This is a genomic window from Streptomyces californicus, assembly GCF_000717645.1.
Taxonomy (GTDB): domain Bacteria; phylum Actinomycetota; class Actinomycetes; order Streptomycetales; family Streptomycetaceae; genus Streptomyces; species Streptomyces californicus.
The window spans coordinates 1-113,776 of record NZ_JNZZ01000011.1; the positions used below are offsets into that span (position 1 = coordinate 1).

General features: G+C 73.4%; 101 protein-coding genes and 2 pseudogenes (1 of these 103 cut by a window edge). 45 read left to right on the plus strand and 58 right to left on the minus strand.

Annotated elements, in window-relative coordinates; translation table 11 throughout:
• A pseudogene (locus IF19_RS0115760) lies at positions 1–601 on the minus strand (hypothetical protein); the annotation flags it as partial.
• Positions 602–975: 374 nt separating this feature from the next.
• Between IF19_RS0115760 and radA the strand changes: the two are divergent.
• On the plus strand, positions 976–2,388 hold the full coding sequence (radA, locus tag IF19_RS0115765; protein WP_030114524.1) for a DNA repair protein RadA: 1,413 nt from the start codon (positions 976–978) through the stop codon (positions 2,386–2,388).
• An 80-nt stretch (positions 2,389–2,468) separates the two neighbouring features.
• Positions 2,469–3,593, plus strand: coding sequence for a DNA integrity scanning diadenylate cyclase DisA (gene disA / locus IF19_RS0115770; protein ID WP_030193970.1), 1,125 nt, complete (start codon positions 2,469–2,471; stop codon positions 3,591–3,593).
• A 329-nt stretch (positions 3,594–3,922) separates the two neighbouring features.
• On the opposite strand, the gene IF19_RS0115775 is transcribed toward disA, so the two are convergent.
• A complete protein-coding gene (locus tag IF19_RS0115775) occupies positions 3,923–4,672 on the minus strand; it encodes a hypothetical protein (protein WP_030114526.1) in 750 nt (249 codons plus the stop codon).
• A 304-nt stretch (positions 4,673–4,976) separates the two neighbouring features.
• Between IF19_RS0115775 and IF19_RS0115780 the strand changes: the two genes are divergently transcribed.
• The 5 genes from IF19_RS0115780 to cseC all read left to right on the plus strand — a co-directional run bounded on the left by IF19_RS0115780 (position 4,977) and on the right by cseC (position 9,893).
• Entirely contained in the window at positions 4,977–5,894 is a 918-nt protein-coding gene (locus tag IF19_RS0115780) for an HhH-GPD family protein (RefSeq protein WP_030193976.1), read from the plus strand.
• A gap of 355 nt (positions 5,895–6,249) precedes the next feature.
• Positions 6,250–6,924 carry a SigE family RNA polymerase sigma factor gene (locus tag IF19_RS0115785; RefSeq protein WP_030114528.1) on the plus strand — a complete coding sequence of 225 codons (675 nt, stop codon included), beginning with the start codon at positions 6,250–6,252 and terminating at the stop codon, positions 6,922–6,924.
• Between the two features lie 170 nt (positions 6,925–7,094).
• Positions 7,095–7,763 (plus strand): hypothetical protein, encoded by a 669-nt coding sequence (locus IF19_RS0115790; RefSeq protein WP_032748076.1) that lies wholly within the window; start codon positions 7,095–7,097, stop codon positions 7,761–7,763.
• Between the two features lie 31 nt (positions 7,764–7,794).
• The gene (gene cseB / locus IF19_RS0115795) at positions 7,795–8,508 is read left to right on the plus strand and encodes a two-component system response regulator CseB (protein WP_030114530.1); all 714 of its coding nucleotides are present in this window, start codon (positions 7,795–7,797) and stop codon (positions 8,506–8,508) included.
• A gap of 47 nt (positions 8,509–8,555) precedes the next feature.
• Positions 8,556–9,893, plus strand: a complete 1,338-nt coding sequence (cseC, locus tag IF19_RS0115800) for a two-component system sensor histidine kinase CseC (protein ID WP_030120639.1) — start codon at positions 8,556–8,558, stop codon at positions 9,891–9,893.
• Between the two features lie 198 nt (positions 9,894–10,091).
• On the opposite strand, the gene IF19_RS0115805 is transcribed toward cseC, so the two are convergent.
• Complete coding sequence (locus IF19_RS0115805) at positions 10,092–10,793, minus strand: M23 family metallopeptidase (RefSeq protein WP_030114533.1); 702 nt, start codon at positions 10,791–10,793, stop codon at positions 10,092–10,094.
• 454 nt (positions 10,794–11,247) lie between these two features.
• On the opposite strand from IF19_RS0115805, the pseudogene IF19_RS0115810 reads away from it, so the two are divergent.
• Positions 11,248–11,589, plus strand: a pseudogene (locus IF19_RS0115810) (trypco2 family protein); the annotation flags it as partial.
• A 137-nt stretch (positions 11,590–11,726) separates the two neighbouring features.
• Entirely contained in the window at positions 11,727–14,978 is a 3,252-nt protein-coding gene (locus tag IF19_RS0115815; RefSeq protein WP_032748070.1) for an NACHT domain-containing protein, read from the plus strand.
• Positions 14,979–15,057: 79 nt separating this feature from the next.
• On the opposite strand, the gene IF19_RS0115820 is transcribed toward IF19_RS0115815, so the two are convergent.
• On the minus strand, positions 15,058–17,586 hold the full coding sequence (locus IF19_RS0115820) for an ATP-dependent Clp protease ATP-binding subunit (RefSeq protein ID WP_030120642.1): 2,529 nt from the start codon (positions 17,584–17,586) through the stop codon (positions 15,058–15,060).
• Positions 17,587–18,058: 472 nt separating this feature from the next.
• On the opposite strand from IF19_RS0115820, the gene IF19_RS0115825 reads away from it, so the two are divergent.
• Positions 18,059–18,661: an SCO3374 family protein gene (locus IF19_RS0115825; protein ID WP_030114538.1), complete on the plus strand. Its 603-nt coding sequence runs from the start codon at positions 18,059–18,061 to the stop codon at positions 18,659–18,661.
• On the opposite strand, the gene IF19_RS0115830 is transcribed toward IF19_RS0115825, so the two are convergent.
• The 10 genes from IF19_RS0115830 to IF19_RS0115875 form a co-directional block, all read right to left on the minus strand.
• A complete protein-coding gene (locus IF19_RS0115830) occupies positions 18,640–18,975 on the minus strand; it encodes a histone-like nucleoid-structuring protein Lsr2 (RefSeq protein ID WP_030114539.1) in 336 nt (111 codons plus the stop codon). The genes IF19_RS0115825 and IF19_RS0115830 overlap by 22 nt on opposite strands.
• 150 nt (positions 18,976–19,125) lie before the next feature.
• The gene (locus IF19_RS0115835; RefSeq protein ID WP_030114540.1) at positions 19,126–19,695 is read right to left on the minus strand and encodes an amino-acid N-acetyltransferase; all 570 of its coding nucleotides are present in this window, start codon (positions 19,693–19,695) and stop codon (positions 19,126–19,128) included.
• Between the two features lie 9 nt (positions 19,696–19,704).
• Positions 19,705–20,163 (minus strand): BlaI/MecI/CopY family transcriptional regulator, encoded by a 459-nt coding sequence (locus IF19_RS0115840; protein WP_030114541.1) that lies wholly within the window; start codon positions 20,161–20,163, stop codon positions 19,705–19,707.
• Positions 20,164–20,339: 176 nt separating this feature from the next.
• Entirely contained in the window at positions 20,340–20,519 is a 180-nt protein-coding gene (locus IF19_RS0115845; protein WP_030114542.1) for a hypothetical protein, read from the minus strand.
• Positions 20,520–20,610: 91 nt separating this feature from the next.
• Positions 20,611–21,195, minus strand: a complete 585-nt coding sequence (locus IF19_RS0115850; RefSeq protein ID WP_030193992.1) for a hypothetical protein — start codon at positions 21,193–21,195, stop codon at positions 20,611–20,613.
• 152 nt (positions 21,196–21,347) lie between these two features.
• Positions 21,348–22,145 carry a type III pantothenate kinase gene (locus tag IF19_RS0115855; protein ID WP_030114544.1) on the minus strand — a complete coding sequence of 266 codons (798 nt, stop codon included), beginning with the start codon at positions 22,143–22,145 and terminating at the stop codon, positions 21,348–21,350.
• Positions 22,145–23,182, minus strand: a complete 1,038-nt coding sequence (gene nadC, locus IF19_RS0115860; RefSeq protein ID WP_030114545.1) for a carboxylating nicotinate-nucleotide diphosphorylase — start codon at positions 23,180–23,182, stop codon at positions 22,145–22,147. Before nadC ends, IF19_RS0115855 begins: the two co-directional genes overlap by 1 nt.
• A 153-nt stretch (positions 23,183–23,335) precedes the next feature.
• A complete protein-coding gene (locus tag IF19_RS0115865; protein ID WP_030114546.1) occupies positions 23,336–25,042 on the minus strand; it encodes an L-aspartate oxidase in 1,707 nt (568 codons plus the stop codon).
• The gene (gene panC / locus IF19_RS0115870; RefSeq protein WP_030114547.1) at positions 25,039–26,067 is read right to left on the minus strand and encodes a pantoate--beta-alanine ligase; all 1,029 of its coding nucleotides are present in this window, start codon (positions 26,065–26,067) and stop codon (positions 25,039–25,041) included. The genes IF19_RS0115865 and panC overlap by 4 nt, the downstream gene beginning before the upstream one ends.
• A gap of 100 nt (positions 26,068–26,167) precedes the next feature.
• Complete coding sequence (locus IF19_RS0115875; protein WP_030114548.1) at positions 26,168–27,118, minus strand: Rossmann-like and DUF2520 domain-containing protein; 951 nt, start codon at positions 27,116–27,118, stop codon at positions 26,168–26,170.
• 191 nt (positions 27,119–27,309) lie between these two features.
• Here IF19_RS0115875 and IF19_RS0115880 point away from each other — a divergent pair, with 191 nt between their 5' ends.
• Positions 27,310–28,473 (plus strand): threonine aldolase family protein, encoded by a 1,164-nt coding sequence (locus tag IF19_RS0115880; RefSeq protein WP_030114549.1) that lies wholly within the window; start codon positions 27,310–27,312, stop codon positions 28,471–28,473.
• Positions 28,474–28,659: 186 nt separating this feature from the next.
• On the opposite strand, the gene IF19_RS0115885 is transcribed toward IF19_RS0115880, so the two are convergent.
• Positions 28,660–28,869, minus strand: coding sequence for a hypothetical protein (locus IF19_RS0115885; protein ID WP_030114550.1), 210 nt, complete (start codon positions 28,867–28,869; stop codon positions 28,660–28,662).
• Positions 28,870–29,006: 137 nt separating this feature from the next.
• On the opposite strand from IF19_RS0115885, the gene IF19_RS0115890 reads away from it, so the two are divergent.
• Complete coding sequence (locus IF19_RS0115890) at positions 29,007–30,119, plus strand: DUF5937 family protein (protein ID WP_030114551.1); 1,113 nt, start codon at positions 29,007–29,009, stop codon at positions 30,117–30,119.
• A 48-nt stretch (positions 30,120–30,167) separates the two neighbouring features.
• On the opposite strand, the gene IF19_RS0115895 is transcribed toward IF19_RS0115890, so the two are convergent.
• From IF19_RS0115895 to IF19_RS0115905, 3 genes are all read right to left on the minus strand, one after another.
• The gene (locus tag IF19_RS0115895; protein ID WP_234307193.1) at positions 30,168–30,776 is read right to left on the minus strand and encodes an AAA family ATPase; all 609 of its coding nucleotides are present in this window, start codon (positions 30,774–30,776) and stop codon (positions 30,168–30,170) included.
• 17 nt (positions 30,777–30,793) lie between these two features.
• Entirely contained in the window at positions 30,794–31,474 is a 681-nt protein-coding gene (locus IF19_RS0115900; RefSeq protein ID WP_030114553.1) for a response regulator transcription factor, read from the minus strand.
• 99 nt (positions 31,475–31,573) lie between these two features.
• Entirely contained in the window at positions 31,574–32,776 is a 1,203-nt protein-coding gene (locus IF19_RS0115905; protein WP_030114554.1) for a sensor histidine kinase, read from the minus strand.
• A gap of 194 nt (positions 32,777–32,970) precedes the next feature.
• Here IF19_RS0115905 and IF19_RS0115910 point away from each other — a divergent pair, with 194 nt between their 5' ends.
• Positions 32,971–33,975, plus strand: a complete 1,005-nt coding sequence (locus tag IF19_RS0115910) for an SAM-dependent methyltransferase (RefSeq protein ID WP_030277115.1) — start codon at positions 32,971–32,973, stop codon at positions 33,973–33,975.
• A 68-nt stretch (positions 33,976–34,043) separates the two neighbouring features.
• Complete coding sequence (locus tag IF19_RS0115915) at positions 34,044–35,186, plus strand: NADH-quinone oxidoreductase subunit D (RefSeq protein WP_030114556.1); 1,143 nt, start codon at positions 34,044–34,046, stop codon at positions 35,184–35,186.
• A gap of 159 nt (positions 35,187–35,345) precedes the next feature.
• On the opposite strand, the gene IF19_RS0115920 is transcribed toward IF19_RS0115915, so the two are convergent.
• From IF19_RS0115920 to IF19_RS0115935, 4 genes are all read right to left on the minus strand, one after another.
• A complete protein-coding gene (locus IF19_RS0115920; protein WP_169749614.1) occupies positions 35,346–36,506 on the minus strand; it encodes a hypothetical protein in 1,161 nt (386 codons plus the stop codon).
• 119 nt (positions 36,507–36,625) lie between these two features.
• Positions 36,626–37,597 carry an ABC transporter substrate-binding protein gene (locus IF19_RS0115925; protein ID WP_030114558.1) on the minus strand — a complete coding sequence of 324 codons (972 nt, stop codon included), beginning with the start codon at positions 37,595–37,597 and terminating at the stop codon, positions 36,626–36,628.
• A gap of 80 nt (positions 37,598–37,677) precedes the next feature.
• A complete protein-coding gene (locus IF19_RS0115930) occupies positions 37,678–38,352 on the minus strand; it encodes an ABC transporter permease (protein WP_030114559.1) in 675 nt (224 codons plus the stop codon).
• 3 nt (positions 38,353–38,355) lie between these two features.
• Positions 38,356–39,141, minus strand: coding sequence for an ABC transporter permease (locus tag IF19_RS0115935; protein WP_050491029.1), 786 nt, complete (start codon positions 39,139–39,141; stop codon positions 38,356–38,358).
• A gap of 309 nt (positions 39,142–39,450) precedes the next feature.
• Between IF19_RS0115935 and IF19_RS0115940 the strand changes: the two genes are divergently transcribed.
• Positions 39,451–40,641: an ABC transporter ATP-binding protein gene (locus tag IF19_RS0115940; RefSeq protein WP_030114562.1), complete on the plus strand. Its 1,191-nt coding sequence runs from the start codon at positions 39,451–39,453 to the stop codon at positions 40,639–40,641.
• Positions 40,642–40,852: 211 nt separating this feature from the next.
• On the opposite strand, the gene IF19_RS0115945 is transcribed toward IF19_RS0115940, so the two are convergent.
• Positions 40,853–41,983 (minus strand): alpha/beta hydrolase, encoded by a 1,131-nt coding sequence (locus tag IF19_RS0115945; RefSeq protein WP_030114563.1) that lies wholly within the window; start codon positions 41,981–41,983, stop codon positions 40,853–40,855.
• A gap of 225 nt (positions 41,984–42,208) precedes the next feature.
• Here IF19_RS0115945 and IF19_RS0115950 point away from each other — a divergent pair, with 225 nt between their 5' ends.
• From IF19_RS0115950 to IF19_RS0115975, 6 genes are all read left to right on the plus strand, one after another.
• Complete coding sequence (locus IF19_RS0115950) at positions 42,209–44,038, plus strand: phosphatidylglycerol lysyltransferase domain-containing protein (RefSeq protein ID WP_030120648.1); 1,830 nt, start codon at positions 42,209–42,211, stop codon at positions 44,036–44,038.
• 40 nt (positions 44,039–44,078) lie between these two features.
• Complete coding sequence (gene folP, locus IF19_RS0115955; protein WP_169749615.1) at positions 44,079–44,939, plus strand: dihydropteroate synthase; 861 nt, start codon at positions 44,079–44,081, stop codon at positions 44,937–44,939.
• Positions 44,936–45,409: a nuclear transport factor 2 family protein gene (locus IF19_RS0115960; RefSeq protein ID WP_030114565.1), complete on the plus strand. Its 474-nt coding sequence runs from the start codon at positions 44,936–44,938 to the stop codon at positions 45,407–45,409. Before folP ends, IF19_RS0115960 begins: the two co-directional genes overlap by 4 nt.
• A gap of 260 nt (positions 45,410–45,669) precedes the next feature.
• The gene (folB, locus tag IF19_RS0115965; RefSeq protein ID WP_030114566.1) at positions 45,670–46,029 is read left to right on the plus strand and encodes a dihydroneopterin aldolase; all 360 of its coding nucleotides are present in this window, start codon (positions 45,670–45,672) and stop codon (positions 46,027–46,029) included.
• Positions 46,026–46,637, plus strand: coding sequence for a 2-amino-4-hydroxy-6-hydroxymethyldihydropteridine diphosphokinase (gene folK, locus IF19_RS0115970; protein ID WP_030114567.1), 612 nt, complete (start codon positions 46,026–46,028; stop codon positions 46,635–46,637). The genes folB and folK overlap by 4 nt, the downstream gene beginning before the upstream one ends.
• 74 nt (positions 46,638–46,711) lie before the next feature.
• Positions 46,712–47,200, plus strand: coding sequence for a DUF3180 domain-containing protein (locus IF19_RS0115975; RefSeq protein ID WP_030114568.1), 489 nt, complete (start codon positions 46,712–46,714; stop codon positions 47,198–47,200).
• Positions 47,201–47,267: 67 nt separating this feature from the next.
• On the opposite strand, the gene folE is transcribed toward IF19_RS0115975, so the two are convergent.
• The 6 genes from folE to dacB all read right to left on the minus strand — a co-directional run bounded on the left by folE (position 47,268) and on the right by dacB (position 54,919).
• On the minus strand, positions 47,268–47,873 hold the full coding sequence (gene folE / locus IF19_RS0115980) for a GTP cyclohydrolase I FolE (RefSeq protein ID WP_030114569.1): 606 nt from the start codon (positions 47,871–47,873) through the stop codon (positions 47,268–47,270).
• A gap of 166 nt (positions 47,874–48,039) precedes the next feature.
• Positions 48,040–50,094, minus strand: coding sequence for an ATP-dependent zinc metalloprotease FtsH (ftsH, locus tag IF19_RS0115985; RefSeq protein ID WP_030114570.1), 2,055 nt, complete (start codon positions 50,092–50,094; stop codon positions 48,040–48,042).
• Between the two features lie 182 nt (positions 50,095–50,276).
• On the minus strand, positions 50,277–50,816 hold the full coding sequence (gene hpt, locus IF19_RS0115990; protein WP_030114571.1) for a hypoxanthine phosphoribosyltransferase: 540 nt from the start codon (positions 50,814–50,816) through the stop codon (positions 50,277–50,279).
• Between the two features lie 108 nt (positions 50,817–50,924).
• On the minus strand, positions 50,925–52,037 hold the full coding sequence (gene tilS / locus IF19_RS0115995; protein ID WP_030114572.1) for a tRNA lysidine(34) synthetase TilS: 1,113 nt from the start codon (positions 52,035–52,037) through the stop codon (positions 50,925–50,927).
• A 197-nt stretch (positions 52,038–52,234) separates the two neighbouring features.
• Positions 52,235–53,368: a zinc-dependent metalloprotease gene (locus tag IF19_RS0116000; RefSeq protein ID WP_032748073.1), complete on the minus strand. Its 1,134-nt coding sequence runs from the start codon at positions 53,366–53,368 to the stop codon at positions 52,235–52,237.
• Positions 53,369–53,437: 69 nt separating this feature from the next.
• Entirely contained in the window at positions 53,438–54,919 is a 1,482-nt protein-coding gene (gene dacB, locus IF19_RS0116005; protein WP_030114574.1) for a D-alanyl-D-alanine carboxypeptidase/D-alanyl-D-alanine endopeptidase, read from the minus strand.
• A gap of 86 nt (positions 54,920–55,005) precedes the next feature.
• Here dacB and IF19_RS0116010 point away from each other — a divergent pair, with 86 nt between their 5' ends.
• Both IF19_RS0116010 and IF19_RS0116015 read left to right on the plus strand, forming a co-directional pair.
• Positions 55,006–55,500 carry an inorganic diphosphatase gene (locus tag IF19_RS0116010; RefSeq protein ID WP_003968257.1) on the plus strand — a complete coding sequence of 165 codons (495 nt, stop codon included), beginning with the start codon at positions 55,006–55,008 and terminating at the stop codon, positions 55,498–55,500.
• Positions 55,501–55,755: 255 nt separating this feature from the next.
• Positions 55,756–57,456 (plus strand): threonine/serine exporter family protein, encoded by a 1,701-nt coding sequence (locus IF19_RS0116015; RefSeq protein ID WP_030114575.1) that lies wholly within the window; start codon positions 55,756–55,758, stop codon positions 57,454–57,456.
• Positions 57,457–57,548: 92 nt separating this feature from the next.
• On the opposite strand, the gene IF19_RS0116020 is transcribed toward IF19_RS0116015, so the two are convergent.
• Positions 57,549–58,265: a DedA family protein gene (locus tag IF19_RS0116020; protein WP_030114576.1), complete on the minus strand. Its 717-nt coding sequence runs from the start codon at positions 58,263–58,265 to the stop codon at positions 57,549–57,551.
• Between the two features lie 151 nt (positions 58,266–58,416).
• On the opposite strand from IF19_RS0116020, the gene IF19_RS0116025 reads away from it, so the two are divergent.
• The 4 genes from IF19_RS0116025 to gad all read left to right on the plus strand — a co-directional run bounded on the left by IF19_RS0116025 (position 58,417) and on the right by gad (position 62,693).
• Positions 58,417–58,782, plus strand: coding sequence for a YbjQ family protein (locus IF19_RS0116025; protein ID WP_030114577.1), 366 nt, complete (start codon positions 58,417–58,419; stop codon positions 58,780–58,782).
• 82 nt (positions 58,783–58,864) lie between these two features.
• Complete coding sequence (locus IF19_RS0116030; protein ID WP_030277119.1) at positions 58,865–60,166, plus strand: ion channel protein; 1,302 nt, start codon at positions 58,865–58,867, stop codon at positions 60,164–60,166.
• Positions 60,167–60,448: 282 nt separating this feature from the next.
• Complete coding sequence (gene wrbA / locus IF19_RS0116035) at positions 60,449–61,072, plus strand: NAD(P)H:quinone oxidoreductase (protein ID WP_030114579.1); 624 nt, start codon at positions 60,449–60,451, stop codon at positions 61,070–61,072.
• Between the two features lie 193 nt (positions 61,073–61,265).
• Positions 61,266–62,693 (plus strand): glutamate decarboxylase, encoded by a 1,428-nt coding sequence (gad, locus tag IF19_RS0116040; RefSeq protein ID WP_030277121.1) that lies wholly within the window; start codon positions 61,266–61,268, stop codon positions 62,691–62,693.
• Between the two features lie 38 nt (positions 62,694–62,731).
• Here gad and IF19_RS0116045 read toward each other — a convergent pair whose 3' ends face one another.
• From IF19_RS0116045 to IF19_RS0116060, 4 genes are all read right to left on the minus strand, one after another.
• On the minus strand, positions 62,732–63,607 hold the full coding sequence (locus tag IF19_RS0116045) for an ABC transporter permease (protein WP_030277123.1): 876 nt from the start codon (positions 63,605–63,607) through the stop codon (positions 62,732–62,734).
• The gene (locus IF19_RS0116050; RefSeq protein ID WP_030114582.1) at positions 63,604–64,611 is read right to left on the minus strand and encodes a daunorubicin resistance protein DrrA family ABC transporter ATP-binding protein; all 1,008 of its coding nucleotides are present in this window, start codon (positions 64,609–64,611) and stop codon (positions 63,604–63,606) included. The genes IF19_RS0116045 and IF19_RS0116050 overlap by 4 nt, the downstream gene beginning before the upstream one ends.
• 93 nt (positions 64,612–64,704) lie before the next feature.
• Entirely contained in the window at positions 64,705–65,346 is a 642-nt protein-coding gene (locus tag IF19_RS0116055) for a PadR family transcriptional regulator (RefSeq protein WP_030114583.1), read from the minus strand.
• A gap of 26 nt (positions 65,347–65,372) precedes the next feature.
• Positions 65,373–66,617: an MFS transporter gene (locus tag IF19_RS0116060; RefSeq protein WP_050493009.1), complete on the minus strand. Its 1,245-nt coding sequence runs from the start codon at positions 66,615–66,617 to the stop codon at positions 65,373–65,375.
• Between the two features lie 265 nt (positions 66,618–66,882).
• Between IF19_RS0116060 and IF19_RS0116065 the strand changes: the two genes are divergently transcribed.
• Positions 66,883–67,896, plus strand: a complete 1,014-nt coding sequence (locus tag IF19_RS0116065) for a GlxA family transcriptional regulator (protein WP_078580600.1) — start codon at positions 66,883–66,885, stop codon at positions 67,894–67,896.
• A 39-nt stretch (positions 67,897–67,935) separates the two neighbouring features.
• Here the strand turns inward: IF19_RS0116065 and IF19_RS0116070 are convergent, their stop codons facing one another.
• Together IF19_RS0116070 and IF19_RS0116075 are read right to left on the minus strand one after the other, a co-directional pair.
• The gene (locus IF19_RS0116070) at positions 67,936–69,393 is read right to left on the minus strand and encodes an aldehyde dehydrogenase family protein (protein ID WP_030114587.1); all 1,458 of its coding nucleotides are present in this window, start codon (positions 69,391–69,393) and stop codon (positions 67,936–67,938) included.
• A gap of 58 nt (positions 69,394–69,451) precedes the next feature.
• Complete coding sequence (locus IF19_RS0116075; RefSeq protein WP_030114588.1) at positions 69,452–70,315, minus strand: helix-turn-helix domain-containing protein; 864 nt, start codon at positions 70,313–70,315, stop codon at positions 69,452–69,454.
• Positions 70,316–70,675: 360 nt separating this feature from the next.
• On the opposite strand from IF19_RS0116075, the gene IF19_RS0116080 reads away from it, so the two are divergent.
• A complete protein-coding gene (locus IF19_RS0116080) occupies positions 70,676–71,182 on the plus strand; it encodes an ATP-binding protein (protein ID WP_030277127.1) in 507 nt (168 codons plus the stop codon).
• A gap of 37 nt (positions 71,183–71,219) precedes the next feature.
• Here the strand turns inward: IF19_RS0116080 and IF19_RS0116085 are convergent, their stop codons facing one another.
• Positions 71,220–71,462 (minus strand): DUF397 domain-containing protein, encoded by a 243-nt coding sequence (locus tag IF19_RS0116085; protein ID WP_030114590.1) that lies wholly within the window; start codon positions 71,460–71,462, stop codon positions 71,220–71,222.
• Between the two features lie 255 nt (positions 71,463–71,717).
• On the opposite strand from IF19_RS0116085, the gene IF19_RS0116090 reads away from it, so the two are divergent.
• On the plus strand, positions 71,718–72,233 hold the full coding sequence (locus tag IF19_RS0116090) for a hypothetical protein (RefSeq protein ID WP_030114591.1): 516 nt from the start codon (positions 71,718–71,720) through the stop codon (positions 72,231–72,233).
• 208 nt (positions 72,234–72,441) lie between these two features.
• Here IF19_RS0116090 and IF19_RS0116095 read toward each other — a convergent pair whose 3' ends face one another.
• Positions 72,442–74,568, minus strand: a complete 2,127-nt coding sequence (locus IF19_RS0116095) for an FUSC family protein (RefSeq protein ID WP_030114592.1) — start codon at positions 74,566–74,568, stop codon at positions 72,442–72,444.
• 36 nt (positions 74,569–74,604) lie between these two features.
• Entirely contained in the window at positions 74,605–75,780 is a 1,176-nt protein-coding gene (locus IF19_RS0116100; RefSeq protein ID WP_030277129.1) for a DUF2786 domain-containing protein, read from the minus strand.
• A 242-nt stretch (positions 75,781–76,022) separates the two neighbouring features.
• Between IF19_RS0116100 and IF19_RS0116105 the strand changes: the two genes are divergently transcribed.
• Complete coding sequence (locus IF19_RS0116105; RefSeq protein ID WP_030277130.1) at positions 76,023–77,717, plus strand: bifunctional 3'-5' exonuclease/DNA polymerase; 1,695 nt, start codon at positions 76,023–76,025, stop codon at positions 77,715–77,717.
• A gap of 128 nt (positions 77,718–77,845) precedes the next feature.
• Here IF19_RS0116105 and IF19_RS0116110 read toward each other — a convergent pair whose 3' ends face one another.
• Together IF19_RS0116110 and IF19_RS0116115 are read right to left on the minus strand one after the other, a co-directional pair.
• Positions 77,846–78,721, minus strand: coding sequence for a dioxygenase family protein (locus IF19_RS0116110; RefSeq protein WP_032746715.1), 876 nt, complete (start codon positions 78,719–78,721; stop codon positions 77,846–77,848).
• Positions 78,722–78,824: 103 nt separating this feature from the next.
• Positions 78,825–80,204 carry a carbohydrate-binding protein gene (locus IF19_RS0116115; RefSeq protein ID WP_030114598.1) on the minus strand — a complete coding sequence of 460 codons (1,380 nt, stop codon included), beginning with the start codon at positions 80,202–80,204 and terminating at the stop codon, positions 78,825–78,827.
• Positions 80,205–80,593: 389 nt separating this feature from the next.
• Between IF19_RS0116115 and IF19_RS0116120 the strand changes: the two genes are divergently transcribed.
• Entirely contained in the window at positions 80,594–81,274 is a 681-nt protein-coding gene (locus tag IF19_RS0116120) for a phosphotransferase (RefSeq protein WP_030114599.1), read from the plus strand.
• Positions 81,275–81,400: 126 nt separating this feature from the next.
• Here IF19_RS0116120 and IF19_RS0116125 read toward each other — a convergent pair whose 3' ends face one another.
• Both IF19_RS0116125 and IF19_RS0116130 read right to left on the minus strand, forming a co-directional pair.
• Complete coding sequence (locus IF19_RS0116125) at positions 81,401–81,619, minus strand: DUF3263 domain-containing protein (RefSeq protein ID WP_030114600.1); 219 nt, start codon at positions 81,617–81,619, stop codon at positions 81,401–81,403.
• A gap of 282 nt (positions 81,620–81,901) precedes the next feature.
• Positions 81,902–83,179, minus strand: a complete 1,278-nt coding sequence (locus IF19_RS0116130; protein WP_030114601.1) for an extracellular solute-binding protein — start codon at positions 83,177–83,179, stop codon at positions 81,902–81,904.
• Between the two features lie 434 nt (positions 83,180–83,613).
• On the opposite strand from IF19_RS0116130, the gene IF19_RS0116135 reads away from it, so the two are divergent.
• From IF19_RS0116135 to IF19_RS0116145, 3 genes are all read left to right on the plus strand, one after another.
• Positions 83,614–84,507 (plus strand): ROK family protein, encoded by an 894-nt coding sequence (locus IF19_RS0116135; RefSeq protein ID WP_229320464.1) that lies wholly within the window; start codon positions 83,614–83,616, stop codon positions 84,505–84,507.
• Positions 84,507–85,664: an N-acetylglucosamine-6-phosphate deacetylase gene (nagA, locus tag IF19_RS0116140; RefSeq protein WP_030114604.1), complete on the plus strand. Its 1,158-nt coding sequence runs from the start codon at positions 84,507–84,509 to the stop codon at positions 85,662–85,664. The genes IF19_RS0116135 and nagA overlap by 1 nt, the downstream gene beginning before the upstream one ends.
• Positions 85,665–85,832: 168 nt before the next feature.
• Positions 85,833–86,759: a 1-phosphofructokinase family hexose kinase gene (locus IF19_RS0116145; RefSeq protein ID WP_030114605.1), complete on the plus strand. Its 927-nt coding sequence runs from the start codon at positions 85,833–85,835 to the stop codon at positions 86,757–86,759.
• A gap of 74 nt (positions 86,760–86,833) precedes the next feature.
• On the opposite strand, the gene IF19_RS0116150 is transcribed toward IF19_RS0116145, so the two are convergent.
• A complete protein-coding gene (locus IF19_RS0116150; RefSeq protein ID WP_030114606.1) occupies positions 86,834–87,835 on the minus strand; it encodes a carbohydrate-binding protein in 1,002 nt (333 codons plus the stop codon).
• Between the two features lie 143 nt (positions 87,836–87,978).
• Positions 87,979–89,634 (minus strand): diguanylate cyclase CdgB, encoded by a 1,656-nt coding sequence (gene cdgB, locus IF19_RS0116155; protein WP_030114607.1) that lies wholly within the window; start codon positions 89,632–89,634, stop codon positions 87,979–87,981.
• A gap of 541 nt (positions 89,635–90,175) precedes the next feature.
• Here cdgB and IF19_RS0116160 point away from each other — a divergent pair.
• Positions 90,176–90,682: a flavin reductase family protein gene (locus tag IF19_RS0116160; RefSeq protein ID WP_030277131.1), complete on the plus strand. Its 507-nt coding sequence runs from the start codon at positions 90,176–90,178 to the stop codon at positions 90,680–90,682.
• A gap of 105 nt (positions 90,683–90,787) precedes the next feature.
• Here IF19_RS0116160 and arfB read toward each other — a convergent pair whose 3' ends face one another.
• A complete protein-coding gene (arfB, locus tag IF19_RS0116165) occupies positions 90,788–91,222 on the minus strand; it encodes an alternative ribosome rescue aminoacyl-tRNA hydrolase ArfB (RefSeq protein ID WP_030120661.1) in 435 nt (144 codons plus the stop codon).
• A 267-nt stretch (positions 91,223–91,489) separates the two neighbouring features.
• On the opposite strand from arfB, the gene IF19_RS0116170 reads away from it, so the two are divergent.
• A complete protein-coding gene (locus IF19_RS0116170; protein ID WP_030114610.1) occupies positions 91,490–92,065 on the plus strand; it encodes a TerD family protein in 576 nt (191 codons plus the stop codon).
• Between the two features lie 390 nt (positions 92,066–92,455).
• Complete coding sequence (locus IF19_RS0116175; protein WP_030114611.1) at positions 92,456–94,063, plus strand: M4 family metallopeptidase; 1,608 nt, start codon at positions 92,456–92,458, stop codon at positions 94,061–94,063.
• A 43-nt stretch (positions 94,064–94,106) separates the two neighbouring features.
• Here the strand turns inward: IF19_RS0116175 and IF19_RS0116180 are convergent, their stop codons facing one another.
• The 3 genes from IF19_RS0116180 to IF19_RS0116190 form a co-directional block, all read right to left on the minus strand.
• Positions 94,107–95,501, minus strand: coding sequence for a M1 family metallopeptidase (locus tag IF19_RS0116180; protein WP_030114612.1), 1,395 nt, complete (start codon positions 95,499–95,501; stop codon positions 94,107–94,109).
• Between the two features lie 157 nt (positions 95,502–95,658).
• Positions 95,659–96,882, minus strand: coding sequence for a YncE family protein (locus IF19_RS0116185; protein WP_030114613.1), 1,224 nt, complete (start codon positions 96,880–96,882; stop codon positions 95,659–95,661).
• Positions 96,883–96,927: 45 nt separating this feature from the next.
• Positions 96,928–97,485 carry a GlcG/HbpS family heme-binding protein gene (locus IF19_RS0116190; protein WP_030114614.1) on the minus strand — a complete coding sequence of 186 codons (558 nt, stop codon included), beginning with the start codon at positions 97,483–97,485 and terminating at the stop codon, positions 96,928–96,930.
• A 146-nt stretch (positions 97,486–97,631) separates the two neighbouring features.
• Here IF19_RS0116190 and IF19_RS0116195 point away from each other — a divergent pair, with 146 nt between their 5' ends.
• Positions 97,632–98,963 (plus strand): sensor histidine kinase, encoded by a 1,332-nt coding sequence (locus tag IF19_RS0116195; RefSeq protein ID WP_372340834.1) that lies wholly within the window; start codon positions 97,632–97,634, stop codon positions 98,961–98,963.
• Positions 98,960–99,604 carry a response regulator gene (locus IF19_RS0116200; protein ID WP_030194118.1) on the plus strand — a complete coding sequence of 215 codons (645 nt, stop codon included), beginning with the start codon at positions 98,960–98,962 and terminating at the stop codon, positions 99,602–99,604. Before IF19_RS0116195 ends, IF19_RS0116200 begins: the two co-directional genes overlap by 4 nt.
• 69 nt (positions 99,605–99,673) lie before the next feature.
• Here the strand turns inward: IF19_RS0116200 and IF19_RS0116205 are convergent, their stop codons facing one another.
• Positions 99,674–100,009: a hypothetical protein gene (locus IF19_RS0116205; RefSeq protein WP_234315940.1), complete on the minus strand. Its 336-nt coding sequence runs from the start codon at positions 100,007–100,009 to the stop codon at positions 99,674–99,676.
• A 49-nt stretch (positions 100,010–100,058) separates the two neighbouring features.
• Here IF19_RS0116205 and IF19_RS0116210 point away from each other — a divergent pair, with 49 nt between their 5' ends.
• Positions 100,059–100,556 carry a hypothetical protein gene (locus IF19_RS0116210; RefSeq protein WP_030194124.1) on the plus strand — a complete coding sequence of 166 codons (498 nt, stop codon included), beginning with the start codon at positions 100,059–100,061 and terminating at the stop codon, positions 100,554–100,556.
• Positions 100,557–100,565: 9 nt separating this feature from the next.
• Here the strand turns inward: IF19_RS0116210 and IF19_RS0116215 are convergent, their stop codons facing one another.
• The gene (locus IF19_RS0116215) at positions 100,566–101,249 is read right to left on the minus strand and encodes a pentapeptide repeat-containing protein (protein ID WP_050491026.1); all 684 of its coding nucleotides are present in this window, start codon (positions 101,247–101,249) and stop codon (positions 100,566–100,568) included.
• Between the two features lie 102 nt (positions 101,250–101,351).
• Here IF19_RS0116215 and IF19_RS0116220 point away from each other — a divergent pair, with 102 nt between their 5' ends.
• Positions 101,352–102,569 carry an NAD(P)-binding protein gene (locus IF19_RS0116220; protein ID WP_030277132.1) on the plus strand — a complete coding sequence of 406 codons (1,218 nt, stop codon included), beginning with the start codon at positions 101,352–101,354 and terminating at the stop codon, positions 102,567–102,569.
• Positions 102,570–102,653: 84 nt separating this feature from the next.
• Positions 102,654–103,655 carry a zinc-binding dehydrogenase gene (locus IF19_RS0116225; RefSeq protein WP_030114622.1) on the plus strand — a complete coding sequence of 334 codons (1,002 nt, stop codon included), beginning with the start codon at positions 102,654–102,656 and terminating at the stop codon, positions 103,653–103,655.
• Positions 103,656–103,736: 81 nt separating this feature from the next.
• Here the strand turns inward: IF19_RS0116225 and IF19_RS0116230 are convergent, their stop codons facing one another.
• Both IF19_RS0116230 and IF19_RS0116235 read right to left on the minus strand, forming a co-directional pair.
• The gene (locus IF19_RS0116230) at positions 103,737–104,231 is read right to left on the minus strand and encodes a GNAT family N-acetyltransferase (protein ID WP_030114623.1); all 495 of its coding nucleotides are present in this window, start codon (positions 104,229–104,231) and stop codon (positions 103,737–103,739) included.
• Positions 104,232–104,405: 174 nt separating this feature from the next.
• The gene (locus IF19_RS0116235) at positions 104,406–105,329 is read right to left on the minus strand and encodes an aminoglycoside phosphotransferase family protein (RefSeq protein ID WP_372340814.1); all 924 of its coding nucleotides are present in this window, start codon (positions 105,327–105,329) and stop codon (positions 104,406–104,408) included.
• 264 nt (positions 105,330–105,593) lie between these two features.
• On the opposite strand from IF19_RS0116235, the gene IF19_RS0116240 reads away from it, so the two are divergent.
• Positions 105,594–106,994, plus strand: a complete 1,401-nt coding sequence (locus IF19_RS0116240) for an NAD(P)/FAD-dependent oxidoreductase (protein ID WP_030114625.1) — start codon at positions 105,594–105,596, stop codon at positions 106,992–106,994.
• A gap of 86 nt (positions 106,995–107,080) precedes the next feature.
• Here the strand turns inward: IF19_RS0116240 and IF19_RS0116245 are convergent, their stop codons facing one another.
• Positions 107,081–107,527 carry a MarR family winged helix-turn-helix transcriptional regulator gene (locus IF19_RS0116245; protein WP_030114626.1) on the minus strand — a complete coding sequence of 149 codons (447 nt, stop codon included), beginning with the start codon at positions 107,525–107,527 and terminating at the stop codon, positions 107,081–107,083.
• 161 nt (positions 107,528–107,688) lie between these two features.
• On the opposite strand from IF19_RS0116245, the gene IF19_RS0116250 reads away from it, so the two are divergent.
• A complete protein-coding gene (locus IF19_RS0116250) occupies positions 107,689–109,179 on the plus strand; it encodes an MFS transporter (protein WP_030114627.1) in 1,491 nt (496 codons plus the stop codon).
• Positions 109,180–109,301: 122 nt separating this feature from the next.
• On the opposite strand, the gene IF19_RS0116255 is transcribed toward IF19_RS0116250, so the two are convergent.
• The 4 genes from IF19_RS0116255 to IF19_RS1000000135420 form a co-directional block, all read right to left on the minus strand.
• On the minus strand, positions 109,302–111,026 hold the full coding sequence (locus IF19_RS0116255) for an FAD-dependent oxidoreductase (protein ID WP_030277140.1): 1,725 nt from the start codon (positions 111,024–111,026) through the stop codon (positions 109,302–109,304).
• Positions 111,027–111,035: 9 nt separating this feature from the next.
• A complete protein-coding gene (locus IF19_RS0116260) occupies positions 111,036–111,950 on the minus strand; it encodes an AurF N-oxygenase family protein (protein ID WP_030114629.1) in 915 nt (304 codons plus the stop codon).
• 311 nt (positions 111,951–112,261) lie between these two features.
• Entirely contained in the window at positions 112,262–112,492 is a 231-nt protein-coding gene (locus IF19_RS0116265) for a hypothetical protein (protein ID WP_030331705.1), read from the minus strand.
• A 599-nt stretch (positions 112,493–113,091) separates the two neighbouring features.
• Positions 113,092–113,776: the 3' portion of a peptidoglycan-binding domain-containing protein gene (locus tag IF19_RS1000000135420; protein WP_050493810.1), read on the minus strand. It continues 326 nt past the right edge of the window; only the last 685 of its 1,011 coding nucleotides appear in the window; its start codon lies off the right edge, out of view — the gene reads right to left on this strand; its stop codon occupies positions 113,092–113,094.

The following is a 113,776-nucleotide window of genomic DNA, read 5'->3' on the forward strand; positions in this document are numbered from 1 at the left end:
GCCCGCCCCCCCGGTTTCCGGCTCCGAGCCGGGGCGGCGGGGTGGTGGCGGGGCGGTCGGGCGCGGTGGGCGGGGCGGGCGCTGTGTGGCCGGGCGCGGTGTCGGCGGCCGAGGCGGGCTGGGCGTGGCCGGGGGCGGTTGCAGCGGGCGGGGCGGGCGCGGTGCGGCCGGGGGCTGCGGGCGGGGTGTGCTCCGGCGTGCGCCGGGCGGTGCGCGCCCCCCGGTGGCGGACGTGGCCCGGCGCCCCGGCCGTACGGGGCGGCTCGGCCGGGCCCGAGGTACGGCGGTGGGCCCGGCGGCCCTGCGCCCGCTCGGCGAGGGCCCGGAGACAGGCCCACCGGGCCAGCGCGTACAGCCAGGACCGGCGCTCCGGCTCGGTCGAGGGGCACCGGGCGTCCTGCCGGTCCGCGACCGCCAGGGCGGCGCCGAGCGCGTCGGCGGCCGCGTCATGGTCGCAGAGCACGGCGAGGCAGTAGGTGAAGAGCCCGTCGAGATAGGGCTCGTAGCGGGCGGACGGCCGCTGGGCCGGGGTGCGGGCCGCTCGACGGTGCGCCCGGTGTGCGCCGGTGGTGTGCGTAGGGGACTCCAGCCTGCTGCTCATCACCCGGCGACCGTAGGCAGAGGAGTGCACACCCCAAGTGCCCCTTGAGCACATTTAATCCTTACGGGTGAATGTATCCCTCGAAAGAGGACAGAGGCCGGGGAATCGGGCGTGTGCGCCCGGAGTGCTCCCGTGCGCCCTGCGTGTGGCGGCGGGCGCACGCCCTCCCTCCGTACCGCCCGCGCCCTGTCTCCGCGCCCTTCCTCCGTGGCGACGGCGCCCCTTCTCCGTACCGTCGGCGTCCGGTGCGCCGTACCGGCGGCGTCCAGTACGCCGTACCGCCGGGTTCGGTGCGTGCCGCGACCGTCGGGTGCCCGGCGCCTGCCGCCGACCGCGTGGGCGGCGTTGTCGTACCCCACCGATACGGTGACGCCATGGCTGCCCGTACGAAATCCGCGAAGGACCGGCCGTCCTACCGCTGCACCGAATGCGGCTGGACCACCGCCAAGTGGCTCGGCCGTTGCCCCGAGTGCCAGGCGTGGGGGACGGTCGAGGAGTTCGGCGGCGCCCCCGCCGTGCGCACCACCGCCGCCGGCCGGGTCTCCACGGCCGCGCTGCCGATCGGCCAGGTCGACAGCCGGACGGCGACCGCCCGCTCGACGGGCGTCGGCGAGCTGGACCGGGTGCTGGGCGGCGGGCTCGTCCCGGGCGCGGTCGTGCTGCTGGCGGGCGAGCCGGGCGTCGGCAAGTCGACGCTGCTGCTGGACGTGGCGGCCAAGGCGGCGAGCGACGACCACCGCACGCTGTACGTGACCGCCGAGGAGTCCGCGAGCCAGGTCCGGCTGCGCGCCGACCGGATCAAGGCGATCAACGACCACCTCTACCTCGCGGCGGAGACCGATCTGTCGGCGGTGCTCGGCCACCTGGACGCGGTGAAGCCCTCGCTGCTGGTCCTGGACTCGGTGCAGACGGTCGCCTCGCCGGAGATCGACGGCGCGCCCGGCGGGATGGCCCAGGTCCGGGAGGTCGCCGGGGCGCTCATCCGGGCGTCCAAGGAGCGCGGGATGGCCACGCTGCTGGTCGGCCACGTCACCAAGGACGGCGCGATCGCCGGGCCCCGGCTGCTGGAGCACCTGGTGGACGTGGTGCTCTCCTTCGAGGGCGACCGGCACGCCCGGCTGCGGCTGGTGCGGGGCGTCAAGAACCGTTACGGCGCGACCGACGAGGTCGGCTGCTTCGAACTGCACGACGAGGGCATCACCGGACTCGCCGACCCCTCGGGCCTCTTCCTGACCCGCCGCGACGTGGCGGTGCCGGGCACCTGCCTCACCGTGACGCTGGAGGGCAAGCGGCCGCTGGTGGCCGAGGTGCAGGCGCTGACCGTCGACTCGCAGATCCCCTCGCCCCGGCGCACCACCTCCGGCCTGGAGACCTCGCGGGTGTCGATGATGCTCGCCGTGCTGGAGCAGCGCGGCCGGATCAGCGCGCTCGGCAAGCGGGACATCTACAGCGCGACGGTGGGCGGCGTGAAGCTCACCGAGCCCGCGGCCGACCTGGCCGTCGCGCTCGCGCTGGCCAGCGCGGCCAGCGACACCCCCCTCCCGAAGAACCTGGTCGCGATCGGCGAGGTGGGCCTCGCGGGCGAGGTCAGGCGGGTCACCGGGGTGCAGCGGAGGCTGGCCGAGGCGCACCGGCTGGGCTTCACCCACGCCCTCGTCCCGACGGACCCGGGGAAGGTCCCGGCCGGTATGAAGGTCACGGAAGTCGCCGACATGGGCGACGCTCTGCGGGTCCTCCCGCGCCGCTCTCGCCAGGAGGCACCACAGGAGGACGGCGCGCGCCGGTAGACTTTGCCCTGGTCTCGCCCGCCCGTGGACACGGCACGGCGGACGCGAGAGCACCGCAAACCTGTGACCGGAGGAGTGCAGTGGCAGCCAACGACCGGGCGACGACGCCCGGAAAGTCCGGCCAAGGCACCGGCAACGAGGCGCTGATGCGCGCCTCGCTGAGCGCGGTCGCGCCCGGTATGGCCCTGCGGGACGGCCTGGAGCGCATTCTCCGCGGCAATACCGGTGGCCTGATCGTGCTGGGCATGGACAAGACCGTCGAGTCGATGTGCACCGGCGGATTCGTGCTGGACGTCGAGTTCACGGCGACGCGCCTGCGAGAGCTGTGCAAGCTCGACGGGGCGCTGATCCTCGACAAGGACATGACGAAGATCCTGCGGGCCGGCGTGCAGCTGGTCCCGGACGCCTCGATCCCCACGGAGGAGACGGGCACCCGGCACCGTACGGCGGACCGGGTCTCCAAGGCGTGCGGCTTCCCCGTCGTCTCGGTCTCCCAGTCGATGCGGCTGATCGCGCTGTACGTGCACGGGGAGCGGCGGGTCCTGGAGGAGTCCTCCGCGATCCTGTCCCGGGCCAACCAGGCGCTCGCCACGCTGGAGCGGTACAAGCTGCGCCTCGACGAGGTGGCGGGCACGCTGTCCGCCCTGGAGATCGAGGACCTGGTCACCGTCCGGGACGTGACGGCGGTGGCGCAGCGCCTGGAGATGGTGCGGCGGATCGCGACGGAGATCGCGGAGTACGTGGTCGAGCTCGGCACCGACGGACGCCTCCTGGCGCTCCAGCTGGACGAGCTGATCGCGGGCGTGGAGCCGGAGCGGGAGCTGGTCGTCCGCGACTACGTCCCCGAGCCGACGGCGAAGCGGTCGCGGACGGTGGCCGAGGCCCTGACGGAGCTGGACGCGCTGACCCACACCGAGCTGCTGGAGCTGCCGGTGGTGGCGCGGGCGCTGGGCTACAGCGGTTCGCCCGAGACGCTGGACTCGGCGGTCTCCCCGCGGGGCTTCCGGCTGCTGGCGAAGGTCCCGCGGCTGCCGAACGCGATCATCGAGCGGCTGGTGGAGCACTTCGGCGGCCTGCAGAAGCTGCTGGCCGCGAGCGTGGACGACCTCCAGGCGGTGGACGGCGTCGGCGAGGCGCGGGCCCGCAGCGTGCGGGAGGGGCTGTCGCGGCTGGCGGAGTCCTCGATCCTGGAACGCTACGTCTGAGGGCCGCGGGCTGTCCGGGTCGCCCGGGGCCGCGGGCCTCACGCCCGCCCGCGTGAACGGGTCCGCCCTCAAACGCCGGACCGGCTGGGGATGCCCGGCCGACCCCACACCACGAGCCACGCGCCCGCCCGCATGAACGGGTCCGTCCTCAAACGCCGGACGGGCTGGAGATGCCCGACCATCTCAACGGGTCCGTCCTCAAACGCCGGACGGGCTGGGGGTGCCGGGCGGGCTGGAAATGCCCGACCACGCCGAACAGGCCGGGCTGCGAAGGGCCGCCGGAAGGGCTGAGGATGCCCGGCGCGCCGCAGGACGGTCGGCGCGCGGGGTCAGTCCTTCGCCAGGACGAACGAGGCTCGCTGGACCGGGATGCCCGGGGCCTTCGCCTCCAGCAGGTACGTGCCCGGTTCCGCCTTCCCGGCCGGCGGGGTCGCACAGCGCGGCGCGGACAGCGTCCGGTTCCAGTCCACCGTGTGGATCACCGTCGCCCCCGCCGGGACCGCCAGGAACAGCGGGTCCGCCGCCGCGGGGCAGTCCTTCGAGGACCAGATCGGGTCGTCGTCCTCGCCGCCCGCCTCGGTCACCGTGAGCACCGCGCTCTTCGGCCCGAAGTCGGCCTTGCACGCGGCCTTCGAGGTGTTCTTCGCGATCAGTTCGAACTTCGGCTTGTCGTCGGGGCCGTAGCTGACCTTCGTCCGGAGGCTCAACCGCACGTCGGCGGGCTTGCATTCGGGGAGCGGGGAGCCCGCCGGGACCTGACGGCCCGCGCCGTCGCCGCCGCCCGTGCCCGCCGTGCCCGCGCCGGACCCGTCCGCACCGCCCGTACCGGCACCGCCTGTTGACGCCCCGTCGGACGAACCGCCCCCGTCCGCGCCGCCGGAGGGTCCGCCCGAGCCGCCCGAGCCTCCGGAGCCGTCCTCGTCGTCCGACTCGTCGCGCCCGCCCGGCTGTTGGCTGATCGCGGGACCGGAGCTGCCCGGTCCGGGAGTGATCGACTCGACCGGGTCGGAGCCACCCGGCTTGCCGTCGTCACGGCTTCCCCCGCCGCCCGTGGACGTCACGGCCCAGGCGATCAACACGGCGAGCAGCGCAACCAGAAGTCCCGCTACCGCCCTTCGACGCCAGTAGATGCTGGAGGGAAGCGGACCGACCGGATTGCGCATAGATCCCACGCTCCGAACTCTACGAGAGATCCGGAGCTTCTCCGGCCCCACCCGCCGCTCCGCTCACAAGTTTTGCCGATCATCATCACGGGACCTAGGGCGCGAGCCGGTCAGAGGGGACAGAACGGGTGGCGTTGTCACCCCGAGGGCCGCCGCGCGAGCCGACACCGCCCGCGCCCGTGACACCCGCCCCGCCTTCCGTGCCAGGATCGTGAGTGCCATGACTGCCATGACTTCGCCCTCAGCCCAGACGCCCCCCGTCGCCGCCTCCTCCCTCCACACGCCCGTCATCGGGTGGTTCGAGCAGCACGCCCGCGATCTGCCCTGGCGCCGCCCCGAAGCGGGCGCCTGGGGCGTGATGGTCAGCGAGTTCATGCTCCAGCAGACCCCGGTGAACCGGGTCCTCCCCGTTTACGAGCAGTGGCTCGCCCGCTGGCCCCGCCCCGCCGACCTGGCCGCCGAGGCGCCCGGCGAGGCGGTCCGCGCCTGGGGCCGGCTCGGCTACCCGCGCCGCGCGCTGCGGCTGCACGGGGCGGCGCAGGCGATAACGGAACGGCACGGCGGCGATGTGCCGAGCGAGCACGCCCAGCTGCTGGCGCTGCCCGGGATCGGGGAGTACACGGCGGCGGCCGTGGCCTCGTTCGCGTACGGGCAGCGGCACGCGGTGCTCGACACGAACGTCCGCCGGGTGTTCGCCCGCGCCGCGACCGGCGTCCAGTACCCGCCGAACGCGACCACGGCCGCCGAGCGCAAGCTCGCCCGCGCCCTGCTGCCCGAGGAGGACGAGCGGGCGGCGAAGTGGGCGGCGGCCACCATGGAACTGGGCGCCCTCGTGTGCACCGCGCGCAACGAGAACTGCGACCGGTGCCCCATCGCCGCGCGGTGTTCCTGGCGGCTGGCGGGGAAGCCGGCGCACGAGGGACCGCCGCGCAAGGGGCAGACGTACGCCGGGACCGACCGCCAGGTGCGCGGGCGGCTGCTGGCCGTGTTGCGGGACGCGGTGGCCCCTGTACCGCAGGCCGCGCTGGACGCGGTGTGGGAGGAGCCGGTGCAGCGGGCCAGGGCGCTGGACGGACTGGTCGCGGACGGGCTCGTCGAGCCGCTGGCGGACGGCCGCTACCGGCTGCCGATGACCTGACCTCCGACCGTGCCGCCTGCCGATGGCCTGACCCCCCAGGCGGCACCCGCTGCCGATCGCCTGCCCCCGGCCGGTACCCGCTTCCCATCGCCTGCCCCCGGCCGGTAGGGGGCGGGGGAAGAACCCAACCTCTACACAGGCGCGTGTTTGATGCACACCCGGCGGGCGCGCCCGCGCCGGGCCTCCCCTCCCCCGCTGTTACACAACCGATGGACAGCCGTGCACCGGCCTACGGCTGCTCCGCACATCGCCGTGACAACCCCTCCGTAGCGTCTGCGACAGCAGAACGGCCGGACCGCGGAGACCACCGCGGCCCGGCGCCACACGGGGATGTTCGGGGACGGAGGCGGTTGTCATGACGCAGGGCGAGGTGCTCGCGTTCGAGGACTACGTACGCACACGGCAGGACGCGCTGCTGCGCAGTGCGCGCCGGCTGGTCCCCGACCCCGTGGACGCCCAGGACCTGCTGCAGACCGCCCTGGTGCGCACGTACGGCCGCTGGGACGGCATCGCCGACAAGTCGCTCGCCGACGCCTACCTGCGCCGCGTCATGATCAACACCCGTACCGAGTGGTGGCGGGCGCGCAAGCTCGAAGAGGTCCCGACCGAGGAGCTCCCCGACGCGAGCGTCGACGACGGCAGCGAGCAGCGCGCCGACCGCGCCCTGCTGATGGACATCCTGGGCATTCTGGCTCCCAAGCAGCGCAGCGTCGTCGTGCTGCGACACTGGGAGCAGATGAGCACGGAGGAGACGGCTGCGGCGCTCGGCATGTCGGCCGGTACGGTCAAGAGCACGCTGCACCGGGCCCTGGCGCGGCTGCGCCAGGAGCTGGAGAGCCGCGAGCTGGACAGCCGCGAGGCGGTCGCCCGGGAACACGGTGACCGGCCGAGCGCGGCCCCGGCCGCCGCCTCCTCCCGTGTCCCCGCCCAGCGGTCGCCGCTCACCTCGGTGCCGCGGACGGGGGCGCGCACACCGGCGCGGCACGACAGGCGTCACGACGAGCGGGGGATGGAGCGGTGCGCGGCCTGAGAGGCAGCAGCGTCGGCGCGGGCGGTCACGGGGACGGACGACCCCCGGGCGGCTCCGGCAACGGCACGACCTCCCCGGGCGGCGCCCGGGAAGCGGACGACGACACCCCGGGCAGATCCCGCGCCGGCCGGCTCCAAAGGCGGAGCCGGAGCCAGGGCTTCCGTACGGGTATGGCGGCGAGCGGCACGGCCTTGGCCGGGCTCGCCGCCTTCGGGCTGTTCACCGTCGGCTGCTCCACGGGCGGCACCGGCACCCGGGACGAGGGCCCCGCCGGCAGCCAGCCGGTCGCCCAGATCACCCCGCGGACCGGCCCGACCGGCACGGACGCGCCCGTCCGCCGGGTCGACGCCGTGAAGCTGCTCAAGAACGACCCCAAGGTGGGCGAGCGGGTCCGGGAAGGGCTCAAGCCCTGCGCGGGCAGGACGTACCCCATCGACACCTCCTACGGGTCGATGACCGGCGGCCGCACCGCCGACGTGGTGGTCAACGTGATGAGCTGCGCCGACTCGGTCAGCGTCGGGACGTATGTGTACCGGGCGGACGACAAGGGCGCGTACGAGAACGTCTTCGCGGTCGAGGTCCCCGCCGTCTACGGGACGATCGACCGGGGCGACCTGGTGGTGACGACGCAGGTCTACGGGTCGAAGGATCCGCTGGCCTACCCGTCCGGCTCGGAAGTGGTCACCTACCGTTGGGCGAACGACCGCTTCACCGAGCACGACCGGGTGCACAACGAGTTCAGCCGTGCCGTCGAGGGCACGGACGGTGACCTTCCCGTCCAGTCGGAGCAGGTGGAACCGGCCCCGCGGGAGTCCCCGGCGGAACCGGACGGGAACTGAGAGCGGGACGGAAAGCGAGAGAAGCAGACCCATGGCCGAGACCCATGTCCTCTTCGTCGAGGACGACGACGTCATCCGGGAGGCCACCCAGCTCGCCCTGGAGCGGGTCGGCTTCACGGTCACCGCGATGCCCGACGGGCTCTCCGGTCTGGAGGCGTTCCGCGCCGACCGGCCGGACATCGCGCTGCTCGACGTGATGGTGCCGGGCCTGGACGGGGTCAGCCTCTGCCGCCGCATCCGGGACGAGTCGACCGTCCCGGTGATCATGCTCTCCGCGCGGGCCGACGCCATCGACGTGGTGCTCGGCCTGGAGGCCGGGGCCGACGACTACGTGACCAAGCCCTTCGACGGCGCGGTCCTGGTCGCCCGCATCCGGGCCGTGCTGCGCCGCTTCGGCCACGCGGCCGGGCCGGACGGACCGGGCCAGGGCGGCACGGAGGACGGCTCCGAGGCGCTCGGCGGGGTGCTGGTCTTCGGCGACCTGGAGGTCGACACGGACGGCATGGAGGTGCGGCGCGCCGGTGAGCAGGTGGCGCTGACGCCCACCGAGATGCGGCTGCTGCTGGAGTTCTCCTCCGCGCCGGGCACCGTCCTCTCCCGCGACCGGCTCCTGGAGCGGGTCTGGGACTACGGCTGGGGCGGCGACACCCGGGTCGTGGACGTCCATGTCCAGCGGCTGCGCACCAAGATCGGCCAGGACCGGATCGACACGGTCCGCGGCTTCGGCTACAAGCTGCGCGGCTGACGCGGCACGGACGCGGACGGGGACGTGGAGCGAGTGGTGAGGCACGGATGAAGTGGCCGGCCCTGCGGACGGGTGTCCGCTGGAAGATCAGCATCGCCATCGCGGCGGTCGGCGCGCTCATCGCGGTGGCGCTGAGCCTCGTGGTGCACAACGCGGCCCGCGTCTCGATGATCGAGAACGCCCGCGAGGTGCAGTTGGAGCGGCTGCTCGGCGCCCAGCGCTTCTACGAGGCGACGAGCATGCAGAAGGGCGGCCCGAAGTTCGGGGCGCAGCTCAACGACCCGACGCTCCCGCCGTCCCTGCGCGACGAGGTCCGCGCGAACCGCCGGGCCACCCACGTCGAGCAGGGCGCCGACGGGGTACCCGAGGTCTGGGCGGCCCTGCCGCTGGCCAACGGGGACGTCCTCTCGCTGCACACCCGGTTCGCCGACCGCTCCGCCACGATCATGGACGACCTGGACCGGGCGCTGATCATCGGCTCGGTCTCGGTGGTCTTCGGTGGCTGCGCGCTCGGGGTGCTCATCGGCGGGCGGCTCTCGCGGCGGCTGCGCAAGGCGGCGGCCGCGGCGGGCCTGGTCGCCCAGGGGCAGACGGACGTACGGGTCGGGGACGCGGTCGGCGGGGTCGTCCGCGACGAGACGGACGAGCTGGCGCGGGCGGTCGACGCGCTGACCGACGCGCTGAACGAGCGGATCGAGGCGGAGCGCCGGGTCACCGCGGACATCGCCCACGAGCTGCGCACCCCGGTGACGGGGCTGCTCACGGCGGCCGAGCTGCTGCCGCCGGGCCGCCCCACCGAGCTGGTACGGGACCGGGCGCAGGCGATGCGGACGCTGGTCGAGGACGTGCTGGAGGTGGCCCGCCTGGACAGTGCCTCGGAGCGGGCGGAGCTGCAGATGCTGCCGCTCGGCGAGTTCGTCAGCCGCCGGATCGGGCTGCTGAACCCCGAGGTGACCGTACGGGTGGTGCACGAGTCCTGGGTCTCCACCGATCCGCGGCGGCTGGAGCGCATCCTCGGCAATCTGCTCGGCAACGCCGCCAAGCACGGTTCCGCACCGGTGGAGGTGACGGTGGAGGGCCGGGTGGTCCGGGTCCGCGACCACGGCCCGGGTTTCCCGGAGGAACTGCTGCGGGACGGGCCGAGCCGGTTCCGTACGGGCAGCGCGGACCGGGCCGGGCACGGGCACGGTCTGGGTCTGACGATCGCGGCGGGCCAGGCCCGGGTGCTGGGGGCCCGGCTGACCTTCCGCAACGCGGCGCCCTCGGGTGCGGCGGAGGGCACGGGCGGGGCGATCGCGGTGCTGTGGCTGCCGGAGCACGCGCCGACGGTGACCGGGAGCTTCCCGGTGCTGCGGACGGCGGAGCAGTCGCCGGCGTCGCACTGAGCGGTTCCCGGCACCCCGGGAGAACGCCGACGGCGACCCCGAGGAGTGAGCCGTGAGGCTGTCCTCGACGTCGCCGTCGGTCGGGTGACCCGGGCGCACGCCCCGGGTACCGGGGTGTAACGGGTCCACTGAACGCTCTTCGGTTGTGCTGCGCGGCCCGGCGCCGGGGCCGGGGGCCGCGCGGTGACGCCGGCCGGATCAGATGGAGACGTGCACCGAGCGGAGGAACGCGGCCGGGTTCAGCGCCGAGCCGTAGTTCGGGGTGGTGCGGATCTCGAAGTGCAGGTGCGGACCGCTGGAGTTGCCGGTGTTGCCGGACAGGGCGATCTTCTGGCCCGTCTTCACGTGCTGGCCGATCTTCACGTTGACCTTCGACAGGTGCGCGTACTGCGAGTACTTGCCGTTGGCGTGCTTGATCACGATGGCGTTGCCGTACGCGGGGCCGTCGCCGGCGCCGTTCGGGCCGGCCTTCACGACGGTGCCGGTGTGGGCGGCCGTGACCTTGGTGCCGATCGGCACCGCGAAGTCCTGGCCGGAGTGCTTGGCGGCCCAGCGGGCGCCGCCGGTGCCGTAGCTGGCGGTCAGCGTGTACTTCTTGACCGGGGTCTTCCAGGAGGCGGCGTTCTTCTTCGCGGCCTTCTTCTTGTCCTCGGCCTTCTTCTTCGCGTCGGACGCCTTCTTCTTGGCGGCGTCGGCGGCCTTGCCCTGCGCGGCGGCCTGGGCGGCGACCGCGTCGGCGGTGGTGCTCGCGGTGAGCGGAGCGGCGGCCTCGGTGCCGCCGGAGGCGAACGCCGTACCGGCACCCAGCACCACGGACGCTCCCAGGCCGGCGGCCAGGACGGCGCCACGGACGCGGAAGGCGGACGGGCGGATGGTGTGCTGGTTCGTTGCGCGCTTCATACGGGGAAGTCCTCCGAAGGTGAGTGGACCCGGCGTGCTGTCCGGGCTTGCTCAACCTTGGTAACCCGCACCCCCGGCGGTGCTCAAACACCCCATCTACGATGAAAAGCCGTAGAGATGACCGGGGGAATGGGGTGGAGTTGTCCCTTTACGAGAGGTTCGCGCGGCCCACGGAATCCTTCGCGAGGGATGGGTTCAACGCCTGTTCCGGGCCGCCTTCTCCGGACACGGCACCGCTGAACGTCCGTATCGGACGAAACCTCGCAACGGCCCGCCGACGCCGGGCCGAAGGTCCCGGAGCCGGTCCGGTCCGTTCCTCCTAGCGTGCGTAGTAGGCATGTTTCGGCCTGTGCGCCTTGTCACCGGCGGTGGGACCTTGGTCCTTCCGTTTCGGGACCTTCGGCACGGTGTTTCACTACGCTGACGGGAAACGGCACCGCACCCCGGGGGACCCATGACGGCCGAGAACACCCACGCGCTGGACGGCATCGAGCTCGCGGACGCCGTCGCGTCCATCCGCAACCAGCTCATCGACGCGGCGACCCGCGCCACGGACCACCCGGTCTCCTTCGCGGTCGGGGACATCCAGATGGAGTTCACCCTCGAACTGCGCCGCGAGGCGAAGGCGGGCGGCAAGGTGAAGGCGTGGGTGGTCGAGGCGGGCACGGACGCCGCCCTCGCCTCGGGCCGCACGCACAAGGTGGCCTTCACCCTGACCCCCCGCAACGCCGTGACGGGCGAGGCGTGGGAGATCGGGACGCGGGACGACGGATCGACGGCGGGGTTCGGTACGGGCCCGGAGGCGGACCAAGGATCGACGGCCGGGTTCGGTGACGACCCGGAGGCGGACCGCACCTCCTCGCCCTGGTTCAGCGGGGGCCCGGGGCCGGACGACGCGTCCCCGGCGGCGTCCGGCGAGGGGGCGGCGAGGCCGTGAGCGCGGTGCCCCTGGCCGACCGTACGGTGGTCGTCACCGCGAACCAGCAGGGCAGCGGCGTCCTCCTCACCGACCGGCTGGTCCTCACCTGCGCCCATGTGGTCAAGTCGGGCTCCGTCCACATCGCCCACCCGGCGCTGGCGGGCCGGGTACGGGCCACGGTCGCCTGGATCGACTACCGCCTGGACGTCGCCCTGCTGGAGGCCGTCGAAACGGTCCGGGCCGTCCCTCCCGTACGCCTCGGCGTGGTCGACACCCGCCAGGCGATATCCGACTGCGAGATCACCGGCTTCCCGCGCCTCCAGCGGTACGGCCCCGACCGGCGGCTGGAGGCGGACCAGTACACGGCGACGGTCCTTCCGCTGGCGGGCCGCGTCCGCGACCTGCTGGTCTGCGACCTGGACGGCCCGCCCGCCGCGCACCCCGACGACGAGACGGCGTCCCTGGCCGGGCTCTCGGGCGGCCCGGTCTTCCTGGGGGACGTGCTGCTGGGCGTGGCCCGCCAGGTCCCGCGCGGGCGCGACGGCCGCCGGGTCGAGTGCGTACCGCTGGGGCGGGTCCTGGCGGCGGAGCCGTTCCGCCTCGTCTACCGGCGGTCGGCGGGCGACCCGCGGGAGGAGCGGGTGCACGGCAGCTTCCCCCGCGACCTGCGGTACGAGACGGAGTACGCGCAGGCCCTCGGGGTCGCGTACCGCCGGACGAAGATCTTCGGCCTGGACGAGCTGAGCCGCCACGACTCCGCCTGGGACCTGGACACGGCGTACCTGAGCCTGGAGGCCCAGGCGCAGGAGCAGGCCCTCAAGCTCGCCCCGCCGCTCCCCCAGCGCATCGACGATCTCCTCGTCGGCCGCCCGCGCGTCCTGCTGCGCGGCGAGGCGGGCGCGGGCAAGACGACGCTGCTGTGGTGGCTGGCCGCCCACGCCTCGGCCCGCACGCTGGAGGGCGCGCTGGCCCCGCTGAACGGGCTGATCCCCTTCATGGTGCCGCTGCGCACCCTGCGCGCCCGGGGGGCGGCGTTCCCGGGTCCGGCGGAGCTGTCGGGCGCGGCGGGTCTGGTGGTCGACGCGGCCCCGCAGGGCTGGGCGGGCCGGGTCCTGGAGGCCGGGCGGGCGCTGCTGCTGGTGGACGGCCTGGACGAGGTGCCCCCGGAGGAGCGTGAGCAGGCGCACACCTGGCTCTCGCAGCTCCTGGCCCGCTATCCGGGCACCCGGTGCGTCGCGACCGTACGACCGCTCGCCGTCGAGGCGGACTGGCTGCGCTCCGAGGACTTCGCGGAGCTGCGGCTGCTGCCGATGCGGAACGACGACATCCAGGCGTTCGTGAGCTGCTGGCACCGGGCGGCCCGGCTCTCCGAGCAGGATGACGTCGAGCGACTGGACGAACTGGAACAGGACCTCTCCCGCCAGTTCGAGCAGAATTCCACCCTCCGCGACCTGGCCCGTACGCCGCTGCTCTGCGCGGTGATCTGCGCCCTGCACCGCCGGCGCGACGGCTTCCTCCCGGAGACCCGGTGGAAGCTGTACCGCTCGGCGCTGGAGATGCTGCTGGGCAACCGCGACCGCCGGCGCAGGATCGAGGGTCCGGAAGGCATCGATCTGGACGTCGAGGACGCCGCCCAGCTCCTCCAGCGGATCGCGGTCTGGCTGGTCCGCGAGGGCCAGTCCGAGTTCACCCGCGACCAGGCGCTGCGCCAGCTCGGCCGGGCGCTCGCGGGGATGGACCGGGTGAGCGCCCAGGGCCCGCCCGAGCAGATCCTCACCCACCTGCTCAACCGCAGCGGCCTGCTCCGGGAACACGGCGACGGCACCTACCAGTTCATCCACCGCACCTTCCAGGACTACCTGGCCGCCAAGGAGCTCATCGAGGACGACCACCTCAACGAACTGCTGCGCCACGCGGACGAGGAGCCCTGGCAGGACGTCATCCTGCTGGCCGCCGGGCACTGCGGACGCCGTCAACTGGCGCGGCTGGTCGAGGGCTTGCTGGAAGCGGGCGGGAAGCACGGGAAGAGGTCGCCCGAACGCACCGACCTCCACGTCCTGGCCTCTCTGTGCGCCCAGTACGCGTCCTGGCTGGACGGCGCGGTGCGGGAGGAGATCCGTACGTCACTCGCCGGCCTGCTTCCCCCCATGGGCAGTGTTCAGGTGGGCTCGCTGGCCCGGCTGGGAGCGGACGCGCTCGGCTTCCTGCCCCAGCCGGAATCCATGGCGACGGAGCACCCGGCCGCCGAGCACGTGGTCGAGCTGATCACCACGGTGGGGGGAAGCGCGGCCGTTCCCCATGCCCGGGCGTGGCTTCTCGCCCACCCCGGTCTGACCAACTCGTTCGTCTACGACTGGCAGAACTTCCCTCCCGAGGAGTACGCCACGCAGGTCCTCGCCCACTGCGACCACTCCTCGGTCTTCTGGATGATCAGTGACCGCGCGAGGCTCCGGGCGCTGCGCCACATACCGCTGCTCGAAGACCTCTCCCTGAGTACGGATCTGGCCGAGCGGGAGATCAGCGAGGCCCTGGAGGGGAAACCGCGGCTGCAGAACCTGTTCATCCGGGACAACCGGCTCGTCTCCGATCTGTCCTGTCTCCGGCCCGTGCGCACCTCTTTGGAGTTGCTGTCCCTGGACTCGTGCCCCGGTGTGCGGGACCTGAAGCCGTTGAGGGAGTTCAGCGCCCTGACGGCCCTGTTCCTGGACGCCGCCCGGTTGCCCTCGCCGCGGGAGGCGCTCGCCGGGCTGCCCGACGGCCTGAGTCTTCTGATGCTGGAGAATCTGACGGCGGACCGGCTCGGTGACCTGCCCCCGCACCCCGGACTCACCCAGCTGCTGTTGGAGAACCGGGGCCCTCTCGCCCTGGACGCGCTGGACGCCTGGCCGTCGCTGGAAAGGCTGGAGGTCGGGGAGCTCGACGACTTCGACGCCGCGCTCGGTGAACTGCGCGCTCATCCGCGGATCTCCGCTCTCGCGCTGACCGCGTTCCCCTGGGAAGCCGACGTCAGAGGCGCACCGGCGGTGCCGTCCGTCGCGGAGCTGACGGTGCAGTCACCCGCGGACGGTGGGTATCTGCCGCTGCTGCGCGGGCTCTTCCCGAAGGTGTCGCGCCTGGGCATCAGGGCCTCCGCCCACCACGGCGTACTGGACCTCTCATGGCTCCACGCCTGGCCCGAGGTGACGGTGACGATCCACGAGGACGAGAGGCGCCCGCTCTCCGGCGTCGAGGAGCTGGGTGACCGGATCACTCTTTCCGACCGCTGACGGCAGGGAAAAGGGGCTGCCCCGGACCGGTACGGATACCGGTTCCGGGGCAGCCCCTCAGTGATGCGCTACGGGCGCGTCACGCGTCCTTCGTGAGGTTCGGGCCGGCGCCGCCTGCCGCCTGCTCGATCGGGGGGACGTCGGGCAGAGCCGACTTCTCCTCGCCGCGGAAGGTGAACGTCTTGTCGTCACCCTCGCCCTCGGTGCCCACGACCACGATGTGACCGGGCCGCAGCTCGCCGAAGAGGATCTTCTCGGAGAGGACGTCCTCGATCTGCCGCTGGATCGTCCGGCGCAGCGGCCGGGCGCCCATCACGGGGTCGTAGCCCTTCTTCGCGAGCAGCGTCTTGGCCTCGCCGCTGAGCTCGATGCCCATGTCGCGGTCCTTGAGACGCTCGTCGACCTTGGCGATCATGAGGTCGACGATCTGGATGATGTCTTCCTCGGTCAGCTGGTGGAAGACCACCGTGTCGTCGACACGGTTGAGGAACTCCGGCCGGAAGTGCTGCTTGAGCTCTTCGTTGACCTTGACCTTCATCCGCTCGTAGTTCGTCTTGACGTCGCCCTGGGCGGCGAAGCCCAGGTTGAAGCCCTTCGAGATGTCCCGGGTCCCGAGGTTGGTCGTCATGATGATGACCGTGTTCTTGAAGTCCACGACCCGACCCTGGGAGTCGGTCAGGCGACCGTCCTCCAGAATCTGGAGCAGGGAATTGAAGATATCGGGGTGGGCCTTCTCGACCTCGTCGAAGAGGACGACGGAGAACGGCTTGCGGCGCACCTTCTCGGTGAGCTGGCCGCCCTCCTCGTAGCCCACGTAACCGGGGGGCGAACCGAAGAGGCGGGAAACCGTGTGCTTCTCGCTGAACTCCGACATGTCGAGGGAGATCAGCGCGTCCTCGTCACCGAAAAGGAATTCGGCGAGCGTCTTGGAGAGCTCCGTCTTACCGACACCGGACGGGCCGGCGAAGATGAACGAGCCACCGGGGCGCTTCGGGTCCTTCAGACCGGCTCGCGTACGGCGGATCGCCTGCGAAAGGGCCTTGATGGCGTCCTTCTGCCCGATGACGCGCTTGTGGAGCTCGTCCTCCATGCGCAGCAGACGGGAGGACTCCTCCTCCGTCAGCTTGAAGACCGGAATGCCGGTGGCCGTGGCCAGGACTTCGGCGATGAGCTCGCCGTCGACCTCGGCGACGACGTCCATGTCGCCGGCCTTCCATTCCTTCTCGCGCTTGGCCTTCGCCGCCAGCAGCTGCTTCTCCTTGTCGCGGAGGGAAGCCGCCTTCTCGAAGTCCTGGGAGTCGATGGCCGACTCCTTGTCGCGGCGGACGCCCGCGATCTTCTCGTCGAACTCGCGGAGGTCCGGCGGCGCGGTCATCCGGCGGATGCGCATCCGGGAGCCGGCCTCGTCGATCAGGTCGATCGCCTTGTCCGGCAGGAAGCGGTCCGAGATGTACCGGTCGGCCAGGGTCGCGGCCTGGACGAGGGCCTCGTCCGTGATGGAGACCCGGTGGTGGGCCTCGTAGCGGTCGCGCAGACCCTTGAGGATCTCGATGGTGTGCGGCAGCGACGGCTCCGCGACCTGGATCGGCTGGAAGCGGCGCTCAAGGGCCGCGTCCTTCTCCAGGTGCTTGCGGTACTCGTCGAGCGTGGTGGCGCCGATGGTCTGGAGCTCGCCTCGCGCCAGCATGGGCTTGAGGATGCTCGCGGCGTCGATCGCGCCTTCGGCGGCGCCCGCACCGACCAGCGTGTGCAGCTCGTCGATGAACAGGATGATGTCGCCGCGAGTGCGGATCTCCTTGAGAACCTTCTTCAGGCGCTCCTCGAAGTCACCCCGGTACCGCGAACCGGCGACCAGGGCGCCGAGGTCCAGGGTGTAGAGGTGCTTGTCCTTGAGGGTCTCGGGCACCTCGCCCTTGACGATCGCCTGGGCCAGGCCCTCGACGACCGCCGTCTTGCCGACGCCGGGCTCGCCGATGAGCACCGGGTTGTTCTTCGTCCGGCGGGACAGCACCTGCATGACCCGCTCGATCTCCTTCTCGCGCCCGATGACCGGGTCGAGCTTGGACTCACGAGCGGCCTGGGTGAGATTCCGGCCGAACTGGTCGAGCACCAGGGACGTGGAGGGCGTGCCCTCGGCGGGACCGCCGGCGGTGGCCGCCTCCTTGCCGCCCGAGTACCCGGAAAGCAGCTGGATGACCTGCTGCCGGACCCGGTTCAGGTCGGCGCCCAGCTTCACGAGGACCTGGGCGGCGACGCCCTCGCCCTCGCGGATCAGGCCGAGCAGGATGTGCTCGGTGCCGATGTAGTTGTGGCCCAGCTGAAGGGCCTCGCGGAGCGACAGCTCCAGGACCTTCTTGGCTCGCGGGGTGAAGGGGATGTGCCCGGAAGGAGCCTGCTGCCCCTGCCCGATGATCTCCTCCACCTGCTGGCGGACCGCCTCGAGCGAAATCCCGAGGCTCTCCAGGGCCTTAGCGGCGACACCCTCACCCTCGTGGATCAGGCCCAGGAGGATGTGCTCGGTGCCGATGTAGTTGTGGTTGAGCATCCGGGCTTCTTCCTGAGCCAGGACGACAACCCGCCGCGCGCGGTCGGTGAACCTCTCGAACATCGTTAATCGCTCCTCAGAGCGGTCGGTCAGTGAGGGGTCGGTCCCCTCCCAGTCCTTCCGCATGCTAGTCCCGCAGGACGGGACAGCTCATTCCAACTGCCGACATCCGTCCGGATCACCCCGCGCCGGGCGGGGATTCTTACTGCCGAACAGCTGACAACTGCTCCAACCCGATGGTGCGAGACGATGTTCCCGCAGGCCAGGCAGATACCCCTTTCGCCACTACGCCGATGGCGAACGTGAGATGGCCCGGCCGACGTGTCGCCCCTTCCCACTAGGAAAGTCTTACCCGCAATCACTGACAGTCCATGCGGCGCGCCCCGGTTCCCTCAGCTACGGGCGAACACCCTTGCGCCGCTGAACACTCCTGAGCGCCCCCACTTCGGACGCATGAAGTGACGGGATGCGCACAGCGTGTTACGGAAGCTGTGGGGTCGCGTAACCCGGGAGGCCGTTCGGCAGTTCATCGGACATGAATTCCGCCCTCCCGTCCCCCCGTTCGTCGCCCGACGCCGCTCCGGCCTCCGTCGACGCGGCTCTCGCCCTGCGGTACGCGGACGAGCTGGGGTGGGCGACCGGGGGAAGCGCTCCGCTGCGCCTGCTCACCGGGATCGCCTTCGACGTGCTGGAGCTGCCCGCCGAGGCGGGCCGTGCCGTCCTGCGGCGCGGGGTGCGCACCGGCCCCGTCCTGCTGTCCGGGGCCCGGATGGGGCTGCTGGTCGCCGCGGGGGGCGCCGATGAGCTGCCGGGGCTGCTCGACTGGCTGGAGTGGGGGTCCCTCGCCCTGGACCTGACCGCCGCGGGGGCGGGCGGCCGCATCACGGCTCCGCCTCTTCCCGGCGCGCCCGGAGGCTCGCCGGGGGCCGCCGCATGGCTGCGGCCCCCAGAGCCGAGGCGTGCCCCCGGACCGGCGCTGCCGGCGCTCGCGGGCTTCGGGAGCGGGACGGGCGATGCCCCCGATCTCGTACGCCTGGTGGACGCGGCGGCGACCGAATGCCATCGGGTCCGGTTGTCACGCGCCCGTTCCGGGCGGACGACAAGGGAGTCGGCGGATCAGCCGTTGGCCTTCTCGTAAGCCTCACGGATCTCGGCGGGGACACGGCCGCGGTCATTCACGTTGTGGCCGTTCTCCCGGGCCCACCGGCGGATTTCCGCGGTGTCCTTGTTACCGCCGGAGGCGGCACGGCCCTTGCCCCGGCCCGTGGCGGCACGGCCACCGGTACGGCGCCCGCCCTTGGTGTAGGGCTCGAGAAGGCCGCGAAGCTTGTCCGCGTTGGCCGTGGTGAGGTCGATCTCGTACGTCTTGCCGTCAAGGGCGAACGTGACCGTCTCATCGGCCTCGACACCGTCGAGGTCATCGACAAGAAGGACCTGAACCTTCTGTGCCACGGGATTTCCTTTCATCGGAAATGGAGTACGCGGAAAGGAAACCGCTTTTCTCTCGAAAACACAAACCCTCGGGAGAGGTTCAGCGGCCTGAGAAGACGGGAAACGTGCGCGATTCGGACATAGGGTTGCCGTCCTCGCGCATCCGGAGCATCACAGGTGCAGAAGCATCCGGCTGTTGCCCAAGGTGTTCGGCTTCACTCGTTCGAGACCGAGGAACTCCGCGACACCCTCGTCGTAGGAACGCAGCAGCTCACTGTAGACATCGGTGTCGACGGGCGCCTCACCGATCTCCACGAAGCCGTGCTTCGCGAAGAAGTCCACTTCGAAGGTGAGGCAGAAGACCCTTCGGACACCGAGCCAACGGGCGGTCCGCAAGAGCTTGTCGAGTACCTGGTGTCCGACCCCGGCGCCCTTGGCCCCGGGGTCCACGGCGAGGGTCCGGACTTCCGCCAGGTCTTCCCACATGACATGAAGTGCGCCGCAGCCGATGACCCGCGCGTCCTCGTCGCGTTCCGCGACCCAGAACTCCTGGATGTCCTCGTAAAGGGTGACGGTCGCTTTGTCGAGCAGGATGCCTCCGGAGACGTACCCGTCGAGGAGTGCGCGTACGGACGCGACATCGCTCGTCCTGGCCCGTCGTACGGTGATGGCGAGCTTATTTACCGACGGGTCGGTATGAAGTTCGGTATCCGGATCGCTTTGCGGGTGCTCTGAGGACATGCCCCGACGCTATCGCCCGCTCTCCCGGCCCGTGTCATCGGCGGGGTCGTCGGTCCCGGCGGGCCGCCCGGTCGGTTCCGTACGGCCGCCGGCGGCGATTTCGGTGAGATCGGGGGAAACCATGCGAACGGCGTCACGGAGCGCTTCGCGCTGTTCGGGCGACATCATGCCGAAGAACGCGACAAGTGCCGCGGCGGGGTTGTCACTGCGTGACCAGGCGTCGTTCATCAGTGCGGCCGAGTATGCGGCCCTGGTGGAGACGGCCGTATATCGATAGGCGCGGCCGTCCACTTCCCGGCGCACCCAGCCCTTCTGATGGAGATTGTCCATAACGGTCATCACGGTCGTGTAGGCGATGGACCGTTCCTGCTGAAGGTCCTCAAGGACTTCCCGCACCGTGACCGGTCGGTTCCATTGCCAGACGCGCGTCATCACGGCGTCTTCGAGGTCTCCCAATTGGCGGGGCACGCGATCACTTTAGTGCCCTATGTCCCGAATGCTCTGCCATTTACGCAGCAAAAGAGCGCACGGCTCGGACGAGTCGTGCGCTCGGAGTGCGCCCCGGGTGCGTGCGAAATGCGCTCGGGGCGTGGCCGGAGTGCCCTCCGGCGGGGCCGCGGCAGGGGCGGCCCGCTCCCGCGATGTCAGCCGTTCTCCGGATGAGCGGTCTGCTTCGCGGCTTCCGCGCGGGCGAACGCCGCGTCGACCGCGCCGTCCTCCTTGGTCTTGTTCGGACCGCCCTGGCTCTTGACGATGATCACGATCAGGGAGACGAAGAAGACGGCCATCACCACGGGGGGCACGAGCGCGGATACGTAGTCCATGCCGTCCAGAGTAGCGAGCCCCGGACGGCCGGACGCGGCGACCTCCCGGTGGAGGCCGCCGCGTCGCGGACCGGCGGTGAGGGGGCGGGGGTCAGCCGGCCGCCCGTTCCTCGGACGGCGGCGGGGCGGGGCGGCGGCGCGGCGGGAAGACCTCGGACGGCTTGGGCATCGGGCGGTCGCCGGGCTTCTGCGGACGGCCCGGCGCGGCCGGGGCGCCCGGCCGGTCCGCGTCCCGGGCGGCGGCCCGGCCGCCGGGCAGGGCGAGCAGCCGGCCGCGCGGGCCGGGGGCGGCCGCCCCCGCGGTGCGGCCGGCGAGCCGGGCCCGCACCGAGCGCTCGGCGAGCACCTGGCACCGCTCCAGCAGGGCGGCGGCGAGCGGCCCGCCGCGCAGGGCCCGCAGGGCGGCGAGATCGTCCGGCCGGGGGTCGTAACCGGCCGCCAGGGCGTCCTGGAGCAGCTCCAGGTAGCCGGTGGCGGAGCCGGGGAGGGCGTTGCGGTAGCGGGAGAGGTCGGCGAGGAGGAACGCTCGCAGCCGACCCGCCTCGGCGACCGCCTCGTCCACGGAGCCCGCGAGCCGCAGGCAGTCCTGGACGTCCTCGTCGGACAGGGGCATGGGGTGGAGGGCGATGGCGAGGGCACGTCGGAGCACCCGCAGCTCGTCCGCGCTGAACGCCATGCCGCCTCGTGAACCGTAGGGCGTGGGCATAGCGCGACAATACGTGCTAAAGGGACAAAATCCGTTTAACTGGTCGTCGGTGTCGCGGTCGGCCGGCCGCCCCCGGAAGCCGGTCGTTCCCGTGGGTACGCCGGGCCTCCGGGGGCCGTCCGCTACGAGCGGGACATGTTGCGCTCGTACACCAGGCGCAGCCCGATGAGCGTCAGCCAGGGCTCGTGCTCGTCGATGACGGAGGACTCCCCCAACACCATCGGAGCAAGGCCGCCCGTCGCGATCACGGTGACGTCGTCCGGGTCGGCCGCCAGCTCCTTCTTCATCCGGGCCACCACCCCGTCCACCTGGCCCGCGAAGCCGTAGATGATGCCGGACTGCATGGCCTCGACGGTGTTCTTGCCGATGACGCTGCGCGGCCGGGCCAGCTCGATCTTGCGGAGCTGGGCGCCCCGGACGCCGAGCGCCTCCACGGAGATCTCGATGCCGGGGGCGATGACCCCGCCCGTGTACTCGCCGCGCGGGGAGACCGCGTCGAAGGTGGTGGCGGTGCCGAAGTCGACGACGATCGCCGGGCCCCCGTACAGCTCGACGGCGGCGACCGCGTTGATGATGCGGTCCGCGCCGACCTCCTTGGGGTTGTCCATCAGGATCGGCACGCCCGTCTTCACGCCGGGCTCCACCAGGACGGCGGGGACGTCGCCGTAGTAGCGGCGGGTGACCTCGCGCAGTTCGTGCAGGACCGAGGGGACGGTGGCGCAGATCGCGATGCCCTCGATGCCGTCGCCGAGCTCCATGCCGAGCAGCGGGTGCATGCCCATCAGCCCTTGCAGCAGGACGGCCAGCTCGTCGGCCGTGCGGCGGGGGTCGGTGGAGATCCGCCAGTGCTCGACGATCTCCTCGCCGTCGAAGAGGCCGAGGACCGTGTGCGTGTTGCCGACGTCGATGGTGAGCAGCATCAGGCGTCGGCCCCGTCCCCGGCTGAGGGCGAGGCGTCCGCGTCGCGGAAGTCCAGGCCGATGTCGAGGATCGGCGCGGAGTGGGTGAGCGCCCCGACGGCGAGGTAGTCGACGCCCGCGTCGGCGTAGGCGCGGGCCGAGTCGAGGGTGAGGCGGCCGGAGGACTCCAGGATCGCCCGGCCGTCGACCAGGGCGACCGCCTCGGCGGTCTCGGCCGGGGTGAAGTTGTCCAGCAGGATCAGGTCGACGCCCGCGTCCAGCACCTCGCGGACCTGCTCCATCGTGTCGACCTCGACCTCGATGGGCAGGTCGGGGAAGGTGTCGCGGACCCGCTTGAAGGCTTCCGCCACGCCGCCCGCCGCGATCACGTGGTTGTCCTTGACCAGCGCCGCGTCGGAGAGCGACATCCGGTGGTTGACGCCGCCGCCGCAGCGCACGGCGTACTTCTCCAGGGCGCGCAGGCCCGCCGTCGTCTTGCGGGTGTCGCGGACCCTGGCCTTCGAGCCCTCCAGTACGTCCGCCCAGGCGCGGGTGGCGGTCGCGATGCCGGAGAGGCGGCAGAGGAGGTTGAGCGCGCTGCGTTCGCCGGTCAGCAGGTCGCGGGTGCGGGTGGTGACGGTCAGCAGCTTCTGGCCGGGGGCGACCCGGTCGCCGTCCTCGACGTGCCGCTCGACCTCGAACTCCTCGGTGCAGACGATCGACAGGACCGCCTCCGCGACCCGCAGCCCGGCGACCACGCCGGCCTCGCGGGCGGTGAAGTCGCCGGTGGTCACGGCGGACTCGGGGACGGTCGCCACGGTCGTGACGTCCACCCCGCCGTCGAGGTCCTCCTCGATCGCCACATGGGCGACGTCCTCGACCTGGACGGGGTCGAGACCCGCCTGGGCCAGCAGCAGGGCGAGCGCGGGGTCGAGACCGCATTCCAGGGCCTCGGGGTCGAACCCGTCGTCACCGCCGCAGCCGCAGCCGTCGCCGCAGCCGCCCTCGGCCGGTGCGGACGCTGCGGGCGCGCCGACCCGGATCAGCGGGACGTCCACGGGTGTGGGGCGCGGATTCTCTTCGGGCGTGCTCACGGTGACGGCTCCTCGGGGGGTGTGGCGGGTGGTGCGGGTGGAACGTGCGGTGCGGGACCGCTCGCCCGGTGCGGCGGAGCGGGTGCTTCCAGCAGTCCGCTCAATCGGACAGTCTGCTCAATCGGACGGGCGTACGGGCGGGAACGCCGCGGTCTCCGTGCGGTGGACGACCGGGGTGCGGTCCGGCGCGATGCGGACGACCAGGTGGCGGCGGCCGTGGGCGTCGTCGCGGTCGGGGCGGTCCTCGCGCCAGTGGCAGCCCCGGGTCTCCTCGCGGTCCCGGGCGGCGGCGACCAGGACCCGGGAGACCAGCAGCAGGTTGGCGACCTCCCAGGCGTCGACCCCGGGCACGACCGCCTTGGCGCCGGACCCGCCCGCCCCGCCGGCCTCTTCCGCGTCGGCGGCGGCCTCGCGGTGCAGGGCCTCCAGCTCCGCGGCGGCGGCCGCCAGGCTCTCGGCGGAGCGCAGCACCCCGGCGCCCCGGGTCATGGCGCGCTGGATCGCCGTACGGGCCTCGGGGGCCGGCAGCGCGACGGGCTCGCCCGCGTCCGCGACCGCGGCCGGTTCGGTCCGGGGCGGGCGGGTCTCCGCGATGTCGGCGGCGATGCGCTCGGCGAAGACCAGGCCCTCCAGGAGGGAGTTGGACGCGAGCCGGTTGGCCCCGTGCACCCCGGTGCAGGCGACCTCGCCGCAGGCGTACAGACCGGGGACGGTGGTGCGGCCCCGCAGGTCGGTGCGGACGCCCCCGGAGGCGTAGTGCGCGGCCGGGGCGACCGGGACCGGCTCGGTGACCGGGTCGATGCCGTGGGACCGGCAGGCCGCCAGGATCGTCGGGAAGCGCTGCTCCCACATGGCCGCCCCGAAGTGCCGGGCGTCGAGGTACATGTGCTCGGCGCCCTTCTCGTGCATCCGGCGCGTGATGCCCTTGGCGACGATGTCCCGGGGGGCCAGTTCGGCCAGCTCGTGCTGCCCGGTCATGAAGCGGACGCCGTCGGCGTCGACGAGGTGGGCGCCCTCGCCGCGTACGGCCTCGGAGACCAGCGGCTGCTGGCCCTCGGAGTCCGCGCCCAGGAAGAGGACGGTCGGGTGGAACTGGACGAACTCCAGGTCGGAGACCTCCGCCCCGGCCCGCAGCGCGAGCGCCACCCCGTCGCCGGTGGAGACGGAGGGATTGGTCGTGGCGGAGAAGACCTGGCCCATGCCGCCGGTCGCGAGGACCACCGAGGGGGCCCGGACCGCGCCCACGCCGTCGTGCTGGCCCTCGCCCATGACGTGCAGCGAGACGCCCGCCGTACGGCCTTCGGCGTCGGTGAGCAGATCCAGGACGAGGGCGTTCTCGATGGTGTGCAGGGCCGCCTCGCGGACCGCCGCCACCAGAGCGCGGGAGATCTCCGCGCCGGTCGCGTCACCGCCCGCGTGGGCGATGCGGCGGCGGTGGTGGCCGCCCTCGCGGGTCAGCGCGATGTCGCCGCCGTCGGTGGTGTCGAAGTGCGCGCCGGTGTCGATCAGCCGGCGTACGGCGTCGGGGCCCTCGGTGACCAGGGTGCGCACGGCCTCCTCGTCGCAGAGGCCCGCGCCCGCGACGAGGGTGTCGTCGAGGTGCTGCTCGGGGGTGTCGCCCTCGCCGAGCGCGGCGGCGATGCCGCCCTGGGCCCAGCGGGTCGAGCCGTCGTCCAGGCGGGCCTTGGTGACGACGACGGTGTCGAGCCCGGCGGCGGCGCAGCGCAGCGCGGCGGTGAGCCCGGCCACGCCGGAGCCGACCACGACGACGTCCGCGTCGATGGCCCAGCCGGGGGCGGGGGCGGTCAGCCGTATACCGGTCACGTCAGGGCTCCGAAGGTGAGGGGGATGTTGTCGATGAGGCGGGTGTCCCCGACCCGGGCCGCGACGGCGAGGATCGCCTCTCCGCTCTCGCGGTCGTCCGGGATCTCGGTGAAGTCCGCCGGGTCGATCAGGGCCAGGTAGTCCAGGGCGAGGGGCGGCCGGCCCCGGCCGGCGGCCTCGTCCAGGATCAGCCGGGCGGCGGCGCGGACGGCGGCGGGCGCCCCGCCCGGCCGGACCAGCGCCACGGCCTGGGCGTCGGCGGCGGCACGGACCTCGCCGAGCCGGTTGAGTCCGGCGGCCCGGTCGCCGCCGGGGGCGGTGGCCCGGGCCCGCTCGTGCAGGGCCTGCTGGGCGGCGAGCCGGTCGCGGGCCGCGAACAGGGCGCGGGGCAGGGCGAGCGCGGTGCGCCGCTCCTCGGCGGAGAGGAAGCGGTTCCGGCTGGAGAGGGCGAGGCCGTCCGGGTCCCGGACGGTGGGCACACCGGTGATCCGGACGCCGAAGTTCAGGTCGCGGATCATGCGGCGGATCAGGGCGAGCTGCTGGGCGTCCTTCTGCCCGTAGAACGCCTCGTCGGGGCGGGTGAGGTGGAGGAGCTTGGCGACGACGGTGAGCATCCCGTCGAAGTGCCCGGGGCGGGCCGCGCCTTCGAGCCGCTCGCCCATGGGGCCCGCGGTGATCCGGACCTGGGGCTCGCCGCCGGGGTAGACCTCGTCGACGCCGGGGGCGAAGACCGCGTCGGCCCCGGCCGCCCCGGCGATCTCCAGGTCGGCGTCCAGGGTGCGCGGGTAGCGGTCCAGGTCGGCGGCCTCGCCGAACTGCAGCGGGTTGACGAAGACGGTGACCACGACCTGGCCGTCCGCCCCGGCCGCCGCGCGGGCGGCCCGGATCAGGGAGGCGTGGCCCTCGTGGAGCGCGCCCATCGTCATGACGACGGCCCGCTCGGCCCCGGCGGGCCGCGCCAGCGCGTCCAGCTCTGCGGCGGTGCGCAGGAGGGCGGGGGGAGCGGTGGGGACGGCGGGCGTCATCGCGCCCCTCCCGGGGCCGGGCGGTCGGGGGTCGTCGGGTCTGCCGGGGCCGGGCGGTCGTGGGTGACGAGCGCTGCCGGAGCGGTGGGGACGGCGGGCGTCATCGGGTCTCCCCCGGTCCCGGGCCGCCGGGGCGGCGCTCCTGGTCGGCCAGGACCCCGAGCAGGTCCTCGGCCAGCTCCGCCTTGAGCAGGCCGTGGGCGAGCGCCCGGTCGGCCGTGGTGCGGGCCATCGCGACGTATCCGGCGACCGCCTGCGGGGCGTGGGTGCGCAGTTCGCCGATGTGGGCGGCGACCGTGCCCGCGTCCCCCCGGGCGACCGGGCCGGTCAGCGCGGCGTCACCGGAGCGCAGGGCGTTGTCCAGGGCGGCGCCGAGCAGCGGGCCGAGCATCCGGTCGGGGGCGGAGACCCCGGCCTTCGCCAGCAGCTCCATCGACTGGGCGACCAGGGTGACCAGGTGGTTCGCCCCGAGGGCGAGGGCCGCGTGGTAGAGCGGGCGGGACTCCTCGGCGATCCACTCGGGCTCGCCGCCCATCTCGATGACCAGCGCCTCGGCGGCGAGCCGCAGCTCCTCGGGGGCGGTGACGCCGAACGAGCAGCCCGCCAGCCGCTGGACGTCCACGGCGGTCCCGGTGAACGTCATCGCGGGGTGCAGCGCGAGCGGCAGCGCCCCGGCCCGCAGCGCGGGGTCCAGGACGCGTGCCCCGTACCGCCCGGACGTGTGGACGAGCAGCTGGCCCGGCCGTACGGCGCCGGTCTCGGCCAGGCCCTCGACCAGCGTGGGCAGGACGTCGTCGGGGACCGTCAGCAGCACCAGGTCGGCGCGGGCCAGCACCTCGGCCGGCTCCACCAGCGGAACATCGGGGAGCAGGGCCGCGGCGCGGCGGCGGGAGGCGTCGGAGACGCCGGACACGGCGACCGGGCGGTGCCCGGCGAGCTGGAGGGACGCGGCGAGGGCGGGGCCGACCCGGCCCGCGCCGACGACGCCGACCGTGAGCCGGGCGGGGCGGTCCCTCGCGTCGAGGGGTTCCTTTGAAACTGATGCGTTCACGCGGCGATGGCCTTCCGTTCCAGTCCGCGGGGGGTACCGGACGATTTCTCTGCATGCTACGCCAGCGTTTCGGCGGATCTCATCCGCTGCCCACAGCCTGTGGATAACTTTCCGGAACCGTCGGCGCCGGGCGGATCGGCCCGTGCGCACGGGTGGGCGGCGTCGCCCGCTCGCCGGGCGATGATCGTCCCATGGCGACGACGGACGAGCAGGAACGGCGGCGGCGAGGGCTGACCGCGTGGCGGGGATCGAAGGTACTGGCCCGGACGAGTGCGGACCGGACGGTGGGCGAGCGGTTGTCGGCACTCGCCGCCGACGCCTCCTCCGTACACGATCCGGACGACTGGACCGATGTGTACGGGGGCGGGGTCGTCGCGGACCTGGAGCGGCGGGTGGCCGGGCTGCTGGGCATGGAGGCGGCGGCGTTCTTCCCGACCGGGACGATGGCCCAGCAGGTCGCGCTGCGGTGCTGGGCGGGACGTACGGGCGACGCGACCGTGGCGCTGCATCCCCTCTCGCACCCGGAGCTGCACGAGAACGGGGCGCTGGGGGCGGTGAGCGGGCTGCGGACGGTGCGTCCGACGTCGGAGCCGAGGCTGCCGGACGCGGACGAGGTGCGGGGGTTCCCCGAACCGTTCGGGACGCTGATGCTGGAGCTGCCGCTGCGGGACGCCGGGTTCGTCCTGCCGTCGTGGGAGGAGCTGACGGCGGTGGTCGAGGCGGCCCGGGAGCGGGACGCGGTGGTGCACCTGGACGGGGCGCGGCTGTGGGAGTGCGGGCCGCACTTCGGGCGGGAGCCGGCGGAGATCGCCGCGTTGGCGGACAGCGTGTACGTCTCATTCTACAAGTCCCTGGACGGGCTGTCCGGGGCGGCGCTGGCCGGCCCGGAGACGCTGGTGGAGGAGGCCCGGGTGTGGCGCCACCGGTACGGGGGCCAGGTCTTCCAGCAGTTCCCCACCGCGCTCTCGGCGCTGCTGGGCCTGGAGCGGGAGCTGCCGCGCCTGCCGTCGTACGTGGCGCACGCGAAGGTGGTGGCCGGGGCGCTGGCGGAGGGGCTGGCGGCGGCGGGGACGCCCTGGTTCCGGGTGCGTCCGGAACCGCCGCACACGCACCAGTTCCAGGTCTGGCTGCCGTACGGGGCCGAGGCGCTGGACGAGGCGTCGGTGCGGCAGGCCGAGGAGACGGGCGTGGCGCTCTTCCGGCGCTGGTACCCGGGGGCGGCGGGGACGGGGCTGCCGCCGGGGATCTCGTTCACCGAGGTGACGGTGGCGGCGGACGGCCTGGAGTGGACGGCGCGGGACGTACGGGAGGCGGTGGCGGGGTTCGTGCGGTGCCTGGGGCAGCTGGTGCGGTAGCCGGGGCAGGGGGGGGCGGCCTCGACCGAGGCGGGGCCTGCTTGCCGCAGGCCGGTTCCTGACCGGTGGCCGGGCTTCGCCCGGGGCCGGTCGGGCGGTCCGGGGCATGCCGGGCGGCCGTGCCCCGGGCCGGAGGTCCCGGTCCGGGGACGTACCGGCGGCCGTGCCCGGGCCGGGGTTCCGTCCTCAAGCGCCGGGCGAGCCGGGCGGGGCCGGCCGACCGGTCGTGTGTGGCCCGCCGGACGGGCCGGCGCCCCGGCCGGAGCGCCGGGCGACGCACCGGTACAGGGCGCGCAGGACCGCGCCGTCGTGGCGGCCCGGCAGGGGCGGGGGTGCGGGCCGCGACAGCCGGGCCGCGCGGTGGATGTCGAGCAGGTGCTGCTGGAGGGCGCTCATGCGGCTCAGCCTGCGGCGGCCCCGCCGGCCGCCGCCCGTGGGTTGACGAGGTCCGTCAACCGGCCGCCCGCTGATTGACGGGGGCCGTCAAACGGGGCGACGGGCCGGGGACGTTCCCCCACCATGGAGGGGTGAGCGTGCACATAGACATCGCGGGACTCCCCGCCGACCAGGTCGTTTTCGCGACCTCTCCGCTGGCCGAGCTGGGCCTGGCCCTGCACGCGCTCTCCGAGCCCGGGCACCATCCGGGGCTGCACGGCTGGGCCACCGCGACCGCGGCGGCCCTGGAGCCCGACCTCGCGGACCGGATGCTGGAGGCGGAGTTCCTCTGGCGGAACACCTTCTCCGACGTGTTCATGCCGTTCTCCGGGATCCGGGGCGGCGACGGCAGGACCGGGGCCACGCTGGCGGAGGAGCTGGACCTGCTGGACAAGCTGGACGACGAGCGGTTCGTCGCCTCGGCGCTGGAGTTCACCTGCGCCAGCCACTACGGGGCGGGGTCGCCGTCGCCGCTGAACGACGCGTCGATGCGGGACCGCGCCCTGGAGCTGGCCGCCGCGCGCGGACCGCGGCAGATGGACTTCACCCGGCGGCTGCTGGCCGACCCCGCGTCCGTACGCGGCTGGGTGCGGCGCCTGTTCGAGGACTGCGACCAGGCGTTCTTCGCGGACACCTGGCGGCGGGTCTCCGTCCAGCTCGTCGCGGACGCCCGGCACAAGACGGAGCTGCTGCGGCGCAAGGGCCTGGCCCCGGCGGTCGGGGCCGTCTCCGCCGCCGTGACGCTGGACGAGGAGGCGGGCCGGATCACCGTCGACAAGCTGTCCGAGGGCCGGACCTCCGCCGTGGACCCGGTCATCGGCCGGGGCCTGACGCTGATCCCGACCAGCTTCGGCTGGCCGCACCTGATGGTGCTGCACGCCCCGGGCTGGCGACCGGTCATCCACTACCCGGTCCACCTGCCCGACCTGCCGGCGCCCGCCTCCGTGGAACTGCTCCAGCTCCGCCTGGAGGCGCTGGCCCACCCGATGCGGATGCGCATGTGCCGCAACCTGGCCCGCTCCCCGTACACCACGGGCGAACTGGCCGACTCCAACGGCATCACCTCCCCCGAGGTCTCCCGCCATCTCTCGGTGCTCAAGAAGGCCGGCCTGGTCACGACGCGCCGCCGCGGCCGCTACGTCCTGCACCAACTGGACCTCACGGTCGTCGCCCGCCTCGGCAGCGACTTCGTGGAGGGCGTCCTGCGCTGAACGGTCCGGCGGGGAACACACCCCCCGCACAAAGGCCCCGGCCCGGCCTCAGTCGAAGCGGATGTGACGCAGCCCCGTCCAGGTCCGCCGCAGCCGGTGCCGCAGCCGCCCGTCGGTGTCCGGCAGGAGCGTCAGACCCGCGGCCCCGGCCACCAGGTCCGCCACCTGGGACACCGTCACCCGGTCGGTACGGATGTGGTGGGCGAACTCCGGGCCCGCGAGGCGTTCCAGGCAGTCGTCCAGCCGCGCCACGGCGAAGCTCTCCCGCTTGAGCCCGCGTCCGAGGCCCCGCTCCCTCAACCGCCGCAGGACCGTGGCCCGGTCGGCGAGCAGGGCGCTGTGGTGCACGGTGTGCCCGTCCTCGCGCAGCCCTCCGACGATTTCGGCGAAGTACCCGGGGTCGACCAGCGTCATCGGCACGATCACCGGCCCCGGGTGGCGCTCCGAAGCGAGCCCGAGCACCTCGCGGACCCCGGAACGCCAGGACGCCAGGTCCTGGAAGTCACCGCGCAGGGCGGGCGGCAGGGTCCGGTGGAGGCCGAACCCGACGTGCTCGGGGTCGCAGACCACGCTGCCCCGGAGCCGCCGGTGCAGCTCGTACGCCGTCTGGGTCTTCCCGCCCCCGAACGGTCCGTTGATCCACAGCAGGGTGCCCACCGTGCGACCCTCCCCGTTCAGCCGGCCCCGCCGCCGGCCCGCACCAGGCCCGTCTCGTACGCGAGGACGACGACCTGGACACGGTCGCGGAGGTTCAGCTTGGTGAGGATGCGGCCGACGTGCGTCTTGACCGTGGCCTCGGAGAGGACGAGGCGGGAGGCGATCTCCCCGTTGGAGAGGCCCTGGGCGACCAGGAGCATGACCTCCCGCTCGCGTTCGGTGAGCTTGCCGACGTGCTTGTTCCTGGGCTCCTTGTCGCCGCTGGGCAGCATCGGCGAGAAGCGGTCGAGCAGCCGGCGGGTGGTGGACGGGGCGACGACCGCGTCCCCGCTGTGCACCGAGCGGATCGCGGCGAGCAGTTCGGCGGGCGGCACGTCCTTGAGCATGAAGCCGCTGGCCCCCGCCTTCAGCCCGGAGAAGGCGTACTCGTCGAGGTCGAAGGTGGTCAGGATGAGCACCTTCGGCGGGTCCTGCTGCGCGCAGATGCGGCGGGTCGCCTCGACGCCGTCCAGCCGGGGCATGCGGACGTCCATCAGCACCACGTCGACGGGGGTGGACCGCAGCAGCTCGATCGCCTCCGCCCCGTCCCCGGCCTCGGCCACGACCTCCATGTCGGGCTGGGCCGCGAGCACCATCCGGAAACCGGTCCGCAGCAGCACCTGGTCGTCGACGAGCATCACGCGGATGGCCGTGGTCATGGGGATCGTGTCCTGTCCTGGGTCGGGGTGGGGCCGGGGTGGCCGCGTCGGAGTGGGGCCGGGGTGGGTGGCGGTCGAGTCGCGCGGGTGGCGGCCCGGTCAGCTCGGAGGTCTGAGCGGCAGCAGGGCGCTGATCCGGAATCCGCCGCCGGGCCGGGGCCCGGCGTCCAGCGTGCCGCCGACCATGCCGACCCGCTCCCGCATCCCGATCATCCCGTGCCCCGCGCCGTCCGCGCCGCCGTCCTCGTACAGCTCGTGCGCGGCTCCCCGGCCGTCGTCCTCGATCAGCAGGCCGAGGCCGTCGTCGAAGTAGACCAGCCGGACGCTCGCCCCGGCGTCGGGGCCGCCGTGCTTGCGGGTGTTCGTCAGGGCCTCCTGGACGACCCGGTACGCGGTCAGCTCCACGCCGCTGGGCAGCGGGCGGGGCGTGCCCTCGACCTTGAAGTCGACCTCCAGGCCGGTCTGCCGGACCTGTTCGACCAGGTCCTCGATCTGCTCGACGTCGGGCTGGGGGACGTACTCCCCGCTCTCCGGCGCGTCACCGGTCCGCAGCACCCCGAGCAGCCGGCGCATCTCGGCGAGGGCCTGGCGGCCGGTGCTGGAGATGGTCTCCAGGGCCTGCTTGGCCTGGTCGGGGGCGGCGTCCATGACGTACGCGGCGCCGTCGGCCTGGACGACCATCACGGAGACGTTGTGCGCGACGACGTCGTGCAGCTCGCGGGCGATCCGGGCCCGCTCGGCGGCGACCGCGACCTTGGACTGCGCCTCGCGCTCCCGCTCCAGCCGGGCGGCCCGCTCCTCCAACTGGTCGAAGTAGGCGCGCCGGGTCCGCAGCGAGTCCCCGAGGACCCACGCCAGCACGAAGGGCACGGTCATGATGATCGTCACGAAGACCGTCTGCGCCCAGGAGCCGCCGGGCTCGGCCTCCCACCGCAGCTGCGACAGGGCCGCCGCGCTCAGACTGCAGACCAGGGCGAGCCGGGACGCCCACCGCTCCCCGATCGTGGCCACGGTGTACGTGATCACCAGCATCGCGAAGTTCCCGATGCCCGGCCGGACGCCCGCCACGAGCTGGACGAGGCCCACCAGGATGGCGAGCAGCAGCATCTTCTCGGGGACCCGGCGGCGCAGGGCCACCACCGTGGAGAGCGCCAGCGCCACCGGGATCGCGATGATCCGCTCACGCGTCGAGTCGTACATGCCCGAGATCGACGCCATGCCGGAGAGCCCGAGGAGGAAGACGGCCCAGAAGACGTCGACGCCCGTCGGGTGTCTGCGGATGAAGTCGTAGAGGCGCTGCACGTGACCAAGCGTAAGGACCGCCGGTCGGTGCCCGGGTCAGCCGAAGGGCCGATCCGGGTCCGGGGCCCTACTCCCCAAGGTGGAGGCTTGTTCGGCTTCCCGCGGTGGAGAGCCCGGGGCCCGGGACCGTACGCCCCGCCCGCGAGGTTGGCGCCCGGCGCCTTCGGGGCTGGAGACTGGGCCGGGTGACGGATGTGACGGACGAGTGGCGCGGTTGGCGGGAGGCTGCCGAGGCCGCCCTGTACGGGGACGAGGGCTTCTACCGCAGCCCGCTCCGCGGCCCCGAGGGGCCCGCGGGCCATTTCCGTACCTCGGTGCACGCCTCGCCCCTCTTCGCCGCGGCGGTGGTCCGGCTGCTGACCGGAATCGCCCGGGAGCTGGACACCCGCACGATCACACTGGTCGACGTGGGTGCGGGGCGGGGCGAGCTGCTGACCGGAGTGCTGGCCGCGTTGCCGGACGGGCTGGAGGTGACCCCGTACGCCGTCGAGGTCGCCGACCGGCCGCCGGGCCTGGACCCCCGGATCAGGTGGTGCGCCGAACCGCCCGCCGGGATCACCGGGCTGCTGTTCGCCAACGAGTGGCTGGACAACGTGCCGGCGGAGGTGGCGGAGGTGGACGCGGCCGGCGTCCCCCGGTACGTCCAGGTGCGGACCTCGGACGGGGCGGAACGGCTGGGCGCCCCGGTGGCGGGGGCGGACGCGGCCTGGCTGGAGCGCTGGTGGCCGCTGTCCGCGCCGGGCGAGCGGGCGGAGATCGGCCGCCCCCGGGACGCGGCGTGGGCACGGGCGGCGGGGTGCGTCGAGGCGGGTCTCGCGGTGGCCGTGGACTACACCCACGTACGGGACGCCCGGCCGCCCTTCGGAACGCTGACCGGCTTCCGGGGCGGTCGCGAGGTGCGCCCGGTGCCGGACGGCTCCCGCGATCTGACCGCGCACGTGGCGCTGGACGCCTGCGCGGCGGCGGTCGCGGAGGCGGGGACCGGCGCGAGCGCCGAACTGACCGACCAGCGGACCGTGCTGCATCGCCTCGGCGTCGGCGGCGGCCGGCCGCCGCTGAGCCTGGCCGCCACCGATCCGGCGGGGTACGTCACCGCGCTGGCGGCGGCCGGCGAGGCGGCGGAGCTGACCGCGCGCGGCGGCCTCGGCGACTTCGGCTGGCTGCTGCACCGGGTGGGGCTGCCGGCCGCTCCCCCGTGACGCCCGCCCCGGGCATGGTCGGCGCATCCGCCCCGGGCACGGTCCGCGGTCAGGGAATACTGTCCCGCATGACGGAGACGACGATCGGCATCGGCGGAGCGGCGGAGAGCACCGACATGGTGCTGAACATCGGTCCCCAGCACCCCTCGACGCACGGCGTCCTGCGGCTGCGGATCGTGCTGGACGGCGAGCGCGTGCAGCAGGCGGAACCGGTCGTCGGCTACATGCACCGGGGCGCGGAGAAACTGTTCGAGGCGCGCGACTACCGGCAGATCGTCATGCTCGCCAACCGCCACGACTGGCTCTCCGCGTTCTCCAACGAGCTGGGCGTCGTGATGGCCGTCGAGCGCATGCTCGGCATGGAGGTCCCCGAGCGCGCGGTGTGGACGCGGACGCTGCTCGCCGAGCTGAACCGGGTCCTCAACCACCTGATGTTCCTCGGCTCCTACCCCCTCGAACTCGGCGGCATCACGCCGGTCTTCCACGCCTTCCGGGAGCGCGAGGAGCTCCAGGCGGTGATGGAGGAGGTCTCCGGCGGCCGGATGCACTACATGTTCAACCGGGTCGGCGGCCTCAAGGAGGACATCCCGGCGGGCTGGACCGGCCGGGTGCGCGACGCGGTCGCCTCCGTCCGCTCCCGGATGGACGTGTACGAGGACCTCGTCCTCGGCAACGAGATCTTCCGGGGCCGGACGCGGGACGTCGGCGTCCTGTCCGCCGACGCGGTGCACGCGTACGGGGTGTCCGGGCCGATCGCCCGCGCCTCGGGCGTCGACTTCGACCTGCGGCGCGACGAGCCGTACCTCGCGTACGGGGAGCTGCGGGACACCCTGAGGGTCGTCACCCGGACCGAGGGCGACTGCCTGGCCCGTTTCGAGTGCCTGCTGGAGCAGACCCTCAACTCGCTGGACCTGGCCGACGCCTGTCTGGACCGGATGGCCGGCCTGGCGCCCGGCCCGGTCAACCAGCGGCTGCCCAAGGTGCTGAAGGCCCCGGAGGGCCACACCTACGCCTGGACGGAGAACCCGCTCGGCGTCAACGGCTACTACCTGGTGTCCAAGGGCGAGAAGACGCCCTACCGGCTGAAGCTGCGCTCGGCCTCGTTCAACAACATCCAGGCGCTGACCGAACTGCTGCCGGGCACGCTGGTCGCCGACATGGTGGCGATCCTGGGCTCGTTGTTCTTCGTCGTCGGGGACATCGACAAGTAGCCCCGCCGTACGACGCGCCCGGCCGGCCTGCCGAACAGCGGGCCCCGGCCTTACGGCGCGCACAGCGCGCACGGCCGGGGAACGTGTATGTCCGCCAGGTCGTACAGCGTGCACGGCCCTACGACGGGCTCCCGGCCGTACGGACGTGCACGTCCTTCGTCAGGAGACCGCGCCGCGCAGCCGGGCCACGTCGATCGGCTCGGTCTCGTCGTGCGCGGTGAGGTCGATGACCTTGCCGACCGCGCTGTGGTCGACGGCCCCGGTGCGGTGGGCGGCGAGCGCCTCCTCACCGACGACGTCCGCGAGGTCCTCGTGCTGCACGGACTCGATGGCGGCCTTCGCCCGCTGGGCTCCTCGGATGGCCGGAGCGCTTCGGTGGCCGGGGCCGTCCTGAGCGCCCGCACCCTCCGGCCTGTCGCCCGTACCGCCCCGAGGGCCGCCGCCGTCCCGGGCGCCTCCGGAGGACTCGGCGCCCCGGGAGTCGGTTCCCCGGGCGTTCCGGCCGGTGCGGCCGCCCTGGTTGCCGAAGTAGTCGAAGGCGCCCTGCGGCGTCAGGTGGCGGCGGGCCGCGTACGGGACGACCGGCGAGGCCGCCGGGGTCGCGCGCGGCACGGTGGCCGGGGCGAGCGAGGAGGCGGCCGAAGCCTGCGGGCCGGCCGCCCGCGGGGCCGGTGCCTGCGCGTCCGCCGCCTCAGGGGCCTTCGCCGGGGTGCGCGCGGCGAGGGCGCGCCGCTGGACCAACTCGGCCGTGCGGCGGGCCTCCTGCATCTTCGCGTTGCGCGTGAGGTTCATCAGGGCCTCGTCCGCCCGCCGGTACGACTCGGGGGTCGGCGTGGACCGCGCGGGCAGCAACTCCTTGGGCGAGGACGCCTCGATGACGAGCTGCCGGCGGCCCTCCAGCGCGCTGGCCCGCTCGGTCTCGGCGTTGGCGTAGCGGCGCAGCAGCCCGGCGTGCTCCCCGCGCAGCCCCGCCAGCTCCACGCGCTTGCGGCGGAGCTTGGTCTCCAGACGGGTGCGCAGCTCGCGCGACTCCTCCAGGTCCTGCTCCAGCTCGGCTATCCGCTCCTCGGCCCGCCACTCGTCGCTGGCGCGGGCCCGCGTCAGCTCGGCGACCTTCAGCCCCGCCGCCCGGTCCCAGCTCCGCATCAGATACGCGCCGGTGACGGCGGCGGCCGCCACGGCGGCCACCAGGCCGCGCAGGACCAGGGGTTCGGAGAGCAGCCAGGCGCCGGCGGCACCGACGACCGACACACCCGCCACCACGGAGGGCGGCAGGATTCTGTGGAGGGGCGGCGAATGGCGGTGGCGTCCACGTGGCATGGCCTGAAATTTACCGTGTGTACGGTCCTCTTGGGGGGCCGCCCGGAAATCTGTTCCCCGCCGGTTACCTCACGGCCCCCCGAAGTCGCTCCGCCCGGCACTTTTCCCGGGACCGGGCGCTACTTCCCGATCAGGTTCTTCGACTCCAGATACTCCTTGGCGACATCGGCGGGCTTGGCCCGCTCGGCGTCGACCTTCCGGTTCAGCTCGGCGAGGTCCTCGGTGGTGAGCGCGGCGGTGAGCTTGCCCAGCGCGTCGGAGATCTCCGGCGCGCCCGCGTCCTTCGTATTCAGGACCGGAAGGATGTTGTCCGCGTTCTGGAGCTTCTTGTCGTCCTCCAGGAACACCAGCCCGTCCAGCACCGCGTCCGTCGTGGTCGTCAGGACCAACTCGACCTTGCCGTCGCGAACGGCCTGCTTGGACTGCGGGGTGCCGACGCCCTTCGGGTCGATACCGGTGACGTCGATGCCGTACGTGTCCTTGAGACCGGGCGCGCAGAACGGCCGTTCCTCGCACTCGTCGCCCGCCGCGATCTTCACCTTCAGCTTCGACTTCCCGAGATCGGAAAGCGTCTTGAGGTTGTTCTTCTCGGCGAATTCCTCCGAGACCGCGAAGGCGTTCTGGTCCACCGCCTTTCCGGCCGGGAGGACCGTGAGGCCCAGCGGTTCGGCGAGTCGCTTCAACTTGGCGACCGTGGCCTCGGCGTCGGGGGAGGCCACCGGCTCGGAGCGGGCCTTGTCGGCGCCGTTGACCTTGGCGTTGAGGAACTCGGCGATCGTGGCCGCGTACTCCGGTACGACGTCGATCTCGCCCTTCTCCAGCGACGGCTCGTACAGCTCACGGTTCTTCACCGTGGTGACGGAGGTGCTGTATCCGGCGTCGCCCAGCACCTGCGCGTACAGCTCGGCGAGCACCTTGGACTCGGTGAACGAGGCCGATCCGACGACCAGCGCGCCCTTCTTGCCGTCGCCGCCCGAGAAACCCGAACCGCCCTTCTCCTGCTCCAGGCTGTCGCCGCCGCAGGCCGCGAGCGACCCGGTCAGCGCCACCATGCCGATGACCGCTCCGGCTATGCGCGAGGTCCTGCTCATGTGTGTTGTTCTCCGTCCGAACCGAGGGAAGTGACCAGAAGAAAGCACGTGCACGTCGAAAAAGGGTGAGGTGTAAGGGTTCACGCGGGCCTGCGGCGGCGCAGCGGCGACAGCAGCCGGTCCAGGCCCACCAGCGTGCCCTCCACGACCAGCGCGAGCCCGGCGACCAGGACGGCGCCCGCGAAGACCTGGGCCGTGTCGTAGGTGTTGAACCCGGCGGTGATGATCCGGCCGAGACCGCCGAGGCCGACCATCGCGGCGATCGACGCGGTGGCCACGACCTGGACGGCGGCGGATCGCAGCCCGGTCATGATCATCGGGTAGGCGAGCGGCAGCTCGACCCGGACGAAGAGCTGGACGCCCGACATCCCCATGCCGCGCGCCGCCTCCACCACGGCCCGGTCCACCTCCCGCATGCCGACGTAGGCGTTGGTCAGCAGCGGCGGCACCGCGAACAGGACCAGCGCGATGATGGTGGGCCAGTACCCCGCGTTGCGCAGGGGCGTGACCATGAACAGGGCGAGCACCGCGAAGACCGGGATCGCCCGCCCCACGTTGGAGATGTTGACGGCGAGCGGGCCGCCCCGCCCGATGTGCCCCAGGTAGAGGGCGACCGGCAGGGCTATCGCGCAGGCCGCCAGCAGGGCGACCCCGCTCACGTACAGGTGCTCGCCGAGGCGGTGGGCGGCCCCGCCCTCCCCCGACCAGTTGGCCCCGGTGATCAGCCAGGTCCAGGCGTCGCCGACGACTCCCACGGTTCAGCCCACCTCTGCCTTCGGGGAAACCTTCACCGGAGCGGACGGCCCCGCCTGCGCGGTGCCCGGAGCCGGCGGCCCCGCGTCCGTCGGCGTGGCGGGGCGGGCCGGGCCCGACGTCCGCGATATCCGCGTCCAGGGCGTCAGCAGCCGCTGGAGGCCGAGCAGCAGCAGGTCGGCCGCGACCGCGAGCAGCACGCACAGCACCGAGGCCGTGAGCACCTGGGCCTTGAAGAAGCTGGGCAGCGCGTCCTCGATGAGATTGCCGAGGCCGCCCTTGCCGACGAGCGAACCGACCGTGGTCAGCGCGACCGTCGACACGGTGGCTATCCGCAGGCCCGCCATCACCGCCGGCAGCGCGAGCGGCAGCTCCACCTCCCACAGCAGCCGCGCCGGCCCGTACCCCATACCGCGCGCGGCCTCCTTGGCCTCCTGCGGCACCGCTTCGAGCCCGGCCAGGATGTTGCGTACGAGGATGGTGAGCGAGTAGAGCACCAGGCCCGTCACGACGAGCGCGGCCGACAGCCCGAACAGGGGCAGCAGCAGCGAGAACATCGCCAGCGAGGGCACCGTGTAGAGCACGGTCGTCAGCCCGAGCACCGGCCCCGCGAAGCCCCGGCCCCGGCGGGCCAGCAGGGCCAGCGGGAAGGCCACCGCGAGGCCGATCAGCACCGAGACCACCGTGATCCCGACGTGCTGCAGCGTCGCGTCCGCCAACTCCTGGCTGCGGGAGCGCAGATACTCCCCGCAGATCCAGTCGTTCGTCGCCAAACAGCTCTGCTCGGCCATCCGCCCTCCACCTCCTGCTTCCCCTCATCACCCGGGACCGCCCCGGGAAACCGCCCGGGACTCCCCGGCACACTCCGTCCGACCCGGGCCTGAGCCCGAACCCGAGCACAGAACCGAAGCCGAGCCCGAGCCCGGAACCGGGCCCGCCGCTCGGAACCCGGCGCTCCGCCTCTTCCGAAGCCCCCGGGCCCGGGATCGCCCGGATCGAACTGACGACTGGCGAGCCTATCCTCGACCACTGACAATCGCGGAGGGCTGTCGCATTCCGGCAACACGCCCTTCACGAAACGCCCTCCACAATGGGGAACCATGATCCGTTTCGAGCACGTCACCAAGCGGTACGCCGACGGCACCACCGCCGTCGACGACCTTTCCTTCGAGGTCGCCGAGGGTGAACTGGTCACGCTCGTCGGACCGTCCGGCTGTGGCAAGACGACCACCATGAAGATGGTGAACCGGCTGATCGAACCGACCGAGGGACGGATATTCCTCGACGGGGACGACATATCCACCATCGACCCCGTCGAACTGCGCCGCAGAATCGGCTATGTGATCCAGCAGGTCGGCCTCTTCCCGCACAAGACCGTGCTGGAGAACACCGCGACCGTTCCCCATCTGCTGGGCTGGAAGCGCGGAAAGGGACGCGAACGCGCCGCCGAACTCCTCGACCTCGTCGGACTCGATCCTTCCGTTTATGGCGACCGCTATCCGGAACAGCTTTCCGGCGGACAGCGCCAACGCGTCGGTGTGGCCCGCGCATTGGCCGCCGACCCGCCCGTCCTCCTGATGGACGAGCCTTTCGGAGCGGTCGACCCGGTCGTCCGCGAACACCTCCAGAACGAATTCCTGAAACTCCAGGCCCAGGTCCGCAAGACCGTGCTGTTCGTCACGCACGACATCGAGGAGGCCGTCCGCCTCGGTGACCGGATCGCGGTCTACGGACAGGGCCGCATCGAGCAGTTCGACTCCCCCGCCACCGTGCTCGGCGCCCCCGCGACCCCGTACGTGGCCGATTTCGTCGGCGCGGACCGCGGCCTCAAGCGGCTCTCGGTGACGCCCGTCGAGGAGAGCGACCTCGACCAGCCGCCGGTCGTCCACCTCGACGACCCGCTGGCCGCGGCCACCGGGCGGCTCCGGGCCGAGGGCGCGCGCTGGGCGGTCGTGCTGGACGGCCGCGACAACCTCCACGGCTGGATCCCCGCCGACGCCGCGGGCGCTGACGCGACCGTCGAGGGAACCGTCCGCGAGCACGCCCGCCGGATGGAGGCGTGGCTGCCGCTCGGCGCGCCCCTCAAGCAGGCGTTCGCCACCATGCTCCAGCACGACGCCGGCTGGATCGCGGTCATCGACGAGGAGGGCGAGGGCCGCTTCCTCGGCGTGCTGACCCCCGCCCGGCTGCACGAGGCCCTGCGCCGCTCGATCGACGCGGACGCCCAGGACGTACCGCGCGCGGAGGTCGCCGTGGAGACGGTGGCGGGCATCGCGCCGACGCCGGCGTAGCGGAGCCCCGCCCGGCTCACCACCCCGCGCGCGGCTCGCCTCCCCGCGCCCGCGTCCGGCTCGCCCCCGCCTCCGGCTCGACATGCCCGCGCCCGAACGGGACGGGCCGGGCCCGGCGAACTGTCCGCCCCTCGCCGGGCCCGGCGAGCCGCCCGCTCGGACCGGTCCGGGCCCGGGTGAGGCGAGCCGGGCCCGGGGGCGAGCCGCGTCCTCAGTCCGCGCTCAACCGGGCGCTCAGCCACTCCAGGGCCGGCGGGATCTCCCGCCGCCAGGTCGTGAAGTTGTGCCCGCCGCTGTCGAGCACGATGGAGGAGACCCGCGCCGGCGCCTTCACCTTCTCGATGAACTTCATCGTGCTCCTGAGGTTGCCCTCGCCCTCCCGGGACGTCGTCACCAGGAAGGACCCGCCCGACGGCGGCCGGTTCTCCAGGTTCCACATCAGGTCGGCCCGGTCGCGCAGCTCCTGCCGCCCGTGGAACAGGTCGCCCGTCGTCGGGTCCTCGGCCGCCCGGTAGTACGCGGAGAGGCCGGCGCTCGCCGCGTACCGGTCCGGGTGGAGCATCCCGATCTTCAACGCGCAGTAGCCGCCGGTGGAGTTGCCGATGATCCCCCAGTTGCGGGCCTTCTTCCCGACCCGGTACGACCCCGCGACCGCCTCCGGGAGGTCCTTCGCGAAGAACGTCTCCGTCCGCGGGCCCTTCGGCACGTCCACGCACTCGGTGTCCCGGGGCGGCGCGACCGTCGGCCGCAGCATCACCAGGACCATCGGGCGGGCCTTCCCCGCCTTCACCCGCTCATGCGCCGTCTGCGGGTAGCGCAGACCCTTCAGGAGGTTCTCGGCCGTGCCCGGATAGCCGGTGAGGACCACCGCCGCCGGGAACGTCCGCCCGGCGTACGCCGCCTGGAAGTACTCCGGCGGCAGATAGACGTACGCCGGCGACTCGACGCCCGACGTCCGGCCCGAGATCACCACCTTGTCGATCCGCCCGCCGGCCGAGGGCACCCGCCCGCCCGGCACGTCCGGGTGCTGCGTGGCGATCCGCGTCATGTGGCGGGAGCCCTCCGAGCCCTCCGCCCCGTCCTCGTGGTCCGTGACGACCCCCAACTCCTGCTGCTGCCCGAAGAGGTCGGCCCAGGAGCCGTAGAAGAGGAAGGCGTTGTTGGCCGCCAGCCCCACCGCCGCGAACAGCGTCAGCTGGGTCGCCAGCAGCAGCCCGATCCGGCCCGAGACGGCCCTCGCGCCGGGCCGGGCCAGCCGCGGCCAGAACCGGACCGTGGCGGCGAACAGCGCGACGGCCGCCGCCGCCACGACCGCCAGAACTGCGGTGCTGGTGAGACCCATGAGCGTGCTTTCTCCATAGCTTTTCGTACCGGGCGGGACCGCGACGTGGTGCCACGTGACGCGGCGGTGAGGCGGTCCGGACGGAACCTGACGCGGACTTGATACGGGAAATTTCCGGTATGTGGATGAACCCCCGCCGCCGGGCCCACGTCCTAGAGGGCGCACATCGTCCGAGCGGCTCCGGCCGGCGGACTCAGGGAATCTCACGCGAAGCCACGGGAAGCGATGTCTGTCACGCTAGATGGGGATAAGTCGGTATCGGTTCCGCAGCGCGTCCGCCGGTTGCTCCACGGGCCGCGCCCCGCGGCCGTACCGGTGATCGTCGGCACCGCCTGCACCGTCGTCGGGCTGATCGACGTCGCCGCCGGGATCTTCCCGCGCTTCCGGCACAGCCGTATGCACTCCCTCGCCGAAGTGCTCCCCGGGGCGCTCGGCCCGTTCGCCGCCGCGCTCTCGCTCAGCGCGGGCGTGCTGCTGCTCCTGCTCGCGCACGGGCTGAAGCGGCACAAGCGGCGGGCCTGGCGGGCGGCCGTGGTCCTGCTGCCGGCGGGGGCCGTGGCCCAGTTCGCGTACCGCCACTCGATCGTCGGGGTGCTCGTCTCGCTGACGCTGTGTTGGCTGCTGGTACGCCACCGCGACCAGTTCCGGGCCCTGCCCGACCCGCGCAGCCGCTGGCGCGCGCTCGTCAACTTCGTGCTGCTCGGGGCAGGTTCGCTGGGGCTCGGGCTGATCATCGTCAGCGTCCACCCCGGCCGCGTCGTCGGCGACCCGTCCATCGCCGATCGCCTCCAGCACGTGCTGTACGGCCTGTTCGGCGTCGAGGGGCCCGTCGACTACGCCGGCCGGACCAGCTGGACCGTCGCCTACTCGCTGGGCGCGCTCGGCCTGCTCACCGCCGTCACCACCATCTACTTCGCCTTCCGCCCCGAGCACCCTGCCGCGCGCCTCACCGAGGACGACGAGACCCGGCTGCGGGACCTGCTGGAGCGGCACGGCGGCCGGGACTCGCTCGGCCATTTCGCCCTCCGCCGCGACAAGGCCGTCGTCTTCTCCCCCAGCGGCAAGGCCGCCGTCTGCTACCGCGTCGTCTCCGGGGTGATGCTGGCCGGCGGCGACCCGATCGGGGACGTCGAGGCGTGGCCGGGCGCGATCGAGCGCTTCATGGACGAGGCGCGGGCGCACTCCTGGACCCCGGCGGTGATGGGGTGCAGCGAGACCGGCGGCCAGGTCTGGACCCGCGAGACCGGGCTCACCGCCCTGGAGCTCGGGGACGAGGCGGTGGTGGACGTCGCGGATTTCTCCCTCTCCGGACGGGCCATGCGGAACGTGCGCCAGATGGTCAAGCGCATCGAGCGGGCCGGCTACGAGACCCGGGTCCGGCGGGCACGTGACATCGGCGACACCGAGCTGGACCGTATCCGGCGCGCCGCCGCCGACTGGCGCGGCACCGACACCGAACGCGGCTTCTCCATGGCGCTGGGCCGCATCGGCGACCCCTCCGACGGCGACTGCGTGATCGCCACCGCCCACCTCCCCGGCTCCGGCACGGAGGACTCCCCGTACGGCGACCTGAAGGCGGTCCTCCACTTCGTCCCCTGGGGGCGCGACGGGATGTCCCTGGAGCTGATGCGCCGCGACCGCTCGGCCGACCCCGGCATGAACGAGCTGCTGATCGTCGCCTCCCTCCAGGCCGCCGGGAAGCTCGGCGTCGACCGGGTCTCGCTCAACTTCGCGATGTTCCGCTCCGCGCTGGCCCGCGGCGAGCGGCTCGGCGCGGGACCGGTGCTGCGCTGCTGGCGCGGGCTGCTGATCTTCCTGTCGCGCTGGTTCCAGATCGAGTCGCTGTACAAGTTCAACGCCAAGTTCCAGCCGCGCTGGGAGCCCCGCTTCGTGGTCTTCCGCACCAGCCGCGACCTGCCGCGCATCGGGATCGCGGCGATGCGGGCGGAGGGCTTCGTGAACCTCTCGCTGCCCCGCCCGTTCCGCCCCCGCACCGCCCGCCCCTGCGGCCACGCCGTCCGGACCTCCACCGAGCACGAGGTGAGCGCGGCATGACGACGGCACCGGCACGTGCGGCAGGTTCTAGTCTGGTCGTATGAGTACGTCACGCACGCGGGGCACGGTCCGAGGGCTGCCGGAGTGGGACCGCTGCGCGGTCATGGGGGTCGTCAACGTGACGCCCGACTCCTTCTCCGACGGCGGCCGCTGGTTCGACACCACGGCCGCCGTCAAACGCGGCCTCCACCTGGTGTCCGAGGGCGCGGACCTGGTCGACGTGGGCGGCGAGTCCACCCGCCCGGGCGCCAGCCGGGTCGACGAGACCGAGGAGCTGCGCCGGGTCGTCCCGGTCGTGCGGGGACTGGCCTCGGAGGGCGTCACCGTCTCCGTGGACACCATGCGCGCCCGGGTCGCGGCGGAGGCCGTCGCCGCCGGGGCCGTCCTGGTCAACGACGTCAGCGGCGGACTCGCGGACCCGGACATGGTCCCCGCCGTGGCCGAAACCGGCGTCCCGTTCGTCGTGATGCACTGGCGCGGCTTCAGCGCGTCGATGAACAGCCGCGCGGTGTACGGGGACGTCGTCGCCGAGGTCCTCGACGAGCTGCGGCAGCGGATGGACGCGGTGATCGAGGGCGGGATCGCCCCGGAACGCGTCGTGATCGACCCCGGTCTCGGCTTCGCGAAGGACGCCGCCCACGACCTGGCGCTCGTCGCCCGCCTGGACCGGCTCCACACGCTGGGCCGCCCGCTGCTGGTGGCCGCCTCCCGCAAACGGTTCCTCGGGCACGTGCTGGCCGGCCCCGGCTCCGCCCCGCCGCCCGCCCGGGAACGCGACGCGGCGACCGCCGCCGTCTCCGCGCTCTCCGCCGCCGCCGGCGCCTGGGCCGTCCGGGTCCACGAGGTACGGGCCACCGCCGACGCGGTCCGCGTCGCCCGCGCGGTCGAGGGAGCCGCGTGAACGAGGAGCACGCCCGCGCCGCCGCCGACATCGCCGAGGTCGAGGCCGCCAACACCGCCTTCTACGAGGCGCTGGAACGCGGCGACCTCGACGCCCTCACCGACAGCTGGCTGCCCGGCGAGGAGCTGACGGTCTCCTGCGTCCACCCCGGCTGGCCGGTGCTCACCGGCCGCCGCGACGTCCTGCGCAGCTACGCCCTGATCATGGCGAACACCGACTACATCCAGTTCTTCCTCACCGACGTCAACGTCACGATGACCGGTGAGACCGCCCTGGTCACCTGCACCGAGAACATCCTCAGCGGCGGCCCGGCCGAGGACGGCGACGCGCTGGGCCCGCTGGTGGGCCGGCTCGTCGTCGCCACCAACGTGTTCCGGCACACGGCGGACGGCTGGAAGCTCTGGTCCCACCACGGGTCCCCGGTCCTGGCCGACTCCGACGAGGACGACGACGAGGACACCACCCCCTGACGGTCCCCCCGGCCGGCTCGGCGCTCCCCTCCCCGGCGAAACCTCCCCGGAGGGGAAAACACCCGCACGAGTGGGTACGGGACGGATGGGGATGGGAACCGGGGTCGCCGGGTAAGGGCGGCTCACAAGCCCGCAGGGGCGCGTTCCCCGGCCCCACGGGCGAGCACGGTCGGTGCTCGCAGGTAGATTCGAACGACGGCACCGCGCCGCCCGCACGCGGACGGGGCGCCGCTCGACCAACGACAGCAGGAGTGATTCGCGTGGATCGTGTCGCGCTGCGCGGCCTCAAGGCCCGCGGGCACCACGGCGTCTTCCCCCGGGAACGGGAGGAGGGCCAGACCTTCATCGTCGACCTGGTGCTCGGCCTCGACACCCGCCCCGCCGCGGCCACCGACGACCTGACCCGCACCGTGCACTACGGCGTGGTGGCCGAGGAGGTCGTCGCCGTGGTGACCGGCGAGCCCGTCGACCTGATCGAGACGCTCGCCGAGCGCATCGCCCAGCAGTGCCTCAAGCACGATGCCGTCCAGGAGGTCGAGGTCGTCGTGCACAAACCGGACGCGCCGATCACCGTCCCCTTCGACGACGTCACCATCACGATCACCCGGAGCCGATCATGACCGCGTTCTCCACCGAGGGGCAGAGCGACCCGACCGTCCAGCCGGTCCCGACGGCCGTCGTCCGGCAGGTCGACGCCGCCGACACCACCCTCTCCAACCCCAAGATGGCCGTCATCGCCCTCGGCTCCAACCTGGGCAACCGGCTGGAGACCCTCCAGGGGGCCGTCGACGCCCTGGAGGACACCCCGGGCCTCAAGGTCAAGGCCGTCTCCCCGGTGTACGAGACGGAGCCCTGGGGCGTCGAGGCCGACTCCCAGCCCGCGTACTTCAACGCCGTCATCCTCGTGAAGACCACGCTGCCCCCCGCCTCCCTGCTGGAGCGCGGCCACGCCGTCGAGGAGGCGTTCGACCGGGTCCGCGAGGAGCGCTGGGCCCCCCGCACCATCGACGTGGACATCGTGTCGTACGCGGACGTCCTCTCCGACGACCCGGTGCTCACCCTCCCCCACCCGCGCGCCCACGAGCGGGCCTTCGTCCTCGCCCCCTGGCACGACATGGACCCCGAGGCCCAGCTGCCCGGCGCCGGCCCGGTGGCCGAGCTGCTCGCCGGGGTCGGCCGCGACGGCGTGCTGCCCCGCCCCGACCTGGAACTGCGCCTGCCGGAGTAATCGTTAGGCTCGACGGACGGTGGTCCGGCACACGGCCGGACCGGGCACAGGCGGCGCGAAGGGCGGCTCACGCGGTGAAGCAACTACGGCTCGGGGTACTGGCGGGCCTCTTCGCCGCCGCCGGTGTCCTCTCCTGGGGCGGGGCCCGGCTCTGGGACTCCTTCGGCACCCTGCCGAGCGTCCCGCTAGCCGCGTCGATCGTCCTCGCGGTGATCGCGGTGATCCTCCTCGCCACCGCCCTCTCCACCCGCAACCGCCTCCGCGCCCAGCGCGAACGCCGCCCCGGCGCCAAGGGCGTCGAGCCCCTGTTCGCGGCCCGCGCGGTGGTCTTCGGCCAGGCGAGCGCCCTGGTCGCCGCCCTGGTCGCCGGGATGTACGGCGGCACCGGCGTCTTCCTGCTCGGCTTCCTCGACATCCCGCCCCGCCGCGACCAGGCGATCTACGCGGGCGCCGCCGTGGTCGCCGCCATCGGCGTCATCGCCGCCGCCCTCTTCCTGGAACGCGTCTGCCGCCTCCCGGAGGACGGCAACGACCACGACGGCACGGGCACGGCAGCGGCCTGACCCGCCAAGGGCCCGGCCCCGACCGCAGTACGCGGTCGGGGCCGGGCCCTCTGCCTGTTCGGGAGCGTCAACGAGCCAGGATCAGGCTCATCGCCTCGGCGCGGGTCGAGGCGTCGCGGAGCTGGCCGCGCACGGCAGATGTGGTGGTCTTCGCCCCGGGCTTGCGGATGCCGCGCACCGACATGCACATGTGTTCGGCCTCGATCACCACGATCGCGCCCCGCGCCTCCAGTATCCGCATGAGCGAATCCGCGACCTGGGTAGTGAGCCGCTCCTGCACCTGGGGCCTGCGGGCGAAGACGTCCACCAGGCGGGCCAGCTTCGACAGGCCGGTGATCTTGCCCGTCTCGGCCGGGATGTAGCCGACGTGCGCGACACCGTGGAAGGGCAGCAGGTGGTGTTCGCAGAGAGACATGATCTCGATGTCCTTCACCAGGACCATTTCATCGTGCCCGAGGTCGAACGTCGTGGTGAGAACGTCCTCGGGCTCCTGCCGCAGGCCGGCCAGGATCTCCTTGTACGCCCGCGCCACCCGCCCCGGAGTCTCCCGCAGCCCCTCGCGGTCCGGGTCCTCGCCGACGGCGAGGAGGAGCTCGCGTACGGCCGCCTCGGCCCGCTTCTCGTCGAATGCGCCGATCGGGCCCTCGCCGTCCAGCGTCACCGGGTCGGTCATCTGTGCCTCGTTCCTCTGTGCTGTCCCGTACGCGGGTTCGCGACCGGACACCGCGGACCTACGGAAAAGCCGCGCCCCCACAGGCTAGAACCTGGGGGGCGCGGCATCCATTCCGGGCCCGGTCCGGCCCCCGTGACGGGGGTCTCACCGAGGCGTCGGGACGGGACTAGCTCTCCTCGGGACGCTCCTCGGGGACCGACTCGGTGGACGGGCCGACGCCCTTCGTGAGGTCCGTCGGGGCGATCTCCGGCGGGGCGGCCGAACCGTTGGCCGAGCCGTTGGTCAGGGCCAGCTCCTTGGGCGAGAGCACCGGGGGCCGCGTCGACGGGGTGCGCCGGGCGGATCCGGTCCACGCCGGGCGGGCGGGGCGCTTCACGATCGGGGCGAAGATCTCCGCGATCTCGTCCTTGCCCAGCGTCTCCTTCTCCAGGAGTTCGAGCACCAGGTGGTCGAGGATGTCGCGGTTCTCGACGAGGATCTCCCACGCGTCGTTGTGGGCGGTCTCGATGAGCTTCTTGACCTCCTCGTCGACCAGGGCCGCGACCTCTTCCGAGTAGTCGCGCTGGTGGCCCATCTCGCGGCCCAGGAAGGGCTCCGAGTTGTCGCCGCCGAACTTGATCGCGCCGAGGCGCTCCGTCATGCCGTACTGCGTGACCATCGCGCGGGCCGTCGCCGTGGCCTTCTCGATGTCGTTCGCCGCACCGGTGGTCGGGTCGTGGAAGACCAGTTCCTCGGCCGCGCGCCCGCCCAGCATGTACGCGAGCTGGTCGAGCATCTCGTTGCGGGTCGTGGAGTACTTGTCCTCCTCCGGGAGCACCATCGTGTAACCGAGGGCGCGGCCGCGGGAGAGGATCGTGATCTTGTGGACCGGGTCCGACTGGGGGGAGGCCGCCGCGACCAGGGCGTGTCCGCCCTCGTGGTACGCGGTGATCTTCTTCTCCTTCTCGGACATGATCCGGGTCCGCTTCTGCGGGCCCGCCACGACACGGTCGATCGCCTCGTCGAGGCTCTCGTTGTCGATGAGCTTCTTGTCGCTGCGCGCCGTCAGGAGCGCCGCTTCGTTCAGCACGTTCGACAGGTCGGCACCGGTGAAGCCGGGCGTGCGCCGGGCGACGGCGCCGAGGTCGACGCCCTCCGCGACGGGCTTGCCCTTCTGGTGCACCTTGAGGATCTCCAGGCGGCCCTGCATGTCCGGACGGTCGACCGCGATCTGCCGGTCGAAGCGTCCCGGGCGCAGGAGCGCCGGGTCGAGGATGTCCGGGCGGTTCGTGGCGGCGATCAGGATGACGCCGCCCTTCACGTCGAACCCGTCCATCTCGACGAGCAGCTGGTTGAGCGTCTGCTCGCGCTCGTCGTGACCGCCGCCCATGCCGGCGCCGCGGTGGCGGCCGACGGCGTCGATCTCGTCGACGAAGACGATCGCCGGGGCGTTCGCCTTGGCCTGCTCGAAGAGGTCGCGCACCCGGGAGGCGCCGACGCCGACGAACATCTCGACGAAGTCGGACCCGGAGATCGAGTAGAACGGCACGCCCGCCTCGCCGGCGACGGCGCGGGCGAGCAGGGTCTTGCCCGTGCCGGGCGGCCCGTAGAGCAGGACGCCCTTGGGGATCTTGGCGCCGACGGCCTGGAACTTCGCCGGCTCCTGGAGGAACTCCTTGATCTCGTGGAGTTCCTCGACGGCCTCGTCGGACCCCGCCACGTCGGCGAAGGTCGTCTTGGGGGTGTCCTTGGTGATCAGCTTGGCCTTGGACTTGCCGAACTGCATGACCTTGGAGCCGCCGCCCTGCATCTGGTTCATCAGAAACAGGAAGACGACCACGATGAGGACGAAGGGCAGCAGCGAGAGGAGGATCGAGACGAACGGGGACTGCTTCGACGGCGAGACGGTGTAACCCTTCTCGATGTCGCCCGACTCGAACTTCTTCTGCAGCGTGTCGGCGAGCTCGACGCCCTGGTTGCCGATGTAGCTCGCCTGGAACTTGCTGCCGTCTTCGCCGTCGAGCTTCTGGCCCTTCTTCAGCTCGACCTTGAGGATTTGTTCGTCACCGGTGGTCAGCTTGGCCTGCTCCACCTGGTTCTTGCTGATCGCCTGGACCACCTTGGCGGTGTCCACCGTCTTGTAGCCGCCCGACGAGCCGACGACCTGCATCAACACGACCACGGCGAGGACGGCCAGCACGATCCACATGACCGGCCCACGGAAGTATCGCTTCACGTCCATCCATACGGAGCGAAGACGCCCCGTCCCTCCTGCCCGTAGGTAAATGCTGCTGTTTGAAAAGAGTGTTCTTCGGACGGTACCTCAGCACGGGCACCCGCGACCGCCGGGTGCGGCGGAGAAACCTGCTTTCGCAGCTTCAACGGCCCGGTGGCAGTGAGGGTTCCCCGGCGGGTGGGCCGGGGTCAGCCGCCGTAGACGTGCGGGGCGAGCGTGCCGACGAAGGGCAGGTTGCGGTACTTCTCCGCGTAGTCCAGCCCGTAGCCGACGACGAACTCGTTGGGGATGTCGAAACCGATCCATTTCACATCGATGGCGACCTTTGCGGCATCCGGCTTGCGCAGCAGGGTGCAGACCTCCAGCGAGGCCGGTTCCCGGGAGCCCAGGTTGGACAGCAGCCAGGACAGCGTCAGACCGGAGTCGATGATGTCCTCGACGATCAGGACGTGCTTGCCCTTGATGTCGGTGTCGAGGTCCTTGAGGATCCGCACGACGCCGGACGACTGGGTGCCCGCGCCGTACGACGAGACGGCCATCCAGTCCATCGTGACGGGGGACGACAGGGCGCGCGCCAGGTCCGCCATGACCATCACCGCGCCCTTGAGGACGCCGACGATGAGCAGGTCCTTGCCCGCGTACTCCGCGTCGATCTTCCCGGCCAGCTCGACGAGCTTCGCGTCGATCTCTTCCTTGGTGAGGAGCACCGACTGAAGGTCGGTACCCATGTCCTTCTCGTTCACCCACGTCTCTTTCTGTGCTGCGGACGGCCTGGCCCGCCGGTCCGGGGGTGCCCGGGCCGGCGGCGGTTCGCCTGCACTTCAGCCGCTCGCGCGTCAGCTCTGCCGAATGACCAGTCTGCCACCCTGCCGTGTCGCCTCGACGCGGCCGGGCAGGTTGATCGCCCGCTGGCCGCGCCAGCCGGTGATCAGGCGGTCCACTTCTTCGAGGTGCCGGGCGAAGAGGGAGCCCGCGGGCGAGCCGGCCTCGATGAGCGCGCGGCGCAGCACCCGGCGGCGTACGGCGGGGGGCAGGGCGTAGAGGCCGGCGCAGGTGAGGCCGCCGTCCCCGTCGCGTACGGACTGCTCGGCCTCGGCGGCCCAGGTGTCCAGCGCGTCGGCGTCGTCGCGGGAGAGCTGGGCGGTCCGGGCGAGGGCCTCGACGACGCCCTTGCCGAGCGCCTTCTCCAGCGCGGGCAGCCCTTCGTGGCGCAGCCGGGAGCGGGTGTAGGCGGGGTCGGTGTTGTGCGGGTCGTCCCAGACCGGGATCGACTGGACCAGGCACGCCTTGCGGACGGTCTGCCGGTCGAGCCGGAGGAAGGGGCGGCGGTAGCGGCCGGCCGGTCCGGAGGCGTCGGCCATGCCGGAGAGCGAGCGGATGCCGGAGCCGCGGGCGAGGCCGAGGAGCACGGTCTCGGCCTGGTCGTCGCGGGTGTGGCCGAGCAGGACGGCGGCGGCGCCGTGGCGTTCGGCGGCGGCGTCCAGGGCGGCGTACCGGGCGTCGCGGGCGGCGGCTTCGGGGCCGCCCTCGCGTCCGACGTGCACGGCGACGGCCTCGACGGGGTCGAGGTCCATGGCGGTGAGCCGGGTGACGACCTCGGCGGCGCGGAGGGCGGAGCCCTGCTGGAGGTTGTGGTCGACGGTGATGGCGCCGGCCCGGACGCCGAGCTTGCGGGCCTCGAAGGCGAGGGCTGAGGCGAGGGCCATGGAGTCGGCGCCGCCGGAGCAGGCGACGAGGACGAGCGGGGTGTCGGGCCGTTCGGGGAGTGCGGCGCGGGGGCCGTCCGCCGCGGCGGCCCCGGCGAGCGGGGCGGGGGCGGCGTGCGCGGCGCGGCGCGCGGTACCGGCGGGCCGGTCATGGCCGGCGTGCCGGTGGAGATCGGTGAGGACGTCGTGGAGTACGCGGCGGACCGCCAGGCGTATCGCCGCGACCGCAGGATGGGGACCCATGTCCGGTGCCCTTCGTGGAGTTCGGGAGGAGCGTCGAGCGCCGGAACGCGTGAGTCCCGTCACTCAGAGTGCGTCGATGGTGACAGAGGCAAGCTGTCCATCGAGCATTGCACGCCTTCCCGTGGCTCCATGGTCCCTCGGATGGGTGATTAGGGGGCGAATATCGGTCCCTCAGGAGTATCCGGGCCGGTTCGTGGTCAGGATTCGGCCTTACGGTGCACGCGCGCGACCCAGTCGGCGGGCCGGGCGATCTCGGCCTTGGTCGGGAGGGTGTTGGGCGAGGTCCAGACGCGGTTGAAGCCGTCCATGCCGACCTCGTCGACGACCGACCGGACGAACTTCTCGCCGTCCTTGTACTGGCGGAGCTTGGCGTCGAGGCCGAGGAGCTTGCGCAGGGCCTGGTCGAGGCGGCCGGCGCCCTGGGCGCGGCGCTGCTGGAACTTCTCGCGGATCTCGGAGACGGAGCCGACGACGCCGGGGCCGACGCCGTCCATGACGTAGTCCGCGTGTCCTTCGAGGAGGGACATGACGGCGGTGAGGCGGCCGAGGACCTCGCGCTGGGCGGGGGTCTGGACGATGTCGACGAGGCTACGGCTCCCGCTCTCGCCCTGTTCGCCCTCGGGGCGGCCGCCGGAGAGGGACTGGGCGGCCTCGCGGAGGCGTTCCAGGAAGGTCATGGGGTCGACGTCGGTCTCGTCGAGGAACGTCTGGATCTCGCCCTGGAGGTGGTCGCGGAGCCAGGGCACGCCGGTGAACTGGGTGCGGTGGGTCTCCTCGTGGAGGGCGACCCAGAGCCGGAAGTCGTGCGGGTCGACGTCCAGTTCGCGTTCGACGTGGACGATGTTGGGGGCGACGAGGAGGAGCCGGCCGCCGCCGTTCGCGGAGGCGGGCAGTTCGCGGGTGGCGGGGGCGAAGGTCTCGTACTGGCCGAGCACCCGGGAGGCGAGGAACGAGAGCAGCATGCCGAGCTCGACGCCGGTGACCTTGCCGCCGACCGCGCCGAGGACGGCGCCGCCGGGTCCGCCGGAGCGGCGGCCCTCCATCTTGGCGAGCAGGGGCTTCAGGAGTTCGCGGAAACCGGCGACGTTGGCCTTGATCCAGCCGGGGCGGTCGACGACGAGGACGGGGGTGTCCTCGGGTTCGGTCCCCTCGGGGATCATCCGGGTGAACTCCCGGACGTGTTCCTCGGACGCCTTGGCGTGGCGGCGGAGCTCCGCGACGACGGCGCGGGCCTCCTCGCGGCTGATGTCGGGCCCGGGCCGTACGAGCCGGGTCGCGGTCGCCACCGCGAGATTCCAGTCGACCATCTGGGCACCACCGATGCTCGTCATGCGTCAACCGTACGTGAGCCTGTCGCCCGGTGGTGGGGTCTTGCGCGGCTCTTCGGGTGCGGAGCCCGCTCAGACGCCCGCGAGGGCGGTGGCCAGGGCGTCGAGGGCGGGTTCGGCCCCGGCGGCCGAGGTGGAGCCGGAGGCGAGGAAGGCGAAGGCGAGCAGGCGGCCCTGCCGGTCGACGACGGTTCCGGCGAGGGAGTTGACGCCCCGGAGTGTGCCGGTCTTGGCGCGGACGAGGCCGGTGCCCGCGGCGTCGCGTTCGTAGCGGCCGTCCAGGGTGCCGCTGAATCCGGCGATCGGGAGGCCGGTGAGAACGGGGCGCAGTCCGGGGCGGTCGGGGTCGGCGGCGCGGGCGAGGAGGGCGGTGAGGAGGGCGGGGGTGACGCGGTCCTTGCGGTCGAGGCCGCTGCCGTCGGCGAAGTGGGCGCCGCCGACCGGGAGCTGGAGCTTCTTCAGTTCGTTGGTGACGGCGCGGCGGGCCCCGGCGAAGGACGCCTTCTCGCCCTTGGCGATGGCGGTCTGGCGGGCGAGGGCTTCGGCGATGTCGTTGTCGCTGTTGGTGAGGGTGCGCTCGGCGAGGGCGGAGAGCGGGGCCGAGCAGTGGGTGGCGACGGTGCGGGCCTCGTCGGCGGCGCGGGCCTCGCGGGGGGCTCCGGTGACCTGGACGCCCGCCTTCTCCAGGGCCTCGGCGAAGGCGCGGGCGGCGTCCCCGGCCGGGTCGTCGGTGCGGTCGGCGGGGCCGCGGTCCGATCCGTCGAGGCGGCCCTCGTCGATCATCAGGGCGGTGACGGGGGCGATGTTCTCGTTGGGGCTGATCGGGTGGAGTTCGGGTCCGGTGTAGCGGGAGACGTCGTACGTGAGCCGTACCGGGCCCGCCGGGTTCTCGCCGTCCTCGCCGTCCTCGCGCAGGGCGTCGGCGGCCTCGGCGGCCATGGCGCGCAGGTCCGCCTTCGCGAGCGTGGGGTCGCCGCCGCCGACGAGGGTGAGGGTGCGGGAGTCGGGGGACAGCGCGGCGGTGGTGGCGATGCGGTGGTCGGGGCCGAGGACGGAGAGGGCCGCGGTGGTGGTGGCGATCTTGATGGTGGAGGCCGGGGTCATCGGGGTGGTGGCGCCGTGTCCGTACAGCTGCTCGCCGGTGGCGGTGTCGACGACGGAGGCGGCGAGCTTCTTCCCGAGCCCGGGGGCGTCGACCAGCGGGGTGAGGGCGGCGCGGAGCCCGGCGGGGTCCTGGGCGGCTTTGGCGGCGGTGAGCGCGGGGAGGACGGCGGGGGCGCTGGGGGCCGGGCGGGGGCCTTCGGGCGTGGTGCGGCCGTGATGTGCGCCACCTGTGCGGTCGGCGGCGGCGGCCAGGGCCCGCTCGGCCTTACGCTGACCGTTGTCCCAGGGGCCGGCGGCGAGGACGGCGCCGGCGGCCACGGCCAGGCCGAGCGTCGCGGAGCCTGCGATCACCTGCCACGTGTGGGAGCCGTTGTGCTTCGTCGTCAGGAACTTTGGCCCGCGCCACGGGTCCGAGGGGCGCACCGACGGTTCCTCCACCTGCTCGGCCACCGTTGACCAGCCCCTTTCGCGAGCACTCTTCTGCGTGGGGGACACTTAATCACCAGTCGTATGTGTTGATCATGGAGGAGCCACCCGTGGAGTTCGACGTCACCATCGAGATCCCGAAGGGTTCGCGGAACAAGTACGAGGTGGACCACGAGACCGGTCGGATCCGCCTGGACCGTCGACTCTTCACCTCGACCAGCTACCCGGCCGACTACGGCTTCGTCGAGAACACCCTCGGCGAGGACGGCGACCCGCTGGACGCGCTGGTCATCCTGGACGAGCCGACCTTCCCCGGTTGCCTCATCAAGTGCCGTGCCATCGGCATGTTCCGGATGACCGACGAGGCGGGCGGCGACGACAAGCTGCTCTGCGTCCCGGCGTCCGACCCGCGCGTGGAGCACCTGCGCGACATCCACCACGTGTCGGAGTTCGACCGCCTGGAGATCCAGCACTTCTTCGAGGTCTACAAGGACCTGGAGCCGGGCAAGTCCGTCGAGGGCGCCGACTGGGTCGGCCGCGCCGAGGCGGAGGCCGAGATCGAGGCGTCGTACAAGCGTCTCGAGGCGCAGGGCGGCGCGCACTGACGTCCCCCTTCCGGTTCTCTCGCTGAGCCGGACGGCGGTCCTGGAACGGGCGGTACACCTTCACGGGTGTGCCGCCCGTCGTGCTGTCCGCCGACGCCTCCGCGCCGCCCGCCCGGGTGTCCGTCCGCGCGGGTACGGGGGACGCGCGCGAGGCGCGTCACCTCCGCGCGTGCGGGGCCCATGCCGGTGGCCATACTGGGCACACGTGCGGCGGGGCACCCCCATTGACGTGCAGTCGAGCAGGAACGAGGTCGAGTGGTGGCGGAATCGGGCGGTCCTGAGGACCAGAAGCCCCAGTCCGACGAGGCGCGGAGCGCTTTCGCTCCACCGGCGGGGACGATGCAGCCGGTGTCGCCGCCCGAGGAGGACCATCCGACGTCGGAGTTCGCCCTTCCGACCGGGGTGCAGGCGGAGTCGGCGCAGTCCGGGGCGGGCGGCTCTTCCGGGGGCGGTTCGAACTCCGACACGCTGACGTCCGCCTTCACGCCGCCGAGCACGTACCGGGCGCAGCAGTCGCCGCCCGCGTTCACCCCCGCGCAGGGCATTCCGATGGTCAAGCTGACCAAGGAGGCGCCCTGGCAGGACCGGATGCGCACGATGCTGCGGATGCCGGTGACCGAGCGGCCGGCGGCGGAGTCGATCCAGCGCACCGACGACGACACGGGCCCCGCCGTGCCCCGGGTGCTCGACCTGACGCTGCGTATCGGGGAGCTGCTGCTGGCGGGCGGCGAGGGGGCCGAGGACGTCGAGGCGGCGATGTTCGCGGTGACCCGGTCCTACGGGCTCGACCGCAGCGAGCCGACGGTGACGTTCACGCTGCTGTCCATCTCGCACCAGCCGTCGCTGGTGGACGACCCGGTGACGGCGAGCCGTACGGTACGCCGCCGGGGCACCGACTACACCCGGCTCGCGGCGGTGTTCCGGCTGGTGGACGACATCACCAGCGAGGACACGGAGGTGTCGCTGGAGGAGGCGTACCGGCGGCTCGCGGAGATCCGACGCAACCGCCACCCGTACCCGGGCTGGGTGCTGACGGCGGCGGCCGGGCTGCTGGCCGGTTCGGCCTCGGTGCTGGTCGGCGGTGGGGTGCTGGTGTTCCTGGTGGCGGCGGCGGGCGCGATGCTCGGCGACCGCCTCGCGTGGCTGTGCGCGGGGCGGGGGCTGCCGGAGTTCTACCAGTTCACGGTGGCGGCGATGCCGCCCGCCGCGATGGGGGTGGCGCTGACGCTGACGCATTCGACCGACATCCGCCCCTCCGCGGTGATCACCGGTGGGCTGTTCGCGCTGCTGCCGGGGCGGGCGCTGGTCGCGGGGGTGCAGGACGGGCTGACCGGCTACTACATCACCGCGTCGGCCCGCCTCCTCGAAGTCATGTACTTCTTCATCGGGATCGTCGCGGGCGTGCTGATCATCCTGTACCTCGGTCTCCAGCTGGGGGCCGAGCTGAACCCGGAGGCCCGGTTCACGCCGTACAACGAGCCGGTGGTGCAGATCCTGGCGTCGATGGCGCTGAGCCTGGCCTTCGCGGTGCTGCTCCAGCAGGAGCGCTCGACGGTCCTGGCGGTCACCCTGAACGGCGGGGTGGCCTGGATCGTCTTCGGGGCGATGGCGCGGACCGGGCAGATCTCGCCGGTCGCGGCGACGGCGGTGGCGGCCGGTCTGGTGGGCCTGTTCGGCCAGCTGTTCTCGCGCTACCGCTTCCACTCCTCGCTGCCGTACATCACGGCGGCGATCGGGCCGCTGCTGCCCGGTTCGGCGACGTACTTCGGTCTGCTGGGCGTGGCGCAGAACGAGCTGGACACCGGGCTCGCCTCGCTGTCCACGGCGGTCGCGACGGCGCTGGCGATCGCGATCGGGGTGAACCTGGGGAGCGAGATCTCGCGGCTGTTCATGGGGCTGCCGGGGGCGGTCGGCGGGGCGAGCCGCCGTGCGGCGAAGCGGACCAGGGGGTTCTGACCCTCGGCGGCGGGCCCCGCGCCCGGTACGTACGCGAGCGCCCCGCCCGGGGAGACTTCCGGGGCGGGGCGCTCTCGTCGTACGGGGCGGGGTCAGCGCTTGGCGTGACGGCCGCGCTGGCCGGAGGAGGGGCCGTTGCCGCCCGCCGGGGGCCGGCCGGTGCCGTCGTCCTCCAGAGCCGCGGCCTTCTTGCCCTGGCTGCGGGCGCGCAGCACCTCGATGACGATCGGCACCACGGAGATGAGCACGATCAGGATGAGGATCATCTCGATGTGCTCGTGCACGAAGTCGATCTTGCCGAGCAGGGCGCCGAGCACGGTGACGCCGACGCCCCAGAGGATCGCGCCGACGACGTTGTACGTGATGAAGGAGCGGTAGTTCATCCGGCTGACGCCCGCGATGATCGGCGTGAAGGTGCGCACGATGGGCACGAACCGGGCCAGGACCAGGGACTTCGGGCCGTGCTTCTCGAAGAACTCGTGGGCCTTCTCCACGTTCTCCTGCTTGAAGAGGCGGGAGTCGGGGCGCTTGAAGAGGGCCGGGCCGACCTTGCGGCCGAAGAGATAGCCGACCTGGTCGCCGACGATCGCTGCGACGGCGATCAGCGTGCAGACCAGCCAGAGCGGGTACTTCAACTGCCCCGTGGTCACCAGCAGGCCCGTGGTGAACAGCAGCGAGTCGCCGGGCAGGAAGAACCCGATGAGGAGTCCGGACTCGGCGAAGACGATGAGGAGCAGGCCGGGGAGCCCGAACGTGTTGAGCAGATAGTCCGGGTCCAGCCAGCTCGGTCCGAGCGCAAGCGTATTCAAGGGTCCGGGCTCCAGGATCAGGGTGTGATGGCGGCACAGTGGCCGCCCCAAGCTATCAACGCCCGATGCGTGCCGGTGGTTCCAGTGGCGTACAGCGGGAATGCGCATCCTACGAAGCGGCCCGAAGCTGGTCACAGGAGGTGCCATCACCATGGGCATTGAGGAATTCGGCGGCGGCCAGGCGGCCCAGGCGGACGTGCTGGTCGTCACGACGAACGACGTACCCGGCTATCAGGTGACCCAGGTCATCGGCGAGGTCTTCGGGCTGACCGTCCGCTCCCGTCACCTCGGCAGCCAGATCGGCGCCGGGCTGAAGTCGATGATCGGCGGCGAGCTGAAAGGGCTGACCAAGACACTGGTCGAGACCCGCAACCAGGCGATTGAGCGGCTCGTGGAACAGGCGCGGGCCCGGGGCGCCAACGCGGTCCTGATGATGCGCTTCGACGTGACCGAGGCGGCGGACGTGGGGACGGAGGTCTGCGCGTACGGGACGGCGGCGGTGATCAGCAAGGTGTGACGCGGGGCCACCCGGGTCCCTCTCCGGCTTCACGCGGTCCCTCTTTGGGAGTTATGCGCGGTTTGCCGCCTAATGTGATCCGGTGGCTCCCGCATCCCCCGCGCCTCCCGCGCCCCCGCCGGCCCCCTCTCCCCCGCCCGCCGCCCCCGCCCGACGGCTGCTGCCGCTCGTCCTGCCGGCGCTCGTCGTCGGCGTCGTCTGCGCGCTGATCCTGCTCGGGGTGAGCCTGCTCGCGGAGCGGCTGCAGGACGTGCTCTGGGAGACCCTGCCCGACGCGCTCGGCGTCGGGCGGTACTCCTCCCTCTGGATGGTCGCGATGCTCACCGCGACCGGCCTGGCGGTGGGGCTGGCGCTGCGGGCCGTACCGGGGCGCGGCGGTCCCGATCCGGCCACCACCGGGCTGGTCGACGCCCCGATGCGGCCCGGGGTCGTCCCCGGGCTGCTCCTGGTGACCGTCCTGGCGCTGGCGGGCGGGGTGAGCCTCGGCCCGGAGAACCCGATCACCGCGGCCAACGTCGCGCTGGCGTTCTGGCTGGGGCGGCGGTTCGCGCCCGGCGCCCCCGGTGAGCTGTGGGTGGCGCTGGCGGCGGCCGGGACGATCGGGGCGCTCTTCGGCACGCCGATCGCGGCGGCGCTGATCCTCTCCGAGACGCTGGCCTCGCAGCCGGGCCCCGGGGCGTTCTGGGACCGGCTGTTCGCCCCGCTCGCGGCCGGGGCGGCGGGCGCGCTGACCATGTCGCTCATCGCGGAGCCCAGTTTCGACCTCTCCCTGCCGGCGTACTCCGGACCGCACTGGGGCGATCTGCTGGCCGCTCTGCTGATCGCCTCGGCGGGGGCGCTCCTGGGGCTGCTCGCGGTGTACGCGTTCCCGGTGGCCCACCGCGTCTTCGCGGCGCTGCGGCATCCGGTGCTCGCCCTGACGGCGGGCGGGCTGGTGCTGGGCCTGCTGGGGGCGCTGGGCGGCCATCTCACGCTGTTCAAGGGGCTCGACGAGGTGAAGGTGCTCGCCGAGGACCCGGACGGGTGGTCGGCCGCCGAGTTCGCGGGGATGGCGGTGGTGAAGGCGGCCGCCCTGACGGTGGCGGCGACCTGCGGCTTCCGGGGCGGCCGGATCTTCCCGGCGGTCTTCGCGGGGGTGGCGCTCGGGTTCTGCGCCCACGCCCTCGTGGACGCGGTGCCGCCGTCGCTCGCGGTCTCCTGCGCGGTCCTCGGCATCCTGCTCGCCGTCACCCGGCAGGGGTGGGTGAGCCTGTTCACGGCGGCGGTGCTGGTGAGCGACGCCTCGGTGCTTCCGCTGCTGTGCGCGGCGACGCTGCCCGCGTGGCTGCTGGTCACCGGACGGCCCCAGATGCAGCTGGACGGGGACGGGAAGCCGCTGCGGTAGGGCGGCGGGGCGGCGAGAGGGTTGCCGAGGGCCCCAGGGCGGTGACAGGCGAGCGGGATACCGAGGGCCGCGGGGCGGTGACAGGCGAGCGGGACGACCGTCGGCCGTACGCGGTCACGGGAAAGGCCGCGCCCGCCGCGCCGTACGGGCCGAATCTCCGTATCGTCGGATTCGTGCGTTACGTACCGCTCCTGGACGATCCGTCTCGGCGTCCCGCGCCGAGACGCTGACGCCGTCCGCGACCGATCCCGCCCCCGCTCCCGCTCCGTCGGAGGTTTCCGTATGTCCACGCCCGTCAACGTCGCCGTCATCTACTACTCCTCCACCGGCACCATCGCGCGGATCGCGCGGGCCATCGCCGAGGACGCGGAGCGCGCCGGGGCGCGGGTGCGGCTGCGCCGGGCGGCCGAGCTGGCCCCGCAGGCGGCGATCGACTCCAACCCGGCGTGGGCCGAGAACGTCCGCGCGACGGCGGACATCCCGGAGGTCTCGCCGGACGACATGGTCTGGGCGGACGCGGTGGTCTTCGGTTCGCCGACCCGGTACGGGAACGTCGCCGCGCAGCTCAAGCAGTTCATCGACACGCTCGGCGGGCTCTGGCAGTCGGGGCAGCTCGCCGACAAGGTCTACAGCGGGTTCACCGCCAGCTCCACCGCCCACGGCGGCCAGGAGTCCACGCTGCTCGCGCTCTACAACACGGTCCACCACTTCGGCGGCATCCTCGTCGCGCCCGGGTACACCGACCCGTCGAAGTTCGTCGACGGCAACCCGTACGGCACCTCGCACGTGTCCGGGCAGGGCGACATCCCGGTCGGCGAGCAGACGCTGACCGCCGCCCGCGTGCAGGCCGAGCGGGTCGTGCGGATCACCCGGGCGCTCAAGGCCGGCCTGGGCTCGGCCGACTGACCCGGTACGCCGGGCCCGTAAGCCGAACCTGTACGAAGCCCCCCGTACGCCGGAGCCGTACGACACCCCCGTACGCCACCTCCGTACCGACGCCACCTGCGTACCGACGCCACCTGCGTACCGACGCCCCCGCGCATCCCGGCTGCCCCACGGCGCACCCCGCCCTCGCCGGCTCAGAGAAGGGTCCCCCACCATGCCGCTCCACCGCGGTGCCCACCCGGAGCAGGACGAGCCCTCCGACGAGCGGCGCAGGCTCGCGCTGAACCCGTTCTACGGTGAGGCCGACCCGACGGCCGCGATGCACACCGCGCCGCCGCGCCACCGGCTGCCGGACGGGCCGCTGCCGCCGCTGACCGCGTACCGGCTGGTCCACGACGAGCTGATGCTCGACGGCAACTCCCGGCTCAACCTGGCCACGTTCGTCACCACGTGGATGGAGCCGCAGGCGGACGTCCTGATGAGCGAGTGCCGGGACAAGAACATGATCGACAAGGACGAGTACCCGCGCACCGCCGAGCTGGAGCGGCGCTGCGTGGCGATGCTCGCGGACCTGTGGAACGCCCCCGATCCGCAGACGGCCGTGGGGTGTTCGACCACCGGCTCCAGCGAGGCGTGCATGCTCGCGGGGATGGCGCTGAAGCGCCGCTGGACCCGGCGGAACGCGGACCGCTATCCGGCGAAGGCGAAGCCCAATCTGGTGATGGGCGTCAATGTGCAGGTCTGCTGGGAGAAGTTCTGCGACTTCTGGGAGGTGGAGGCCCGGCAGGTCCCGATGGAAGGCGACCGCTTCCACCTCGACCCGCGGGCGGCCGTCGAGCTGTGCGACGAGAACACCATCGGCGTGATCGGCGTCCTCGGCTCCACCTTCGACGGCTCCTACGAGCCGATCGCGGAGCTGTGCGCGGCGCTGGACGACCTCCAGGAACGCACCGGCCTCGATGTCCCGGTCCACGTGGACGGGGCGTCCGGCGCGATGGTGGCGCCCTTCCTCGACCCGGACCTGGAGTGGGACTTCCGGCTGCCGAGGGTGGCGTCGATCAACACGTCGGGCCACAAGTACGGGCTCGTCTACCCGGGCGTCGGCTGGGTGCTGTGGCGGGCGGCGGCGGCGCTGCCGGAGGAGCTGGTCTTCCGGGTCAACTACCTGGGCGGCGAGATGCCCACGTTCGCGCTGAACTTCTCGCGGCCCGGGGCGCAGGTGGTCGCGCAGTACTACACGTTCCTGCGCCTCGGGCACGAGGGCTACCGGGCGGTCCAGCAGGCGTCCCGGGACGTGGCCTGCGGGCTGGCGCGCGCGGTGGAGGGGCTGGGCGACTTCCGACTCCTCACCCGGGGCGACCAGTTGCCGGTGTTCGCCTTCACGACGAAGGACGACGTCCACGCGTACGACGTCTTCGACGTGTCGCGCCGGCTGCGCGAACGGGGCTGGCTGGTCCCCGCGTACACCTTCCCGGCCGACCGCCAGGACCTGTCGGTGCTGCGGGTGGTGTGCCGCAACGGTTTCTCCTCGGACCTGGCCGAGCTGCTGATCGAGGACCTGAAACTGCTGCTGCCCGAACTCCGCTCCCAACGCCACCCGTTGAGCCAGGACCGGCCGGTGCCGACGGCGTTCCACCACTGAGACGGCGGGCCCCTGGGGCAGTCGGCCGCCCTCCGCCGCTACCGGCCGATCCGGGTGAATCTCCGTACGGCCAGGGGGAAGAACACCGCGATGATCGCCGTCGGCCAGAGCACCGCGAGGAGGCCGGCGTGTTCGGCGGCCCAGGAGCCGGACGTGGCACCGGGGTTGCCGAACAGGTCGCGTACGGCGGTGGCGGTGGCGGACATCGGGTTCCACTCGACCACCGCGCCCAGCCAGGCCGGCATCGATCCGGGGGCCGCGAACACGTTGGAGAGGAAGCCGACCGGCCAGACCAGGATCTGGACCGCCGAGACCATCTCCGGCCGCCCCGCCACCAGGGCGAGGTGGATGCCCACCCAGAGCATCGCGAAGCGGAGCAGGAGCAGCAGCCCCATCGCGCCCAGCGCGGCGGTGGGTCCGTGGTGCCAGCGCCAGCCGACCGCGTACCCGACGCCGGTCATCACGGCGAGCGCGGCGACCGACTGGAGCATGTCCGCCGCGCTGCGGCCCACCAGCACCGCGCCCGGGGCCATCGGCATCGAGCGGAACCGGTCGATGACGCCCTTGCCGAGGTCCTGGGTGACCGCGAGCATCGTGCTCTCCAGGCCGAAGGCCATGGTCAGCGCGAGCATGCCGGGGACCAGGTACGCGGTGGGGTCGCCGTCCACGCCCCGGCCGCCGCCCACCAGATAGGTGAACATCAGGAGCAGCATCACCGGGAACGCCAGGTTGACCACGACCGCCACCGGCTGCCGGGCCCAGCGCGCCAGTTCGCGGCGGGTCATCGTCCAGGAATCGGCCGCCGCCCAGCCGAGCCGGGAGGCCGCCCCGCCCGGCTCGGGGGCCGCCGGCGCCCTGTGCGGCCCGGGGGCCGGGGGCGTCCCGCCGGAAGCCGTCGTCGCCGTCGCGCTCATGCCGCCACCTCCGCCGGGCCGTTCTCCGCCGTCCTGCCGGTCCGCGCCGTCCCCCCGGCACCCGTACGCCGCTCGCCGTCCGGCCGCCCGGTCAGGAACAGGAACACCTCGTCCAGGGTCGGGCGGCGCACCGCGACGTCCTCCGCCTCGATGCCCGCCTCCTCCAGCGCCCGTACCGTCCGGGTCAGGGCCGCCATCCGGTCCGGGGCGGGCGCTCCGATCAGCCGCCGGTCGGGGTCGAGCGTCACGTCGTCGCCACCGAGCAGCGCACCGGCCTCCGCCAGCCGGGACGCGTCGCGCAGGACCACGTCGATCCGGTCGCCGCCGACCCGGGACTTCAGCTCGTCGGGGGTGCCCTCGGCGACCGCCCGGCCGCCGTCGATCAGGGAGATCCGGTCGGCCAACTGGTCCGCCTCCTCCAGGTACTGCGTGGTCAGCAGCACCGTGGCGCCGCCGCCGACCAGGGACCGCACCGCCTCCCACACCTCGGTCCGGCCGCGCGGGTCGAGGCCCGTCGTCGGCTCGTCCAGGAACAGCACGTCCGGGTCGGTGATCAGCGAGGCGGCCAGGTCGAGCCTTCTGCGCATCCCGCCGCTGTACCGCTCGACCGCCTTGCGTCCGGCGTCGGCGAGGCCGAACCGCTCCAGCAGCTCGTCCGCCCGGCTGCCCGCCCGGCGTGCGCCCAGGTGGTACAGCCGCCCGAACATCTCCAGGTTCTGCCGGCCCCCGAGCTTCTCGTCGAGCGCCGCGTGCTGCCCGAGCAGCCCGATCCTGCGCCGCACCTCGGCCGCCCGCTCACGGACGTCGAGGCCGGCCACGGTCACCCTGCCCGCGTCGTGGCGCAGCAGCGTCGACATGATCCGTACGGCGGTGGTCTTGCCCGCCCCGTTGGGGCCGAGGACCCCGTGGACGGTGCCGCTCCGCACCGCCAGGTCCAGTCCGTCCAGAGCGCGCTTCTCCCCGTACCGCTTGTGCACGCCGTCCATGACGATCGCCTCGGTCACGTTCCCGCCACCCCTCCGCAGCTCCGTCGCTTCATAGTCAAACTTGACTAGAGCGACGAAGGTAAACCCTGCGACGGCATTCGTCAAACTTGATTAGTCGTCGTCCCCGGGATCGCGGACGCCGGTCGCGTACGGGTTCTCCTGGTCGTCGGCGAGCACCCCGACGAACGGGTCGCCCTCCCCCGCGAAGGTGTACGCGCCACCCTCGATCCGCTCGATCAGGCCCCGGGTCCACTCCGCGCCCGCGTCGGCGGAGTGCACCCACAGGTTCATGATCTCGCCGATGTGGCCCAGGGACTCGGGCCCCTCTGCGGGCGTGTAGTACTCGGTGACCGAGTCCCGCCAGCCCTTCATCGCCTCGACGCGCTCCTTGAGCAGCGCGACCGCCTCCTCGCGCGGCAGGTCGACGATGAACCCGACCGCCGCCGAGAGCACGTCCATGCTCTGGTCGTAGGTGCGCAGGGCGTCCCGGAGCAGGGTCCGGTACTCCGCCAGCCCTTCATCCGTGACCTCGTACTCGGTGCGCGGCGGGCCGCCGGCCGTGGACGGGGCCGTCTCGTGCGCGAGGAGCAGCCCCTGCTTCGCCATCTGCTTCAGGGCGTGGTAGATCGACCCGGGCTTGGCGTTGGACCACTCGTGGGCGCCCCAGAACTCCAGGTCGTTGCGGACCTGGTAGCCGTGGGCACGGCCGTGCATGCGCACTGCGCCGAGGACCAGCAGCCGGATCGCGGACATGGCACTTCCTTCCTATTCAACTTTGACTAGGGTAGCCGCGCCCGCTTGCGCCCGCGCGTCAGGTGTGCCCCCGGGGTACGGACGGCCACGGCCAGCAGCGCCGCGGCGAGGCATCCGGCGGCCAGCACGGCCCACACCACGTCGTACGTGCCGAATACATCCCGCGCGGTGGCCCCGAGGAACGCCGAGGCGCCCGCGCCCAGTTGATGGGCGGCGTTGGTCCAGCCGAAGACGAGCGGACCGTCCTCGCCGTACACCCGGCGGGCCAGTTCGATGACCGGCGGCACGGTCGCCACGTCGACGAGCCCGTACACCGCCGCGAACAGGAGCATCGGGGCCGAGACGCCGGACGTGAACACCAGGGGCAGCGCGAGGAGCGTCAGCGCGCGGACGGCGAAGCAGACGGACAGCACGCGGCGCGGGTCGAACCGGTCGGTCAGCCAGCCGGCCAGCAGCGCGCCGAGTGCGGAGAAGATCCCGATGAGCGAGAGCAGCGAGGCCGCAGCCGTCGCCCGCATGCCGTGATCGTGCGCGGCAGGGGCCCAGTTGGACCACATGATGCCGTTGGTGGAGGCCCCGCAGAGCGCGAACGCCCCGGCCAGCAGCCAGAACGGTCCGGTGCGCGCCGACCGCATCAGGACCGTCACGGCCCGCGCCGCCGCCCCCGTGGCCGGCGCGGGCCTGGGGACGAACTCCCGTGCCCCGTACGGCCTGACGCCCACGTCGGCCGGGTGGTCGCGCAGCAGGAGGAGAACCAGGGCGGCGACCGCGAGCGCCGCCAGAGCCGCCGTCACCACCGGCGGGCGCCAGCCGAAGCGGTCGACGGAACCGGCCAGCAGCGGCAGGAACAGCAGTTGGCCCAGATGGCTCGACGAGCTGAGCGCACCGGTCACCAGGGAGCGCCGCCGGTCGAACCAGCGCGCGGTGATCCCGGCGGCGAACGTCATCGTCAGGCAGCCGCTACCGAGGCCGATCAACACGCCCCAGTACGCGACCAGGTGCCACGGTCGGCTCATCGCCCCGGTCAGCAGCGCCCCCGCCGCGACCAGCAGCAGCGCGCCCACGACGACCTTGCGGGTCCCGGCCCTGTCCATCAGGGCGGCCGCGAACGGGGCGGTGAGGCCGAAGAGCACCATGTTCACCGAGGCGGCGAGCGCGATGGTGCCGCGCTCCCAGCCGAACTCCTCGTGCAGGGGCGTCACCAGCAGCCCGGGCACGGTGGTGAACGCCCCGGCCGTGACGATGGCCGCGCCCGCCACGGCGGCGATCACCCACGCCCGGTGGACACGGGGCCGACGCCGGCGTCGCGGGGAGGCCGAGCGGCCGTACGGGGAAGGCGGTGGCGGAGACGGGGAGGCCGAGCGGCCGTACGGCGAGGGAGGCGGGCCGTACGGGGAGGGCCTGGACGGAGGCGGGGAGGACGGAGGCGGCGAGGGCGGGCGCGGAGGCGGGTTCGGGGACGGAGGAGCCATACGGGAAGCCTGGCGAGCCCGGGGCGGCCCGACGAGTGTCCGGATGGACCGGGTGCGCAAGGATATGGCCATGACGGTCTTCACCCACCCCGGTCGGCACCGCGTCGCCGTGCTCGCCCGCGCGGTCCTGCTCCCCATCGAGCTGGGCATCGTCCACCAGTGCTTCGGCCAGGCCCGGCAGGGGGCGTCGGCGGACGGCGAGCCGCTGTACGAGGTCGCCACCTGCTCGCTCGCACCGGGGGACGTGCGGACGGACGGCGACTTCACCGTGGCCGTCGCGCACGGGCCCGAGGCGCTGGCCGAGGCCGACACCGTGATCGTGCTCTCCTCGTACGAGGACTACGTCCAGGAGAGCCCCGAGCTCCCGGCCCCGCTGGCCGAGGCCCTCGCGCTGGTCCGGCCCGGCGTCCGGGTGGCGTCGATCTGCACCGGGGCGTTCGTGCTGGCGTCGGCCGGGCTGCTCGACGGGCGGACCGCCACCACCCACTGGCGGTACACGGAGCGGTTCGCCCGGCTCTTCCCGCGCGTCGGGCTCGACCCGGACGTGCTCTACACGGACAGCGGGTCCGTGCTGACCTCGGCGGGCTGCGCCTCGGGGATCGATCTGTGCCTGCACATGATCCGGCGTGATCACGGCACGGCCGTCGCGGGCGACGTGGCGCGCCGCACCGTCGTTCCGCCCCACCGGGAGGGCGGGCAGGCGCAGTTCATCCGGCGGCCGGTGCCGGAGAGGTCGGCGCCGGGGACCTCGGCGGCGCGCGACTGGGCGCTGCGCAGACTCCAGGACCCGATCACGCTCGGGCAGTTGGCGGCGCGGGAGTCGATGAGCGTACGCCACTTCACCCGGCGGTTCCGGGAGGAGTCCGGCATGACGCCGATGGCCTGGCTGACCCGGCAACGGATCGAGCTGGCCAGGGAGTTGCTGGAGGAGTCGGACATGCCCGTGGAGCAGGTGGCCGCCCGCACCGGGCTCGGTACGGCGGCCAATCTGCGGCAGCACTTCCACGCGGCGCTGGGTGTGTCGCCGAGCGCCTACCGCACCACGTTCCGGGGGCCTGCGGGCGGCCGGCAGAGCTGAACGGCGTTCACCCGAGGGGCGGTCGGCGCACGCGTCCGCTCAGAACGGGAAGACCGAGCGTCCGTGCTGGATCGACATCCACCGCTGCGTGGTGAACGCCTCGACCACCGCCTCGCCGTTCAGCCGCCCGACTCCGGAGGTCTTCTCGCCGCCGAACGCGACCTGCGGATCGTCCTGCACCGTGGAGTCGTTGACGTGGAACATCCCGCTGACGATCCGCTGCGCGAACTTCACCCCGCGCTCCGCGTCCCGCGTGTGGACCGCGCCGCTGAGCCCGTACGGCCCCTCGTTGACGATCCGGACGGCCTCCTCCTCGCCGTCGAACGTCAGCAGCAGGGCCACCGGCCCGAGGATCTCCTGCGTCAGCAGCGGGGAGTCCTCCGCGAGGCCGGTGAGGACGGTCGGGGCGACCACGTTGCCCACGGTCCGGCCCCGTACGAGGGCGGTCGCGCCGTCCGCCACCGCCCGCTCGACCAGGGCGTCCAGGGCGTCGGCCTGGAAGGCGTTGATGACCGGCCCGATCCGGGTCTCCGGATCCCGGGGGTCGCCGGCCTTGAGGGCGGCCACCTCGGCGGTGAACCGCTCGGTGAACTCGGCGGCCACCGACCGGTCGAGAAGGATCCGGTTGGCGGCCATGCTGACCTGCCCCTGGTACAGGAAGCGGCTGAACACGGCGGCCTGCACCGCGTACTCGACGTCGGCGTCCTCCAGCACCACCAGGGCGCTGTTCCCGCTGAGTTCGAGGATGGTCCGCTTGAAGCCGCCGGCCGCCGTGGCGGCGATGTGCCGGCCGACCCGGTCGGAGCCGGTGAACGAGATCACCTTGGGCACGGGGTGCTCGATGAACGCGTCGCCGATCTCGGCGCTGTCGGTGATGACCATGTTCAGCAGCCCGGCCGGCAGTCCCGCGTCCTCGAAGATCTTCGCTATCAGACCGCCGCCGACGACCGGGGCGTTCTGGTGGGGCTTGAGGACGACCGCGTTGCCGAGCGCGAGGGCGGGGGCGACGGACTTCATCGCCACCAGGAAGGGGAAGTTGAAGGCGCTGATGATGCCGACGACGCCGACGGGCAGCCGGTAGAGCCGGTTCTCCCGGCCGTCCCCCACGGCGGGCAGCAGCCGCCCGCTGGGCCGCAGCGCCTGGCGGACCGCCTCGCGCAGGAACTCGGCGGCGGCCTCGATCTCGTACCGGGACCGGGACCGCGTGCCGCCCAGTTCGTCGGTGATCGCCTCGGCTATCGCGTCCGCGCGCTCCAGGGTGATGTCCAGGGCCCGTTCGAGGACGGCGCGGCGCTCGTACGGGTTGACGGCGGCCCACTTCTGCTGGGCGCGCTCGGCGGCCCGGTAGGCCCGGTCGACCTCCAGCGCGGTGGCCACGGTGACGGCGGCGAGTTTCTCACCGTTGTAGGGATTGAAATCGATGATGTCCCACGAGCCGCTACCGGTCAGCCACTCGCCGTCGATGTACTGGTGGGCCAGTTCACGGAAGAAGGACATGCAATCCCTTACTGCAGGCGTTCGCAGACTCCTGATGTGACGTCATGGTACTGACACTTCACATCAGTTGGAGCAGTCCGCGGAGAAGATCCCGGCTTTCGTCCGTGCCGGGGCTGTCCTGGGCGAGAGTCGCCATCGCCTTTTCGTACTGCGCGACTTCCTCGGGCTTGTCCAGATAGAGCGCACTTGTCAGCTGCTCCAGATAGACGATGTCCGACAGATCGGATTCCGGAAAGCGCAGCATCGTGAAGGAGCCGCTTTCCCCGGCATGGCCGCCATGGCTGAAGGGAATGACCTGGAGCGTGATGTTCGGCCGCTCCGACATATCGATCAGATGCCGCAACTGGGCACGCATCACCTCGCGTTCGCCGTACGGCCGGCGCAGCGCCGCCTCGTCGAGGACGGCGTGGAACGTGGGGGCGCGCTCGGAGACGAGGGCCTTCTGCCGCTCCAGGCGCAGCGCCACCCGGCGGTCGATCTCGGCGGGCGAGGCCCCGCGCATCCCGCGCGAGACGACGGCGTGGGCGTACGCCTCGGTCTGCAACAGGCCGTGGACGAACTGCACTTCGAAGATGCGGATCAGGGAGGCCGCGCCCTCCAGGCCGACGTACGTCTGGAACCAGCCGGGCAGCACGTCGCCGTAACTGTGCCACCAGCCCGCCACGTTGGCCTCGCGGGCCAGGCCGAGAAGAGAGTCCCGTTCCGCCTCGTCCGTGACGCCGTAGAGGGTGAGCAGGTCCTCGACATCCCTGGCCTTGAAGCTCACCCGTCCCAACTCCATGCGGCTGATCTTCGATTCGGACGCCCGGATCGAGTAACCGGCCGCCTCACGGGTGACACCGCGCGACTCCCGCAGCCTCCTGAGCTGAGAGCCCAGGAGGATGCGCCGCACCACCGATCCACTCGACTCGCCTGCCGACACTGGTCCGGCCCTCCCCATCGACGCTGTCCTGGCACGCGGAGCCCCCCGGAACCCCGACTGCCGGATTCTGCCACCAAAACGCTTCACCCCGTACTCATTCGATTACGGAAATGAGAAGACGTCCGGAAAGCTCCGAAACTGACCTCGGGAAGAAATGCCCCGCAACCACCACGGTATCGGGCAGGTCCGGCGCGTGCACGTGCATCTGCCCTTGCATCTGCCGTGCGCATTCGGAACGATGGCCATCGCGCACCTGCGTGCTCGTGTTGTGCCGCTGTACCCCCCGCAGTACCGCTACAGGCAGTGCCGCTACAGCCGCGAATCCCGGGAGTGCCTCGTATGGGGACGAATGGATCGACGATGCTCGAGCCGTTACGGCAGGGGCTTCCCCCCACCGACCCCTCAGGGGTTGCCGGATCGGCCTCCTGCGCCCTGCCCGCACGTTACGAAGCGGTCGGCGGAGCACGGAAGTTCACCCGGTCGACCCTGGAGCGGTGGGAGCTGGGCGACCGTTTCGACGATGTCGCGCTGGTGGTCTCCGAACTCGTCACCAACGCGCTGCGCCACGCCCTGCCCGGCGACGGCTGCCAGGACTTCCCCGATCCGCCCGTGCGCCTGCATCTGATGCGGTGGGCCTCGCGGCTGGTGTGCGCGGTGCGCGATCCCAGTCCGGAGAGTCCGGTGGCGGGCGAGGCGGAGGATTCGGCCGAATCGGGCCGCGGGCTGTTCCTGGTGGAATGCGTCAGCGACAGCTGGGGCTGGCACCCGTCCCCCCTGCCGCTCGGAGAACTGCCGCAGGGACCGCTGTTCGGCAAAGTGGTCTGGGCACTTTTCCGGCTGCCGGAAAAGGCGGAAGCGGACCTGTGAGATCACCGCTCCGGTCCCTCGCGGGCCGGAGCGGTGATCAGGCGCCGGCGGCGAGGTGGTCGAACTCACCGTCCTTGACGCCCAGCAGCAGCGCCTCGATCTCCGCGGGCGTATAGACGAGGGCGGGCCCGTCGGGATGGCGGGAGTTCCGCATCGCCACATCCCCTCCGGGCAGCCGCGCGAACTCCACGCACGATCCCTGGGAGTTGCTGTGCCTGCTCTTCTGCCATACGACTCCGCGAAGCTCTGTGGCCGCCATGCCGTTGTACACGTCGTGCACAGGACGCTCCCCGAGATTCAAGGTGCAGGTGTCAACTAGCTCGGATCATAGCTCTGTTCATATGCCTATGCATGAGCAGATGCACGTGCACGGCGGGTGTTGCTTCGATTACATACTTTCCGTCACCGGCCGCGCCCTCCCGGAAGAGAGACGAACGGCACGCCGAATTCGCTCCCGCTTACCGGAGTTGAACCGTACGGGCCTTGGTAACGTGGCGCGGTCTTTCGTCCGGGAATCAGCAAGGGGGAACTCCACGTGACCAGGTCTCTACGCAGCGGCGCCCTCACGATCGCCGCGCTGACCGCCTCGTTCGCGCTGGCCGCGTGCGGTGGCGACGACGGCGGCGACACGGCGAAGGGGTCCGGCACGGACGCCTCGGCGAGCGCCACCCCCTCCGCCGACGGCTCCGGACAGCCCGCCGGGGGCGGCGCGACGGACACCGCGGCGCTGGAGGGCACCTGGACCGGACTGACGGACGGCAAGAACGTCACCCTCTCCGTCACCTCCGGCAAGGCCGTCGTCGTCGCCGACCGGTCCGTGTGCCACGGCGACGTGAAGGACATGGGCGGCGAGCCGATGTTCGCGCTGTCGTGCAAGGGCGGGTCCGACCGCACGATGGGCGCGATCGAGTCGGTCGACGCGAAGAAGCTGGTCGTCTCGTGGGACGGCGGCCCGAAGGACAGCCTCGTCAGGGCCGAGGCGGGCAAGCTGCCGAGCGGGATGCCCTCGCTCCCCGACGTGTCCGGCCTGCCGGAGGTCCCGGCGCCGTAGCCCGGCCGCGCGCACCGCCGTGGCGCGGGCGCGCGCCGCTGTAGCCCTGCCGCGCGCCGCCGTAGCCCGGCGGCAGCCCTCGCCGTGACCCGGCCGCGTCCATCGCCGCAGGGGTACGCGCCCCTCGCCGCACGGAAGCCGGAGCGGAAGCCGCTACGGAGCGGGGCGCGCCGCGCCTCCGTACCGGCCGCGCCCCCGCCGCGCGCGGTCAGCTCTCGGCGAGGGTGCTGCTGACGCGGGTGGAGCCGCCGCGCTCGTCCAGGGCGCGGGTGAACTCCTCCAGCGCCTCCAGCAGCAACGCCGCGCCCCGGCGCACCACCGGGTCGCCCACCGGGCTCGTGCCGTCCTCCGTCGGCGTCGGCACATCCCAGTGGGCCACCGCGTCCACCACCGGCTGCCAGTCGGGCAGCCGCCGCTCCCGTACCGCCCTGGCGGCCTTCTCCGTCGAGTCGCGCAGCGCCTCGGCCAACCGGGCCGCGCCCGGCACCGGATCGGCCGACCTGGCCGGCAGATGGGCCTCCAGGACCATCGCGGACCGGCCGAGCTGGGCCAGCGCGTGCTGGGCGTCGGTGGCGGCGGCCCGCGAGATGCCCCGGTGGCGCACCGGTTCGTGCTGGGCGGTCGCCAACGCCTCCTGCCACGCCACCCGGGCCTCCCGGGTGGCGATCAGCGCGTCCCGGACGTCCACCGCGTCCCGGGCCGCGGGGTCCGCGTACCGGTCGACGACCGCCGCCGCGTACCGCCCGTCCGCCACCAGCCACTCCGCCAGCCGGTTGCGCAGCCGGGGCGTCTCCCACGCCGGGTAGACGGCGTACGAGACCATCGCGAGGAGCCCGCCGGCCAGCGTCAGCACGATGCGTTCGGTGACGGTCTGGGACCAGTCGTCGCCGGCCATGCCGAGCAGGAAGACGACGTAGGCGGAGACGCAGACCTGGCCGACCGCGTAACCGGTGCGCATCAGCAGGTACATCAGCCCGGCGCAGACGACCGCGAGCAGCGCGGAGAGCCGGGCCCCGGGATGGGCGGTCTGCACGATCGCGGTGGCCAGCCCGACGCCGATCAGGGTGCCGCCGAACCGCCCGGCCGCCCGGGAGTACGTCTGCGAGAACTCCGGCCGCATCACCATCACGGCGGTCATCGGGGCCCAGTAGCCGTGGCCGAGGGGGACGGCCTCGCCCACGAAGTAGCCGGAGACGGCGACCACCGCGACCCGGATCGCATGCCGCAGGACCGGCGAGCCGTGGTGCAGCTCGCGCCGCATGGAGGCCAGCACCACCGGGACCAGCTTCAGCAGCGTGGGCCGCTGGCGGGTGTCCGGGGCGAGGTCGGTGGGGATGCCGCTGTCGGTGCCGGTGCCCTCCGCGATCTCCAGGACGTCGTCGAGCAGGGCGGCCAGCCGGTCGGCGGCGCGGCGGGCGGGGCCGACGAGGATCACGTCGTTGTCGGGGGTCTTCAGCACCCCCAGGTCGGTGGCGGAGAGATGGACGGGCTCGCCGGTCCGCACCGCGCGCGCGGCGGCGTCCAGCACCGACCCGGCCGCGCCCAGCAGCTCGTTCACCCACAGCCGCTCCAGCCCGTCGCCCGGCACCCCCATCGCCGGGTCCGCGAGCGAGGCCAGCACCGGGCGCAGCCGCTCGGCCACGCCCCGGGCCCCGTGCAGTTCGGCGGGGCGGCGGCGGGCCTGGCGCGGGGTGACGGCGGCGGCGCTGCGGGCGGTCATCAGGGGCAGCGGGTCGAAGGGGGCGACCGGGTCGTGGCGCAGCCGGCGGGCGTAGTCGGCCTCGGCGGCCAGGGCGTCGGCGAGCGCGTCCCGTTGCGCGCCCCAGCGGCGGACCGGGAAGAGGACGATGAGCGCCGCCTGCACCACCCCGCCGATGGCGATCATCCCGGCGTGCGCGGCGGCGTCCGCCACCGAGGTGGGCAGGGTGATCGTCACGAGCATGATGGCCACGTTGGACGCGGCGATGATGCCGCCCGTGGGCCCCGCCGCCCAGGCGAGGCCGGCGAGGAAGGTCCAGACGCCGAGCAGGCAGAGGAAGAGCACGACGTGCGCGCCGCTGACGTAGCCGACGAACGTGGAGACGGCGAGGCTCACGCCGGAGACCAGGGCGAGGACGGGGCGCGGGCGCCAACTGCGCTGGAAGGTGGCGATGGCCGCCTGGAACGCGCCGAACGCGGAGCTCGCCGCGATCTCCGGACCGAACAGCACGAGGCTGGTGCCGATGACGAGGGCCAGACCGGCCGCACCGCGGAACGCGATGAGGGGTTCCAGCCTCTGCCGCTCGATCTCCAGCCCCGAGCGGGCGGTGTCTTTCAGCGCCCGGACCCAGCTCATGCGCCGACCCTATCCGCAAAGTGCGACAAGCCCGACCTACGCCATGATTTCGCCGTCGGGTCCCCGCCGTGCGCCGCCGGGGCCGCGCACGCGGGCCCGGTCGGCGGCCTCGGTGCCGTGGTTCCAGCCGTCCAGGTCACAGACCCCGCGCAGCCGGGTGGTCGTGGTCCTCGGGAACATCCGCTCGGCGGTGTCGGCGACCGCGACGTCCCGGGCGGCGAGCACGGGAAGCAGCCCGCCGCCCCCGTCCGCGCTGGTGTCCGCCTCCGCCGTGATCCGGTGCGCGTCGGCGGCGAGCCGGCCGCCGAGCCGTTGCGCGTACCCCATCCAGAACGCCTGCCGGAAGGTCTTGGTCCGCTTACGGCCTCCGGCGCGCTGGCCGGCCTCCGACCGGGTCATCGCGGTCGTGCCCTGGACCAGGAGCGAGGTGAAGAGCAGCTCGACGGCGTCCAGGTCCGGCTCGAAGCCGACGACCGTGGAGAAGCCGAGGTCCTCGTTCCACACGGCCCGGCAGCGGTTGGCGGAGGCGACGGCGTCGAGCAGGACCGCCTTGGCGCCCTCGTACGGGGGCTCCACCCCGATCCGGCAGGCGCCCGGCGTCTCGCGACTGTGCGTACGGGCGGCGAGCAGGGCCTCGTCGATGGTGTGCCGGGCCATCAGCTCCTGCGCCTTGGTGGTCAGCGCCTCGGCCTCCTCCGGGAAGCCGGTCGCCTCCGCCTTCGCCAGCAGCGCCCGGATCCGGGTGAGCATGCGGGGCTCGTCGGCGGCGGGCGGGCGGTGCGGGTCGGCGGCGGCCCCGGGCGGCGGCCCCGCGGGTTCGATCGCGGGCAGCCGCAGCAGCACCCGGTACAGCTCCAGCAGGTCGCCCGCGTACCCGAACCGGTCGGGCCGGTTCCGCTCCACCGGCGGCGGCAGCTCGGCGAGCTGGCGGCGCCAGCGGGGCGGCAGCTCGGCGTACCGGGCGGTCTCGGCGGCGATCAGGGTGGCGGCCAGCGCGGCGCGCCGCTCGTCCAGCTCCCGGCGGACGTACCGGACCAGGTCGGCGGGGTGCCAGCCCCGCTCCCACGCCCGGCGGACGAACTCCTCGCCGCGCCGGTGCGCCTCCGCGTCGGCGTCGGGTGAGGCGGCGAGGAGGGACGCGCCGGTGTCGAGGGCGGCGTCGCCCTCCGCGTAGAGGGCCGCCGCGCAGGCCCGGTCGATCACGGATTCCATCCGGCCAAGGGTAGGCGGGCGACCGGGGCCGGCGCGGGGCCCGCTGCCGGACGCTCGCCGACCCGGCTCCGGCGGCGGGTCGCGGGGCGGTGGGCGCCGCCCCGGTTGCCGCAGCGGCGGGTCGCGGGGCGGTGGGCGCCGACCCGGCCTCGGCGGCGGGGCGCGGAGCGGCGGTCGCCGGCCCGGTCGCTGCGGCGGCGGGTCGCGGGGCGGTGTCAGTGGCGGGTGCCAGACTCGCACCCATGACCGAACGGTGGGCGGTGGCGGCCGTGGACGGGGGCGGGGCGCTGCTCGCCCCGCTGGCACGGGACGGCACGCCCGCCGGCCCGGTCGTCGCCGAGCCCGATCTGGCCGAGGCGGTGCGCTCCCGTCCGGACGTGGTGCGCTGGGTGTGGCGCTCGACCGCCGAGATCTACCCCCGGCTGCTGGCCGCCGGCGTCCGCGTCGAGCGGTGCTACGACATCGAGTGCGCCGAGCTGCTGCTGCTCGGCCACGCCGGGCGGCTCGGCGAGCCCCGGTCGGCCGCCGCCGCGCTGGCCCGGCTGGACCGCGCGCCGGTGCCGCCCGACCCGCCCGCCCGGTCCGCCGCACCGGGCGCGCAGTCCTCCCTCTTCGAGCCGTCGTCCGGCCCCGGAGTGCCGTTCGACGGTCTCCTGCGCGTCTACGCGGACCAACTGCGCCGGCACGATACGGCGGAGCACCCGGACCGGATGCGGCTGCTGACCGCGTCGGAGTCGGCGGGGATGCTGGTGGCCGCAGAGATGCACCGGGACGGGCTGCCCTGGCGCGCCGACGTCCACCGGGAGCTGCTGGACGGGCTGCTGGGCGAGCGGTACGCGGGCGGCGGCGAGCCCCGCCGGCTGGCCGAGCTGGCGGACCGGGTGTCGGAGGCGTTCGGCCGGCGCGTCCGCCCCGATCTGCCCGCCGACGTGGTGAAGGCGTTCGCGCGGGCGGGCGTCCCGGTGAAGTCGACCCGGCGGTGGGAGCTGGAGGGGCTGGACCATCCGGCGGTCGAACCGCTGATCGCGTACAAGAAGCTCTACCGGATCTGGACCGCGCACGGCTGGTCGTGGCTCCAGGACTGGGTGCGCGAGGGCCGCTTCCGCCCGGAGTACCAGCCGGGCGGCACGGTCAGCGGCCGGTGGACGACCAACGGCGGCGGGGCCCTCCAGATCCCCAAGGTGATCCGGCAGGCCGTCGTCGCCGACGACGGGTGGCGGCTCGTCGTGGCCGACGCCGACCAGATGGAGCCCCGGGTGCTGGCGGCGATCTCCCGCGACCGGGGGCTGATGGAGGTGGCCGGCCACGACGGCGACCTCTACAAGGCGCTGTCGGACCGGGCGTTCTCCGGCGACCGGGAGCACGCCAAGCTGGCGCTGCTCGGGGCGGTCTACGGCCAGACCTCCGGGGACGGCCTCAAGAACCTGGCCGCGCTGCGCCGCCGCTTCCCGCTGGCCGTCGCGTACGTGGACGACGCGGCGCGGGCGGGCGAGGAGGGGCGCGTCGTACGGACGTGGCTCGGCCGCACCAGCCCGCCGGTCGTCTCGGCGGGCCAGGACGAGGAGGCGGGCATCCCCCAGGAGGACCCGGAGGGGGCGTCGGAGGCCGGGGGTCCGGGGGCCGGCTCCGGCGGCGGTACGGCGCGGGCCCGGGGGCGCTTCACCCGTAACTTCGTGGTGCAGGGCAGCGCGGCCGACTGGGCGCTGCTGCTCCTGGCCGGACTGCGCCGGTCGCTCCACGAGCAGGGGCTGCGGGCCCGGCTGGTCTTCTTCCAGCACGACGAGGTGATCGTGCACTGCCCGGCCGAGGAGGCCGCCGCCGCCGTCGAGGCAATCCGCGCGGCCGGCGAGCTGGCCGGGCGGACCGCCTTCGGAGAGACGCCGGTGCGGTTCCCCTTCACGGTGGCGGTGGTCGAGCGGTACGCGGACGCGAAGTGACCGTGTCCATGGCCATACCCCTGTCCGTGCGGAAGCGCCCCGCTCACGCGGCGTGGAGAAGCGCCCCGTTCACGCGCCGGACGGCGTGAACGGGGCGCGGGCGGTGGTGCGCTCGCTGTCTCTCCCGTCTACCCGCGTTCCCACAACGCGGGGACGTTGGGCGGCTCCCAGCCGGAGATGGCCTGGTGCGCCTGCAGACAGCGGTAGGCGACCCCGCCGTAGGTCACGCGGTCGCCCGCGCGGTAGGAGGTGCCGGAGGCCCAGCTGGTCCCCGGCTCGGTGGGCGGCTTGGTGGGCGGTTCGGACGGCCCGGGCGTCTGGGCGACGTCCAGGACGAAGTCGAAGGAGCCCTGCCGACCGTTGCCGACGTTCCGGACGTTCATCAGCAGCTCCGGGTCGAACAGCGCGTCGGTGTTGTTGCGCGGCTCGTTCGGGAAGTACAGCTGCGTGGTGAGGATGCGTCCGCCGGGCGCCTGCGCCTTCACGTGGATGTGGCGCGTACGGCCCGGGTAGAGGCCCGGCACGATCGTGGTGAGGCTGAACGAGCCGTCGGCCGCCGTGTACTGGTGGCCCCGGAAGTTGAACTGGGCCATGTCGTACGACCCGTTCGTGTCCGCCTGCCAGAAGTCGAGCAGCGCTCCGGAGATGGGGCGGCAGGAGCGGCCGAAGACGTACCCGCTCACGGTGAGCGGGACGCCCGGCGTGCTCGGGGTCACCAGGCTGGTGCGGCGGGGCGAGTTGGGCTTGAAGTACGGCCCCTCCATCTGCGGCGGCGTCGGGTCGTCGCCGTCGTCGCACTCCGGGGTGGGGGCCAGGGGCCCGTTCCCGGTGGAGGCGGCGTCCCGGGCGAGCGCGACGCCTCCTCCGGCGAGGAGGGGGGCCGCGCTCGCGACGAGCGCGGCCTTCAGGAGCCCCTTGCGGCTGATCTGCCGCCGCTCCCCCGGCGCCTCGTCGGAGGCGGCCGGGTCGTGGGGGGTGGAGTTGTTGTCCATTTGTGGGGTCATGACGGTTTCCTCGGAGTCCTCGGGGGGCCTTCGCGCGGGGAGGCGGGAGGCGGGGAGGTTCAGGAGGTGCGGGTGCGGCCGGTCGGGATCCGCCGGACGTGTCTCAGACCCGCTGCCAGAGCGCGGGGACGTCCGCCGGGGTCCAGCCGGGCTGCGCCGTGTGCGCCTGGAGGCAGCGGTAGGTCGCTCCGCCGTACGTCACCGTGGCTCCGGCGGCGTACGCGGTGCCCACGGCCCAGGTGCCGCCCGGCGGGGTGGTGGGCGGGGTGGTCGTGGGCGGGTCCGTCGGCGTGCCGCCGCCGCTGGTGACCAGGGTCAGCCCGTACGCCTGGAGCAGCGGGTTGATGGGCTGGAAGTACGTCGTGCCGCCCGACGAGCAGTTGCCCGAGCCGCCGGAGGTCACGCCCTGCGCCTGGTTGCCGGAGATGTACGAGCCGCCGGAGTCGCCCGGTTCGGCGCAGACGCTGGTGCGGGTCACGCCGGAGATGGTGCCCTCCGGGTAGGTGACGCTGGTGTTGAGCTGCTGGATGGTGCCGCAGTGCCAGCCCGTGGTGGAGCCGGAGCGGCAGACCGAGGCGCCGACGACGGCGGCGGTCGAGCCGGCGACGGTGACGTCGCCCCGCCCGTAGCCGTTCACCAGCGGACGCGGGGTCCAGTTGGCGTTGGTGGCGACCCAGGCGATGTCCCGGCCCGGGAACGTCGAGCCCTGGAAGGTGCCCTGGGCCTGCTGGTTGACGCCGTTGGTGGTGGTGCCGACGCGGCCGCAGTGGCCGGCGGTGGCGAAGCCGTTCTGCGTGCCGCCGCGCGTCACCGAGAAGCCGACGGAACAGCGGCCCGAGCCGTTCATGTAGTACGCGTCGCCGCCGCGGATGTCGGCGAAGGTGCGGGGCTGCTCGGCGGAGCGGGCGACGGTGACGAGGGAGGCGTCGGCCTTCGCCGCCTTGAGGAACGCCGTGCCGGCCGCGGTGGTGGCGGCGTTCACGACGACCCGGTTGGCCGCGACGTCGACGTACCAGACGGGCACGTCGGCGGGCGCCTTCTTCAGCGCGGCCTTGTCGAGGCTCTTCTTCACGCCTTCGAGCCGGTCCAGGCTGTGGCCAACGACCTCGGCGCGTGCTCCCGCGCCGGTGATGCGGGCGGTCTCGGAGGCGTCGGTGGTGGAGACGGTCAGGGTCGCCTTCTCACCGCTGACCCGGGCTCCGGCGAAGCTGGCGCCGAGGGACTTCTCCAGCCCGGCGGCGAGGGCCGCGGCCCGCTGCTCCTGGGCTATCCGGCTGCGTGCTTCGTCCGCGTCGAGACCGAGGTCCCGCTCCATGGCGGCCAGCAGCCCGGGTGACAGGCTGTCGGCGGAGACCGGCGGGGCGGTGGTGCCCGCCGGACCGGCCGACGCCACGCCGGTCAGACCGGCGACGGCGAGCGCTCCCACGGCCACCGTGGCGGTGCCGGCGACGAGGGCGCGTCTGCGGAGCGTGGTTCTCTCCACGTGACTCTCCTTGGTTCAGGGGGTGTCCGGATCCGGTGGGGGTTGGTCCGGACCAGGGAATTGCCGAAACCGTAGCGGCGCGAACACCCGGCGCAGGAGATCCCGTTCACCCCCCTCCCCCGGCGTTATGGGGCCGCGCACCGGCAGGCCCCGGCCACCGCGAGGGGGGTCGCGCACGGCTTGTTTCCGGCCACCCCGACAGGGCCGTGCAAGCGGGCTTCCGGCCACCCCGGCAGGGCCGCGCACGACACGTTCCGGCCACCCGGCGGGGCCGCGCTCCCCCGGCCCCGGCCGCCCCGACGACGGGTGCGCGGCCGTTTCCGGGCCCCCGCCGGGGGAAGGGGGCAGCCGTCTCCCCTTCGGCGGGACGCCCGGGTAGGTTCGCCCTCATGCACACAGGCCGACTTCTGGGCTCGGGACGCACCGCCGACGTGTACGCACTCGACGGCTCCTGGGTCCTCCGCCGCTACCGGGACCGCGCCGACACCACGGAGGAGCTGGCCGTGATGGCGTACGTCGGCGCCTTCGGGTTCCCCGTACCGCGCATCGGCCCGCCCGCCGAGGGGGCCCGCCCCACGGACCTGGTGCTCCAGCGGCTGACCGGCCCGACGCTGGCCGACTCCCTGCTCGCGGGGCGGCTGGGGGCGGCCGAGGGCGCGGCGCTGCTGGCCCGGCTGCTGCGGGAGCTGCACGCGATACCGCCCCGGGTCTCGGCGGACCCGGAGGACTGTGTGCTCCACCTGGACCTGCACCCGGAGAACGTGGTGCTGACGGAGGCGGGAGCGGTGGTCGTCGACTGGTCCACGGCGGCGGAGGGCCGGCCCGGACTCGACCGGGCGATGTCGGCCCTGACCCTGGCCCGGACCGCGCTCGCGCCGGGACCGCCGGCCGGGGCGGACGTACGCCCGTTGCTGAAGGCGCTCCTGGCGGCGCTGGCCGACGACGGGGGCGCGACGCCCGCCGATCTGGCCCTGGCCCGCGCCCGCCAGGAGGCGAACCCGCACCTGACGGAGGAGGAACGGTCCTCTTTGGGCCGGGCGGTGGCCCTGGTCAACGGCTGCACCCCGTGAGGGCGTCCCGGCCCTCGACCGCACGGCGGACGGTGACGGCCCAGCGCCCCTCGGCCCCGCAACCCTCGGCGGGTCGGCGCCTGCCGACGCCGCGACGCCCCTCGACCGTGTGACCCCGCCGCCGGCTCAGCGCCGTCCCCGCCGCGCGTCGCGCACGCGCCGCAGCCGGTTCACCGTCACCGGGTCCTCCCGCAGCGCCCGTTCGTCGTCGATCAGCGCGTTCAGCAACTGGTAGTAGCGGACCGGCGCGATGCCCAGCTCCTCGCGGATCGCCCGCTCCTTGGCGCCGGGCCCCGCCCAGGACCGCCGCTCCAGGGCCAGCAGGGCCCGGTCCCGTACGGACAGTTCACCGGGGCCGGACGCCGGGGCGGCCGGGGGCGCGGGCCGCTCGGGGGCGCGGGAGCCGTCGGCGCCGCCTGCGGCCGCGGGGCCGCCGGGGAGGCCGGAGCCGGGGGCCGCGGAGTCTCCTGGGCGTCCGGAGCCGGGGGCCGCGGAGTCGCCGGGGTGCCCGGCGTCGGGGGCTGCCGGGTCGGGGGCGCCGGGGTCACCGGAGTCGTCGGAGGCGGTCATATCGACCAACTTAACGCCCGCCCCCGACACCTCTTCCGCGTCCGTGGGCCGGGCGGGCTACTCGGCGGCCTCCGCCTGGGCCGCCTCGGTGGATATCGTCCCGAGCACGCTCTCGGGGTTGTTGCCGGGCGCCACCGCGCTGCCGATCTTCTTCTTGATCGTCTCGCTGACCGTGGCCCACGACGTCTTGCCGTACGGGGTCAGCGTCGAGTTGGGCAGGGCCTCCAGGAAGGGCCGCAGCTTCTTGTGCTTGGCGTCGGCCTCCATCGCAGCCGAGGCGCTGCCGGTGACCGGGAGCAGGTCGTACTCCTCGGCGAACTCCAGCACGTTCTCGTCGGAGTAGGCGAAGTCGAAGAACTTGCCGATCGCCTGCCGGTTGCCGTTCTGCTTGAAGCCCATCATCCAGTCGGCGACGCCCATGGAGCCCTCGGTCGGGCCGTCGGCGCCGGGCAGCGGCACCATGCCGACGTCGATCCCCTTGGCCTCGGCCTCGTCCATCAGGGTGGGGTGGCCGTTGAGCATGCCGACCTTGCCGGCGGTGAACGCCTTGAACGCCCGCTCGCGGTCCAGCTTGCCCGGCGCGACCGGCCCGGTGAGGCCCTTGCCGACGAGGTTGTCCCGCATCCAGCGGAACGTGGCGACGTTCTCGGCCGAGTCGATGTCGTACGCGCCGACGTCGTCGGTGTAGCCGCCGCCCCCGCTGAGGAGCCACATCAGGGTCTCGGCCTGGGCCTCCTCCTCGCCGAGCGGCAGGGCGAAGGGGTAGGTGACGCCCTTCGCCTTGAGCGCGGCGGCGTCGGCGCTGATGTCGTCCCAGGTCTGGGGGGCGTCCAGGCCTGCCTGGCCGAAGAGCTTCTTGTTGTAGAAGAGCAGCCGGGTGCTGGCGACGAACGGCAGGCCGTACTGGGTGCCGTCGATCTTGCCCGCCTCGGCGAGCGAGGGGAGGAAGTTGGCCGTGGTGCGGATCGCGAGCGTCTCGTCGGCGGAGTAGAGCTTGCCGGCCTTGGCGTAGTCCGCGTACGCGCCGATCTGGGCGATGTCCGGAGCCTTGCCGGCCTTGACCATCTCGGCGACCTCGCGGTCGACGTCCTTCCAGTGCAGGACGGTGACGTCGACCTTGATGCCGGGGTTCTTCTTCTCGAAGCCCGACGCGACCCCGCTCCAGTACTTCTCGGAGCTGTTCTCCGGACCGGTGCCGTAGTCGGCGGCGACCAGCTTGAGCGTGACGTCGCCCGAGCCGCTGTCACCGCCGCAGCCCGCCAGGACCACTGTCATACCCAGCGCGGCCACCGCCGCGGTCAGACCCGTATAGCGCCGCTGCACAGCCTCGCCCATCCTCGTTGTTCACCTTGGCTCACGGACGGGGCGCACGCGTCGGCCGACGGCCGCTGCCCGGCCGCGGCGGGGTCTCCCTGCCGCGGGCCGTCCGGATGAACTGCGATTTTCCCCCATGTCCGACGCGGCGGTCTACACCACCGGAATATCGCTTCGGCAACGTAAACCGGCCATGGAGGCCACAACTGGCTTACGCACACTGGAAGTCGGAGACCCCGACCCGTATCTTGGTCCAGACCTTTCAGGAGGCGATCCCTCGCCGATCCAGGTCCACCACGAGCGACCTTTCGGGACGAAACGCCCCGTGCACGCGCTCCCATCATTTTGTATGGATGCGTAACAAACCGCTCTAGTGGACTAGACCTTTTGGGGGTCGGCGGGCGAAACTGTCTCCCGTGAGACATGTCATCGCCCTCGATGTGGGCGGCACCGGAATGAAGGCCGCACTGGTCGGGACCGACGGCACCCTCCTCCACGAGGCGCGGCGGGCCACCGACCGGGAGCGCGGCGCCGACGCGGTCGTCGAGACCATCCTCGCGTTCGCCGCGGAGCTGCGGGCCCACGGCGAGGAGCACCTCGGCGAGAGCGCCGTCGCCGCCGGGGTCGCCGTGCCCGGCATCGTCGACTCCGAAAAGGGCGTCGCGGTGTACGCCGCGAACCTGGGCTGGCGCGACGTACCGCTGCGCGCCCTGCTCTCCGAGCGGCTGGGCGCCCTCCCGGTCGCCCTCGGCCACGACGTCCGCACCGGCGGACTCGCCGAGGGGCGCATCGGGGCCGGGCGCGGCGCGGACCGCTTCCTCTTCGTCCCGCTGGGCACCGGGATCGCCGGGGCCATCGGCATCGCGGGGTCGATCGAGGCGGGCGCCCACGGCGACGCCGGCGAGATCGGCCACATCGTGGTCCGCCCCGACGGCCCCGACTGCAGCTGCGGCCAGCGCGGCTGCCTGGAGACGCTGGCCTCGGCCGCCGCGGTGACCCGGGCCTGGGCCGCCGCTTCGGGGGACCCGGACGCGGACGCCGCGGACTGCGCCAAGGCCGTCGAGGCGGGTGATCCGGCGGCGATCGCCGTCTGGCGCGACGCGATCGACGCGCTCGCCGCGGGCCTGGTCACCGCGCTCACCCTGCTCGACCCCGGGACGCTCATCATCGGTGGCGGGCTCGCGGAAGCCGGGGAAACCTTGTTCACACCACTGCGTGCGGCCGTCGAGGAACGCGTCACGTTCCAGAAGCTGCCCCACATCGTCCCGGCGGCCCTCGGGGACACCGCCGGATGCCTGGGCGCGGGGCTGCTCGCCTGGGATCTACTCTCCACGGAGGTATCCGTCTGATGGCCCCACGCGCAGCAGACAGCACGGTTCTCGCCGGTGCCCGGGTGGTGCTCCCCACCGGCACCGTCGAGGACGGCCGGCTGGCCGTCGAGGGCGCCCGCATCGCGGCCGCCGCACCCGAGGACGCCCGGACCGTCGACCTCACGGGCCACTGGGTGGTCCCCGGCTTCGTGGACATGCACAACCACGGCGGCGGCGGGGCCTCCTTCACCTCCGGCACCGCGGACGAGGTCCTGACCGGCATCCGCACGCACCGCGAGCACGGCACCACCACCATGGTCGCCTCCACCGTCACCGGCGAGATGGACTTCCTGGCCCGGCGCGCGGGCGAGCTGTCCGAGCTGGTCGAGCAGGGCGATCTGGCCGGCATCCATTTCGAGGGCCCGTTCATCTCGCCGTGCCGCAAGGGCGCCCACAGCGAGCAGCTCCTGCGCTACCCGGACCCGGCCGAGGTCCGCAAGCTGGTGGACGCGGCGCGCGGGGCCGCCCGGATGGTCACCCTCGCCACCGAGCTGCCCGGCGGCCTCGACTCCGTACGGCTCCTCGCCGAATTGGGCGTCATCGCAGCGATCGGCCACACGGACGCCACCTACGCGCAGACCGTCGAGGCGATCGACGCGGGCGCCACCGTCGCGACGCACCTGTTCAACGCGATGCCGCCGATCGCCCACCGCGAGCCGGGCCCGATCACCGCGCTCCTGGAGGACGACCGGATCACCGTCGAGCTGATCAACGACGGCACGCATCTGCACCCGGCCGTCCTGGAGCTGGCCTACCGCCACAAGGGCGCCGGCCGGGTCGCGCTGATCACCGACGCGATGGACGCCGCCGGCTTCGGCGACGGGGAGTACCAGCTCGGCCCGCTCGCGGTCGAGGTCCGCGACGGGGTCGCCCGGCTGGTGGAGGGCGGTTCGATCGCCGGCTCCACCCTCACCCTGGACACCGCGTTCCGCCGGGCGGTCACGCTCGACCGGATCCCCGTCGAGGACGTCGTCCGGTCCATCTCCGCCAACCCGGCCCGGCTGCTCGGCGTGGACGACCGCGTCGGCTCGCTCGAACCGGGCAAGGACGCCGACCTGGTCGTCCTCGACGAGGACTTCGTCCTCAAGGGCGTCATGCGGCGGGGCGAGTGGATCGTGGAGCCGAAGACCGCCTGAGGCATGGCGAGCACGTAACGAAGCGATGGCGGTCGGCCCCCGGCACTTGGGCCGACCGCCATCGCTTTGACATGATCATCGGACATCCGGGCCGCGGGCGGTCCGCCCGCCGCCGGGGCTTCGTACCGAGGGGCCGCCGGGGCCACGCACCGAGGGAGGCACCGGCAGGTGATCCTGACCGTCACCCTGAACACCGCACTCGACGTGACGTACACCGTCGACGCGCTCGTCCCGCACACCAGCCACCGGGTCGGCGAGGTCACCGAGCGACCCGGCGGCAAGGGGCTCAACGTCGCCCGGGTGCTCGGCGCGCTCGGCCACGACAGCGTGGTCACCGGGTTCGCCGGCGGCCCGACCGGGGACGTCCTGCGCTCTCTGCTCGCCCCGCTCCCGCCCCGCGACGCCCTCGTGCCGGTGGCCGGGAACACCCGCCGCACGCTCGCGGTCACCGACCGCTCGACCGGCGACACCACCCAGCTCAACGAGCCCGGACCGCAGGTGAGCGCCGCCGAGTGGGCCGCGTTCCTGCGGACGTACGGAGAGCTCCTGGCGGACGCCGACGCGGTGGCGCTCTGCGGCTCCCTGCCGCCCGGCATCCACGTCGGCGCCTACGCGGAGCTGGTCCGGATCGCCCGCGCCGCCGCCGTCCCCGTGCTCCTGGACACCAGCGGCGAACCGCTGCGCCGGGGCATCGCCGCCCGCCCCGACCTGGTCAAGCCGAACGCGGAGGAGCTGGCCCAGCTGACCGGCTCCCGCGACCCCCTGCGCGCGGCCGGCGATGCCCGCAGGCGCGGGGCGCACACCGTGATCGCCTCGCTCGGGCCGGACGGGGTGCTCGCGCTCACCCCGGACGGCGTCTGGCGGGCCGCCCCGCCCGCGCCCGTGCGCGGCAACCCGACCGGCGCGGGCGACTCCGCGGTGGCCGGGCTGCTCTCCGCGCTGGCCGAGGGGCTGGACTGGCCCGAGCGGCTGGCCCGGGCGGTGGCCCTGTCCACGGCGACGGTGCTGGCCCCCACGGCCGGCGAGTTCGACGCGGCGGCCTACGCGGAGCTGCTGCCGCGGATCGTGGTGGAGCCGCACACGCCGACGCCCTGACCACCGGGCGGTGATCAGGGCGTAGGGACGGAACGCGGCGGCCGGGACGGGACGGGCCTCGTCGGCCGGCCGCTCTACTTGATGTGACCGGCCTTCAGCTCCAGCTGGTCGAGGTTGGCGTCGCACTGGTCGCCCGTCTCGCAGGACAGCTTGAGGGTGTTGGCGCCCTTGTCCAGCTGGACGTACGCGAACGTGTTGGTCCAGCCCTTCTCCAGGTCGCCCTCGGGGGCCTGCGCGAAGTTCTTCATGTTGATCGAACGCGGGTCCTGGTCGTTGACCGTCAGCGTCGTCTTCGCGTCCTTGCCGGGCACGCCGTAGGTCACGTACAGGGTGTACGCGCCGGCCTCGGGCACCTCCACCGACCAGGTGGCCGACCGGCCGACCTCGTTCAGGTTGATGTAGTTGCCGTTCGCGCCCTTGGCGCCCTTGACGGAGGAGTCGAGGGAGGCCGTGCCGCCCAGCGACAGCGTCGCCGCGTCCTGCTTCGGCAGCTCGACCGGCTTCGGGGTCTCCTCCGGCTTCTTCGACTCCGGCTTCTTCGACTCCTCGACCTCGCCGGCGGGCTCCTGCGAGGAGGTCGCCTCGTTCTTCCCGTCGCCCTTGTCGTCGTTGCCCGTGAGCAGGGCGGCGCCGATGCCGATGAGGACGACCGCGACCACCGCGACCGCCCCGATCAGCAGCGCCTTCGTGTTCGGACCGCCGCGTCCGGGACCGCCGCCGCGCCCGCCCTGGGCCGGGGGCTGCCCGTGGGCGCCGCCGCCGGGGTAGGTCTCGGGGGCCGCGTACTGCGGGTTCGGCCGGTTGTACTGCTGCGTGCTCTGGCCGTAGCCCTGCTGGGGCGGGTAGCCGTACCCGCCCTGGTGCTGCGGCGCCTGCTGCTGCCCGTACTGGCGCTCGCCGACGGCGCGCACCTGGTTGTAGGACGTCCGGGGCACACCGGGCTGCGCGGCCGGCCCCGGGTAGCCGTAGCCGCCCTGGCCGGGCGCCTGGGCGCCTGCCGCCTGTCCGTCCGCGTACAGATAGCCGAACGGATCGTCGTCCTCGGGCTTGCTCGCGCCGTTGTTTCCGGCCGTCATCCCTGGGTCACTCCTCACCATGTCGCCAGCCGTCGCCGACCGGCCGAGCCTACCCCGAACGGAGCAGCCCCCGAATTGCGCTCGTCACCCCGGACGGCCGCCGGGGAACGGGCGCGGGTAGGGGGAGGAACGGTCCGTGAACGTCATCCCGCCCTGCGGTGAACCTTCGAACGGGACCGCTTCTCCACGTACATCCGCTGGTCGGCGGAGCGCAGGACCTCTTCCACGGTCATCCCGCACTCGGCCCAGCCGATGCCGAAGCTCGCCCCGACCCGGACCGCGCGCCCGTCGACCCTTATGGGCGGAATGATGGCGTTCCTCAGGCGAACGGCCAGGTCAGCGGCGTCCGCCGCCCCGAGGCCGTCCGCGAGGACGACGAATTCGTCACCCCCGAGCCGTGCGACGGTGTCGCCGTCGCGCACACAGGTGCTCAGCCGCCGGGCCACCTCGATGAGGACGGCGTCCCCGGTGTGGTGGCCGAAGCGGTCGTTGATGGACTTGAAGCCGTCGAGGTCGCAGAAGAGGACCGCGAGCCCCTTCGTCCCGTCGTCGTGCTCCGGATCGGGGGCCTCCGTGTGCACGTGGTGGTCGAAGGGACCGCCGCCGGGCACCGCCTCTCCCTCGTAGCCGTCGGCCTGGTAGCCGTGGGCCAGGGACGACTCGACGTCCCCGTACGCGGCGTCCAGCGCCTCGATCGCGGTGGCGGCCGGGGCGTGCGGGCGCTCGCAGATCCGGGCGCTGAGCCGCGCCTTGAGCTCGGCGCTGTTGGGCAGCCCGGTCAACGCGTCGTGCGAGGCGCGGTGGGCGAGGTTCAGCTCGTGGCGCTTGCGCTCCTCGATGTCCTCGACGTGGGTGAGCAGGAAGCGCGGCCCGTCGGTGGCGTCCGCGACCACCGAGTTGCGGAGCGAGACCCAGAGGTACGTGCCGTCGCGCCGGCCCAGCCGCAGCTCGGCCCGGCCGCCCTCGGCGGAGGTGCGCAGCAGGGTGCCGATGTCCTCGGGGTGGACGAGGTCGGCGAAGGAGTAGCGGCGGAGCACGGAGGCGGGGCGGCCCAGGAGCCGGCACAGGGCGTCGTTGGTGCGCAGCAGCCGCCCGTGCTGGTCGCCGCCCATCTCCGCGATGGCCATGCCGCTGGGCGCGTACTCGAACGCCTGCCGGAAGGACTCCTCGCTGGCCCGCAGCGCCTGCTGCTCCCGCTCCAGCCGGACCAGCGCGCGCTGCATGTTGGCGCGCAGGCGGGCGTTGCTGATGGCGATGGCGGCCTGGGAGGCGTACATCTGGAGCGCTTCGCGCCCCCATGCGCCGGGTCGGCGTCCGTTGCGCGGCCGGTCGACGGATATGACCCCGAGGAGGTCCCGGCCGCTCCCGGAGGCGTACATCGGGGCGTAGAGCCGGTCCAGCGGGTGCCACTCGTCCTCGAACCGGGGTTCGGGCCCCTCGGTGTGCCACTGGGGCACGTCGTCGTCGAGGAGGACCCAGCCCTCGGTGTGCGGGATGAACCGGAGGTCGTCCCACGCCTCGCCCATCGAGAGCCGGCGCTCCCAGGAGGCGCGGGAGCCGACGCGGCCGGTGATCAGGGCCTCGGCGGCGGCGTTGCCCGCGAAGGCGGCGATGACGAGGTCGCCGTCGGGCCGGACCAGGTTGACGCAGCCCAGCTCGTAGCCGAGACCGGCGACGACGCCGTCGGCCACGCTCTGGAGGGTGTCCGCCAGGCTCCGGGCCGTGTTCAGGTCGGCGACGGCCTGATGCAGCTGCCGCATCGTCGCGAGGCGGACGTACGGCTCCGACTCGGCCTCCATCGCTCGCACCCCCGGGACCTCGACAGCAACTCCAGGTTTCATATCGACGTACTTGTCGTAGTGTCACGGCCACTGAATCACAGTGAGCTGTGCACCCGGTACACAGGGTCAGCAGAAAATGGACTCTGTGACTCAAGTCACAACAGATGGTCGCGGGGTGGCAGTGACGCACCGCGACGACGCTCGTTCGGCCGAGCCGGGCGGACGGCGTGCGCCCGCGTACGCCCCCGGCCCGGAGAGGCGGCCGTACGGACCCGGCGGGACGGGGCGTACGCGGGGGCGGGCGGGCAGGACGTATGCGGGTGCGGTCGGTGCGGGGCACGGCGGTCCGGAGCGGGCGGGCACGGGCTGTGCGGGGCGTGCGGGCGCGGGCTGTGCGGGGCGTACGCGGGCACGGGCGTTTCGGGGTCGTACGCGGGTCCTAGGACCGGCCTGGTTCTTCGGTCCGATGCGGGCGGCCGGACTCCGCGGTTAGCGTCTTCCTGTGCTCCAGACGAAACCCTCCACCCCGCGCCCCGAGACCGTCCCCCATGCTGAGGGAGTGAGCAACGACGAGTTCCGCGCCGCACTCGCGCGGCTGGCCGCCGGTGTGGTGCTGGTCACCGCACAGGAGCCGCCCCTCGACGATGACGGCCGGGGCGAGGACGTGGGCATGACGGCGACCGCCTTCATGTCCGTCTCCCTGGAGCCTCCCCTGGTGATGGTGAGCCTGCGCAACGGCTCGCGGATGGACGACCTGCTGGAGGAGCAGCCGCTGTGGGCGGTCTCCGTCCTGGCCGCGAGCCAGCGGCACATCGCGGGCCGGTTCGCGATGAAGGGCCGGATCAGCGACCGGCTGCTGTTCGAGGACATCCCGTACGCACGGGGCGAGGTGGCGCACGCGCCGCTGATCGGCGGGGCGCTGGCGACGCTGGAGTGCCGCACCGAGCAGCGGGTGGTGGCCGGGGACCACACCCTGGTGATCGGCCGGGTGCTCACGGCGGAGCTGCCGAGCCCGGAGGGCGACCCGCTGACGTACTTCAAGGGCCGCTACCGTCACCTGGGGTGACGGGGCCGCGCGCGGGAGCAGCCGGCCCGACGGTCGGCGACGCGGACGGCCCACGGCTCGCGACGCGAACGGCCCACCCGTCGCAGCCGGCGCGGGCGCGGCCGTCTACCAGTCGCGGCCCGAGCGGCCGCGCTTGGTCTCGCCGCGCGCCTTCTTCTCGCGCAGCCGGCGCTCGTTGATCCCGCGCGGGATCTTCCGCTTGATCCGGGGCTTGGGCGGCGGCGCCGTGGCCTCGGCCAGGAGAGCGGCGAGCCGCACGGCGGCGGTCTCGCGGTTGCGCCACTGCGAGCGGTGTTCGGAGGCCCGTACGGAGACCACCCCGCCGACCAGCCGGCCCGCGAGCCGCTCCAGCGCCCGCGCCTTCCACACCTCGGGCAGCGCGTCGGTCGCCGCCAGGTCGAAGCGCAGCTCCACCTGGGAGTCGCTGGTGTTGACGTGCTGGCCGCCGGGCCCCGAGGACCGCGAGAAACGCCACATGAGCTCGGCCTCCGGCAGGGAGACCGAACCGCGGATGACATAGGGCCCGGACATGACACCCATGGTCGCCGCCCGCACCCCCGCTCGTCACCTTCTTTAGGGCCCCGGGCCGCGCGGGAGGACCCGAGGAGCCGCATGGGGGCATCCGGGGAGCCGCGCGGGAGCGCCCCGGAGCCGCGCGGGCGAGGGCCCCGCACCACCCGACGGGGTCATTTCGGCAAAGAAAGTAAAGCGACCAGGAACCTCGCGGTCGGCTGCCCGCGTTATGAAGGGTGACGGTAGCTTTCGTGATGGCACGAAGCCCGTACACGACGAGGAAAGGGACTTCCCATGGCAGTAAGCCTGTCCAAGGGCGGCAACGTCTCGCTCACCAAGGAGGCACCGGGCCTGACCGCCGTCACGGTCGGCCTCGGCTGGGACGTCCGCACCACCACCGGCACCGACTTCGACCTCGACGCCTCGGCCATCGCGGTCAACGCGACGGGCAAGGTCGTCTCGGACGGCCACTTCGTCTTCTTCAACAACAAGTCGACGCCGGACCAGACCATCGTGCACACCGGTGACAACGTCACGGGTGAGGGCGAGGGCGACGACGAGCAGATCAACGTCAACCTGGCGGGCCTCCCCGCCGACGTGGACAAGATCGTCTTCCCGGTCTCCATCTACGACGCCGAGACCCGCAGCCAGAACTTCGGCCAGGTCCGCAACGCGTTCATCCGCATCCTCAACCAGGCCGGCGGCGCCGAGATCGCCCGCTACGACCTGAGCGAGGACGCCGCCACCGAGACCGCCATGGTGTTCGGCGAGCTGTACCGCAACGGCGCCGAGTGGAAGTTCCGCGCGGTGGGCCAGGGCTACGCCTCCGGCCTGCGCGGCATCGCCCAGGACTTCGGCGTCAACCTCTGACCCGTAGCGCGCGCGTCCGGCTCGGCGCCGACGCCTGACGGGGCCTCACCGCCCCGTCGCACCCGCATCACCGGAGCCCCCGACCGCCTCCAGCGGCCGGGGGCTCCCGCGTGGGCACGTGTCGCCGGGGGCTCCCGCGTGGGCAACGTACGGCCCGGACACGACCCCGTACCGGCCTGGACGTAACCCCGTCCCGGCCGGGGCATGCCCCCCCGTCACCCCGGTGACATCCCCGCCACTTCACCGAATACCGGACAGCCCAGGCCCCCATTCGTACAAGGACTGGTCAAAAACTTGTGAGGCAATTGTCGGCACACCGTCAATTTCGCTCATGAAGTGACAGGCTCTCCGCTCGTAGTCCCCCCACAGGACGACCGACGGAGAACACACATGAACCTCCACACCACCCCCCACACCACGCGCACCTCACGCACCACGCGCCTCGCGGCTCTCGCGGCGGTCGCCGCGATGGTCGTCGCCGGCGTGCAGGCCGGATCGGCCGTCGCCTCACCGGGCGACGACGACGCCCGTGCCGCCACGGCGAAGCCCTCCACCGCCGCGCTCGGCGTGAACCCCTCGGCGCAGCGCGCCACCGCCATCAAGTCCGCGCAGGCCGACGCCTCCTCGGCGGCGAAGGCCCTCAAGCTCGGCGGCCGGGAGAAGCTGATCGTCCGCGACGTCGTCACCGACGCCCGGGGCACCGTCCACACCCGCTACGAGCGCACCTACGACGGCCTGCCCGTCCTCGGCGGCGACCTCGTCACCCACACCGCCGCGAACGGCACACTCAAGAGCGTCGACAAGGCGACCGACGCGAAGATAGCCGTGGCGTCGACGACGCCGAAGCTGAAGGCCGCCGCGAGCGCCCGCAAGGTGATCTACGCGGGCGGCGGCAGCCCGGTCCTCGCCTGGGAGACCGTCAAGAAGGGCGTCCAGAAGGACGGCACGCCCAGCCGCCTCCACACCATCACCGACGCCGCCACCGGCAAGAAGCTGCACAGCTACGAGGCGGTCGAGACCGGCACCGGCAACAGCCAGTACAGCGGCGAGGTCGAGATCACCACGACGAAGTCCGGTTCGGGCTTCGAGCTGACCGACGGCGACCGCGGCGGCCACAAGACGTACGACCTCAACCAGGGCTCGTCCGGCACCGGCGAACTCGTCACGGACGACGACGACACCTGGGGCGACGGCACGGGCGCTGACCGGCAGACCGCCGCCGTCGACGCCCACTACGGCGCGGCGAAGACCTGGGACTTCTACAAGACCGCGCTCGGGCGCGACGGCATCGCGGGCGACGGCAAGGCCGCCTACTCCCGGGTCCACTACGGCGAGAACTACGTCAACGCCTTCTGGGACGACAGCTGCTTCTGCATGACGTACGGCGACGGGGAGGGCAACAAGAACGCGCTCACCGCGATCGACGTCGCGGCCCACGAGATGACCCACGGCCTCACCTCCGCCACCGCCAATCTGGACTACGCGGGCGAGTCCGGCGGCCTCAACGAGGCGACCAGCGACATCCTCGGCGCCTCGGTGGAGTTCTTCGCCGACAACGCGGCGGACGCCGGCGACTACCTCATCGGCGAGAAGATCGACATCAACGGCGACGGCTCCCCGCTGCGCTACATGGACAAGCCCAGCAAGGACGGGAACTCGGCCGACTTCTGGGACGAGAACCTCGGCGACCTGGACGTCCACTACTCCTCGGGCGTCGCCAACCACTTCTTCTACCTGCTCGCCGAGGGCAGCGGGAAGAAGACGGTCAACGGCGTCGAGTACGACTCCCCGACCGCCGACGGCTCGACGCTGACGGGCATCGGGCGGGAGAAGGCGTACCAGATCTGGTACAAGGCCCTCTCCGTCTACATGACCTCCACCACCGACTACGCGGGCGCGCGCGTCGCGACCGAGAAGGCGGCGACCGACCTGTTCGGCGCGGACAGCGAGGAGCTGAAGGCGGTCTCGGCCACCTGGACCGGGGTCAACGTCAAGTAGCCCCAGCCGTACGGAGCACGTCACCACGTCACGCGGAAGCCGGTCACTCCTCCAGGGGCGGCCGGCTTCCGCCGTACAGCCAGGCGTCCCACAGCCCGGTGAGGTCCTCGCCCGTCTCCTCCTCCACGTACGCGGTGAAGTCCTCGGTCGAGGCGTTGCCGTGCCGGTGCTCCTGCGTCCACCCCCGTACCAGCGCGAAGAACGCCTCGTCGTCGTCGAGCGCGAGCCGGATCCGGTGCACGACCATCGCCCCGCGCCCGTAGACCGGCGGGTCGGAGAGGTCGGCGGCGGAGGGCGGGTCGGCGGGCGGAAAGGCCCAGTTGGCGTCGTCCTCGTACGCCTCCGCGAAACTCTCCTCGACCGGTACGTCGTCGTGGTCGGCGGCCCAGAGCCACTCCGCGTACGTGGCGAACCCCTCGTTCAGCCACATGTCCCGCCAGGTCTTCGGGGTGACGGAGTTACCGAACCACTGGTGGGCCAGCTCGTGGACGAGCAGGGCGGTGTCGGGCGGGCCGGGGAAGAAGGGCCGGTTCTGGGTCTCCAGCGCGTACGCGGAGTCGTCCTCGCGCTCGACGATCGCCCCGGCGGACGCGAACGGGTACGGCCCGAACCGCTCCGCCGCCCACGCCAGCACCGCCGGGATCTTTGCCAGCACCTCCTCGCTCTCCGCCTCCGACTCCGGGTCCACGGCGGTGTAGAGCCGGATGCCGTCGGGGGTGTGCGACTGCCGGGTGGTGAACTCCCCCACCGCGACGGTCGCCAGATAGCTCGCCATCGGCTCGGCGGTCCGCCAGTGGAAGGCGGTGCGGCCGTTGACCGTACGCCGGGAGACCAGCTCCCCGTTGGAGACGGCCGTGAGCGGCTCGGGGACCGTCACCTCGATGTCGTACGCGGCCTTGTCGCTCGGGTGGTGGTTGCCGGGAAACCAGGTCATGGACCCGGTCGGCTCGCCGAGGGCCACCGATCCGTCGTCGGTCGGCAGCCAGCCCTCCTGCGCGCCGTCCGCGTCGGTGACGGGCTGCGGGGAACCGGCGTAGCGCACGACGGTGGTGAACGTGCGCCCCTCGCGCAACCGGTCCTCGACCGTCGCCGCCGGACGGATCGTCAGCTCCTTGCCCGCCCGGTTCACGGCGGCCGGCCGGCCCTCGACGTCGACGCTCTCCACGCGGAGCCCGACGAGGTCGAGGTGGAAGGCGCTCAGGTGCCGGGTGGCACGGGCGGTGATGGTGGCGGTGCCGCGCAAATGGCCGGCGTCGGGGTCGACGTCGAGCGTGAGGCGGTAGTGGGTGACGTCGTAGCCGCCGTTGCCGAGCCCGGGAAAGTACGGGTCGCGCAGCCCGGCCCCGCCCGGGGTGCCCTCGACGCCGCCGGTGCAGCCTCCGGCGAGAAGGGCGAGGGCGAGCAGGAGGGGGGCGGTGGCCGTGGTGCGGGGGTTCACCGGTCGATTTTAGGCGCGTCCGGCTCCCCGGAGGTTGAGCCGCCCACCCCCGGATGGAGCTGCCCGCCCCGGGGGGAGTTGGACGCCTCGGGGGGAGTTGGACGCCTCGGGGGGGGGTGGAGCCGCCCGCCTCGGGGGACGAGCGGGCGGCTCCGCTTCAGAGGACGGAGATACCGAGGGGTCGGTTGCCTGCCGCCAGCCGGACGGGTTCGCTCTTCTCGTCGTCCAGGTCGACGACCGTGATCCCGTTCCAGTGGCCGTCGCGGGTGAACCCGCCGGTCACGTACGCCGTGCGGCCGTCCTTCGACACCGCCACGTCCTCGTGCGGCCCGTCCAGCGGAACGATCCGCTCCGTGCCGTCCGGGGCCCGGACGGTCAGCGAGGGGTCCTCGTCGTCCGGGCCGATCGGTCCGGTGCCCACCACGAGGAGCGTGCCGTCGGAGGTCAGGGCCGCCCCGTGCTGGTGGGTGTTCGCGGTCATCCGCTCGATCGCCACCCTGCCGGTGCGCGGGTCGAGCACGGCGAGCCGCTCCCCCTCGAAGGGCAGCAGCAACGCGCCGTCCGAGGGGCGTACGACGGCGTAGTGCGGCTTCAGCCAGGAGCCGAGCCCGCCCTCGGTGCCGTACGGGGCGACCTCCATACGCCGGGTCGCCAGGGTGTCCGCGTCCACCGCCGTCACGTCGAACGAGTCGTGGTCGGTGGCGTACACCTCGCGGCCGTCCGGTGAGACGTCCACGTCGAAGGGGCGCATGCCGACCCGGGCGGTGCCGGTGACCTCGCGGGTCGCGGTGTCGATGACCTCGACGGCGCCGTCGCGGCCGGGCACGTTGACGCCGACGTAGACGTGCCCGCCGTCCGGGGCCATCGCGATGCCCATGCCGCCGCCCCGGTACTCCCCGGTGGTGACGGGGCCGGACTCCGTCGCGTACGGGATCAGCGCGAGCCGGGTCCGCTGCCGGGTGTCGACGACCGCGACGCCCTCGGCGGTGGCGACCCAGGCGCGGCCGTCCTCGCCGACGACGAGTCCGTAGGGCGCGGTTCCGGCCTTCACCGAGGCGATGGGGGCGCCGCCCCTCCCCGACCCGTCCGGCCCCGGGTCGACGAAGGTCACGGTGTCGGCCCCGAAGTCGGCGACGAGGAGGGTGCCCTCGGGGGTGCGGCCGGCGGGGGAACGGGACGGGTCGGGGGCGGCCGTTCCGCCGGACGGGGCGGTCGTGGCCGGGGTGGCCGACGCCTCCGGGGCCGCCCCCGGCGCGCCGGTCCCGCACCCGGCGAGCAGGGCGGCGGCGAGGAGGCCGAGGGAGGTGCGGCGGACCGGGGCGGTGCGGCGGGTCGGGGCGGTGCGGGCCCCCGCCGGACGGGCCGCGGCGGCTCTTCTCATGGGTGCTCCGTTCCCGTCGGTCGTGCGGAGGGGCGGTGGCGGCGGCTACCGGCCGAGGGCGGCGACGCCGGCGCGGGCGAACTTCTCGTCGAGGTCGCCGCTGGGCGCGCCGGCCACGCCGATGCCCGCCACCGGGGCGCCCTTGACCTGCACCGGGGCTCCGCCGCCGAGGAACAGGGTGCCAGGGATGTCCTTCAGGTTCGGCGCCTGCTCCAGGCGCTTGACCAGCTCGGAGGTGGGGGCGTTCCAGGAGACGGCGGTGTACGCCTTCTTCACCGCGGACTCGGGGGACTGCGGGCCCGCGCCGTCGCCGCGCAGGGAGACGATGGTGTTGCCGTTGCGGTCGACGACCGCGACGGAGATCCGCTGGTTCTCCTTCTTCGCCGCGTCGAGCGTGGCCTGTGCGGCCCTGGTGGCGGCGGCGACGGTCAGGTGCGTCGTCTGCTGGAGGTTGCGGTCGGCGGTGTCGGCCTTGACCGCGGCGGCGGGGGCGGCCGCCGGGGAGGAGGCGCTCGCGGACATCGCGCCGAACGTGCCGGCCCCGAGGGCGGCGACGAGGACGGCGCCGGTGACGACACGGGTGCGCGGCGACAGCTTCTTCATGGTGGCTCCTTGGTGATCCGGGTGTCTGGCTCCGGTATCGATACTCCCGGCGGATTCCGCCCCGTACGGTCGGCGTACCGGCTGGAAGCGGCGGGCGGGACGGCCGACGCCCCCGTCAGCCGATCGGCTGATGCGGGGGTGGCCGGATGGGGTCACCATGGAGGATCCGTGCAGGTCAGCGATGGAACGTGAGGTACGTGGTGGAGCACCGCATCGGTTCGCCGGACGCGGAGGGGACCGAGGCCGGGGGCCTCGGAGCCGCCGGGTCCGACCCCGACGCGCGCCGGCTCGCCCTCCTCATGCACGCCGCGTTCTTCCTGCTGCTGGGGGCCTCGCTGACCCGGTTCCTGATGCGGCACCCGGGCGAGGCCCGCACCCCGTGGATCATCGCGCTGTCGATCACCCTGGCGGTGCTGTACCTGCTGGGCCCGGTCCTCGGGTCGCGCCCCACCCCGCGCCGGGTCGCCTGGCTCGGGGTGCTCGTCGTCGTGTGGATGGTGCTGGTCGTGCTGGCGCCGAGTTTCGCCTGGTGCGCGGTGCCGCTGTTCTACACCGGGCTGCGCATCCTGCCGCCGCGCGCGGCGCTCGCGCTCGTCGCCCTGCTCACCGTGTTCGTCGTGGCCGCGCAACTGCGCCTGGCGACCGGGTTCGACCCGAACCTGGTGCTCGCCCCGCCCGCCGTCGCCGCCGTGGCGACCGCCGTCTTCGTCCACATGCGGCGCCAGGCGGTACGCCAGCGGGAACTGGCCGCCCGCCAGCGCGAGCTGATCGGCGACCTGCTGCGGACCCGCCGCGAACTCGCCGCCACCGAGCGGCGCGAGGGCACCCTCGCCGAACGCCAGCGGCTCTCCATGGAGATCCACGACACCCTGGCGCAGGGCCTGTCCAGCCAGCAGATGCTGCTCCAGGCGGCCGACCGCACCTGGGACGCCGACCCGGAGGCCGCCCGCCGCCACGTCCGTACGGCCACCGGCATCGCGGAACGCAATCTCGCCGAGGCCCGCCGCTTCGTCCACGACCTGGCCCCGGCCGATCTCGCGGCGGGCGGCGGCCTGGAGGCGGCCCTGCACGCGCTGGCGGCCCGCGAGAGCGCCCAGGCGGCGGGGGCGTTCACCGTCCGCTGCCATGTGGAGGGGGCCCCGGCCGCGTCGCTGCCGGACCGGGTCCAGTCGGCTCTGCTGCGCATCGCCCAGGGGGCCCTGGCCAACGTACGGGAGCACGCCGGGGCTACCGCCGCCGGGCTGACCCTGACCCACCTCGACGACCGGGTGGTCCTGGACGTCGGCGACAACGGCCGGGGCTTCACCGCCGAACCCGAGGGCGTACGCGGCGCCCGCGCCGTACGCGGCCACGGGCTGCCGGCGATGCGGGCGCGGGTGCGGCAGCTCGGCGGAACGCTCACTGTCGAGTCGGCTCCGGGCGAGGGCACGGTGCTCTCCGCCGAGGTTCCGCTCACCACCACGGAGGACCCCGCATGACCGAGACGCCCCCGGCCCCCGCCCGCGTCCGCATCCTGCTCTGCGACGACCACGTGGTCGTGCGGGCCGGGCTGCTCGCGCTCCTGGGCAGCGAACCGGACATCGAGGTCGTCGGCGAGGCCGGCAGCGGCGAGGAGGCCGTGGTGCTCGCCGCCCGCCTCGCCCCGGACGTCGTCCTCATGGACCTCCAGCTCGGCGAGGGCATCGACGGCGTCGAGGCGACCCGCCGCATCGCGGCCGACGGCACGGCCCACGTCCTGGTGCTGACCACGTACGACACCGACGCCGACATCACCCGGGCCATCGAGGCGGGCGCCACCGGCTACCTGCTCAAGGCGGAACGCCCCGAGGAGCTGTTCGCGGCGATCCGGTCCGCCGCCCAGGGCCGCACCACGCTCTCGGCCCCCGTCGCCAGCCGGGTCATGGCCCGCATGCGCAGCCCCCGCCCCTCTCTCACCGACCGCGAACGCGACATCCTGGCCCAGCTCTCCCAGGGCCTCGGCAACCGCGACATCGCCCGCGCCCTGTTCATCAGCGAGGCCACGGTCAAGACCCACCTGAGCCGGATCTACGACAAGCTGGGCGTCGACACCCGCGCGGGCGCGGTCGCGGTGGCGAAGGAGCAGCGGCTGCTGCCGTGAGCCGGACAACCGCAGGCCCCTCCGGCCCCCCGGACCCCCGGGCCCCTCCGCGCCGCCTCCCGCCCTCCGTCAGCCGTCGCCGAAGACCGCGTCGGCGCTCGGCGCGGTGACGGCCCGCTCGAACCACACGTCGAGCACGGCGAGATCCGTGCACGCGGAGACGCGCTGCCGCGCCGCTTCCGGCACCGGCACCCCGCGCAGATCGAGAATCCGCAGAATGTCCTCCGCCCGGCCTTCCAGACGGCCTTCCACACGCCCCTCGTCGCGGAAGCTCTCAGCGACGAAACCGCGGAAGTGACGGAGACCAGTGCCCATCAGGTTCCTCCAGATCTCACGGGCCGGGGTGGACTGACCATGCGCCGAGGCTAAAAACGGATCGGCATATGCGTACGGCCTATTCGTCACCCTCACCCGATCGTGTCAGCCCCGCCCCCGGGCATGACACCATCGAACCGTGCTCGACATCGGCTACTCCCTCTCCCGCCGCTTCCCCGATCCCCCGCAGACCGACTACCGCCGCGCGGACGTCCGGGCGCTGCGGCACGATCTCTTCTCCGGTGACGTGTACCTCGCGGACACCAAGGAGGACCGCGAGCTGTCCACAGCCTGGGGATGGGTGCCGGTGCTCGACTTCGCGTGGGCGCTGTGCGACATCGTCGAGCGGATCGACCAGGACCCGCGCGGCAACCGGTCGCACCGGCGGCAGTACGCGGAGCTGGACTTCACCGAGTCGTCGGACGTCATGATCTTCGAGCGGCGCTTCGGGTGGGTGGACGTCGAGGCGGACTGGATGCCCGGCGACGAGCCGCCGCTCACCTTCGGCCACTCCCTCCTGCGCCGTGAGGCCCGCGACTTCCTGCACGACCTGATCGCCGACCTGGCCGACCTGCACGACGGGCTGGCCGACAACCCCGTGATCTGGGACCTCCAGGCCCGCTTCCCCCGCGTCTGAGGTCCGCCCTCACGGCTCCACCCGCACCCCGATCTGCGCCGCGAACGCCGGGGCCAGCTCCATCAGCTGCGGCGGGCTGATCACCGCGCCCGCCAACCGGTCCACCCCCCGGGCGATGTCCAGCTCGGCCACGGCGCGCAGGTCCACCGACTCCAGCCGGACCCCGCTGAGGTCCGCCCGCTTCAGCACGCAGTCGCGGAACTCGACCCGCACCAGGTGGGCGTCCCCGAAGTCCGGCTCGGACAGGACGCAGCCCTCGAAGACGACGTCCTTGAGCCGGGCCTTGCGCAGGTTCAGATAGTCGATCTTGCCGCCCCGCACCACCACCCGCTCCAGCACCGCCCCGTGCAGCTGCACCCCGCCGAGGCGGGCGTCCACCACCTCCACGTCCCGCAGCGACGCCTCCGCGAGGTCCGTGCCCACGCCCCGTACGCCGGTCAGGACGGAGTCGATGAAGCGGGCCCGTGCCAGCTCCGTACGGTCGAGGGCGCAGCTCTCCAGCGCGCAGTCCAGGAACCGCGCGCCCCGCCCCGAGGCGTCGGTCAGGTCCGTCCCGTCGAACCGCAGCCCGTCGTAGTCCCCGTCCGGCTCCAGGCCCTCCCCCTCGTACGGGACGAGCGGGGGCAGCCGGACCTCCGGCCGCCGTGCCGCCGCCACACCCGCCGTGCTCTTCTTCCTGCCGCTCGCTGCCATGCCCCCATCGTGACGCACGCCACTGACAGCGCCCCGCCCGCGATGTCACGCGCGGGCCGCCCCGATCCGTCGCATCATCAAAGACGCGAAGGAGATCCAGCCATGGAGCACATCCACGTCATCGGCGGCGGGCTCGCCGGGCTGACCGCCGCGATCACCGCGGCCGAGTCCGGCGCCCGGACCACCCTGTACGAGAGCCACCGGACCATCGGCGGCCGGGCCAGGACCGCCGACGGGCCGTACCGCGTCAACGAGGGCCCGCACGCCCTCTACCGGCACGGGCCGCACGCCGCCTGGCTCGCCCGGCGCGGGCTGCTCGGCCCCCTCGTCTCCGTACCACTCCGCGCGGGCCTCGGCTTCCGCTTCCGCCGCACCGGGGCCCTCCGCCGGACCCCGCCCGCGGCCCTGCTGCGGCTCGCCCGCCGGAGCCCCGGCTCCGCCCCGGTGGACAGCGGCTTCCTGGACTGGGCCACCGGCCGGGTCGGGGCCGCCGGGGCGCGGGCGGCCGCGCACTTCGCCGCCGCAGCGCTCTTCCACCACGACCCCGGGTCGCTCTCCGCCCGGTTCGTCCAGGAGCGCCTCGTCCGGCTCGCCTCGCTGCCGCCCGAGGCCCGCTACCCGGTCGGCGGGTGGGGGCCGCTGGCCGAACGGCTGGCCGGCCACGCGCGCGCCCTCGGGGTCGCCGTCGAGACGGGCGCCCGCGTCGACACCCGGACGCTCGGCGAGCTGGCCAGGACCGGGCCGGTGGTGGTGGCCACCTCCCTCGCCGCCGCCCACACCCTGCTCGGCGATCCGTCCCTCACCTGGGACAGCGGCCGCACCGTCCTGGTGGACCTGGCGGTACGCACCCGGCGCGGCGACGCGTTCGTCGTCTCCGACCTGGACGCCCCGGGCTGGCTGGAACGGTTCACCGCCCAGGACCCCGGGCTCGCCCCGGCCGGCGAACAGCTGCTCCAGGGCCAGTTCCCGATCGGCCCGGACGCGCGCCGGGCCGAGGGCGTCGCCCGCGCGGACGCCCTTCTCGACCTCGGCTTCCCCGGCTGGCGGGAGCGGACGACCTGGCGGGCCGAGGCGCTGGCCGACGGCCGCACCGGGGCCGTGGACCGGCCCGGGACCACCTGGCGGGACCGGCCCTCCGTCGTCCGGGGCGACGACGTCTTCCTGGCGGGCGACCAGGTCGCCGCCCCCGGGCTGCTCAGCGAGGTCTCCTTCACCAGCGGCCTGGAAGCGGCGCTGCTCGCCGTGAAGGCCGCCGCCCGCCGCTCCGCCACCGGCCGCGGCTCCGGCCCGGCCACCGGGGTTGACCTCAAGCGGACCTGAGGTACGAGGGTGGGCCCGCAGCCCGCCGCAGCCCGCCGCAGCGGCGGGCGGGACCGCCCGGACCGCCACCCGTGGGAGACCGCCATGCACGCCGTACGCCTTCACGCCTTCGGTCCCGCCGAGAACCTCGTGCACGAGGTGACGGAGGACCCCGTGCCCGGACCCGGCCAGGTCCGCATCGCCGTCGCGGCGGCCGGGGTGCACGTACTGGACACGGCCCTGCGGGAGGGGGCGGCGGGCCCCTACGCGGCTCCGGCCACCCTGCCCACCGTGCCCGGCCGGGAGGTCGCCGGGACCGTCGAGTCGGTCGGCGAGGGTGTCGACGCCGACTGGCTCGGCCGACGCGTGGTCGCCCACATCGGGCAGGCGCCGGGCGGGTACGCCGAACTCGCCGTCACCGAGGCGGAACGGCTCCACGAGATCCCGGACGGGCTCGACGCCGCCGAGGCCGTCGCCATGATCGGCACCGGTCGCACCGCCCTCGGCATCCTCGGTTTCACCCCGCTCGGCCCGGACTCCGTGGCCCTCGTCACGGCGGCGGCGGGCGGGATCGGCACTCTCCTCGTGCAGTACGCGAAGAACGCGGGCGCCACGGTGATCGCCCTGGCCGGGGGCCCGGCGAAGGTGGCGCGGGCGGCGGAGAACGGGGCCGACCTCGCTCTCGACTACACCCTCCCCGACTGGCCGCGCGCGGCCCGTACGTACCTCGACGGGCGGGGGCTGCGGGCCACGCTCGTGTACGACGCGGTCGGCGGCGCCACCGCTCGCGCCGCCGTCGACCTCCTCGGCCCCGGCGGACAGCACGTCGTCTACGGCTGGTCCGGCGAGGGGCTCCAGGACGGGCAGCCGCTCGCCTTCTCCGCCGAGGAACTGGCCGAACGCTCCATCACCTCCGCGTCCGTCCTGGGACCGCGGCTGGTCGAGCGGGGCGGCGGCCTGCGCGCCCTGGAGACCCGCGCCCTCGCCGAAGCGGCCGCCGGCCGGCTGCGCCCCGCCGTCCAGCGCTACCCGCTCGCCGAGGCCGCCGCCGCGCACCGCGCGCTGGAGACCCGGGGGACGATGGGCAAGGTGGTCCTGGAACCGTGACCGGGCGGGGGGCCGGGGGCGCGGGCGGCCAGGGCACGTCGGCCATGACCGCACCTCCCCCGGCACGCCGGCCCCGGCGTCTCAGGCCCCCGCGCCGCGCCCGTCCCCGCCCCCGAGGCGGGCCAGCGCGTCGTCCGTCAGCCGGTACACCGTCCACTCGTCCTGCGGCCGGGCGCCCAGGGACTCGTAGAACGCGATGGACGGGGTGTTCCAGTTCAGCACCGACCACTCCAGCCGCTCGTACCCGCGCTCCACGCAGATCCGGGCCAGCTCGGTCAGCAGCGCCTTGCCGTGGCCGCCGCCGCGCCGCTCCGGACGGACGTACAGGTCCTCCAGGTAGATCCCGTGCACCCCGCGCCAGGTGGAGAAGTTGAGGAACCACAGGGCGAAGCCGATCACCTCGCCGTCGTCGGCCGTCGCCACGTGGGCGTACGCGGCGGGGCGGTCGCCGAACAGGGCCTGGGCCAAGTGCTCCTCGGTGGCGACGACCTCGTCGAGGGCCTTCTCGTACGTGGCGAGCTCGCGCACCAGGGCGTGCAGGACGGGGACGTCGTCAGGTGTGGCGGTACGAATCATGGCCGCAGCCTAGGCAGCCCGGACGCCGTACGGTGCTCCGGCCCTGACGGAACCCTCGCCTCCGGCGTCACGTGAGCCCGCGGCGGCCCCGTGTGAGGCGACGGGCCCTTCGCCCCCGGCCGTCACGCGCGCCCGTGCGGCCCCCGCCGCCCGGCCCGCGCCGTACGCCCCCCCTCACCGCCCCAGCAGCCGCCGGGCGATCTCCGCGTGGTCCGGGGGGAGTCGGCCCTCGCCGTCCTCCGCCGCCCACAGCCCGTGCTGGAGGACCCGGCCCAGCGTCCAGGCGCGCGCCCGCTCCCGGTCGTGGTCCAGGCCCAGCGCCTCGGTCAGCGCGTCGAACCGCCAGACCACCTCGTCGGCGTCGAAGAGGTTGTCCAGCGCCGGGAACAGCTCGAAGCCCGGGTCGCCGACCAGTGGCTTCGGGTCGAGCGCGATCCACTCCCCCGCCCGCCCCGCCTCCGCGCGGCCGGCCAGGATGTTGTCGTAGTGCAGGTCCCAGTGCAGCAGCCGGTCGCCCGGCTCCCCCGCGACCTCCCGCACCGCCGCCGCGCAGTCCGCGAGCAGCCGCCGGTCCGCCGCGTCGGCCAGCAGGGCCACCGCCTCCGGGGCCGCCGCGAGCATCCGGTCCACCACCCCGCCCAGCGTGCGCAGCCCCTCCGGCGCGGGCACCGCCACCAGCCGGGCCAGCACACCGCCGAGGACCCCCACCGCCTCCCGCACGTCCGTCCCACCGGACAACGGCCGCCGCTCGTCGAGCCGTTCCAGCAGCAGCGCGCCGCTCTCCGGGTCGTGGTCGAGCAGCTCCACCGCCCCGGCCCCCGCCGCCGCCCAGGCACGCAGGGCGACGGGTTCGCCCGCCGTCTCCTCGTCCACCGCCTGGAGCTTCAGCGCCGCGGGCCGCCCGTCCGCCTCGCGGACGACCGGCAGCACCAGCGCGCACATCCCGTGCATCGACGGGCCGTCCGGCCGCAGCCCCCACCGCTCCAGGCACCGGGCGGCGAGATCCGGCAGACCGGCGACGAAGGCCCGGCCGGCCGCGCCGTTGTAACGGGACTGGGACGCGGCGAGTTCTTCGGGTACGTCGATCACCCGGCCGATCCTAGGGAGGCGCGGGCGCGAGGAGGAGCGGATTTCCGGGGCCGGACGAGGAACGGAATCCCCGGGGCCCGAGCCTGCGGGAACCCCCGGCCCCGGGCGTTCGGAAGCCCCCGGTACCGAGCCGGCGCGCGGCAGCCCCCGGTGCCGGGACGTGCGGAAACCCCCGGTACCGGAAAGGCCCGGGAGACGGATCGGCCCCGCGCGCAGTAACGTCCCGCCAGGCATACGCTCGGCATCTCACCGCACAGGGACACCAGGGGCATCATGGGCACCGTCAGTACCGTCGTCGGCGGCATATCGTTCTGGTACGCGCAGGAGGGCACCCCCGCCCCGCGCGAACCCCTCCCCGGCGACACGAGCGTCGACGTCTGCATCGTCGGCGGCGGCTACACCGGGCTCTGGACGGCGTACTACCTGAAGCAGGCCGCCCCCTTCCTCAACATCACCGTCCTGGAGGCCAAGTTCTGCGGCTACGGGGCCTCCGGCCGCAACGGCGGCTGGCTGTACAACGGCATCGCGGGCCGCGACCGGTACGCGAGGCTGCACGGCCACGAGGCCGCCGTACGGCTCCAGAAGGCGATGAACGAGACCGTCGGCGAGGTCGTCCGGGCCGCCGCCGCGGAGGGCATCGACGCCGACGTCCACCAGGGCGGCGTCCTGGAGGTGGCGCACACCCCGGCCCAGCTCGCCCGGCTCAAGGAGTTCCACAGCGCGGAGATCGCCTTCGGGGAGACCGACCGCGTTCTGCGCGGCGCCCGTGAGACGGCCGAGCGCGTCCACGTGACCGGGGCCGTCGGCTCCACCTGGACCCCGCACGGCGCCCGGCTGCACCCGGTCAAGCTGGTCAAGGGGCTCGCGGACGCGGTGGAGGCGCTCGGGGTGACCATCCACGAGGCGACGCCGGTCACCGAGATCAAGCCGAAGCACGCCGTCACCCCGTACGGAACGGTCCGCGCCCCGTACGTGCTGCGCTGCACCGAGGGGTTCACCGCGAGCCTCAAGGGCCAGAAGCGCACCTGGCTCCCGATGAACTCCTCCATGATCGTCACCGAGCCGCTGCCCGCCCGGATCTGGGACGCGATCGGCTGGGAGGGCCGCGAGACCCTGGGCGACATGGCGCACGCCTACTTCTACGCCCAGCGCACCGCCGACGACCGCATCGCGCTCGGCGGACGCGGCCACCCGTACCGCTTCGGCTCCGCCACCGACAACGACGGCCGCACCCGGGCATCCACCGTCGCCGCCCTGCGCGACCTGATGGTCCGGCTCTTCCCCGTCACGGCGGGCGTGCACGTGGACCACGCCTGGTCCGGCGTCCTCGGCGTCCCGCGCGACTGGTGCGCCACGGTCACGCTCGACCGCTCCACCGGCCTGGGCTGGGCGGGCGGTTACGTCGGCTCCGGCGTCGCCACCGCCAACCTCGCCGCCCGCACCCTGCGCGACCTGATCCAGCAGGACTCCGGCCAGGCGGGCCCCACCGACCTCACCGCGCTGCCGTGGGTGAACCACAAGGTCCGCCGCTGGGAGCCGGAACCGCTGCGCTGGCTGGGCGTCCACGGGATGTACGCGGCCTACCGCGCCGCCGACCGCCGCGAGACGACCTCGCCGCGCCCGGGGACGGACCCGGTCGCGAAGGCGGCGGACCGCATCGCGGGCCGCCACTGAGCCGCCGGTACGCGTACGCGGGCCGCCGCTGACCTCGTACGCGCGTATCGGACCGGATCTCGCAGACGCGCCGGCCCGCTCCGCTCTCAGTCGCGGGGCCAGGGCCGTCCGTCGAGGCGTTCGATGGAGAGGTTCAGGCGGCTGAGGGAGGCGGCGAGCTGCTCCGCCTCCTCCGGGGTCCAGTCGGCCATCACCTTCGCGAGGCCCGCCATGTTCCGGGACCGGTCGCTGTCGAGCCGGCGCGCGCCCTCCTCGGTGATCGCGAACTTGCGGGCGATCCCGCCGTCCGGGTCCGGGATGCGCTCGACGACCCCGGCCCGCTGCATCGCGGCGGTCTGCCGGTTGAGGGTCGAGGCGTCCAGACGGAACGCGTCGCCGAGCTGGCCGATGGACATGGGGCCCTCCGCCTGGATCCGGCTGAGCAGGATGTAGGCGGAGCGGTCGAGCTGCCAGTCCACGCGCGGGGTGACCATGTGCATGTACCGGCCGAGGAGCATGGTCTCGCGTTCGATCCGGTCGATGGGCTTGTCCACGCGCTCTTCCACTCCGCTGCCGTTCCTTCGCCGACCAGGCTTCTCACGATAGATGTGCACCATACATGCGATGTGCACTATGCACATTAAGTGTATGGTGCACAGTCGAACACCCCGACCGACGGACGACCGGCCCACGAGGGCCCGAGGGAGCAGTACCCGTGGAGAGTTCACCCCCCGCACCCCGCCCGGGAGGCGTGGTCGGCATCCTGGCCTTCGCCGGCATCGTGGCGGCGCTCACGCAGACCCTGGTGGTGCCGCTGATCGCGGAGCTGCCGAAGATGTTCGACACCTCGGCGTCGAACGCGTCCTGGGTGATCACCGCCACCCTGCTGGCCGCCGCCGTGGCCACGCCCGTCGCCGGGCGGCTCGGCGACATGCTCGGCAAGCGGCGCATGCTGCTGCTCTCGCTCGTCCCGCTGGTCCTCGGCTCGGTGGTCTGCGCCCTGTCCTCCGCCGTGGTGCCGATGATCGCCGGACGCGGCCTCCAGGGCCTCGGCATGGGCGTGGTCCCGCTCGGCATCAGCCTGCTGCGCGACGTGGTGCCCGCCGAGAAGCTCGGCCCGTCCATCGCGATCATGAGCGCGTCGATGGGCGTGGGCGGTGCGCTGGGCCTGCCGTTCGCCGCCGCAGTCGCCGAGAACACGAGCTGGCGCGTGCTGTTCTGGGTGGTCGCGGTGCTGGCCCTCGCGGTCGGCGCGCTGATCCTGGCGCTGGTGCCCGGGGACCGCCCGGCCGCCCGGTCCGGCTCGTTCGACCTGCTCGGGGCGGTCGGCCTCGGCGCCGCGCTGATCTGTCTGCTGCTCGCCGTCTCCAAGGGCGCCGACTGGGGCTGGTCCAGCGCCACCACGCTCTGCCTGTTCGCCGCCGTCGCCGTGCTGCTGCCGCTCTGGGGCCGCTGGGAGCTGCGGCGGAGCGACCCGCTGGTCGACCTGCGGGTCACCGTCCGCCCCCAGGTCCTGATGACGAACACGGCCTCGATCCTGGTCGGCTTCGCGATGTACGCGCAGTCCCTCGTCGTACCGCAGCTGCTCCAGCTCCCGGAGGCCACCGGGTACGGCCTGGGGCAGTCGATGCTCGCCATGGGCCTGTGGATGGCCCCGGCGGGGCTGATGATGATGGCGATGTCCCCGGTCGGCGCGAAGCTGTCCGCCGCCAAGGGCCCCAAGGTCACCCTCGCCGTGGGCAGCCTGCTCATCGCCGCCGGCTACGGCCTGTCCGTCCCGCTGATCGGCTCCGGTTCGCCGTGGAGCCTGCTGGTCGTCACCCTCGTCTGCAACTCGGGCGTCGGCTTCGCGTACGGGGCGATGCCCGCGCTGATCATGGGTGCGGTGCCGCAGTCCGAGACCGCGTCGGCGAACAGCTTCAACGCCCTGATGCGCTCGATCGGCACGTCGTTCGCGGCGGCCGTGATCGGGGTGGTCCTGGCCAACATGACCACGGACTTCGGCGGCTTCCCGCTGCCCTCCGAGGACGGCTTCCGGGCCGCGATGCTGATCGGATGCGGGGTGGGCCTGGCGGCGGCGGTGGTCGCCGCCCTCATCCCCGTACGCCCGGCGACCGGGCTGCCCGGACCGGCCGCCACGTCCGATCCGGCGGTCGCGTCCGACCGGGCCGTCGGGGTGGCGAAGGCGTCCCGCACCACGATCTGAGGGCCCTGCCGTCCGGGGCGGGCCGGGGTCGGGCCCGGCCCGCTCCGGCCCGGACACGTCCCGGCCCGGGGCGGGATCACCCCGCCCCGGGCCGATCGGCGTACGACGCCCGTACGGGCCGCTCAGCGGGCCAGTCGCAGCAGCCGCCGCGAGCGTGCCGTGGCGACCAGTTCCTCGACCGTCGCGAGCTTCACCCGGGGGCGGCCCGTGGCCTGCCCCCGCTCCCGTTCGGCCCGTTCGATCGCGGCCAGGCCCCGGGCGTCCACGACGCGGCGGTTGCGCTGCCGGGCCAGCCGGCGGAACGCCTTCGCGTCGCCCTTCGGGGCGGGCAGCGCCCCGGCGACCGCGTCGGCCAGGAGCGTGCCGACCGTCTCGGCGGCGCAGGTGCGGTTGGCGCCGATCCCGCCGGAGGGCCCCCGCTTGATCCAGCCGACCACGTAGCTGCCGGGCATCCCGGCGATCCGGCCGCCCTCGTGCGGGACGGTCCCCCTCGCCTCGTCGAACGGCAGCCCGGGAACCGGGAGGCCCCGGTAGCCGATGGCCCGCAGCAGCAGTCCGGCGCGCAGGTCCGCCGTACCGTCGCCGCCACCGCCGTCCGTCACGCGTACGGAACGCACCCGGCCGCCCGTCTCCACGCCGCCGGCGCTGTCGGCGCTGTCGGTGCTGCCCGTCGCGTCGCCGCTCAGGACCTCCACCGCCTCGGAGTGGAAGCGCAGCACGATGCGGCGGCCCGTGCCCGCGAGCGGCTCGGCGTCCGTCCGCACCCGGGCGAGTCCCCGCAGGTCGCCGGCCCGGTCGCCCGGACCCGCCGCGTCGATCGCCGCCCCCGTCCGGGGATCATGGTCGTCCACCACCAGCTCCACGCCCGGCAGATGCTTCAGCGCGAGGAGTTCGGACCGGGTGTACGCCGCGTCCCCGGGGCCCCGCCGGCCCAGCACCACGACCTCCCGCACCCGGCTCGTCCGCAGCGCCTCCAGCGCGTGGGCGGCGATGTCGGTGGCGGCCAGCGCCTCCGGGTCGGCGACCAGGATGCGGGCGACGTCGAGGGCGACATTGCCGTTGCCCACGACGACGACCCGCTCGGCGGTGAGGTCCACGCCCTGCGCGACGGCCTCCGGATGGGCGTTGTACCAGGCGACGAACGCCGTGGCCGACAGGCAGCCGGGCGACTCCTCCCCCGGCACCCCGAGCCGCTTGTCCGCCGACGCCCCGACCGCGTAGACCACCGCGTCGTGGTGGGCGGACAGCTCCTCGGCGGTGACGTCCCGGCCCACCTCGATGCCCAGGTGCATCCGGACCCGGGGGTGGGAGTGGAAGCGGGAGAAGGTGTCGCCGACCTTCTTCGTCGCGGGGTGGTCGGGGGCCACCCCGTACCGGACCAGGCCGCCCGCCACCGGCAGCCGGTCGATCAGGGTCACCTCGGCGGCGGTGTGCAGCAGCAGGTCCTGCGCCGCGTACATCCCGGCCGGGCCGGTGCCGACGACGGCCACCCGCAGCGGCCCGAAGTCCGACGGCAGGCTCCGCTCGAAGACCGGCTCGCCCCAGACGTGGAAGTTCGGCCCCTCGACCTCGTCCCCGGCGGCCGGGCGGTCGTCCCCGGCGTAGTAGGCGGCGTTGATCTCCGCGTACGCGCGCTGCCCGCCGGTCAGCGCGTCCACCGGGAAGATCGCGTCCACCGGGCAGGCGTCCGCGCAGGCCCCGCAGTCGATGCACGCGCGGGGGTCGATGTGCAGCATCTCCGTGGAGCCGAAGGCGCGTTCCTCCGGCGTCGGGTGGATGCAGTTGACCGGGCACACCGCCACACAGGTGGCGTCGTTGCAGCAGGTCTGGGTGATGGCGTAGGTCATGGCCCCGGCTCAGATCAGGTTCGCGCGCTTGTAGAACGCGAGGGCGGGCTTGGTGAGCAGACGGGCGGAGGCCAGGAAGTCCATCAGCCCCGAACAGCTCGACCGCATCATCGACTTGTGGTGCTCGTTGGCCTTCGCGGCGGCCAGCGCGCGCTTCCGGTCGAGCCCGGCCCGCCGGTAGACCTTCGGGTTCACCATGCTCGTCACGATGAAGTACGAGGCGACGGCGACGACGAACGCGTTGATCTGCCGCCGCGCCCAGCCCGCCCCCTCCAGCCGCTTGAGGGTCTCGTCCCGGGCGAACTTCATGTGCCGGGACTCCTCCACCACGTGGATGTTGTTGATGGTGCGGACGAACGGCACGACCCGCTCGTCGCGCATCCAGTCCCGCTGCATCACGTCGAGCACTTCCTCGGCGACCAGGATCGCCGCGTACGCCGCCTCGCCGAACGCCAGCGTCTTGAACGCCCGGCCCAGCTCCATCACCGCGCGCCGGGGGCGGTAGTGGGGCGCGCCGAGCTTCTGCGCGCCGCGCGCGAACATGATCGAGTGGCGGCACTCCTCGGCTATCTCGGTGAGCGCCCACTGGAACTCCGCGCCCGCCGGGTTCTTCATGTAGATGTCCCGCAGCACCATCTGCTGGAGGATCATCTCGAACCAGATGCCCGTGCTGGCGACCGACGCCGCCTCCTGCCGGGTCAGCTCCTTGCGCTGCGCCTCGGTCAGTTCGCCCCAGTACGCGGTCCCGTAGAGGCTGCACCACTCGGGGCTCGCGCCGTGGAAGTCCTTGTCCAGCGGGGTGTCCCAGTCGACCTCGGTGGCCGGGTCGTACGCCAGCTGCGCGGCCGAGCCGAGCAGCCGCCGTGCGACGTCGTCGCCCTCCGGGCTCTCCTGGACCTTCGACGGAACGGTGCTGCCGGCCATGCTGCGGCTCCTTGGGTCGTGTGCGGTGATCCTCGGTCGTGACGAGTGCGTACGTCGGCGGACCCGTGGGAACGGGGGCCGTACGGGATCACTGGAGCCTGGGGCGACGGCCCGCACCGCCACCCGCCCATGCCGGAGTCGACACCGGCCGGGGCCCCACCCGCTTGTTAGACGCAAGGTATAACAAGGACCCCGGCCCGGCCTACCCCCTGGTAGAAATCGAGCCGGATACGCACCGCATCTCCTCGGCGCACAAGGGAAGTTCACCTCACCGGTCACTCCGGTCCCAGGGCTCACGCCCCGGTTCCGGCTCAGCGCACAGGCCCCCGGCAGGCCCGTCCGACGACCGCCGCCGTCAGCCCGTCGAGCTGCTCGCGGAGCTGGGCGACCCGCCGCAGCGCCTCCGCGTCGTCGGCGGACGGCAGCCGCCGGACGAGGTCGTGGGCCTGCTCCCGCACCCGCCGGGCCAGCTCGGTGACCGCGTCGGCCGAGGGGGCGGGCGGCGCGGGCCGGCGGGCGGGGGTGCGCGCGGAGGACGGCACCGGGGGCCGGACGGCGGTACGCACAGTCGGCGCGACGGGCGCTCCGGCGGAAGCGCGTGCGGCGGACGGCCCGGCGGAGGCGCGCGCGGCAGACGCTCCGGCCGAGGCGCGTGCGGCGGGTGTTCCCGCCGCCGTACGCGCGGTGGGCGCTTCCGCCGAGGCGCGTACGGAAGGCGCTCCCGCCGCAGTGCGTGCGGCGGGCCTCGGACCCGGCGCCCCGGGGGGTCTCGGAGCGCCGGGCACGAGGGGTCTCATGCCGGGCGGCACGGGGGGCCGTCCGGCGGGCATCACGGGAGGGCGCGCGGCGGGAGCCGCGAGCGGCCGCACACCGGGCATCGCGAGCGGCCTCGCACCGGGCATCGCGGGCGCCCGCTGACCGGGCATCGCAGGGGGCCGCGCGGGCGGCGCCACGCCCGTCGCTCCGGACGGTACGGCCGGCAGCACCGCGGGCCCCCCGCACAGGCGGATGCGGTGGGCGTCCTGGCGGCACTCCTCCCCACAGAATCTGCGGGGGGCCTCACCGGCCGGGGCGGCGGCCAGCCCGCGCCCGCAGGACTCGCAGGCGCGGCGCGCGGGGGCGCGACCCTCCGTCGGGGCCGTCACGAGTAGCGCCTGTCGCGCTCGCCCGCACCGGACGTCTCCGCGACGAGGGCCGCGCGGGTGGCGGGGCCGTACACGCCCGCCTCCTCCTCCACGCCCCGTATCCACTGGAACCGGTGCACGGCATCGGCCAGATCGTCGTCGAACACCCCGTCGTACGCGCCGTGGAAGACGCGCACCTGGTCCAGCCGCCGCTGCAGATCGGCCACCTCGGGCCCGGTGCTGCCGACCGACAGGGTGCGCGGGGCCGCCGGCTCGCGGGCCGGCGGCTCGGGCGGCGGGGTGGGGGTCGGGGAGGCCGAGGGCTCGCGGGCGGCCTCGCCCGGTGTGGCGCTCGGGGTCTGCGAGGGGGTGGCCGACGGCGTCGTCGTCGGGGTGGGCGTCGCGGAGGCGGACACGGACGCGGACGCGGACGCGGTGGGCGTCGGGACGGGGGCGGGGGCCACGGAGCTCTCGATGGCGGGCAGGGTGGCCGGGGCCTTCGGGAGAGGGCCGTCGAGGGTGACGAGCCGGTCGGCGTCCCGGGGGCCGACGAGCCCGTACAGGACGGCGGCCGAGGCGGCGCACGCCGCGACGGCGCAGACGGCGATCCAGGTGAGGGTGCGGCGGCGGGCACGGCGGCGGGCGTCCTGCGGGCCGGTGACAGGGGGCCGCGACGGCACGAGGCCCAGGTCCGGTACGGGC

Bases quoted from the DNA above. Each gene is read 5' to 3' on its own strand.
- radA (WP_030114524.1), top strand. From the start codon at position 976: ATGGCTGCCCGTACGAAATCCGCGAAGGACCGGCCGTCCTACCGCTGC.
- IF19_RS0115780 (WP_030193976.1), top strand. From the start codon at position 4,977: ATGACTGCCATGACTTCGCCCTCAGCCCAGACGCCCCCCGTCGCCGCC.
- IF19_RS0115785 (WP_030114528.1), top strand. From the start codon at position 6,250: ATGACGCAGGGCGAGGTGCTCGCGTTCGAGGACTACGTACGCACACGG.
- IF19_RS0115790 (WP_032748076.1), top strand. From the start codon at position 7,095: ATGGCGGCGAGCGGCACGGCCTTGGCCGGGCTCGCCGCCTTCGGGCTG.
- cseB (WP_030114530.1), top strand. From the start codon at position 7,795: ATGGCCGAGACCCATGTCCTCTTCGTCGAGGACGACGACGTCATCCGG.
- cseC (WP_030120639.1), top strand. From the start codon at position 8,556: ATGAAGTGGCCGGCCCTGCGGACGGGTGTCCGCTGGAAGATCAGCATC.
- IF19_RS0115805 (WP_030114533.1), bottom strand. From the start codon at position 10,793: ATGAAGCGCGCAACGAACCAGCACACCATCCGCCCGTCCGCCTTCCGC.
- IF19_RS0115820 (WP_030120642.1), bottom strand. From the start codon at position 17,586: ATGTTCGAGAGGTTCACCGACCGCGCGCGGCGGGTTGTCGTCCTGGCT.
- IF19_RS0115825 (WP_030114538.1), top strand. From the start codon at position 18,059: ATGAATTCCGCCCTCCCGTCCCCCCGTTCGTCGCCCGACGCCGCTCCG.
- IF19_RS0115835 (WP_030114540.1), bottom strand. From the start codon at position 19,695: ATGTCCTCAGAGCACCCGCAAAGCGATCCGGATACCGAACTTCATACC.
- IF19_RS0115845 (WP_030114542.1), bottom strand. From the start codon at position 20,519: ATGGACTACGTATCCGCGCTCGTGCCCCCCGTGGTGATGGCCGTCTTC.
- IF19_RS0115850 (WP_030193992.1), bottom strand. From the start codon at position 21,195: ATGGCGTTCAGCGCGGACGAGCTGCGGGTGCTCCGACGTGCCCTCGCC.
- IF19_RS0115855 (WP_030114544.1), bottom strand. From the start codon at position 22,145: ATGCTGCTCACCATCGACGTCGGCAACACGCACACGGTCCTCGGCCTC.
- panC (WP_030114547.1), bottom strand. From the start codon at position 26,067: ATGACGCCCGCCGTCCCCACCGCTCCCCCCGCCCTCCTGCGCACCGCC.
- IF19_RS0115880 (WP_030114549.1), top strand. From the start codon at position 27,310: ATGGCGACGACGGACGAGCAGGAACGGCGGCGGCGAGGGCTGACCGCG.
- IF19_RS0115885 (WP_030114550.1), bottom strand. From the start codon at position 28,869: ATGAGCGCCCTCCAGCAGCACCTGCTCGACATCCACCGCGCGGCCCGG.
- IF19_RS0115900 (WP_030114553.1), bottom strand. From the start codon at position 31,474: ATGACCACGGCCATCCGCGTGATGCTCGTCGACGACCAGGTGCTGCTG.
- IF19_RS0115915 (WP_030114556.1), top strand. From the start codon at position 34,044: ATGACGGAGACGACGATCGGCATCGGCGGAGCGGCGGAGAGCACCGAC.
- IF19_RS0115920 (WP_169749614.1), bottom strand. From the start codon at position 36,506: ATGCCACGTGGACGCCACCGCCATTCGCCGCCCCTCCACAGAATCCTG.
- IF19_RS0115925 (WP_030114558.1), bottom strand. From the start codon at position 37,597: ATGAGCAGGACCTCGCGCATAGCCGGAGCGGTCATCGGCATGGTGGCG.
- IF19_RS0115935 (WP_050491029.1), bottom strand. From the start codon at position 39,141: ATGGCCGAGCAGAGCTGTTTGGCGACGAACGACTGGATCTGCGGGGAG.
- IF19_RS0115940 (WP_030114562.1), top strand. From the start codon at position 39,451: ATGATCCGTTTCGAGCACGTCACCAAGCGGTACGCCGACGGCACCACC.
- IF19_RS0115945 (WP_030114563.1), bottom strand. From the start codon at position 41,983: ATGGGTCTCACCAGCACCGCAGTTCTGGCGGTCGTGGCGGCGGCGGCC.
- IF19_RS0115950 (WP_030120648.1), top strand. From the start codon at position 42,209: ATGTCTGTCACGCTAGATGGGGATAAGTCGGTATCGGTTCCGCAGCGC.
- folP (WP_169749615.1), top strand. From the start codon at position 44,079: ATGAGTACGTCACGCACGCGGGGCACGGTCCGAGGGCTGCCGGAGTGG.
- folK (WP_030114567.1), top strand. From the start codon at position 46,026: ATGACCGCGTTCTCCACCGAGGGGCAGAGCGACCCGACCGTCCAGCCG.
- folE (WP_030114569.1), bottom strand. From the start codon at position 47,873: ATGACCGACCCGGTGACGCTGGACGGCGAGGGCCCGATCGGCGCATTC.
- ftsH (WP_030114570.1), bottom strand. From the start codon at position 50,094: ATGGACGTGAAGCGATACTTCCGTGGGCCGGTCATGTGGATCGTGCTG.
- hpt (WP_030114571.1), bottom strand. From the start codon at position 50,816: ATGGGTACCGACCTTCAGTCGGTGCTCCTCACCAAGGAAGAGATCGAC.
- tilS (WP_030114572.1), bottom strand. From the start codon at position 52,037: ATGGGTCCCCATCCTGCGGTCGCGGCGATACGCCTGGCGGTCCGCCGC.
- IF19_RS0116000 (WP_032748073.1), bottom strand. From the start codon at position 53,368: ATGACGAGCATCGGTGGTGCCCAGATGGTCGACTGGAATCTCGCGGTG.
- IF19_RS0116025 (WP_030114577.1), top strand. From the start codon at position 58,417: ATGGGCATTGAGGAATTCGGCGGCGGCCAGGCGGCCCAGGCGGACGTG.
- wrbA (WP_030114579.1), top strand. From the start codon at position 60,449: ATGTCCACGCCCGTCAACGTCGCCGTCATCTACTACTCCTCCACCGGC.
- gad (WP_030277121.1), top strand. From the start codon at position 61,266: ATGCCGCTCCACCGCGGTGCCCACCCGGAGCAGGACGAGCCCTCCGAC.
- IF19_RS0116045 (WP_030277123.1), bottom strand. From the start codon at position 63,607: ATGAGCGCGACGGCGACGACGGCTTCCGGCGGGACGCCCCCGGCCCCC.
- IF19_RS0116055 (WP_030114583.1), bottom strand. From the start codon at position 65,346: ATGTCCGCGATCCGGCTGCTGGTCCTCGGCGCAGTGCGCATGCACGGC.
- IF19_RS0116065 (WP_078580600.1), top strand. From the start codon at position 66,883: ATGGCCATGACGGTCTTCACCCACCCCGGTCGGCACCGCGTCGCCGTG.
- IF19_RS0116070 (WP_030114587.1), bottom strand. From the start codon at position 69,393: ATGTCCTTCTTCCGTGAACTGGCCCACCAGTACATCGACGGCGAGTGG.
- IF19_RS0116080 (WP_030277127.1), top strand. From the start codon at position 70,676: ATGCTCGAGCCGTTACGGCAGGGGCTTCCCCCCACCGACCCCTCAGGG.
- IF19_RS0116095 (WP_030114592.1), bottom strand. From the start codon at position 74,568: ATGAGCTGGGTCCGGGCGCTGAAAGACACCGCCCGCTCGGGGCTGGAG.
- IF19_RS0116100 (WP_030277129.1), bottom strand. From the start codon at position 75,780: ATGGAATCCGTGATCGACCGGGCCTGCGCGGCGGCCCTCTACGCGGAG.
- IF19_RS0116105 (WP_030277130.1), top strand. From the start codon at position 76,023: ATGACCGAACGGTGGGCGGTGGCGGCCGTGGACGGGGGCGGGGCGCTG.
- IF19_RS0116110 (WP_032746715.1), bottom strand. From the start codon at position 78,721: ATGACCCCACAAATGGACAACAACTCCACCCCCCACGACCCGGCCGCC.
- IF19_RS0116120 (WP_030114599.1), top strand. From the start codon at position 80,594: ATGCACACAGGCCGACTTCTGGGCTCGGGACGCACCGCCGACGTGTAC.
- IF19_RS0116130 (WP_030114601.1), bottom strand. From the start codon at position 83,179: ATGGGCGAGGCTGTGCAGCGGCGCTATACGGGTCTGACCGCGGCGGTG.
- IF19_RS0116135 (WP_229320464.1), top strand. From the start codon at position 83,614: ATGAAGGCCGCACTGGTCGGGACCGACGGCACCCTCCTCCACGAGGCG.
- nagA (WP_030114604.1), top strand. From the start codon at position 84,507: ATGGCCCCACGCGCAGCAGACAGCACGGTTCTCGCCGGTGCCCGGGTG.
- IF19_RS0116150 (WP_030114606.1), bottom strand. From the start codon at position 87,835: ATGACGGCCGGAAACAACGGCGCGAGCAAGCCCGAGGACGACGATCCG.
- cdgB (WP_030114607.1), bottom strand. From the start codon at position 89,634: ATGGAGGCCGAGTCGGAGCCGTACGTCCGCCTCGCGACGATGCGGCAG.
- arfB (WP_030120661.1), bottom strand. From the start codon at position 91,222: ATGGGTGTCATGTCCGGGCCCTATGTCATCCGCGGTTCGGTCTCCCTG.
- IF19_RS0116170 (WP_030114610.1), top strand. From the start codon at position 91,490: ATGGCAGTAAGCCTGTCCAAGGGCGGCAACGTCTCGCTCACCAAGGAG.
- IF19_RS0116175 (WP_030114611.1), top strand. From the start codon at position 92,456: ATGAACCTCCACACCACCCCCCACACCACGCGCACCTCACGCACCACG.
- IF19_RS0116185 (WP_030114613.1), bottom strand. From the start codon at position 96,882: ATGAGAAGAGCCGCCGCGGCCCGTCCGGCGGGGGCCCGCACCGCCCCG.
- IF19_RS0116190 (WP_030114614.1), bottom strand. From the start codon at position 97,485: ATGAAGAAGCTGTCGCCGCGCACCCGTGTCGTCACCGGCGCCGTCCTC.
- IF19_RS0116195 (WP_372340834.1), top strand. From the start codon at position 97,632: ATGGGGTCACCATGGAGGATCCGTGCAGGTCAGCGATGGAACGTGAGG.
- IF19_RS0116200 (WP_030194118.1), top strand. From the start codon at position 98,960: ATGACCGAGACGCCCCCGGCCCCCGCCCGCGTCCGCATCCTGCTCTGC.
- IF19_RS0116215 (WP_050491026.1), bottom strand. From the start codon at position 101,249: ATGGCAGCGAGCGGCAGGAAGAAGAGCACGGCGGGTGTGGCGGCGGCA.
- IF19_RS0116220 (WP_030277132.1), top strand. From the start codon at position 101,352: ATGGAGCACATCCACGTCATCGGCGGCGGGCTCGCCGGGCTGACCGCC.
- IF19_RS0116225 (WP_030114622.1), top strand. From the start codon at position 102,654: ATGCACGCCGTACGCCTTCACGCCTTCGGTCCCGCCGAGAACCTCGTG.
- IF19_RS0116230 (WP_030114623.1), bottom strand. From the start codon at position 104,231: ATGATTCGTACCGCCACACCTGACGACGTCCCCGTCCTGCACGCCCTG.
- IF19_RS0116240 (WP_030114625.1), top strand. From the start codon at position 105,594: ATGGGCACCGTCAGTACCGTCGTCGGCGGCATATCGTTCTGGTACGCG.
- IF19_RS0116255 (WP_030277140.1), bottom strand. From the start codon at position 111,026: ATGACCTACGCCATCACCCAGACCTGCTGCAACGACGCCACCTGTGTG.
- IF19_RS0116260 (WP_030114629.1), bottom strand. From the start codon at position 111,950: ATGGCCGGCAGCACCGTTCCGTCGAAGGTCCAGGAGAGCCCGGAGGGC.